Genomic DNA, 115,343 nt, shown 5'->3' with positions numbered 1-115,343 from the left:
ATCCAACTGCCAGACCATTTGGCCGACCTGGCCGTAGAAGCCCTGATCGACGAAGCCGACCTGTCCCCCAAACCAGGCCTCGTCGACCGCCGCAGCAACGGCGCCCACCACGACATGTCGCTGTCCCTGATGCACGCTTCGGCGCTGTCACTGTGGCCCTGCCTGCGGCAAATGGCCGAAGCCGCGCAAACCGTCGGCGAAATCAGCCAGCCCCTGCGTGCCTCACTCGGCCAACTCGGCCGCGAAGGCGAAGCCGCCATGCTCGCCACCACTGGCGGGGTAAACACCCACCGCGGCGCAATCTGGGCACTGGGCCTGCTGGTAGCGGCCACAGCCCTTGATACCCAGGCCAACGCCAGCACCCTGGCCGCCCGCGCCGGGCGCATTGCCGTGCTGGACGACCCGGCCATGGCCCCGCAAGACAGCCACGGCCAGCAGGTGCGCCGCCGCTATGGCACAAGCGGCGCCCGCGAACAGGCGCAACAAGGCTTCCCCGCGGTCATCGCGCACGGCTTGCCACAACTGCAACGCAGCCGTGCCGCCGGTGCCAGCGAGCCGCACGCCCGGCTCGATGCACTGTTGGCGATCATGGCTGTGCTCAGCGACACCTGCGTGCTCTGGCGCAGCGGCCCGGCCGGCCTGGCCAGTGTGCAGCAAGGTGCGCTGGCCGTGCTGGCCGAAGGCGGTAGCGCCAGCCTGGCCGGCCGCCGCCAACTGCGCCAGCTGGACCAGCACCTGCTGCACCTGAACGCCTCACCGGGCGGCGCCGCCGACTTGCTGGCCGCCTGCCTGTACCTCGACAAAGCCGGGAGCCTGTGACATGGAAACCCTGAATTTTCAATTCCCCGCCGCCGAACCGGGCCGTGGCCGCACGCTGGTGGGCTGCGTCAGCTCTGGCGACCTGGAAGTGCTGATCGAGCCCGGCACTGCCGGCAGCCTGCATATCCAGGTGGTCACGTCGGTCAACGGCAGCGGCGCCCGCTGGGCACAGCTGTTCCAGCGCCTGTTCGAGGGCCGCGCCTGGCCGGCTGTGAACATCGACATCCATGACTTCGGCGCTACCCCGGGCGTGGTTCGCCTGCGCCTTGAGCAAGGCTTCGAGGAGATTGCCCATGACTGACACCGCACGCTTGCTGCGCAGCCGCAGCTTAGTCGAACTGGGCGCCCGCCAACGGGCGCGTGCCTTGCTCGATCCGGGTACTTTCCGTGAACTGCTGGGCCCGTTCGATCGGCTGATGTCGCCGTGGTTGCCACGCCAGGGCATCGTGCCGCAGGCCGATGATGGCGTGGTCATCGCCAAGGGCCTGCTGAATGGGCGCAACGCCGTGGTCGCCGCCATTGAAGGCGGTTTTCAGGGCGGCAGCATGGGCGAAGTGGGTGGCGCCAAGATTGCCGGCGCCCTGGAACTGGCCATTGAAGACAACCGCAACGGCATGCCCACGTGTGCGGTGTTGCTGCTGGAAACCGGTGGGGTGCGTTTGCAGGAGGCCAACCTGGGCCTGGCGGCGATTGCCGAGATCCAGGCGGCGATTGTCGAGCTGCGTAGCTGGCAGCCGGTGATCGGGCTGATTGCCGGCTCGGTCGGTTGCTTTGGTGGCATGTCCATCGCCGCAGGGCTGTGCAGCCACTTGCTGGTCACCCGTGAAGCGCGCCTGGGCCTCAACGGGCCACAAGTGATCGAACAGGAAGCGGGTATTGCCGAGTACGACGCCAAGGACCGCCCCTTCATCTGGAGCCTCAGCGGTGGCGAACAGCGCCATGCCAGCGGGCTGGTCGATGGTTATGTGGCCGACGACATCGATGCCCTGCGCGAACGCTTGCTGCAACTGCTCGGCGCGCCCTCCAAAGACCGCGCCAGCCAGCACGGCTGGTTCCTCGACCGGCTGGCCCGGCTGGGCGATGACTGCCCGCAACTGGACGCTGCCGCCGTGCGTGACCTTTACCAAGGAGAAGCTAAATGAACCGTGCCTTGAACTGGCTGCCGGGCCTGGCCGGCGGGCAAACCTTGCCGGGCTACCCTGCATCGCTAAAGGTCATCGACGGCGAACTGGACAATCGCCTGGCACGCTTCATCGCCGTGGTCCCGGATGCCGACAACCCGTTCCCCCGGGCGCGTTCCGGTGAAGTTGGCCTGCTGGAAGGCTGGGGCTTGGCCAAGGCCGTGAGCGAGGCGGTGGAGGCTGATCGCAATGGCCAGAAGCGTGCGATTGTCGCGGTCATCGACGTGCCAAGCCAGGCCTATGGTCGTCGCGAGGAAGCCTTGGGCATTCACCAGGCCTTGGCCGGTGCCGTGCAGGCTTATGCCCAGGCGCGGTTGGCCGGGCACCCGGTGATCGGTTTGCTGGTCGGCAAGGCCATGTCCGGTGCCTTCCTGGCCCATGGTTACCAGGCCCAGCGCCTGATCGCACTGGACGATGCCGGGGTGATGGTGCACGCCATGGGCAAAGCGGCAGCCGCGCGCATCACCCTGCGCAGCGTCGAGCAACTGGAAGCGCTGGCCGCCGAGGTGCCACCCATGGCATACGACCTCAACAGCTATGCCTCGCTTGGCTTGTTGTGGCGCCGCCTGACGGTGGAAAGCGCCGAGGCCCCGAGCGCTGCCGACATCGCGCAAGTGCGTGCTTGCCTGGCCGAGGCAGTGCACGACATAGGCAGCTCGACTGACCTGTCGTCACGGCTGGCGGGGGAAAACCGCAGTGCCTCGCGCCAGGTACGCGAGCAGCTGCGCCGCCAGTGGCAGGGCGCTTGAGATGAACGCGCCAAGGCCGCACGACCTGCTGTGGGGGATGCCCGTGTCGGGCTTGCCCACGGGCGCGCCGCAGTGGGCGCAGGAGGTGTTGGCAAGCGGTCAGCCGGTGGTGGTGCGGCGTGCCGCGTGTGACCACGGCTGGGTAGCGGTAGGGCTGCGTGGTCAGGGCCGGGCTCAACGGTTGGGCGCGCTGATGCGCCTGGCTGATATCAAGCGTCAGCAAAGCCCCGAAGCCCTGCGCGTGGCGGTACAAAGCCCATGGCCCGCGTTGCAGGCGCTGGCTTCGGTCACCCCGGTTTTGCAGGCCAGCGGCCTGGCCTGGGGGCCGACGGGTGGGGTGGGCTACCAACTTGCGACCGGCATTGAAGTGGTCCACGCCGGCAGTGACCTTGACCTGCTGTTGCGCGCACCACAACCGCTGGCCCGCGCCCAGGCGCGAGAGCTGCTGGATATCCTCGATTGCGCGCCGTGCCGTATCGATGTGCAACTGGAAACCCCGGCGGGTGCGGTTGCCCTGCGCGAGTGGGCCGGTTTTGCCCGCCGCGTACTGCTCAAATCGCCCCATGGTCCGCGGCTGGTCAGCGCCCCTTGGGCGGTGATGGAGGGCGCCGCATGAGCAGCCTGTTCGCCTTCCCCGGCCAGGGGGCCCAGCAGGCGGGCATGCTGCACTGCCTGCCTGAAGGTTGCGGGCAACTGCTGGAAGAGGCCAGTGATGTTCTCGGCCAGCAGGCGCTGATGCTGGACAGCCAGCAAGCCTTGCAATCTACCCGCGCCGTGCAGCTGTGCCTGCTGCTGAGCGGCGTGGCCTGGGCCCGTTGGTTGATGCAGCGCAGCCCTGCACCGGATTATGTAGCGGGTTTGTCGATCGGGGCCTATCCGGCAGCGGTTGTGGCGGGTGCTCTGGGCTTTGCCGATGCCGTGCGCCTCATTGCCCTGCGTGGCGAGTTGATGCAGCGTGCCTGGCCGCAGGGGTACGGCATGACCGCGCTGAGCGGGCTGGACCTGGCCAGTGTCGAGCGGTTGCTGGGTGAGGTGGGCGGCGAGGTGTATGTCGCCAACCTCAACAGCGACAACCAGGTTGTCATTGCCGGTAGCGATGCGGCGATGGCTGCGGTCGCGGCCAGGGCGCGCAGCCTGGGCCGGGGTGTAGCGCGGCGGCTGGCGGTCAGTGTGCCATCGCATTGCCGGTTGCTCGATGGCCCGGCAGCGGAGTTGGCCAGTGCGTTCGCCACCGTCGAGCTGCAACGGCCCCGTATCACTTACCTCAGTGGCAGTAGTGCGCGGCCGATCTTCGACCCGCAGCGCCTGCGTGACGACCTGGCCGGCAACATGGCGCGGGTGGTCGATTGGCGTGCTACGTTGCGCAACGCCTTTGAGCGCGGGGTGCGCCTGCACATCGAAATGCCGCCCGGCAGCGTGCTCAGCGGGTTGGCCCGGCCCGTGTTCGAGCAGGGCAGGGTGGTGGCAGTGGAAGGCACCCGTTGGGATACCCTGGATGCGCTATTGCGCCAGGAGGTGGCCCAGACCCGATGATTGCAGCCGGCTGGCGCGGTCCCTGTGGGAGCGGGCATGCCCGCGAACACGGGCGAAGCCCGTGCCGTACACCGAGGTGCCTGTTTCGCGGGCGCGCCCGCTCCCACAAAGACTGCGTACGCGGCACAAGTGTGTGTTTACAAGAACAACAACAAGCAACTTCGACACTACCTGAGGACAACAACAATGATCATCTATGGTGTGGCACTGCTGGCGGTATGCACGCTGGCCGGCGTCATCGTCGGCGACTTCCTGGGCGTGCTGCTGGGCGTCAAATCCAATGTGGGCGGGGTCGGCATCGCCATGATCCTGCTGATCTGCGCACGCCTGTACATGCACCGCAACGGCGGCATGAGCAAGGAGTGCGAATTCGGTGTGGGCTTCTGGGGCGCGATGTACATCCCGGTCGTGGTGGCCATGGCGGCCCAGCAAAACGTGGTCACCGCCCTGCACGGCGGGCCAGTAGCGCTGCTGGCGGCAGTAGGTGCGGTGCTGGTGTGCGGCGCGACCATCGCCCTGATCAGCCGCAGCCATCGCGGCGAGCCATTGCCTGCGCTTGAACCCACCCCCGAAACCAGCACGCACGTTGCCCCGGCAGGAGGTCGTTGAACATGTGGCCGATCATTGACAATGCCCTGGAACACAACGGCCTGATCACTGCCTTTGCAGTGGTGGGCGCCATCATGTGGTTGTCGGTTGTGCTGTCGAAATACCTCACGTTCGGCCGGGTGCACGGCTCGGCCATCGCCATCGTCATCGGCCTGGTGCTGGCCTGGGTAGGCGGCACCGTGACGGGCGGGCAGAAAGGCCTGGCCGACATGGCGCTGTTCTCCGGCATCGGCCTGATGGGTGGGGCCATGTTAAGGGACTTCGCCATCGTTGCCACGGCCTTCGAAGTGCAGGCCACCGAAGCGCGCAAGGCCGGCATGATCGGTGCGGTGGCGCTGTTGCTGGGCACGGTGTTGCCGTTCATTGTCGGCGCGGCGGTGGCCTACGCCTTCGGCTACCGCGATGCGGTGAGCATGACCACCATCGGCGCGGGCGCAGTGACGTATATCGTCGGGCCGGTGACCGGGGCGGCGCTGGGTGCCAGTTCGGATGTGATGGCCCTGTCGATTGCCACCGGGCTGATCAAGGCGATCCTGGTGATGGTGTTCACCCCGGTGTCGGCACGCCTGCTGGCACTGGACAACCCGCGGTCGGCGATGGTGTTCGGTGGCTTGGCGGGGACGGTATCGGGCGTGACAGCAGGGCTGGCGGCGACGGATCGGCGGCTGGTGCCGTATGGCGCGTTGACGGCCACCTTCCATACCGGGTTGGGGTGCTTGATGGGGCCTTCGATCCTGTATTTCTGCGTACGCGGTCTGGTCGGCTAAAGGAAATCTGAAAAGCGAACATTGTGGGAGCGGGCTTGTCCCGCGAACACCGGCGAAGCCGGTGCCATGTACCGCGTAGCCCCATTCGCGGGACAAGCCCGCTCCCACATCGGCTGCATCGTCATCCAGGCTACGACGTGCCCCCATTTTAGGGGGACAATGCCGGGTGATCCTCCCCAATCTGCTTCGGTTGCCTACGTAACCTGCTGAAAAACTGAAAGATTTACTCCTGGCACACACCTTGCTCCACACCTTCGCAGAGTCCCTGTGTCCCGGAGGTGCAGCATGTCTACGCCACGCAAAGGCCCCCTTCTGTCATCACTCGTTCTGGCCCTGCTCGGCTGGGAAACGACCAGCGAGGCGGCCGTGCAGTGCCAGCGCACCTTGGTCGCCAACGTGGTGGCGCTGGACCAGCCACTGATGTTCAACCGCCTTGGCGCGCAAAACGCCAACGGCATGATGTTCGCCCTGCGTGAAGACGTGGTGGACGACAAGCAGGTCCCCCTGAGCAAGGGCGGGGCCGCCGTGCCGGGCAAGGTCACCCTGCGCCCCGACAAGCGCCCACGGCCAATCGTGCTGCGCGTGGCAGCAGGTGACTGCCTGACCGTCAACCTGACCAACTTGCTCGCCTACCAGGCCAACCCCAACAAGCACGGTATCGACCCCGAAGAAAACGAAGTCGAAGGCGAGGAGGAAGGGCCGGAGAACGAAGTCGAGAATGGAGGCGGTGAGGATTTCGTCGCCGATGAACAGGTGAACGACCGGCATGTCGGTTTCCAGGTAAACGGCATGCAGGCGGTCAACAGCATTGGTGACATCGCTGCCAACACCGGCCGCAATGGCAACTTCCTGGTGTCCCCTGGCAACACCCGCAGCTACACCTTGTACGCCGAGCGCGAGGGGGCCTTTGCGGCCACCAGCCAAGGCGCAACCTTTGGCGGCCAGGGTGGGGCGGGTAACGTTGCCAACGGCCTGTTCGGCCAGGTGGTGGTCGTCCCCAAAGGTGGGCGAACCTACCGCAATACCCTGACCGAAGAAGAAATGCGCCTGGCCACCACCGGCCGCACCGCCACCGGCCAGCCGGTGATCGACTACCAGGCCCGCTACCCGCAGGCCGAACCGTGGCTCACCGAGGGCAAAGCCGGCAAGCCGATCATTGCCATGGTCGATGGCAATGAAATTCTCAACAGTGAAACCGACGCCATCGTCATGGGGCCGAACCCCGACGGCAGTTTCCCGCGTTCGACCTACCCGCTGGAAAGCGTCAACAAACGCAACCCGGCACTGCCCAACCGGCTGGAGGCGTTCCGCGACTTCGCCTCGCAGTTCGCCGATGAAGTGGCCGCCACCCAGGCCTTCCCGGGTTACTGGGCGGACCCGGTGATGGGCCACGTGCTGGAGCCGACCCGCGATTCGTTCATGATCAACTACGGCTCTGGCGGCATGGGCGCCGAAGTGGTCGCCAACCGCCTGGGCGTGGGGCCGATGCATGACTGCCTGTCGTGCGCCTACGAGGAGTTCTTCCTCAGTGCCCATACCGTAGGCGATATAGGCACCCTCGTGGATGTGCCAGCCAACGTCGGCCTGGAGAACATTCGCCCAGGCGAAACCCCGCCAGCCAGCGCTGTGGGCGTCAAGGCCAACATGGCCCTGTACCCGGCAGAGCCGGCCAACGTGCACCACAGCTACATTGGCGACTTCACCAAGTTCCGCAACACCCACAATGGCCATGAACAGCACATCTTCCACCTGCATGGTCACCAGTGGCTGTTCAACCCCAACGACGACAACTCCGACTACATCGACGCCCAAGGCATAGGCCCGGGTATCGGCTACACCTACGAAATCGCCAACGGCGGTTCGGGTAACCGCAACCGCGTGGCGGGCGATGCCATTTACCACTGCCACTTCTATCCGCACTTTGCCCAAGGCATGTGGGCCATGTGGCGGGTACATGACGTGTTCGAGGAAGGCACCCGGCTGGAAGTGAGCGGGCAGGGCGCCAATGGTTTCCACAGCACACCGTTCGCCCTTCGCAGCGGCAAGCCGGCTGTTGGCGCCCGGGCATTGCCCGATGGCGAGATTGTTGCCGGTACGCCGATCCCCGCCATCGTGCCGCTACCGGGCAAGGCCATGGCGCCGATGCCGGGCAAGGTGGTGGTGGTACCCAAACTGTCCGAACAACTCGTTGCCGCCAATGACGATGATGACGAGGAAGAAGACGACGATCACGCCAATGAAACCCCAGCGCGCAAGGCAGTCGGCTCGCTGGCGCTGGTGGACCGTACCGATGCCAACCGCAACGCCGATGGCACCTTGAAAAACCCAGGCTACCCGTTCTGGATCGGCGGCATGGAAAGCAGTGTGGGTAACCGCCCGCCAACCCCGCCACTGGACATGCTCGACCCGGCACTGGCCCAGCAGTTGAAAGCCAGCGGCAAGGCCCTGTGGGCCAACCTCGACCCCAACCAGGTCGATGGCTGGGATGGCGGCCTGGGCCGGCATGCGCTGGACGGTGTGTCTGCCGGCGGCGAAGCGGTGACCACCACCACCAAGCTGGACTTCTCCAAGGTGGTGCACAAGGCCAAACCCATCTACCTGCCCGAAGAAGGCACCGATGTCGAGCAGGCCGCCATGCAGTTCCATGCCAAGGCCGAGCACGCCAGCTACGCCCTGATCCCTGGCAGCCAGCCGGTGGCCAAGGCATTCCGTACCAACGGTGCGTTGCCCACGGCCGGCGCGCCATTCTACGAACCGTGCATGGACGACCGCGGCAAGCGCCTGACGCAAACCTCCGGGGTTGGCGAGTTTGTCAGCGGCGAGAGCCTTACCGGCATGAACTTCCGCGGTTCGTCTACCTTCACCGCCGACCGCCCGCGCATCTACAAAGGCGCCAACATCCAGTTTGACGCGGTGTACAACAAGGTCGGCTACCACTTCCCGCAGGCGCGCATCCTGGCGCTGTGGGAAGACGCCTGGCCGGTGATCACCAAGCAGCGCCCGCCAGAGCCGCTGGTGATGCGCATGAACACCTTCGATTGCACCATGTACACCCACACCAACCTGATCCCGTCGTACTACGAAATGGACGACTACCAGGTGCGTACCCCAACCGACGTGATCGGCCAGCACATTCACCTGCCCAAGTGGGACCTGACCGCCGCTGACGGCTCGGCCAACGGCTGGAACTACGAAGACGGCATTCTCTCGCCCGGCAGCGTGGTGGAGCGCGTGCATGCCATTCGTGCCTACAACGGCTGCAGCGAAGGCGACAGCCGCGACGGCACCGCCGCCTGCCCGAAAGCCAGGCAGCACCCGTACTTCGGCCGCTTTGGCCGGGCGGACTGGCTGGGCGCGCGCACGGCCATGCAGCGCTGGTTTGCCGACCCGCTGGTGAACGTGAACAACGTCGACCGTGGCCTGGGCACCATCTTTACCCACGACCACCTCGGTCCATCGACCCACCAGCAGCTCGGGCTGTATGCCACCGTGCTGGCCGAGCCTGCCGGCTCCACCTGGTACCATGCCGAAACCGGCGAACAACTGTACAACCCGGCCACACGCCAGGACGGCGGGCCGACTTCGTGGCAAGCGGTGATCAAGACTGGCGACCACGATGGCGATGGCAAGAACGACAGCTACCGTGAGTTCTTCCTGGAGTACAGCGACTTCCAGCATGCCTATGAAGCCGGTGTATACGTGGGCGCAGGCCCGGACGGTGTGCCCAATGGCCAGTCCTACCCGGCCACGGCCGACAGCTTCCGCTACGCCATCAACCCGCCGGTCCGGCAGAAGGCATCCAACCTGCTGGAATCGGTGGTCGAGTCGCGCGGGGGCCTGGCCCCTGGCTGCCCAAGCCGGCCTTGCCCGCAGGCGATTTCGGTGGATGACCCCGGCATGTTCGTCGTCAACTACCGCAACGAACCGCTGGCCCTGCGCGTGTTCGACCCGAACAAGGTCGGCCCCGACGGCAAGCGTGGCATGCAGGCAGACGGCCTGGCCGGCGACCTGAGCTATGCCCTGCAAAGCCGCACCGACCGTGCGATCCCGGCCATGAACATGGCGCCCTCGGCGATCACCTCGGCCGTTGGCCCTACCGGCGGGACCACGCTGTTCCCGCCGCACATCAACAAGGCCGGCAGCGAGCCGGGCGACCCGTTCACGCCCATGCTGCGCACCTACTCTGGCGACAACGTGCGCCTGCGCCTGCATGCCGGTGGCCACGAAGAGGAACACAACGTCACCCTGCACGGTGTGAAGTGGCTGCAGAATGGCTCGGGCTTCGGCAACAGTTCCAACTCGGGCTGGAAGGCTTCGCAGATGATCGGTATCTCCGAGCAGATGGGCTTCATGGCACCGGTGTCGATGATTTCCAGTTCGGCCGCTACCAATGGGGATTACCTATACTCCATGGACGCGGCGCTGGAAGGCTACTGGAACGGCATCTGGGGGGTGATGCGCAACTACACCGCACAACGCGCCGACCTGTTCCCGTTGCCGAACAACACCCAGCCGGTGGCCATGCGCAACACCGTGAACTTCGACGGTATCTGCCCGAAAACCACGGCCAACCCCAACGGCATCGGTACCCGCACCACGGTCAAGCGCAGCTACGAGATTGTCGCGGCACTGGCCAACGACATCCTGGAGAACCGCAACGGCGTCAGCATCAACGACCCGGCCGGTGCGGGCCAGCATGTTGGCGGGCCACTGAAGGCCAATGGCGGCACCCTGGTGTTCAACAGCCGCAAGACCAGCATCCCGCAGGTCACGGTGGTGGATGAAGAAGACGGCACCACCTTCACCGTGGGCGGCCACAGCGCGCCACTGCATGATCCGACCGCTGTGTTGTATGTGCGCAAGGCGGACCTGGACACCACCACGGGCAAGCTCAAGGCCGGTGTACCGGTGGAGCCGCTGGTGCTGCGCGCCAACGCCGGGGACTGCATCAGCATCACCCTGGAAAACCGCCTGCCACAGGTCATGCCAGACCTGCCAAGTACCGCAGTGATGCAGAACGTGGTCAAACGTGACCGCTTCGACAGCGAAGGTTCCACCGCCTTCAACAACAACCTGATGCGCCCGTCCAGCCATGTGGGCCTGCATGCCCAGTTGCTGGCCTACGACATCACCAAGTCCGACGGCGCCAACGTGGGCGCCAACCCGGTGCAAACCGTACCACCCCGGGTGGGCAACAGCGGTGCCTACCCAAGCCGGGTGTACCAGTACTACGCCGGGCACCTGGAGCGTGAGGGCAAACCGGTGCTGCAACTGGGCCGCACGGTGGACAACATCAACACCACCGCCATCGAGTTCGGTGGCCTGAACCTGACGCCGTCGGACTTCATCAAGCAGCCGCAGAAAGGCCTGGTGGGTGCCATGAGCATCCTGCCGCAAACCGCGACCTGGACCGAGGACACCGCCAGCCGGGCCCAGGCCACGGTCAAGGTCACCGGCCAGCCCGACTACCGCGACCTGGTCACGGTGTGGCAGCGCTCGATGAACATGCGCTGGGCTGATGGCCGCCCGGTCGAAGGCATCGCCACCGAAGGCAACGGCGTGCCAGGGGACCCGAAAGACAACGGCAACATGGCCATGAACTACAAGACCGAACCGCTGTGGCTGCGCTTTGGCCTGGCGCCGGATGCACCGTTTGGCCATGCCGATGGTTTCGGCCTTGCCGATGTGCCGAATGCACACATGGCGTACAGCAACGCCCTGGTCGGCGGCGACCCGCAAACCCCGGTGCTGTACGCCAAGCCCGGCCAACCGGTGCGCAGCCATGTGTTGATGCCCAGCGGTGGCAGCCGCGGCATCACCTACCAGCTGGACGGGCACTTGTGGCCGCTGCACAACTACCAGGCCGAGAAGAACGACGCGGATGGCTACCCGATGAGCCTGCCTGGCATTGGTTCGGTGCGCTTCGGCTACAACCCGATGGCCATGTACATCGGTGCCCAGGAAAGCGTGCTGCCAGCGGCGCACTTCAGCTTCATGCTGCCAAGTGCCGGCGGTGCCAACGCGGTGGCGGGTGACTACCTGTTCCGCGACTACGCCGCCTACGGCAACCTTTCGGGGCTGTGGGGGATTCTGCGGGTGACCAACGAAGCGCCGCCGGCAACGGCCCCGGCGCAGTGATAGAAGGGGAGCGCGAGCATGAACAAAAAGACTCGCCCTGCTTACTTGGGGGTAGTGCTGGGAGTGGCGCTGATCGGCCTGGGCGTGGCGTATGAAAAGCTCTGGTGCGACCCGCGTGAGCTGTTGCAGGAAGAAACGGCCGATGTGCAGGCCCCGCACCGGCTCAGCCGCGACGGCGTGACCGTGGAGTTCGAGGCCCGGCCGCTGGCCGGGGGCGAGCTGAAAGAAGGCGGTTTTGCCAACATCCGCTTCAAGCTTAGCGACCAGACCAGTGGCCAGCCGCTGTCGGGCATGGCCCCGGGGGCATGGATCGACCCGGCGCAGTCGGCCCCGGTGGGCGACCGCGAGCATAGCTGCAAGGCGCGGGTGGCGCTGTTTCTCAAGAGCAGCATCGGCGCCCGACCACTGCTCGACCTGAACAGCTACTTCCTGTTGGTGCTGAACAACGACGCCAGCCTGACAGTGATCGACCCGACGGTCTCGGTGGGCGGCGTGACCAGCACCATGGCCCGCATCGACCTGCCGGGGCGGCCCATGGATTGGGTGGCCACCAGCGACGACAAGCAGGTGTTCGTGTCGATCCCCGAGCGCGGCAAGGTGGCGGTAATCGATACCGAAACCTTCACCCGCGTGGCCGACCTGGACGCCGGCGACCAGCCGCTGCGGGTGGCCTTGCAACCGGACCAGCACCGGCTGTGGGTGGGTAACAACAGCAGTGACCCGGCCAAGGGTGGGGTGACGGTGATCGATGTGCCAGGGCGCACCACCCTGAAAACCTTCAACACCGGCACCGGGCACCACGAAATAGCCTTCAGCGCCGACTCGCGGTTTGCCTTTGTCAGCAACCGCGACAGCGGCACCCTGAGCGTCATCGACATCCCGGAAATGCGCCTGGCCAAGACCCTTCAGGTTGGCCCACACCCGCTGTCGGTCAGCTACTCGGCGTTGTCCCAGGCCGTGTATGTGGTCGATGGTGAGGAAGGCAGCGTGCGGGTGTTCGACGCCCGCAGCCACCAACTGCGCCATACGGTCAAGGCCGAACAGGGCCTGGGGCCGATGCGCTTCAGCAGTGATGGCCGCTACGGCATCGTGCTCAACACCCTGCAGAGCCAGGCCCTGGTCATCGACGCCAGTACCGACAAACTGATCCATCAGATTCCGGTAGCGGCCGAACCGTACCAGCTGACCTTTACCAAGGGTTATGCCTATGTACGCGGCCTGGCTTCCCCGAAAGTGACCATGATCAACCTGTCCAGCCTGGGCGAAGGGCGCTCACCTATCGTGCAGGGTTTTGAAGCCGGCCCGGCCGCACCGCGCCAGGCCGGTGACCTGCCGCTGGCGCAGGGGTTGTCGGTATCGCGCGATGACAACTCGGTGTTCGTGGTCAACCCGGTGGACAACACCACCTACTTCTACGCCGAGGGCATGAACGCGCCGATGTCCGGCTACAACAACCGTGGGCACCAGGCCCGTGCCGCCCTGGTCGTCGACCGCAGCCTGCGCGAAGTGGCGCCCGGCGTGTACGGCTCGACGGTGAAGCTGCCCGCCGCCGGCAAGTTCGACGTGGCTTTCCTGCTCAACCAGCCGCAGATCATCCACTGCTTCAGCACCGATGTGGCCGAGTCACCCAATGCCGGCAAGCGCAAGGGCGCGCATGCCGAGTTCATCGGCCTGGACCAGCCAATGCCCCAGCACGGCGCCATTACCGCACGGGTACGCATCGTCGGCGACGACGGGCAGCCACGGCTGGGCCTGAGCGATGTGAGCCTGCGTTACTTTTTGGCGCCGTCGTCGATGCCGCGCAACCTGCAACTGCAGGAAGTGGGCGAGGGTGTCTATCAGGCAGCCCTGACACTGCCTGAAGCCGGCGCCTGGTACCTGCATGTGCAGTCGCCCTCGCTGGGGCGCAAGTTTGCCGAAGAGAACTACACCAGCCTGCGCGTCCTGCCGGCCGCAGCGACCAACGCTTCCCAGACTGACGTGAGGAATGTGCGATGAATACCAGGCATGCTTTCACACTGTTGGCCCTGAGCCTGGCACTGGCCAGCAACCTGGCCCTCGCCCACGCCGGTCACGATCACAAAGGCCACGCCGAGCAGCCCCCAGCGGCAAGCCAGGAAAAGACCAGCGTGCGTTTTGCCGACGTTTCGCTGCTGAACCAGGACGGCATGCCGGTGCGGCTGGAGCCAGACCTGGTAGGTGATCACCTGGTGGTCATGGGCTTCATCTACACCAGTTGCACCACGGTGTGCCCGGTGGTGTCGTCGATCATGGGCAAGGTCCAGCAACAGCTGGGTGGCCGGGTAGGCGAGGAAATCCACATGGTATCGATCAGCGTCGACCCGCAGCGTGACGACGCCAAGCGCCTGCAGGCATACGCCAAAGCCTTCCAGAAGGGGCCGGGCTGGAGCTGGCTGACCGGCACCCCGTACGCCATCACCGAAACCCTCAAGGGCCTTGGCAGCTTCAGCGCCGACCTCAGCCAGCATCCGCCGCTGATCCTGGTGGGCGACGGGCGCAGCGGGCACTGGACACGCTACTACGGCTTCACCGACCCGGCGGTACTGATCGAAGAAATCAACCGCCTCAGCGCCCGGCGGGTGCATGCCAAGAGCACGGCCATTGCCGACCATCATGAGGTGCAACCATGAGCACTGTAACGTCCCGCCGCGCCGGCATGCGCCCTTTCGACTGGCTGGTACTGGGCGGTTGCCTGTGGATTCTTGCCTCGGTGGCGTTCGCCCACGAAGGCCATGCACCGCAAGCGCCAGCGCCGCAGCCGGCACCGCAGGCGATGACCAGTGGTGGCGGCACCCGCGACGCCCAGGCCTGGTTCACCGACACTGTGCTGAAGGACCAGAACGGCCGCGAGCTGCGCTTCTACAGCGATGTGCTCAAGGACAAGGTGGTGATGCTCAACGTGATCTTCACCCACTGCACCGACGCCTGCCCGCTGATTACCCGCAAGCTGCGCGAAGTGCGCGAGGCCATGGGGCCCCAGCTGGCCAGCCAGGTAACGTTCGTGTCGATCAGCAGCGACCCGCTTAACGATACCCCGCAGGCGCTCAAGGCGTTTGCACAGCAGCAAGGGGTGGATGGGCCGAACTGGCTGTTCCTGACCGGTGACAAGGCCAATGTCGACCTGGTGCTCGGCCGCATCGGCCAGTTCCTGCCCAGCCCTGAGCAGCACTCCACGCAGCTGATTGCCGGTGATGTAGCTGGCAAGCGCTGGAGCAAGATCCGCCCCGATGCACCAGCCGTGGCCATTGCCCAGCGCATGCAACTGCTGACCCAGCCTTTGGCTGGCCGGTGAGTATCATGAGGCTGCCATGGGGTCAGCCGTTGCGCGGGCTGCTTTTGTGGGAGCGGCCTTGCGTCGCGAAAGGGCTGCGCAGCAGCCCCGGCAATTGCAGCCTTGGCGCAAAGGTCGGGGAGCGCTGCGCGCTCCTTTCGCGACACAAGGCCGCTCCCACATGGCTTGCGATATGGCTTACAGGCGTGCTTTGCACGGCACCTCTGGCTTCGGCCCTTGACCTCACCGACCACGAGCAAGCCGGCAAACGCCTCTATCGCGAGGGCGTTTCCAGCAGTGACGCCCAGCTGCTGGCCCGTGTCGGTGCCAGCAGCATGAGCGTGCCCGCCAGCGTACTGCCCTGCGCGAGCTGCCACGGCAACGACGGCCGTGGCCGTGCCGAAGGTGGGGTGCGCCCACCCAGCCTCGACTGGCAACGCCTGGCACTCGGCGCAGGCACGCGCGAGGCCAATGGCCGCAACTATCCGGCTTATACCGAAGCCAGCCTGGCACGCGCTATCCAGTATGGCGTGGACCCGGCCGGCAACCGCCTGGACCCGGCAATGCCACGTTTCGAACTGACGATGGCCGACCAGCGTAATCTCACGGCCTATCTCAAACGCCTGACGCAGGAGCGTGACCCTGGTGTAGAGGAGGGCGTGCTGCGCTTGGGCACCTTGCTACCGGCGTCCGGCCCACTGGCCGAAGCGGGGCAGGTGGTGCGCGCAGTACTGGAAGACGGCGTGGCGCAACTCAACCAGCAAGGTGGCATTCACGGGCGGCGCCTGGAACTGGTGGTGCTTGACCCTGGTTTCGACCCGGCCAGCGCCGAACACGCCTTGCAACTGCTGCTGGAGCAGGAGCGCGTGTTCGCGCTGATCTCGCCTTTGGCGCCGATGCTCGACGCGCGCTTGGCAACTCTGCTGGCAGCGCAGAATGTGCCCTTGATCGGCAGCACCCCGCGCAGCGGCGGCAGCCCACAGATATTCGACCCGCTGCCCGGCTTGCCCGTGCAGTTGCTCAGCCTGGCAGGCCACGCCCGCACGGCGCTGGGCCTGGCCCCAGGTGAACTGCGCGTGGTGTATGCCGGCAACGAGCAGGCAGCGTTGGCCGAGCAGGTGCGCGAGCGTTTGCAGCAACAGGGTTGGGCGCCACCTGCCGTCCAGGCCTTCGACGGCCAGGCCGTGGACGGGCAGGGCATTGTCTTCCTTGGCCGCGCCCAGGCCTTCGCCGAGCTGGCCGCGAGCTTGCAGGCAGCTGGCCGCCAGCCCTACCTGTTCGCCGCCTCAAGCCAGGTGGCCGGCGCCGTGGCGGGCTTGCCCGCGCAGTGGTCGCAGCGGGTGTTCCTGGCCTACCCCTATGTACCTGAAGACTGGACCGAGCAGGGCCTGGCGACCCTTGCCGGGCTACAGCAGCGTCATGGCCTGGACCCACGCCAGGCATCGTTGCAGGTCAATACCCTGTGCGCGTTGCGCCTGCTGGGTGAAGCGCTGAAGCAGATCGGCCGGGACGCCAGCCGCGAGCAGCTGATTGCCGCACTGGAAGGTCTGCACGATGTAACGACCGGCCTGACCCCGGCGCTGGGCTTCGGCCCCGGTCGCCGGCAGGGCATGGCCGGTGCCCACGTAGTGGCGGTGGCCCTGCCCGGGCCGCGCTTCACTGCCGTCACCCCATACCGGCCGGTGCCGGATACCCCTTGAATGGAGGCTGCCATGCGTAGCGTATTGCTGTGCCTGTTGCTGGTGCTGGCCGAGGCGAGCTGGGCCGATGTGCCGGCAGCGCGGGTGAATGGCGTGGAAATCAGTGTGACGCGGCTGGAGCGCTACTTCAGTGAATACCTGAGCGCCCAGGGGCGCGCGGTAACCAGTATCCGCAACCCAGGTTTGTACAAGCGCCTCCGCGACCAGGCCCTGGACGAGCTGATCGACAAGGAGCTGCTGTGGCAGGAGGCCAGGCGCCAGGGCATCGCCGTCAGCGATGAGCAGGTGTCGGCGCATGTGGGCGAGGTGGAAACCGCGTTTGGCAGCCCGGCAATTTTCGAGCGGCGGCTGGCGGAGGCGGGCTTCGATAGGGCACAGTACACTGAATACACCCGGCAAGACATGGCAGCCCAGCAGGTGTATGCCCAGCTCAGTGCAGTCGACACGCCGAGCCAGGCTGAAGTGGAGGCATTCTATGATGCCAACCAAGAAAGACTGCAAGGAGCGCAGAACCAAAGTGATAACCCTTCGGTCATACGTGAGCAGGGCCTGGTCTTGGCCAGGGCAGCGCTCATCAGCACGCGAGAAGCCGATGCGCGCCGCTCCGTGCGCCAACGTTTGCGTGACGCCGCTAACGTGGAGGTCGCTGACTGAGGCCCCTGATGGCGTTTCCCCCAAAGCTGGGGAATTAAGGTTTGGCAATGTGCCATCATTTTCCCCGCTTGTGGGGAAGAGGGTGGGTGCGCCTGGCCGCCGCGATTCGGGAGTTGGCACGCGCGTCAGTAAATTCAATGACTTACAGCGGTGCAACATGACTATTCACGCCTGGCACGAAGCCTGCTCAAGCCTGTACAAGGGCGCACTTCGCAGACCGGGTAACCGGGCAGTATTTGGGAGTCGACCTTGGTGAACAGAGTTTTGGTAGTCGATGACGAACAGACCCTTGCGCAGAACCTGCAGGCGTATTTGCAGGCGCAAGACCTGGATGTTCATGTTGCCCACGACGGTGCCAGTGGTATTGAACAGGCTGCAAGCCTGGCACCGCAAGTGATCGTGCTGGATTACCGCTTGCCCGACATGGAGGGTTTTCAGGTTCTGGAGGCCGTACGTAAGAACAGGCAGTGCCATTTCGTGCTGATTACCGCCCACCCCACTGTTGAAGTGCGTGAGCGGGCCGCCGATCTCGGTGTGAGCCATGTCCTGTTCAAGCCGTTCCCGCTGGCGGAACTGGCACGTGCGATCTTCGACCTGATGGGCATCGAGCGCCGGCGCAGGGCCACGGACAACCCGGCTGAAGGGTTCGTCGAACGACGCCAGTACAGGAACGAATCGTTCCCCCTGCAGTTGTACGATGGAAGCTGGGTGTTGGCTGACCGCCGCCGTAATGGCGCCAAGCCCCCGGGGCCCGACGACGAACAACTGCTCACAGGGGAATAGCGGCGCCCGCACCCCTGGCCGAGCCAGCCTGCGACGCGCCCCTGAGCGGAGTCGCAGGCCATGCCAGAAGCATTCGATGCAACCCGGGATCTGCTACAGCCTGCACCGGCCTCTTCGCGGGCATGCCCGCTCCCACAGGATACGCGTGATCTTCCGGTTTGCAGTGAACCTGTGGGAGCGGGCTTGCCCGCGAAGAACCCAGCGCCATTTTCAGCCTACCCCCGCGACCTCATGGCCCAGGCCCGCCTGCAAGCCAGCGACGAGCGCGTGCTCAACTGCCTGGAAAGGCTGGCCTGCGACACCCCCGACACCTTCACCCGCCGCCTGGGCCTGACCCTGCATTACCCGGTGCTGGACAGCCACACCTTGCTGGCCAGCGCCCCGCGCTTCGACAAGGTGACCCTGGCCCTATGCCTTAAACGCGAATTCGTGCTGATCGAGCAGGGCGGCCAACTGCTGGGCGTATTCGCCGACCCCTTCGACCAAGCCCGCCTGGCCTGGATCGACGATGTGCTGCAAAGCGCGCCACTGTACCTGGCCCACGCCGCCGACCTGGCCACCTTCCTGGCCCGCCACGAAGAAAGCTTCCACGCCGTCGATGCCCTTGACCACGACGCCGAGGCCAGCAGCGAAGGCGACCCGCTGCAACGCCTGTCGCTGGCCAGCATCAGCGAAGACCAGAGCCGCGTGGTCAAGCTGGTCAACTCCACCCTGTACGACGCCCTCAAGCTGCATGCCAGCGACATCCACCTGGGCATGACCGGCCAGGGCCTGACCATCAAGTACCGCATCGACGGCGTGCTCAACGGTGCCGGCAAGGCCAGCGGCAGTGCGTTTGCCGACCAGGTGATCTCGCGCATCAAGGTCATGGCCGAGCTGGACATCGGTGAAAAACGCGTGCCCCAGGACGGCCGCTTCAAGGTGGTCGTGGGCGACCGGCAAATCGACTTCCGCGTGTCGATCATGCCCAGCATCTTTGGTGAAGACGCCGTGCTGCGGGTGCTCGACAAGCAGGATTTGTCCGACCGGGTCAGCGGCGTGCAGTTGCAGGCCCTGGGCTTTGCCGACGAAACCTTGCGCGCCTTGCGCCGGCTGGCCGCCGAACCCTACGGCATGATCCTGGTCACCGGCCCCACCGGCAGCGGCAAGACCACCACCCTGTACGCCATGATCAGCGAGATCAACCACGGCGTGGACAAGATCATCACCATCGAAGACCCGGTCGAATACCAGCTGCCCGGCGTGCTGCAGATCCCGGTCAACGAGAAGAAAGGCCTGACCTTTGCCCGTGGCCTGCGCTCGATCCTGCGCCACGACCCGGACAAGATCCTGGTCGGTGAAATCCGCGACCCGGACACTGCCCAGATTGCCGTGCAATCGGCGCTCACCGGCCACCTGGTGTTCACCACCATCCACGCCAACAACGTGTTCGATGTGATCGGCCGCTTCAGCCAGATGCAGGTCGACCCCTACAGCTTCGTTTCAGCGCTCAACGCGGTGCTGGCCCAGCGCCTGATCCGCCTGGCCTGCCCGCATTGCGCCACACCCTGCGAACACGATGACGACACCCTGTACGGCTCGGGCCTTACCCGTGAAGGCGTGGCCGGCTGGAAGTTTGTGCGCGTGCACGGCTGTGGCCAGTGCCGTGGCAGCGGCTACCGCGGCCGCAGCGCCATCGCCGAGCTGCTGCACCTGGACGACGACCTGCGGCAGATGATTGTCGAGCGCCGGCCCCTGTCGCAAATCAAGACGCACGCCTGCCAGCGTGGCCTGCGCCTGCTGCGCGCTTCGGCCCTGGACCTGGTCCGTGATGGCCGCACCACCCTTGAGGAGATCAACCGTGTCACATTCATCTGATCGTTTCTGTGCCGTACTTGGCGCCGAGGGTGTCGGCTTGGGTTGCTGGCACAAAAACCAGCACCGCTGGCTGGGCAGCCGCGAATTCAGCTGCGATGCTGCCCAACCGGCGTGGGCAGCCGCTGTGGACGCGCTCGCTGCGCTGCTGGCCGAGCATGCCGTGCGTGGCGCCCAGTTGCGGGTGCTGCTGTCGGCCCGCTACAGCCGCTTCTGCCTGGTGCCCTGGAGCGACGCAATCGGCAGCCCGCGCGAGCTGGACGCCTATGCCCGGGCCTGTTTCGAAAACCTCTACGGGCAGCCGCTGGACGACTGGCGCATCGTACTGTCGCCCGAGCCTGCCGGCGCCGCCCGCATCGCCACGGCGCTGCCCGAAGCCCTGCTGCAACGGTTGCAGGGGCTGGGCCGGGAAAGCCGCCTGAGCCTGCGCTCGGTACAGCCGTACCTGATGGCTGCCTACAACCGTTGCTCGCCACAGTTGGAGCAGGGCGACTTCCTGTTCGTGCTGGCCGAGCCACGCCGCAGCGTACTGCTGCTGGCGGCCGGCGGCGCCTGGCAGCAAGTGCTGGCGCAGGGCTGCGCCGACAGCGACCAGGCCCTGCAAGCGTTGATCGAGCGTACCTGCGAGCTGTACGGCGAGCAGCTGCCGCGGGTGTACCTGCATGCCCCGGGCCGGGGCGACGTGCCGCAACTGGCGGCGGTGCAGCTGTGCCAGCCGGCCAGCGAAGCCGACCCGCTGTGCGCCATGTGGCGGGCGGTGGCCTGACATGCGCCGCCTCGACCTGGAATTCCAACCCCGGCGCAGCGGCCCGCTGGCGTGGTCGCTGCTGGCCCTGGGCAGCGCCTTGATCGCCGGCCTGGTGCTGCTGCAGCAAACCTTGCAGACCGAGCAGGTGGACCTTGAAGCCAGCGTGCACAGCCTGGAGCTGCAACTGGGCCGCCGCCCGGCCACTGCCGCACCCTTGAGCAGTGCCGCCAGCCGCGAACAGGCCGAGCGCCTGGCGCAGATGCGCAGCGTATCCCAGCAACTGCAACGCCCTTGGCAGCAGCTGTTCGCCATGCTCGAAGCCATGCCGCAGGACGATGTCGCGCTGCTTGGCCTGACCCCGGATGCGCGCAAGGGCCAGGTGCGCATCAGCGCAGAAGCACGCAGCCTGGAAGCGATGCTGCAGTACCACCAGCGCCTGGAAGCCAGCGATGAGCTCAGCGATGTGTCGCTGCTCAACCATGAAGTGTTGGCCGCACAGCCTGAGCACCCGGTGCGCTTCACCCTCACTGCCACCTGGGAGACCGGCCATGCGCGCCCTTGAGCTTAACAGCCTGATTGTTCAGGAACGCCTGCGCCGCGTCGGCCCGGTTGGCCTGGCGGCGGTCGCCGTGGTTTTGCTGGCCGTGGGCGTGGCCGGTGCTGGCGTGCTGCCGCAGTGGCAGAACGTGCGCGAGCTGCGTGCCACCGAAGCGGACGCCAGCGTGCAGGTCGGGCGGGTCAAGCGTGGCGAGTTGAAGATCGCCATCAAGCCCGAGCAACAGGCGCTCGACAGCTTGCGCCAGCAACTGCCGGGGCAACCCCAGGCCAGCGAGCTGATCGAACGCCTGTACCACCTGGCCAGTGCCGAGCACATCAGCCTGGCCCGTGGCGAGTACGCGCTGGGCATTGATCCCAAGACCCAACTGGCGCGTTACCAGATCGTGCTGCCAGTGCGCGGCAGCTACCCGCAGATTCGCGGCTTCCTGAAAGGGCTGCTGAAGCAACTGCCGACCCTGGTGCTGGAAGACCTCGAACTGCAACGCAAACGCATCGGCGACAGCGAGCTGAATGCCCGCCTGCGCATGACCCTTTACCTGTCGAGGTCGTGATGAACACACAACGTGCAGTCATCTGGGCCGGCTTTTTCGGTTTGAGCGCGGCGTTGGCGTGGGCGCCGGGGCACTGGTTTGGGCAGGACGATGGCGTCGCGGCCTTCGCGGGCTTGCCCGCTCCCACAGGTTCGGCGGCGACCACAGGCCCTGTGGGAGCGGGCAAGCCCGCGAATAGGCCGGAACAGGCTTCCCGCGATCTGTTCCCAACCCAGCAGTGGAGCAAACCCCAAACCCTGGCCACCGTCACCGAACAACCCGTGGTAGCCGCGCCGGTGGTAGCCGCCGCCCCGACTGCCCCTGAGCTGCCGTTCCAGTTCATCGGCCGCATGGGCAACAACGACGACCTGCAGATCTTTCTGCAGAGCGGCGAAAAACTCTACGTCGTGCGTCAGGGCGACATCATCGAAGACACCTATCGCCTCGATCGGGTATCGGCCGAAGAGCTGCGCCTGGTCTACCTGCCTTTGCATCAGTTGCAGACTTTGTCTGTAGGGAGCGCACCATGAAGCCGTCCAAGCTATGCAAACCTGCCCCGTTCCTGCTTGTGGCGCTGTGTGTGGCCATTGCCGGCTGCGGCTCCAGTACCGTGCGCAAGGACAGCGACCAGCTGATGAAGGAGGGCCAGTACGAAGCCGGCATCGCCCGCCTGGAAGAAGCCCTGCGCGATGACCCGCGCGACACCGAGCTGAACATCGCCCTGGCCCACAGCCGCCAGGCGGCAGTCGAGGCGCTGCTGGGCCAGTCCGATGCCGACCGCATCCGCCATGACTTTGCCAATGCCCGCATGGGCTATGGCCGGGTGCTGACCCTGGAGCCGAACAACCGCCGGGCCCAGGAAGGTATCCGCCAGCTGGAGCTGATCCGCACCCTCGACGAACGTGTGGCCCTGGGCCAGGCGGCACTGCGCCAGGGCGACCTGTTCGGCGCCGAGCGCTACATGCGCGAAGTGCTGCGCCTGGACCCACAGAACCAGAAGGGCATGGCCCTGCGCAGCGACATCGAGAACGTGCAGGCGCGCACTGCCCAGCCGTACCCACAGTTGCGCAGCAAGCTGGAGCGGCCGGTTACCCTGGAATTTCGCGATGCCAACCTGAAGACCATCTTCGAGGTGCTGTCGCAGGTGGCGGGTATCAACTTCATCTTCGACAAGGACATGCGCCCGGACATGAAGGCCACCATCTTCGTGCGTGAAGTGCGCATCGAGGACGCCGTGGCGCTGTTGCTGGAGCAGAACCAGCTGCGCCAGAAGATCGTCAACGACAACACCCTGATGGTGTACCCCGACTCGCCGCAAAAGACCAAGGACTACCAGGAACTGGTCATGCGCACGTTCTACCTGACCAGCATCGATGCCAACACCGCGCTGAACATGGTCAAGACCATGCTCAAGACCCGCGACGTGTTCGTCGACGAGCGTCTCAACACCCTGACCATGCGCGACACCCCGGACGCCGTGCGCATGGCCGAAAAACTGCTGCAGTCGCAGGACCAGTCCAACCCCGAGGTGGTGCTGGAAGTGGAGGTGATGGAAGTGGCCACCTCGCGCATCCTCGACCTTGGTTTGCAATGGCCCAACACCTTCGGCGTGCTCAGCAACGACGGCAAGCCGGTCAGCGTGCTCGACCAGTTGCGCGGTATCGACTCCAGCCGCATCAGCATCTCGCCGGCGCCGCAGGCCAAGATCAATGCCCAGGACAAGGACATCAACACCCTGGCCAGCCCGGTGATCCGCGTCAGCAACCGTGAGCAGGCGCGCATCCACATCGGCCAGCGGGTACCGATCATCAGCGCCACCTCGGTGCCGTCCACCCAAGGCCCGGTGATTACCGAAAGCGTCACCTACCTGGACGTCGGTTTGAAACTTGAAGTGCAGCCCACCGTGCACCTGAACAACGAAGTGGCGATCAAGGTGGCCCTTGAGGTCAGTAACGCCACCCCGCTGGAGGCCACTCGCCAGGGCACCATCCCGGTCCAGGTCGACACCCGCAACGCGCAGACCAGCCTGCGCCTGCACGATGGCGAAACCCAGGTGCTGGCCGGCCTGGTGCGCAACGACCACAACGCAAGCGGCAACAAGATCCCGGGCCTCGGCGACATTCCCGGCCTGGGCCGGTTGTTCGGCAGCAACAAGGACGACATGAGCAAGAGTGAACTGGTGTTGGCGATCACCCCGCGCATCGTGCGCAACCTGCCGTACCAGAGCCCGTCGGACATGGAGTTTTCCACTGGCACCGAGTCGGCCATGCAGGTACGCCAGATGGCGCCGTTGCCGCCCATGGACGTACCCGGCAATGCGCCGACCACCGACACGCCGGTGGTGGAAAGCCAGATGGCAGTCGCCCCGGTCAACGAGAGCCCGCGGCCATGAAAGCGCAGCGCCGCATGCAGGGCTTCAGCCTGATCGAGGTGGTGCTGACCCTGGCACTGCTCGGGTTGCTGGCCAGCATGGCCGCGCCGCTGACCGAAACCGTGGTGCGCCGCGGCAAGGAGCAACAGCTGCGCGAGGCGCTGTACCAGATTCGCGACGCCATCGACGCCTACAAGCGGGCTTTCGATGCCGGCTACATCGAGAAGCGCCTGGATGCCAGCGGCTACCCGCCAAACCTGCAGGTGCTGGTGGAGGGCGTGCGCGATGTGCGCAGTGCCAAGGGTGCCAAGTTCTACTTCCTGCGGCACATCCCGCATGACCCGCTGCTGGCGGCCAAGGGTGAAGACGAAGGCGGCTGGGGCCTGCGCGCCTACGACAGCAGCCCCGACAACCCGCGCGAAGGCGAAGACGTGTTCGATGTTTATTCCAAGGCCCGTGGCAAAGGCCTGAACAACATCCCCTACGGGCAATGGTGACAGCCATGAAACGCAGCAAAGGCTTCACCCTGATCGAACTGCTGGTGGTGATGGCGATTATCGCCACGCTGTTGACCATCGCCATGCCGCGCTATTTCAACAGCCTGGAAAGCTCCCGCGAAGCCACCCTGCGCCAGAGCCTTTCGGTGCTGCGCGAGGCGCTGGACCACTACTACGGTGACACCGGTCACTACCCGGATTCGCTGGAGCAACTGGTGGAACAGCGCTACCTGCGCAACACCCCGGTCGACCCGATCACCGAGCGCAGCGATGCCTGGCAGCTGGTGCCGCCCCCTGAAGGTGTGGCCGGCGGCGTGGCCGATATCAAGAGCGGTGCCACAGGGAGGGCGCGTGATGGCAGCCTCTTTGCTGAATGGTAAGGCCAGCGCTGGCTTCACCTACCTGGGCGTGCTGCTGCTGATTGCGGTCAGCAGCGTGGCCCTGGCCGCCACCGGCACGATCTGGGCCAGTGCCGCCCAGCGTGACCGCGAGCGCCAGCTGCTGTGGGTGGGCAGCCAGTACGCCCAGGCCCTGCGCAGCTACTACCGCGCCTCGCCGGGCCTGGCCCAGTACCCACAGGACCTGGCTGACCTGCTGCAAGACAACCGCTTCCCGCAGGCCAAGCGGCACATTCGCAGGCTGTACCCCGACCCGATTACCAACAGCGACGAGTGGGGTTTGCTGCGTTCCATCGACGGCCGCATCACCGGCGTACATAGCCGCTCGGACGCCACCCCGTTCAAGCGCAGTGGTTTCAGTACCGAGTGGAGTGGTTTCGAAGGGCTGGAACATTACAGCGACTGGCAGTTCGTCGCCGAGCAGGCCTTTACCGAAGGTGCCGACGGCGTGCAGACCCACAGCGGCCCGGGAGATACGCCATGAACAGCCTGGCTGCGCTGTGCCTGGGCCTGCTGCTGGTGCTGGCCACGTCGGCCAAGGCCGGGGACGAGGATGAGATGCAGGGTTTCATCGTCGACAACACCATCTCGCACATCGGCCACGATTTTTACTACTACTTCGCCGACCGCCTGCGTGCCACCAGCCGCCTGGACTTCAACCTGGTGGTGCGCGAACGGCCGGATGCCCGCTGGGGCAGCCTGGTCACCGTGGAGTTCGAACGCGAAGTGATGTACCGCCGCTTCCTGCCACCGAACACCACCGAGCTCAAAGACGAGGCCGTTGCAGCCGCCGACCTGGTCAAGCAGCAGATCATTCAACGCAAGCTGCAGCGCCTGCTACAGGACACCACCGACTTGGAGAGGGACGAGCTATGAACCACTGCATTCCACGTTGCATTGCCGCCTGCCTGCTGGCCAGCGCCTGTGCTGCCCACGCCACCGAGCTGGTGTACACCCCGGTCAACCCGGCCTTTGGCGGCAACCCGTTGAACGGCACCTGGCTGTTGAACAACGCCCAGGCCCAGAACGACTACGACGACCCGGACCTCAAGGACCGTGCCTCGGCCTTTTCCGGCACCACGGCCCTGGAGCGCTTCAGTAACCAGCTGGAGTCGCGGATGTTGTCGCAGTTGCTCGACAACATCAGTAACGGCAGCACCGGCAGCATGGCGACCGATGCGTTTCTCATCGACGTCATCGACGATTCCGGGGCCTTGAGCATCAAGGTCACCGATCGCGCCACAGGAGAAATTTCGATCATTGAGGTCAGCGGCCTGAACCCCTGAGAGGGAAGGGCTTTTATGTTGGGGAGAGAACACCATGAAACGTCTGCTGAGCACGCTGCTGATCCTCACCGCCCTGGGCCTGCAAACGGGTTGCAGCCTGCGCGAACCCATGTCGGCCGAACAGGACTCGGAAACCCCGACCCTGACCCCGCGCGCCTCCACCTACTACGACCTGATCAACATGCCACGGCCCAAAGGCCGGCTGATGGCGGTGGTGTACGGCTTCCGTGACCAGACCGGGCAGTACAAGCCCACCCCGGCCAGCTCGTTCTCCACCAGCGTCACCCAGGGCGCGGCGAGCATGCTGATGGACGCGCTGAGTGCCAGCGGCTGGTTCGTGGTGCTGGAGCGCGAAGGCCTGCAGAACCTGCTGACCGAGCGCAAGATCATCCGTGCTTCGCAGAAAAAACCTGACGTGGCGGAAAACATCATGGGCGAGCTGCCCCCGTTGCAGGCCGCCAACCTGATGCTGGAGGGTGGCATCATCGCCTACGACACCAACGTGCGCAGCGGCGGCGAGGGCGCCCGTTACCTGGGGATCGACATCTCCCGCGAGTACCGGGTCGACCAGGTAACCGTGAACCTGCGCGCTGTGGACGTGCGTACCGGGCAGGTGCTGGCCAACGTGATGACCAGCAAGACCATCTACTCGGTCGGCCGCAGTGCCGGGGTGTTCAAGTTCATCGAGTTCAAGAAGCTGCTTGAGGCTGAGGTGGGCTACACCACCAATGAGCCGGCGCAGCTGTGCGTGCTGTCGGCGATCGAGTCGGCGGTGGGGCATTTGCTGGCGCAGGGGATCGAGCGGCGGTTGTGGCAGGTGGCGGGGGATGGTGGGCAAGGCGACGGTGGATAAGTTCTTGAGCCAGAATCAGCAGCCTTGAAGGGGCGGTTTGGGGTTGTGTTGGGGCTGCCAGGCGCCTGTCATGAGAGGTTCAGCGCCTATGAGATCGAGCGCCGCCCGCGCGGCGCTTCGCGGGGCAAGCCCGCTCCCACATTTGTTGCAACGTACCAAAACTGTGAGGCCATGGTTGCCAGCCTTGTTGGCTTGACTCGACTACCCGGCTGGCGCTCATGGCACCTCACCTATCTTGAATCATGCACCTAGGCGGGCAACCCCTCTTCCACAGGCATGGCCACGTTGCAACAAATGTGGGAGCGGGCTTGCCCCGCGAAGCGCCGCGCGGGCGGCGCTCGATCTCATAGGCACCAAAAATGCTGAGGCAGGCACTTGGTGGCCCTGATGCCCCGTCGAGTCATGCGCCCTTACCCCAGCGAGGACAAGCGACAACAACTGAATTGTTTCTGAAACACGGCCAGCCTTGAAACGGTTCACTCACCCCGGTAGTCTTTGCCCGCTGCTGTAAATCCAGCAGCCGGGTTTGGTAGCCCGCGATCAATCAAGGCGCACAAGCGCCCGCTCTGCGATACAGTTGGCGCTTTTTTGTGCCCGGCTGTTTCGTTTTATGGCGGCTGTGCGTAGGGCGCCTCCGTGCGCGCCGGTTTCCTTGATTCCCGGTCTACCAACCTGCGTACAGCCGTCACCCTTTCGTTTGGTAGCGATTTGTGGCGGCTCCAGTGAATCAAGGAGCGACACAATGACAAAAGGCTTACCGACCCTCCCGTACGCGCCACCACGGCGGCCTCCAGTTTTTCCACTTGTGAATGCAGCCACCCGCCATTGTTCGCCGTGCGCTCGGGCGTGGACTACGAAGATGCGCTGGTGCATCTGTCCACGCTGCTCAAGGGCGCATTTGCGACCAACCTCAAGGCGCTGGAGCTGGCCAAAGGGACCTGTCGTGATCTGCTGTTGAGCAATGACCATGGGCTGGACTCGGCCAAGGCGGTGGTGGAGGCGTTGCTGGATGGGGTGGAAAGGCAGCAACTGACCGGGCGGAGAAACCTGGCGCCAGGCGTCTGATTTCAAGGGCCTTTCGCGGGTGAACCCGCTCCCACAATTGGTGCGAAACCTGTGGGAGCGGGCAAGCCCGCGAAGAGGCCAGTGCAGGCCACACTCTCTCTGTTCATTATTAAAGTATCGCCAATTTCAACGCCCTGACCTGATAGAACTGCCAGTAGTCGTCACTGTTCTCCTATGAGCAAATTGCATCAAAGCCCCATGACATCTCTGAATGTGCGGCGTTGACAGTTAACTCGGAAAAGGTGCTCGGTGATGCAGACTCGGATAGGCCTGTTGATTTTTACCCTGGGAAGTTTGATCGGTTGCGTGTCGCACACCTCTTCGGTGCCTGCCGGTCCGCCCGCACAGACCCAGGTACTCGTAAGGGAAACAGCCAAGTCACAGCAGTTGGTCGAATTGAACAAACGGGGTGAGCAGGCGGTTGCGCAACTGAAAGTCTGGTACGACTCGGTCACCGAAGACTGCGGTGGGCCTGATAAACCCAGTTACCTGTGCAGCGGTTTCGAACTGCGTGCTACGGAGTTCAGCCCTGAGAATCTACCTTGGGACCCGAGCCAGAAGCACCTGGACAAAGGCGCCATCGCGTTTTCCTGGGTGCGCCGCGATACCAACTTCGGCAGGGCGGCGGAACGCTACAATGGTTTTTTGTTCCCGCCGCTACAGGCCATCGCGCCTGGCAAGATCCGCGATCTCGAAGTGCTGTGTACATTCCCCATTGATGGCGGTACGGACAAGCGCGAAACCGCGCAGGGATGCGGCCCGCATGACGGGTTTGAGACCACCACGGACGCATGTCAGAAGGTCGGTGTGACGGATGCGGATGAGTGGCTGGCAAAGTACAGCGAAGATGACATCAGGAAATCAAGAGTCTGCGGATGGGACCTGCGCGAGGCCCCCGCGAACATGAAGGCGCAGTGGTTTGAGATGCCGATAAAGGTCAGGGCGGGTTTGAGCGCAGAGGCGTGGATGGGCTACAACGAAATTTTGCTCCCAGTCTGGAAAGTCGGTGAAGGCGCAGACTTGCCTGTTTTTGCATTTTTCTATGTCGAGGGTCAGACGCAGGCAGGCTTGCTGGCGCAATTTGACCAGTTCCGGTATCACGCAGCTTACGGCCAGGCGGTGCCGGTAATCTGAATCAAGCTTCCCACGGCAAAAGATCAGGTAACGCAGTTGACTTACGATGAACAAGACCAGGCGGTGGGTCGACCTGTCGTTACTTCGGACGTTGATTTTGAAACCGAGCAGGTCGGTGATCGCAAGGAATTCAGGGTTGACGGGTCGACATTCATACTGCATGGCACTGGTAGCGTCAGCGACGATTCGCACGGCGGCGATGGAAGTGCCATACGCGGGAAACATCTGAAGTTCGAAGGTTCAACCGAAATTTTACTGCCTGGCACCGGAACTCGCCGTGTAAGTTACGACTGGGGGTGCAGTGATATATGCACGAGAGATCTCACCTTTAAGGATAACTACAAAATGCTGAATGACCGTGAAGGTATGCATTATGGGTCGGATGAGGTGACAGTGGACGGCCCTGAAATCCTGCATCTTTACATGGTTGAAGACGGCGAGAACCCGCAAATGGTCATAGACAACCTAAAAGTCATGCAAGCGCCAGAGCGATAACATCTTCTGTACTGTGGGAGCGGGCAAGCCCGCGAAGCAGGCGACGTGGTGGATGGCACCGGCAACGCCGGTGATCGCCGGCAAGCCAGCTCCCACAGAGATCGCATCAGGGCTGACAGGTGTTGGCCACAAGATATGTAGCGCTTGTGAGATCGAGCGCCGCCCGCGCGGCGCATCGCGAGCAAGCTCGCTCCTACATCTGTTTCGGGCCAATCATTCCTGCGGGATTTGCGCGCGAACGCTTTGGCGCATGACTCGATATTGCGTCGTACGAACAAGGCGGTCGCGCGCCCATGGCACAGGCGTTACTGGCCCGAAACAGATGTAGGAGCGAGCTTGCTCGCGATGCGCCGCGCGGGCGGCGCTCGGTCTCCCAGGCGCTGAAGATGCTGTGGCGAGCACCTGGCAACCCTAATGCCATTGCCAGAAACCATAGAATCTCCCACAGGGACTGCGCCAGCTTCAAGTAACCTGCCCAGCTCCCCCCAAACCATCCACTACCTGATGACGCCCAGCCATTTCTCCCGCACACTGCGGAAAATTCCCAAGCCCGTCTTCCGCCACCTTGCGGGGCACAGCCGGAGTAGAAAATGGCGCGACAACTAATAACAAACGCCCACGACCCGCTGCACGAGTCCCGCCAGGCCCGCCTGAAACTGGCGAGTGAGGGCGAGCTGCCGCTGGGCATGCTGCGCGACGAAATCGACGCCTCCTGGCGCCGCAGCCTCGGCCATGGCCTGGACAGCCTGCAAGGCGAACAGGTTGGCCTCGGCCTGGAACACGGCCATGATTTGCGTACCCTGCTGGAACGCAACCGCCTGCTGGTCGATGCCGTTACCCCCGAACTCGACTACCTGGTCTCGCGTCAGGGCAAGGCTGGCATCATCATCCTCGGCGACGCCAAGGCCAACGTGCTGGCCATCGAGGGCCAGACCCACGTACTCAGCCGCGAGGGCCTGCGCGACCTGCAACCGGGTAGCTGCTGGAGCGAAACACTGCGTGGCACCAACGCGATTGGAACAGCGGTGGTGGAAGGCCGCCCTACGCTGATCAACTGCGGCGAACATTACCTCGACCGCCTCAGCCCGTTCTCCTGCACCTCCGTGCCCCTGCGCGATCCGCGTGGCGAGGTGATCGGCGTGCTCGACATCACCCGCGAAGGGGTGATGGCGCAGCCACAGGACAGCCTGACAACGCTGATGCTGGCCGCCGGCAATATCGAAAGCCGCCTGTTCGGCCTGTGCCACCCCGCGCAACTGGTGCTGGCCTTCCACAGCCGCCCGCAGTACCTCAACAGCGCCTGGCACGGCCTGCTGGCGCTGAGCCTGGACGGTGAAGTGCTGGCCGCCAACGACAGTGCCTGCCAGTTGTTGCAGGTGCCGCGCCATGAGCTGATCGGGCGGCGCAGCACTGACCTGCTCGGCGAACGCTCACCTGCGTTCATTACACGCCTGTGGCAGGGCGGGGTGAGCAGCGTGCAGACGGCCAAGGGCGAGTTCTACTTCCGCGCCTTGCAGTTGCCACGGCATGGCCGGGTCAATGGCAGTGCGCCGGCAAGTAAACCGGCGCCTGGCAAGCAGTCGCCCGCACTGGAAGCATTGGCGGGCGGCGACCCGCGCCTGGCGCGCAACCTGCGCATGGCCCGCCAGGGCCTGGGCAATGGCCTGCCGGTGCTGCTGCTGGGCGAGACCGGTACCGGCAAGGAAGTGGTTGCCCGGGCGTTGCACCAGGCCAGTCCGCGGGCCGACAAACCGTTTGTGGCCGTGAACTGCGCGGCCATCCCCGAAGGGCTGATCGAGTCCGAGCTGTTTGGCTACCGCGAGGGTGCGTTCACCGGCTCGCGCCGGGGCGGCATGGTCGGGCGGTTGATGCAGGCCCATGGCGGCACGCTGTTCCTGGATGAAATCGGCGACATGCCGCTGGCCCTGCAAGCGCGCCTGTTGCGGGTGTTGCAGGAGCGCCGTGTGGCGCCGCTGGGGGCGGGGGACGAGCAGGACATCGATGTGGCGCTGATCTGCGCCACTCACCGCGACCTCAAGCGCCTGGTGCAAGAGCAGCACTTTCGCGAAGACCTTTACTACCGGGTCAATGGCGTGTCGCTGCGCCTGCCGGCGCTGCGCGAGCGAGATGACCTGGGCGCGATCATCCAGGGGCTGCTGGACAAGTCCGATGCCCGTGGCGTAACCCTCGACCCGGCGCTGGCTGCCTTGCTCGAAGGCTTCGACTGGCCGGGTAACATCCGCCAGCTGGAAATGGTGGTGCGCACGGCGTTGGCCATGCGCGAGGACGGCGAGCAGGTGCTGACACTGGACCACCTGACCGATTGCCTGCTGGACGAGTTGGCCAGCGGCACGGCGCCTTCTGGCAGCCTCAAGGACAACGAACTTGAGATGATCCGCGGCGCGCTGGCGCGCCACCAGGGCAATGTGTCGGCGGCGGCCGATGCGCTGGGGATCAGCCGGGCAACGCTGTACCGCAAGCTCAAACAGTTGCGCGGCTGAACCATGGGCCCATTGTTCGCGAGGCTGGTGGAGTCCAGCGACCCTGTACTGATGCGCCAGGCGCTGGCCTGGCTGTATGGTTTTGTGCGCCCGCACCGGCGTGCCATCGGCCTGCTGCTGGGCCTGTCGCTGGGTGCCTCGCTGCTGGCGCTGGCGCAGCCCTGGCTGGTCAAGACGCTGATCGACGAGGGGCTGCTGGCCAAGGACTACCAGACCCTCTGGCACATGGCGGCAATCATGATCGGGGCCGGGCTGCTCGGTACCGTGCTGGCCGGGGTCAACCGCTACCTGCATACGCGCTTGTCAGGGCGCATCCTGTTTGCCCTGCGCGATGACCTTTACCGCCATTTGCAGCAGTTATCGCCAACGTTCTACGGGCGACGGCGCATGGGCGACATTCTTTCGCGACTCGATGGCGATGTTGCCGAGATTCAGCGTTTTGCCGTGGACTCGTTGTTCTCGGCCGTGTCGGCGGTAATCGGCCTGGTGGGTGCAGTGGCGTTGATGCTGATGCTGTCGTGGCAGTTGTCGCTGCTGCTGGCGCTGCTGGTGCCGATCGAAGTGCTGTGGCTGCGCTGGATGCGGCGCAAGGTGGAGCGCGAAGTGCGCAACCTGCGTGAGCGCTCGGCAGATGTGTCGTCGTTCCTGGTCGAGACGTTGCCCGCCATGAAGTTCATTCAGGCGGCCGGCCAGCAAGGCCGTGAGGCAGGGCGGCTGGACCAGCTGGGCCAGGGCTACATGCACCAGCTGCTCAAGGTGCAGGTGACCGAGTTCTTCACCCAGGCCATCCCGGGTACGCTGACCTCGTGGTGCCGCGCCTGCGCGTTTCTGGTGGGCGGTTGGTGGGTCATCCAGGGCACCTGGCAACTGGGTGCATTGATCGCGTTTTCCACCTACATGGGCATGGCTGTAGGGCCGGTGCAGAGCTTGCTTGGCCTGTATGTGGCGGTGCAGCGCATGGCCGTGAGCCTGGGCCGGGTAATGGAGCTGAAGCAGGAGGCGGTGGCGGTGCGCCCCGCTGCCAATCCGCAGCCTATGCCTGAAGGGCCAGGCGAGTTGCAGCTTGAAGGGGTGGGTTTTGCCCATGAAGGGCGCCAGGGTGCGGTGCTGAGCAACGTGCATGTGCGCGTACCGGGCGGCCTGAAGGTGGCCATCAGCGGCGCCTCGGGGGTGGGCAAGTCGACCCTGATCGACCTGCTGCAGCGCTTTTACGACCCGGATGACGGGCGTATTTTGCTGGATGGCACCGACCTGCGCGAGCTGGACCTGGCCGCGTTGCGCAGGCGCATCGCGGTGGTCAGCCAGGACATCGTACTGTTCCGTGGCACGCTGGCGCAGAACCTTGCCTACGGTGTGCCCGAGGCCAGTCGTGATGAACTGGAACGGGTAGTGCGCCTGGCACGCCTGGATAGCCTGGTCGACAGCCTGCCGCTGGGTTTGGACGGCCTGCTGGGCGAGCGTGGCCAGCAGTTGTCGGGCGGGCAGAAGCAACGTATCGCCATCGCCCGTGCGGTGCTGCAGGCCCCGGCGATCCTGGTGCTGGACGAGGCCACTTCGGCAGTGGACGAAGCCACCGAGCGTGAAGTGATCGCCGCCATCGACCAGTTGTTTGCCGGCCGCACGCGCATCCTGATCAGCCACCGGGCTTCGACACTGGCCGATGCCGACCTGCACTTGCGGCTGCATGATGGCCAGTTGCAGGTGCTGCCGCAGGAGGTCATCAGGCATGGGCTCTGACGTGCGCGTTGGCATCATCGACAGTGGCTGCTCGCTGGAGCAGGCCAACGGTTTGCTTGGCGCCCGGCGCTTCTGGCTGGAAGACGGCCAGTTGCGTGAAGGCGCAATGCTGCCCGACCAGCTCGGGCATGGCAGTGCGGTACTTGCCGGCCTGGAACGCGAAGCCGGTGCGGTACCGTTGCTGATGGCCCAGGTGTTCGGTGACCAGGCCAGCACCAGCGCCTTGCAGGTGGCGGCCGCGCTGCTGTGGCTGGTGGAGGCCGGGGCCACGCTGGTCAACCTCAGCCTGGGGTTGCAGCAGGACCGGCCCGTGCTGCACCAGGCCTGTGCCGAAGCGCTGGCGGCTGGCGTGCTGTTGTGTGCATCCAGCCCGGCGCAGGGCGGGCCGGTGTACCCGGCTAGCTACCCTGGGGTGCTGCAACTGACCGGAGACGCGCGTTGCGCGCCCGGCGAGTGGTCCTGGCTTGGTACCCGGCAGGCGGATTTTGGCGGTTATGTTGGTACGGGCGGCAGAGCAGGTGCGAGCCTGGGCTGTGCGGCGTTGAGCGGGAGGATTGCTGCTTTGCTGCGTGACGAGCCGGGTATGGATCGCCAGCAGATCCATGCCTGGTTACGCGATCACGCGGCGTTTAGCGGCCCTGAGCGGCGGGGGGCGAGCCATGGCTGAGCCGCGCATCGTGGTGCTGGGCGCCGGCCCTGCGGGTGCGGCCACGGCCATTGGCCTGCGGCGGCTGGGCCATAGCGTGACGGTGGTGTCCGAGTGGCGCCGTTTCGCGGCGGTTGAGGGGGTTTCGCAGCGGGTGCTGGAGGGCATGCGGCATGCGGGCCTCGGCGGGGCCTTGAGCCAGGCGGCCATGCCGGCTACCCGGCAGGTGCACTGGAATGGCCAGCGCCTGCACATGAACCAGGAATTTTTGCTCGACCGACAACGGTTTGACCGGGCGCTGCGCGACGACCTTCAGCGTGCAGGCGTGCACATGGTCGAGGGGCGCGTGCGTGAGGTGCTGCACGAGGGCGGTCATCGTGTTCGTCTGGACGATGGGCAGGTACTGGTCGCTGATTTCCTCGTCGAGGCTCGCGGCCGCCAGGCACCGCTGGCCGCAGACCGTTTGCGCGGGCCGGAGACAGTCAGCCTGCTGAATGCCTGGCAAGCGAGCCCGGGGGCGCCTGCCTCGGCAGTGGAGAGCCTGGAGGATGGTTGGGCGTGGATGGCGCGGCTCGAGGATGGCCGCTGTTACTGGCAGATCACGCTGGACGCCGCTGGGCTACCGGGCAAGGCCGGGCTGGCAGACTACTGCGTGGCGCGGCGTGGCCTTAGCGCGCTGGTGGCCGAACTGTTCGATGCCCAGGCGTTGATGCCGGCAGAGGTGCATGCTCGCAGCAGTACCGCGATTCTGGCCGGGGAATGCGTTGGGCAGGACTGGATACGGGTGGGTGATGCCGCGATGGCGGTTGACCCGCTGTCGGGCAACGGCATTTTCCAGTCGCTGTCTTCGGCGTTGCAGGCACCGGTGGTGGTCAACACGTTGCTGCGCAAGCCCGAGCGGGCTGCGTTGGCGGGTCAGTTTCACCAGCAGCGGGTCGAGCAGCTGTTCTTGCGTTTTGCCCGGATCGGGCGGGATTTCTACGCGCAAGAGCAGGCGCGCGCAGGGCAGCCGTTCTGGGGGCGGCGGCAAGGCTGGCCGGATGCGCAGCCGTTGCATAAGGCTGCGGATTGGAACGCAGTGCGGGTCGAGCGGCGGCCGGTACTGCGTGATGGGCTGGTGGACGAAGCCGAGGTGGTGGTGACGGCGGATCAGCCGTTGGGGGTGTGGCATTTGCAGGGGGTGGAGTTGGCGCCTGTGGTGCGGGAAGTGCGTAGCGGCCGACCGGTTGAGGCCGTGTTGTCTGGCTTGGCGGGTGAGCAGCAGATGATGGTGCGGCGCTGGTTGTTGGAGCAGGGGTTGGTTTGAGATTGCCGGGGCCGCGTTGCGGCCCATCGCAGGCAAGCCAGCTCCCACAGGTACTGCGCAAGACCCAGGGTTTGCACTGTTCCTGTGGGAGGTTCTATGGTTTCTGGCAAGGGCATCAGGGTTGCCGGGTGCTCGCCACGGCATCTTCAGCGCCTTTGAGATCGAGCGCCGCGCGGGCGGCGCTCGATCTCACACGCGCCGCATATCTTGTGGCCAACCCCTGTCAGCCCTGATGCGATCCCTGTGGGAGCTGGCTTGCCTGCGATGGGCTGCAAAGCAGCCCCACAGTCTCGAATCAGAAGAAGGTGCCGACGATGAGTTGCAGATAGGTCCCGGTGTCCGTCCCCCCCAATTGCGTCCCACCGTTGGCCGCACTACGCTCCGGTTTGTAGAACCCCACCACGGGGCTGATCAGCAGGTGGTCGTTGACCATCCATTCCACATACAGGTCCAGCTCCCGCCCGCCGAGGTTACCCTGGTCGGTGTCCAGCGTGTCGAAGTCGAAGTACAGCGCGCCAACGGTCAGGTTGTCCCTTGGCTTGCCCTTCAACGCCACATGGTGCACCTGGCTGTTCTTGTTGAACGGCCCGGCATAGTTGGCCGCCACTTCACCCTGGAACCAGGTGCCATAGCCGCGGCTCAGGCCATAGAACAACGGGTCGAAGCCCTCGGAAAAGCGGCTGAAGCGGTAGGTCGCAGTCGGTGTCCAGGGCAGCTCGGAGAACGTCCAGTTGCCCTCCAGGTACCAGGCGTTCTCGCGCCCGCCGGTCTTGTCCTGGGTCACGTACTCGGCGGCCAGTTCCAGGTCTTTTACGCCGAGGTTGCCGCGCCCGCGCAGGCTGGCGGTGTCCATGCCGTCGCGGTGCTCCAGGCCCATGATCTGCGCGTAGCGCTGGTCTACATCGAGGCCGCGGATCCAGCTGAGGCCGACGGTGCCGTTGTCGCCGACATGCTCCAGGTTGGCCACCGCCATTGAGGTGTCGGCCTGGTAATGGTTGTCGGACTTCAACCACATCAGGTCGCCGCGCCAGCCTTGGTTGCCGCCCAGGCGCAGCACGGCGGTGCGGTCGAAGGCTTTGCGGGCCGCCAGGTAGTAGGCGCCGCCGCGGTCGAAGTTGGCGCCCAGGTCGACCTTGCCCAGGTTTACCGGGTCACCCTGGATCAGGAAGCCATCGCCCAGTGTGACTACCTGGCGGCCGCCGGAAATGTCCACGCCGTCTTCGCCCAGTGCCGGGAACAGGTTGCTTGAGCGCCAGCCCAGGTACAGGTCTTCGATGGCGGTGCGGCGCTCGTCGCCCAGGGTCAGGCCGGCGGCATCGCCGTCGCCCCAGGTGGCGGAGCTGAGCAGGCTGAAGGCGCCGTAGAGGGCACCGGCATCGGGCACGGCCTGGCTGCCGCTCAGGCCGTACTTGATGTAGCCCTCCTGCCAGGCGGTGCTGCCGGGCTGGCGGTTGCCGGCCTGGTTGAAGCTTTCGTCGCTGTGGAAGACGCCGAACAGGGCTTCGAGGTCGGCGTTGAGGGTGGTGCCGTTTTGGTTGTACAGCTCGTAGGCCTGGGTGGCGGGGGCGGTCAGCAACAGGGCCAATGTGCAGGCGAGTGTGTGCTTCATGGTTTTGCTCCATGGTTTTTTATTGTTGTTTTTGTATTGCCTGTGCTGGCCCTATCGCCGGCAAGCCAGCTCCCACAAGTACGACACAGGACCAAAGGGCAGTGGCGACCTGTGGGAGCGGGCGAGCCCGCGAAGAGGCCAGGTCAGGAGAGTGATCAGAGCTTGATCAACACCGACTTGAGCTCGGTGTAATGCTCGATGGCCGCCGCCCCCATTTCACGGCCGACGCCAGACATCTTGTAGCCACCAAACGGCAGCGCCGGGTCCAGCGCGCTGTGGCAGTTGACCCACACCGAGCCCGACTTGATGCGCGGGATCATGCGGTGCACGGCGGCCAGGTCGTTGGACCAGATGCTTGCACCCAACCCATAGGGGTTGTCGTTGGCCATGCCGATCACCTCGTCCAGGTCATCGAACGGCATGGCCACCAGCACCGGCCCGAAGATTTCTTCCTGCACCAGGCGGTGGCGCTGGTCGACATCGACGATCACCGTCGGCTTGACGAAGTAACCTGGGCCAAAGCCTTCGCCACCGCAGGCGATGGTCGCACCCAGTTCGCGGCCAAGTTCGATGTAGCCGGTAACACGGTCCTGTTGCTTGGCCGAGATCAACGGCCCCATCTGCACGGCCGGGTCCAGCCCGCTACCCAGCTTCATGCCGTTGGCGATGCCGGCGATGTCGGCTACCACGTTGTCGAAGTGCTTGCGGTGCACGTACAGCCGTGAGCCGGCGCAGCACACCTGGCCCTGGTTGAAGAAGATTGCCGTGGCCGCACCGGCAGCGGCTTCCTGCAGGTTGGCGTCGGGCATGACGATGGTCGGCGACTTGCCGCCCAGCTCCAGGGTGACGCGGGTCATGTTGTCCATGGCCGCCTTGCCGATCAGCTTGCCGACCTCGGTGGAGCCGGTGAAGGTCAGTTTGTCCACGCCGGGGTGGCGGCTGAGCGCGGCGCCGGCATTCAGGCCGGTACCGGTGACCACGTTGAACACACCGGCCGGGTAGCCGGCCTCGTCTACCAGTTCGGCCAGCTTGAGCACGCTCAGCGGTGTTTCGTCAGCCGGCTTGAGCACCACGGTGCAGCCGGTGGCCAGTGCCGGGCCGAGCTTCCAGCAGGCCAGCAGCAACGGGAAGTTCCAGGCGACGATGGCGCCGACCACGCCGACAGCTTCACGGCGCACAAAGCCGTGGAACTGGTCGTTGGGCATCAACGGCATGGAGGCTTCGACGGTGCTACCCTCGATCTTGGTGGCCCAGCCAGCCATATAGCGCAGGAAGTCGATGGCCAGTTGCACGTCCATCACCTGGGCCACGGCGGCGCTCTTGCCGTTGTTCAGGCATTCCAGCTCGGCCAGCTGGCGGGCGTCGCGCTCCATCAGGTCGGCCAGGCGCCACAGCAGGTTCTGGCGTTCGCGCGGGCGCAGGCGGCTCCACGGCGAATCGTCGAAGGCCTGGCGTGCTGCGCGTACGGCGCGGTCGACGTCTTCGGCTTCGGCGGCAGGCACTTCACCCAGCACTTCGCCGGTGGCCGGGTTGCGGAACGACAGGGTGTGACCGCTGGCGGCGTCCTGCCAGTCGGCGCCGATGCGCATCTTCAGCTTGCGTTCGAGAAAGGCGCGGGTGGCGGGCAGGATGGGCAGGTCGGAAAGCATGGGGCTGTGCCTCTTGTCATTGGATGTGACGGGCACTGGCGCAAGGCGCGTGCCAAGCGTGTGCATTGCGCGCAAGGTATTGAACGGGCTGGGTTTTGCCTGGGTGCAAGGTCGTCATTGCAGGGTTGCGCTGTTGCACATTGAGACGGTGTGAGACGGTGGTGACACAGTGGCTGTACCGGCCTCTTCGCGGGCGCGCCCGCTCCCACAGGTAATGCACGAGCTTGAAACCGGTGAGTTTCCTGTGGGAGCGGGCATGCCCGCGAAGGCCTGCGCAGCAGGCCCTGTCTCAACATGAAACACCCTGTCGCGAAATAGCACGGTGCAATTGGCCATGTTTGCTTCCGACCAAGCCCGGGAAACCACCTAAAAGCCTGAAAGGCAACACTTTTACAACATCTGGCACAGTTCCTGTATCACAACCGTCACATGCACACCTGCTGTACCAAAGCGTGCGAAAAACGATAAGAACAACAACCGTGGAGGTCTGACCTTGAAGACGACTCGACTCCGGCGGCATGCGGGCAAACTGGCGCTGGTCGCCGCCGCGCTGCTGAGCACCCAGGCCATGGCGGCCGAGCAGGGCCCGAGCCTGTTGCAGAACAAGTGCATGGGGTGCCATATCCCCGAAGGCAACGATACCTACAGCCGTATCAGCCACCAGCGCAAAACCCCGGAAGGCTGGCTGATGAGCATCGCCCGGATGCAGGTGATGCACGGCCTGCAGATCAGCGACGACGACCGTCGCACGCTGGTCAAGTACCTGGCCGACAAGCAAGGCCTGGCGCCCAGCGAAACCGATGGTGTGCGCTACGCCATGGAGCGCCGGTTGAACACTGTCGAGCACTTCGACACCCAACTCAGCGAAACCTGTGGCCGTTGCCACTCCGGTGCCCGCGTCGCCTTGCAGCGCCGCCCGGCCAAGGAATGGGAGCACCTGGTCAACTTCCACCTTGGCCAATGGCCGTCCCTCGAATATCAGGCCCAGGCGCGGGACCGAGACTGGCTGCCGATTGCCTTGCAGCAAGTGGTGCCGGAACTGGCCAGGCGCTACCCGCTGGAAAACGCGGCGTGGGCCGAATGGCAGAAAGCCAAACCCAAGGCCGACGCATTGCCGGGGCAGTGGGCGTTCAGCGGTCGCATGCTGGCCAAAGGCGATGTGCGTGGGGTGATGAGCGTCACAGCGGCCGAGGGCGACACCTTCAAGGTTGAGGTCAAGGGCGCCTATGCCGACGGTACGCCGTTCAACGGCAGTGGCACGGCGATCCTGTACAACGGCTACGAGTGGCGCGGCAACGTCAAGGTTGGCGACACCAACCTGCGCCAGGTATTCGCGGCGCTGGATGGCGAAATGAAAGGCCGCATGTTCGAGGCCGAGCACGACGAGCGTGGGCTGGACTTCACCGCTGCGAAGGAAGGCAAGGCACGCCTGCTGGCAGTACAACCCGCGTTTATCAAGGCCGGTGGCGAAAGCGAAATCACCCTGGTGGGCAGCGGCCTGGACGGCAAGCCCGACCTGGGCGCTGGCGTGGAAGTGACCGAGGTGCTGGAGCAAACCCCAACCCTGGTGCGGGTCAAGGCCCGCGCTGCGGCAGACGCCACGCCTGGCCAGCGCGAAGTTGCGGTTGGCGCGCTCAAGGGCGTCAACCTAGCGGTGTACGACAAGGTTGATGAAGTGAAGGTAGTGCCGGCGTTCTCCATTGCCCGCATTGGCGAGAACGGCGCTTCGGTACCGAAAGTGCAAGGCCGCTTCGAGGCTGAAGCCTGGGGTAAGGACGCCAGTGGGCAGCCCCTGCGCATCGGCTACCTGCCGGCCACCTGGAAGGTTGAGCCGTTCAACGAGCGTGCGGTCGAGGACGAAGACGTCAAGTTCGCCGGCAAGATGCAGGCCGATGGCGTGTTCGTACCAGGCGGCGCTGGCCCCAACCCTGAGCGCAAGATGATGACCAACAACGCTGGCAACCTGAAGGTCATCGCCACGCTGGCCGACGGTGGCCAGACCGGCGAAGGGCACATGATCGTCACCGTTCAGCGCTGGAACAACCCGCCACTGCCGTAACGGCAGGGCGCAACGGTTTTCCAACGGATCGATTATCGGGAGGTCGCCATGGGCGCACTACTTAATCTTGTCGAGCGCAACCTGCACGAAGTTCAGGTCGACGCCGACCGCATGCTGTTCCATATCCCCAGCAGTTCGCTGTTCACCGCCGATGCGGTAACCGGCGGCATCATCGACACCCTGCGCCAGCAGGGCTGTTCGGCCGAGGAGCTGATGCTTCGCCTTGGCCAGCAGTTTGCCAGCAACGATATCCAGGACACCCTGCGCGAGCTGATCGCGCTGGAACTGGTCAGCGACGGTTCGCCGCTGACCCCGGAAATCGCCCTCAAGCGGGTCGAGCGCACGGCACTGAATACCGTGGTGCTCAACGTCAACACCGGGTGCAACCTCAGCTGCACCTACTGCTACAAGGAAGACCTGGACAAGCCGTCAGCCGGCAAGAAGATGAGCACCGCCACCGCCGAGGCCTCGGTGGAAATGCTGCTCAAGGAATCGCCCGACGAAGAGCGCTACAGCGTGGTGTTCTTCGGTGGCGAGCCATTGTCCAACCGGCCGCTGATCGAGCACATGGTGGCCTACTGCGAGCGGCGGTTCGCCGAGGCGGGCAAGCAGGTAGAGTTCATCATGACCACCAATGCCACGCTGCTGACCGAAGAGATCATTGACTGGCTCAATGCCCACCGCTTCGGCCTGTCGATCAGCATCGACGGCCCCAAGACCGTGCACGACCGCAACCGCATCACCGTGGGCGGGCAGGGCACCTATGACGTAGTGCGACGCAAGGCTGACCTGCTGCTGTCGCGTTACAACAGTCGCCCGGTGGGCGCGCGGGTGACCTTGACCCGCGGCATTACCGATATCGAGACCATCTGGAACCACCTGTTCAACGAAATGGGCTTTGCCGAAGTCGGCTTTGCCCCGGTCACCTCCGGCGACATGGCCGACTTCAACCTCACCGGCGAAGAACTGGTAGAAGTTTTCGCCAACATGAAGGCGCTGGGCCGCCGTTACCTGGAAGCTGCGCTGGAGCACCGCAACATCGGCTTCTCCAACCTGCATCAGCTGATCACCGACATTCACGAGGGCCACAAGAAGGCCCTGCCGTGCGGTGCCGGGCTGAAAATGCTGGCGGTGGACCACAAGGGCGAGTTGAACCTGTGCCACCGTTTCACCGGCTCCAACCTGCCGACCTTTGGCAATGTGCACCAGGGTGTGAAGCAGGTAGAGCTCAACGACTTCCTGTCGCAGCGCCTGGACCGCAGCAACACCGGCTGCGAGAGCTGCCGCATCCGCAACCTGTGCTCTGGCGGCTGCTACCACGAAAGCTACGCCCGCTACGGCGACCCGCAGCACCCGACCTATCACTATTGCGAACTGATGCGCGACTGGGTCGACTTCGGCATTGAAGTCTACAGCCGCATCATGGCCGCCAACCCGGCCTTCATCGACCGCTACATCACCCCGCGGAAGGCGCACTGACATGAAGCACTTGAAGCCCCTGAACAACAAGGCGCGCATCCTTGAACAAGCCGCCGCCGAAGACCGCGTGGAAGAAGTCATGGCCATGAGTGCGGTGGCAGGCTGCACCGCCACCACCGACCCGGGTTGGGAAGTGGATGCCTTTGGCGGTGTGAGTTCGCTGTGCCAGCCGATGGAAGCCGACCTGTATGGCTGCTCCGACCCTTGCTGGTGGCCGGCCCAGGTGCCGGACATGATGAGCACCTATCAGGACTGGAACGCCCAGGCGACCAACTCGGCGGATGACTGGCGCAACCTCGGCACTGTGTTCCCGAAAGACAAGTGACCGGCCCAACAAGAATGACAAGGGGAAACCGCATGAAAGCTGGACGCTGCGCGCAACTCGCGCTCACCATCGCCGCCACGGCTTGCGCCGGGCTGGCGCAGGCCGACGACACCGGGCCGGCGCTGAAGGCAGGGCACGAATACATGATCGTGACCAACTACCCGAACAACCTGCATGTGGTCGATGTGGCCAGTGACACGGTCTACAAAAGCTGCAAGATGCCCGACAGGTTCGGCCCCGGTACCGCGATGATGGCGCCGGACAACCGTACCGCCTATGTGCTGAACAACCATTACGGCGACATCTACGGCATCGACCTGGACACCTGCAAGAATACCTTCCGGGCCAACCTGTCGAGCGTGGCCGGTGAAGTGGGCCGGTCGATGTACTCGTTCGCCATCAGCCCGGACGGCAAGGAAGTGTACGCCACGGTCAACCCGACCCAGATGCTGAACGACCACTACGTGGTCAAGCCACCGCGGCTGGAGGTGTTCAGCACCGCCGACGGGTTGCAGGCCAAGCCGGTGCGTACCTTCCCGATGCCGCGCCAGGTGTACCTGATGCGCACCGCCGACGATGGCACGCTGTATTTCGCCGGGCCGGACATCTACAAGATGGACGTGAAGACCGGCAAGTACACGGTGGCCTTGCCACTGCGCAACTGGAACCGCAAGGGCTACAGCGCCCCGGACGTGCTGTATTTCTGGCCGCACCAGAACCCGCGCCACGAGTTCTCGATGTTGTACACCATCGCCAGATTCAAGGATGAGAAGCAGGACCCGAACGAGGCCGAGCTGCTGTACGGCTACCTGAGCGTAGACCTGAAGACCGGCAAGACCCATACCCAGGAGTTTGCCGACCTGACCGAGCTGTACTTCACCGGCCTGCGCTCGCCCAAGGACCCGAACCAGATCTACGGCGTGCTCAACCGCCTGGCCAAGTACGACATCAAGCAGCGCAAGCTGATCAAGGCGGCTAACCTTGAGCACACCTACTACTGCGTCACCTTCGACAAGAAGGGCGACAAGCTGTACCTGGGCGGCACTTTCAACGATTTGGCGGTGTTCAACCCGGATACGCTGGAGAAGGTGAAGAACATCAAGTTGCCGGGTGGTGACATGTCTACCACCACACCGCAGGTGTTTATCCGCTAGACCGGCGTTGCCCTCTTCGCGGGCTTGCCCGCTCCCACAGGTACTGCACAGTCCTTGAAACCTGTGTGGTATCTGTGGGAGCGGGCAAGCCCGCGAAGAGGCCGGCCCGGACAACACAAAAACAACAAGAGAACGCCCATGCCCCAGCCAAGCTACTCCCAGGGCGACCAGGCCAAAGCCCTGCTCAGCCAATGCATCGGCGATGCCTTCGACACCACCGTCGCCCGCTTCCCCGACCGCGAAGCCCTGGTGGTCCGCCATCAGTCCCTGCGCTACACCTGGCAGCAACTGGCCGAGGCCGTCGACCAACACGCCCGCGCCCTGCTGGCCCTGGGCGTGCAACCCGGCGACCGCCTGGGTATCTGGGCGCCCAACTGCGCCGAGTGGTGCGTCACCCAATTTGCCAGTGCCAAGGTTGGCGCGATCCTGGTCAACATCAATCCGGCCTACCGCTCCAGCGAACTGGACTATGCCCTCGGCCAGTCCGGCTGCCGCTGGGTGATCTGCGCCGATGCGTTCAAGACGTCCGATTACCACGCCATGCTGCTGGGCCTGATCCCGGGGCTTGCCAGCGGCCAACCGGGCGCGCTGACTTGCGAACGGTTCCCCGAGCTACGCGGCGTGGTCAGCCTGGCCGTTGCGCCACCGCCGGGGTTTCTGGCCTGGCACGCGTTGCAGGCCCGCGCCGAAGCTGTCAGCCCTGAGGCCCTGGCCGAGCGCCAGGCACAACTGCACTGCGACGACCCGATCAATATCCAGTACACCTCGGGCACCACCGGTTTTCCCAAGGGTGCCACCCTCAGCCACAGCAACATCCTCAACAACGGCTATATGGTCGGCGAAAGCCTGGGCCTGACCGAGCACGACCGGCTGGTGGTACCGGTGCCGCTGTACCACTGCTTCGGCATGGTCATGGCCAACCTTGGCTGCATGACCCACGGCAGCACGCTGATCTACCCCAACGATGCCTTCGATCCGTTGGCCACATTGCGTGCGGTGGCGGAAGAAAAGGCCACGGCGCTGTACGGCGTGCCAACCATGTTCATCGCCGAACTGGACCACCCGCAGCGGGGCGAATTCGACCTGTCGAGCCTGCGCACCGGGATCATGGCCGGTGCCACGTGCCCAATCGAAGTAATGCGCCGGGTGATTGGCGAGATGCACATGGCCGAAGTGCAGATTGCCTATGGCATGACCGAAACCAGCCCGGTGTCGCTGCAAACCGGGCCTGACGATGACCTGGAACGCCGGGTGACCAGCGTCGGCCGCACCCAGCCACGTTTGGAAAGCAAGGTGGTCGACGCCGACGGCAACACCGTGCCACGTGGCGAGATAGGTGAACTGTGCACCCGCGGCTACAGCGTGATGCTCGGTTACTGGAACAACCCCAAGGCCACGGCTGAAAGCATCGATGAAGATGGCTGGATGCACACCGGCGACCTTGCCGTGATGGACGAGCAGGGGTACGTGCGCATTGTCGGGCGTAGTAAAGACATGATCATCCGCGGCGGCGAGAACATCTACCCGCGTGAACTGGAAGAGTTCTTCTTCACCCACCCGGCGGTGGCGGATGTGCAGGTGATTGGCGTGCCGTGCAGCAAATACGGCGAAGAGATCGTGGCCTGGGTGCGGCTGCATCCAGGGCATAGTGCCAGTGAGGATGAGTTGCGCGAGTGGGCGAGGGCGCGGATTGCGCATTTCAAGGTGCCCAGGTACTTCCGCTTTGTCGACGAGTTCCCGATGACCGTGACGGGCAAGGTGCAGAAGTTCAGGATGCGTGAGATCAGTGTCGAGGAATTGTCTGCACGGTGATGTATTGCCTGTGCGGGCCTCTTCGCGGGCAAGCCCGCTCCCACAGGGACCGCACAGGATCTGAAGTCGGTGCAGTACCTGTGGGAGCGGGCTTGCCCGCGAAGAGGCCCGCACAGGCGGCAGATGACTTCAGCCTTGCAGCAACTCCGGGCTGTTGAAATTGCTCAACCGGCGATCGCCTTCTGCACATTCCAGCGCCTGGACCTGGTCGCGCAGCAAGGCCTTCTGCAAACTCCGCTCCCCCTCGGCCCAGGCCTGTTGCAGCACCGGCAGCACCCGCCGCGGCAGCACACTGAACATCGGTTGCCAATACCCACCCTGGCGCACCATGGCCGCACTGTCATTGGCCACTGCCAACCGCAGCAGATCTTCGATCAACACCCCGTCAACCAGCGGTGCATCGCAAGCCAGCAGCACCACCCAGTCATGCCGTGCCACATTGAGCCCGGCAATCACCCCCGCCAGTGGCCCGGGGAAGTCCGCGTCGGCATCGCCCACCAACTGGTCGGCATAGGCGCGGTAGACGTCCTGGTTGCGGTTGCAGGAAATCACCAGGTCATCAGTGAGTGGCCTTACGGTGCGGTGCATGTGCGCGATCAAGGGTTCGCCCTGCCAGTCCACCAGGCCTTTGTCACGCCCACCCATGCGTTGGCCACGGCCTCCAGCGAGAATCAGGGCTGAGCTGGTAGGCAAGGATGTGGTCATGGTTGCAGTTCCAGGTTAGGGCAGGTGGCAACCCTCCCATGGCCGGCAAGCGTTGTCCAGCAAGCGGGCTTACGGTTTGCACCCGCCTGACATTTTTGCCAGTTGTGCCGGGCGCCCCTTCTCCCTTCAATACAGTTGGAACCTTGGCATTGCGACGGTGCCAAGGCCGATAACAAGGAGAAGACTTTTGAACAAATCGGAACTGGTAGATGCCGTGGCAGAGGCTGCGGATGTGAGCAAGGCAAAGGCACTGAAGGTGGTCGATGTCTTTATCGATACAGTCAAGGCAACGCTAAGCGCACGCGAGAATGTGGCCCTGGTGGGCTTTGGTACCTTTTCAACTGCACACAGGAAAGAGCGGATCGGCAGAAACCCGCGAACGGGCGAGGCGTTGAAGATTGCCGCTGCGAACAAAGTCAAATTCACGGCCGGTAAAAAATTCAAGGACGCCGTCCAACTCTACGAGCACCCCGGTCAGAAGCCTAAACCAAGCAAATGACCGGAAAGGGGACCGGAGCCTGATGCCAGTCAGGCCAGTTGGGGCTGCTTCGCAGCCCATCGCCGGCAAGCCAGCTCCCACCCCGACTGCAATGAATTCAAGCCATGCGCCGAACTTGTGGGAGCCTGGCTTGCCGGCGATGGGCCGCAACGCGGCCCCAGATTCCTTGATTGGCTGGCGTCAGGCCGGAGCCTCCTCGCCCGTGGTTTCTGTTTTGCCCTTGCCCGCCAACCGCATCACCACTACAAAAAACACCGGCACGAACACCACCGCCAGGGTAGCGCTGAGCATGCCGCCGATCACCCCGGTGCCGATGGCCTGCTGGCTGGCCGAGCTGGCGCCGCTGGCGATGGCCAGGGGGACCACGCCAAGGATGAACGCCAGCGAGGTCATCACGATGGGCCGCAGGCGCAGGCGGGCGGCCTGCACGGCGGCGTCGGCGGCGTCCACGCCCTGGTCAACCAGATGCTTGGCGAACTCGATGATCAGGATGGCGTTTTTCGCCGACAGGCCGATCAGGGTGATAAGCCCCACCTTGAAGAACACGTCGTTGGGCATGCCGCGCAGGGTCACGGCCAGCACCGCACCCAGCACGCCGAGTGGTACCACCAATAGCACGGCGGTGGGAATCGACCAGCTTTCGTACAGCGCCGCCAGGCACAGGAACACCACCAGCAGTGACAGTGCCATCAGCAGGGGGGCCTGGCTGCCGGACAAGCGCTCCTGCAGCGACAGGCCGGTCCATTCCAGGCCGGTGCCCGGCGGTAGCTGGGCCACCAGTCGCTCGACCTCGGCCATGGCTTCGCCCGAGCTGTAGCCAGCTGCCGGCTCGCCCGAAATCGACACCGCCGGGTAGCCGTTGTAGCGGGTCAACTGCACTGGCCCACTGACCCATCTGGCCTGGACGAATGCGCCCAGTGGCACCATCTTGCCACTGTTGTTGCGCACGTGGATTTTCAGCAAGTCTTCGACCTGGCTGCGCTGGTCGCCTTCGGCCTGTACCACCACGCGCTGCATGCGGCCCTGGTTGGGGAAGTCGTTGACGTAGCTGGAGCCCACTGCAACATCGAGTACCGAGCCGATATCGGCGAACGACACCCCCAAGGCATTGGCCTGGCGGCGGTCGATTTCCAACTGCACCTGCGGGCTTTCGGCCAGCGATGCTTCGCGCACGTTGGTCAGCACCTTGCTTTTGCCAGCGTTGGCCAGCAACGTGTCACGGGCAGCCATCAGCTCGGCGTGGCCCATGCCGCCCCGGTCCTGCAGGCGGAACTCGAAGCCGGTCGACTCGCCCAGGCCGTCGATAGGCGGCGGCAATACCGAGAACGCCACGGCGTCCTTCAGCTGGGAGAAGGCCGCGCTGGCGCGGTCGGCAATCGACTGGGCGCTGTCGTCGGCACCGCGCTCGGACCAGTCCTTGAGGGTGGTAAAGGTCAGGGCCGCGTTTTGCCCGCTGCCGGAGAAGCTGAAGCCGAGAATCACGGTGGTGTTGCCTACGCCCGGCTCTTCGGCGTTGTGCGCCTCGATTTGCGCAGCCACCTGTTCCGTGCGCATGCGGCTTGCGCCTGGCGGCAGCTGGATATCGGTGATGGTATAGCCCTGGTCTTCGGTGGGCAGGAACGCCGTGGGCAACTGGCTGAAGCCATAGCCCAACACCGCCAGCAGCACCGCGTACACCAGCAGGTAACGGCCGCTACGCTCGAGCGCCTGCATTACCCAGCGTTGATAGCCGTTGCTCATGCTTTCGAAGCGGCGGTTGAACCAGCCGAAGAAGCCTTTGCGTTCATGGTGCTCGCCCTTGGCCACCGGCTTGAGCAGGGTGGCGCACAGCGCCGGGGTAAGGCTCAGGGCCAGGAATGCCGAGAACAGGATCGACACCGCCATCGACACTGAGAACTGTTGGTAGATCACCCCCACCGAGCCTTGCATGAAGGCCATGGGCAGGAACACTGCCACCAGCACCAGGGTGATGCCGACGATCGCACCGCTGATCTGGCCCATGGCCTTGCGCGTTGCTTCCTTGGGCGGCAGGCCTTCTTCGGCCATGATTCGCTCGACGTTTTCCACCACCACGATGGCGTCGTCGACCAGGATGCCGATGGCCAGTACCATGCCGAACAGGGTCAGCACGTTGACCGAGAAGCCCATGGCCAGCATCACCGCGAAGGTACCCATCAGCGCCACCGGCACCACCAGGGTAGGGATCAGGGTGTAGCGCAGGTTCTGCAGGAACAGGAACATCACCGCGAACACCAGCAGCATGGCTTCGAACAGGGTGGTAATGACTTGTTCGATCGACACCTTGACGAACGGCGAAGTGTCATAGGGGATGTCGTACTTGACGCCTTCCGGGAAGTACCGCGCCAGCTCCTGCATTTTTGCCCGTACCAGAGTGGCGGTTTCCATGGCGTTGGCGCCTGGCGAGAGCTGCACGCTGAAAGCAGTGGCCGGCTTGCCGTTCAGGCGCGTGCCGTACTGGTATTCCTGGGCGCCGATTTCGACACGGGCGACATCCCCGACGGTTACCGTGGAGCCATCGAGGTTGGCGCGCAGCACAATGGCGGCAAACTCCTCGGGGGTGCTCAGCTGGCCCTTGACCACCACGTTGGCGGTGATTTCCTGGGTGCTGCGGCTGGGCAGGTCGCCGATGCTGCCAGGCGCGACCTGGGCGTTCTGCGCGGCGATGGCCTCGGCCACGTCGTTGGGCGTGAGGTTGAAGCCGATCAGCCTGGCTGGGTCGATCCAGATACGCATGGCGCGTTCCGAACCATACAGCTGGGCCTTGCCGACGCCCTTGATGCGGCGGATCTCGTCCATCACGTTGCGCGCAAGAATGTCCGACAGTGCGGTTTCGTCAAGCTTGCCGTCTTCGGAGGTAAGGGTGCCCAGCAGCAGGAAGCCGGTGGACACCTTTTCTACCTGCAAGCCCTGCTGGGTGACCGGGCGCGGCAGGCGCGACTCAACCACCTTCAGGCGGTTCTGCACGTCGACCTGGGCCAGGTCCGGGTTGGTACCCGGGGCGAAGGTGGCGGTGATGGTGGCGCTGCCCAGGCTGCTCTGCGACTCGAAGTACAGCAGGTTGTCGGCGCCGTTGAGCTCCTGCTCGATCAGGCTGACCACGCTTTCGTCCATGGTCGCCGCCGAGGCGCCCGGGTAAACGGCGTAGATTTCCACCTGCGGCGGGGCCACGTTGGGGTACTGGGCCACCGGCAACTGCGGGATGGCCAGTGCTCCGGCCAGCAGGATGAACAGTGCAACCACCCAGGCGAACACCGGGCGGTCGATGAAGAATTGCGGCATGAATCAGGCCCTCACTGGCCGTTGTGCTGTGCGATGGGCGCTGTGCCTGATGCGTTGTCGACCGTCACCTGGTCACCGGCCTTGACATGTTGCAGGCCCTCGACCACCACCTGTTCACCGGGGGCCAGGCCTTCGCTGACGACCCAGCGGTCGCCCTGGGCGCTGCCCAATACCACCTGGCGGTCGCTGACTCGGGCTTGCTGGTCGACCACCAACACCTTAGGCACACCGGCACTGTCACGCAGGATGGCCCGCTGCGGCACGCTCAGGCCCTGGGGCTGCACGGCCTGTTCCAGGCGTACGCGCACGTAGCTGCCGGGCAGCAGGTCGAGGTCCGGGTTGGGGAACTCGCTGCGCAGGGTGATCTGGTTGGTGCTGGGGTCGACACTGATGTCGGAGAACAGTAGTTTGCCCGGCAGCGGGTAGGCGCTGCCATCGTCCTGGATCAGCGTGGCGCGGGCCTGGCCGTCGCCCACCTGCTGCAACTCGCCGGCGCGCAAGGCGCGGCGCAGGGCGTTGAGCTCGCGGGTGGACTGGGTAACGTCGGCGTGGATCGGGTCCAGTTGCTGGATGGTCGCCAGCGGGGTGCTTTCGTTTTGCCCGACCAGTGCGCCCTCGGTGACCAGGGCACGACCGATGCGGCCGGAAATCGGCGCGGTGACGGTGGCGTAGCCGAGGTTCAGGCGGGTGCGCTCCAGGGCAGCCTTGGCGGCGGCCACATCGGCGTCGGCTTGCAGGAAGCTGGCTTTGGCGTTGTCGTACTCCTGGCGGCTGACGGCTTTGTCGTCGACCAGTTCGCGGTAGCGTTGCTCTTGCAGGCGCGCCTGGTACAGGGTGGCCTCGGCTTTGGACAGGGTGGCGCGGGCGCTGTCGTGGTCGGCCTTGAACGGCGCCGGGTCGATCAGGAACAGCACATCACCTTGCTTGACGTCGCTGCCCTCGCGGTAGACGCGCTTGAGCACCACGCCTGCGACACGCGCACGTACTTCGGCGGTACGCGGGGCCAGGATACGACCACTGAGTTCGCTGCTGATGGCCAGGGGCTGCAATTGCAGGGTTTCTACCCGCACCTGCGGGGTGGGGGCCTGTTCGTCCTGTTCGGCGCTGTCGCCGCAGCCTGCAAGGGACAGGCTCAAGAACGCCAGAAGCGCCACTGGGCGCAGACGAGGGGAGAGGATAGTAGGCATGCGGATCTTCCGATGATGACCGTGTGTATGGTACGGCAGGTGTTGGCTGAACGGCTGTTAACACCTGTAGGGGGAGTGTGAAAAAGTGTGAAGAATGATCCTGTCGAGTGGATGGGTTCTATATTCTGCGTAGACCTGTGCCGGCCCATTCGCGGGCAAGCCCGCTCCCACAGGGACCGCACAGCATCTGAAACCTGTGCTGTACCTGTGGGAGCGGGCTTGCCCGCGAAAGGGCCGGTGCAGGTTCACTCCAACCCAGACCCCAAGCGCCTATGCCGAATATTTTCCTGGTCGAAGACGACAGTGCCCTGTCCGAGCTGATCGCCAGCTACCTGCAACGCAATGACTTCCATGTCCAGGTGATCGCCCGGGGCGACCATGTGCTGGACGAATACCGTCGGCAAAAGCCCGACCTGGTCATTCTCGACCTGATGCTGCCGGGGATCGATGGCCTGCAACTGTGCCGGCTGTTGCGCCAGGAGTCACAGACCTTGCCCATCCTCATGCTGACCGCCCGTGACGACAGCCATGACCAGGTATTGGGCCTGGAAATGGGCGCTGACGACTACGTGACCAAACCTTGCGAACCCCGGGTGCTGCTGGCCCGCGTGCGTACCTTGCTGCGCCGCAGCAGTGTCAACGAGCCGCGCCTGGACAACGAGCTGATCCTGATCGGCGGCCTGCGCATCGACCTGGCCGAGCGCACGGTGAGCTGGCGCGGTGACGAGGTGGAGCTGTCCAGTGGCGAGTACAACTTGTTGGTAGTGCTGGCACGCAATGCCGGCGAGGTGATGAACCGTGACCGTATCCTGCAACAACTGCGCGGCATCGAGTTCAATGGCACCGATCGCTCCGTGGATGTGGCCATCTCCAAGCTGCGGCGCAAGTTCGACGATAACGCTGGCGAAGCGCGCAAGATCAAGACCGTGTGGGGCAAGGGTTATCTGTTCAGCCGCGTAGAGTGGGAGTGCTGACCGGCCATGCTCAAGATCCTGGTGCGGCTGTACCTGGTGATCATCGTTGCCTATGCCGGTGCGTTGCTGTTCATCCCTGACACCATCGTCGGGCTGTTTCGCGACCGCTTCATGGCCTACAACCTGGACCAGGCCAAGGGCGTGCAATCGCTGATCGTGCGCCAGTTCCGCCAGGCCCCGCCCGAGCAGTGGCCAGCGGTGGCGCAGGAACTGGCGCGCGATTTCGCCCCGCTGGAGCTGCAACTGCTGCGCATGGACCAGGCCGAGCTGAGCGCCGAGGAGCAGGCGCGGCTGGAGCACGGCCTGTACGCGGTGCGCATTGCTGAGTGGGGCTACTACGAAACAGTGCTGGCACCGTTGGACAAGCAATGGCTGGTGCGCCTGCACTCACCGCCAGACCCGCTGGACATCAACGTGCTGTCATGGGGGGTAACCGTGCTGATCGGCGCGGCCATGCTGGGCTGCCTGCTGCTGTGGGTATGGCCGCACTGGCGCGACCTGGAGCGGCTGAAGGAAACCGCCCGGCGCCTGGGCCAGGGGCAGATGGCCGAGCGTACGCAGATTTCGCCGCATTCCAACATCGGTGAGCTGGCGGGGGTGTTCGACACCATGGCCAGCGACCTGGAGCGCCACGTCAACCAGCAACGCGAGTTGCTGAACGCGGTGTCGCACGAGCTGCGCACGCCACTGACCCGGCTGGATTTCGGCCTGGTGCTGTTGTTCGACGAGGTGCCGCCCGCCAGCCGCAAGCGCCTGCTGGAACTGGTGGGGCACGTGCGTGAGCTGGATGAACTGGTGCTGGAGCTGTTGTCCTATAGCCGCCTTTACAACGCCGACCAGGCCCGCGAGCGGGTCGAGGTGTCGTTGCTGGAGTTGGTCGACAGCGTGCTCGGTGGTTTTGCCGAAGAGCTCGATGGCCGCAACATCCGTTGGGAAGTGCAAGCCGAAGGCAACCTGCCCCGGTTTGTGCTGGACCCTCGGCTGACGGCGCGGGCGGTGCAGAACCTGGTGCGCAATGCCATGCGCTATTGCGATGAAAGCCTGTTGCTGCGCTTGCGTCTGGAGGGCGATGGCGCCTGCCTGCTGACGGTGGAGGATGACGGTATTGGCATACCCGTGGAGGAGCGGGAGCGGATTTTCCAGCCATTCTATCGGCTGGACCGCAGCCGCGACCGCAACACCGGTGGCTTTGGCCTGGGGCTGGCCATCAGCCGGCGAGCGATCGAGGGGCAGGGTGGGACCTTGACCGTGGCGCAGTCGGCATTGGGGGGGGCGCAGTTCCGCATTCGTTTGCCAGCGGGGTGAAGGGCTGCCTGCTAACCCTGTTCTGCCAACCGTGAAGTCCACAGCACAAACCGGTCCTTGCCGGTGTGCTTGGCTTCATACAGCGCCTGGTCGGCCTTGACCAACGCCATGGTCAAGGTATCGCCCGCGGTCACCTGCGCCAGGCCGATGCTGATGGTGACCGGGTGTGCGCCTGCATCATCACGCACTCTGCGCACCAACGCCTCCACCAACTGTTCGGCACCTTGCTGGTCCTGCCCTTCAAGAAAAATGGCGAACTCCTCGCCGCCCAGCCGGGCAAATTCAGAATCGACCATGGCCGCCTTGATATGCAGTGCCACGCGCTTGAGCACTTCGTCACCAATGTCGTGGCCGAAACGGTCGTTGACCTTCTTGAAGTTGTCGATGTCGACCATCGCCAGGTACTGCCCCGGGGTTGCCAGTTTCAGTTGTTGCTCCGCCTTGGTCATGAACGAGCGGCGGTTAGGGATTTCGGTCAACGCGTCGACATAAGCCTGCTCCAGTAGCACTTTGGACAGGTAGAAATTGTGCAGCTTGGCTTTGCGGATCTGCAGGTAGCTGTAGCTGACCAGGCCGCTGAGGAACACTGCATAGCTGATCAGCATGGCGCCTTCGAGTGCATCGGGTTCGATGCGGGTGTGGTAGAAGGGATTGAGTACTACCCAGGTGATGACCATGGCGCAGAAGAACGACCAGCGCCGCGTTGGCAACACCGACAAGGCATACAGCACGGTGGACACGCCGAGCACCAGCCACACCGGGCGCAGGGCCACCGGTATGCCTTCGATCACCAGGCGCATGCTCAAGGTGATGACGGCAATGAACAGCAGGTTGAGCACGTCGAAGTGATGGCTGCGCCGGGTGAAGCGCAGTACCACGGTCAGGCAACCGAGCAGGGCGATGAACACGTAGGACCGCCAGGTGAAACCCTGGTCGCCTAGGAAACTGACGATCAGGTCGAAGACCAGCCAGATCAGGATGCTGACGCAGAACACCAGCTGGCAGAACGGGCGCATGGACTCGAATTCGTGCTGGCGGAACTCGGCGCGCAGGGCGGCGGGGGCGACCTGCTTGCGGATGTGGGCTTCGATGGTCTTGAACATCGGTGGGCTCCTGAGACTACTGCTTGTCCAGGCCCGGCCTCTTCGCGGGCACGCCCGCTCCCACAGGGGTCGTACAGTATTCGAACGCTGTGGGGGACCTGTGGGAGCGGGCGTGCCCGCGAAGAGGCCAGGCCTGGTGACTCAATTCTGTGGCAAAACACCCTTGGCCCATGGCCGGTAGCGCAAGGCAAATACGGCCTCGGCATGGCACCCGCCACCCACCTTCGGCTCGGCAGGCTCTGCCCTGAATGCCTGCCCCGGTGCGCTCACCTGGCGAAACGCCTCACGCACCACGCCCACCCGGCACGGCAAGGCCTGTTCATAGCCCTGGCGCACCAACGCAGGCAAGCGCCCGGTCCCGGCGCCATCCTGCCACCACACCGTCAAGCCCAGCCCCGCCAGTTGACCCAGCCAGGCAGCATTGACCCGTGGCGACAGCTTGCCGGCACTAAAAGCACTGATGTGCAGTGGCTTGTCCAACTGGCGGTTGAAGGCCTGCAACTGGCGGTACAGCGCATCGCGGCGCTCGCTTTCACGAAAGTGCTGGTCGTCCAGCTCCATGGGCAGGTACCAACCGTCCACCGGCAGCTGCCAGGTCTGGCGCAGTTGCTGGTATTGGCTTAGCGAACGCCCCAGCTGCGCTTTCCAGTAGCTGTTCAGGCCTTCGCCGTCCAGTTCGTCGAGGCGCTGGTAATAGGCCGGGTCCATGTACAACCCCACTACCAGTTGCAGCCCCTGGGCACGTGCGGCCCGCAGGCTGTTGGCCAACCAGCCCTGGGCACCGCCAAAGTCGCTGTCGCCATAGGCACTCCATTGCACGATCAAGGTCTTGCCACCCTGCGCCGCGGTGGCGTGCCACAGTTGCTGCCACTGGGCCGGGGTAACACCGGCGTCGTGGTTGAGCGGTTGGTAGAACAGGCGCTGGTCGGCCGTGGCGGGCAGGCACAGGGCAAGCAGGCAGAGGGCGAGGATCGTACGCATCAGAAGGTCATCTCCGCACCGACCAGCACGCCATTGGCGCGCTGGTAAAGGTTGCCGCCCAGCGACTGCTGGTACTCGGCACGCACTTTCAGCGAGCCGCGGTAGGCGTTGTAGCGGTCGTCATCGAACCACCATTGCCAGCGCACACCCACCCCGGCGCGGGCGTCCTGGCGCCAGTCGTTGCTCGGGTCCTGGCTGGAAAACTCGACAAAGCCGTAGGGCATCAGGGTTTGCGGTGAGTTGCCCGGCCGTTTCCAGGCATGCCCTTGCTGGTAGCGCGACAGCCAGGCGTGGTCGCCGGCACGGGTCCACCAGGCCGCGTCGAGGTAGAGGAAGCGCTCGTTCCAGTCGTCTTCATCCACCCGCCAGTCGTTGCGCCAGTCGCCTTGGTCGAGGAACGAGGCGGTGGCGCGTAGCAGCAGGTCGTTGCTCGATTCGGCGTGGTGGCGCAGGTCGCCCCAGTTGCCGCCAACCTTGGCCGGGCTCAGCAACTGGCCCAGGCTCAGGCCACGGTAGTGTTCTTCGTCGATCTGCCGCTGGTGGTACAGCTCGGCGTACAGGTTGAGGTTGGCCTGGCCGAGCGGTTTGTAGCGCAGGCCAACGCCAGTACCCATACTTTGCGCATAGTCGGTGCGGCTCTGGCCACCGAACAGTACCCGGCCATAGACCGACAGGGTGCTGCCGTTGCGGCTCGGCTCTTCGCCCAGGGCGTGGTCCCACATGGCCAGTTGCACGTTCTGTGACTGTGCCCGGCGCGAACTGCCGCTGCGCTGACCGTTGTCGAGGAACTTGTCGTTGGTCGAGGTGCCGGCGGGTGACCAGGTGCTGGCCAGGGTGATGGTGTCACGCCGTGACAGGGCTTCGTGAGCCCTGCGCTGGCGGTATTTGCGGGCTTCCAGGCTGCCGTACTCATCGTCACCATCGACCAGGTTCTGCTCCACATCGAGTATGCGGCGCAGTTCGCGGCGTGCCGAGGCGCTGGCCTCGGCTTCGTCGTAACGCAAGGCCAGCGTTTCGCCAAGGCGGTAGTCCTCGGGGAAATCGTGGGTCGCCCGCTCCAGATAAGGGATCGACTGGCGTCGCTGGGCCTTGTCCGTGGAGCCGGCCAGGCGCATGCCGTAATCGGCGCGGTAGCGTGGCTGATCGGGGGCCAGGCGCACCGCCTCGGCCAGCCAGGCCATGCTCTGCGCGCTGTCGCCGGCCAGCTGCGCGGTGCTGGCGGCCGCGTAGTAGTGGTCGGCGCGTGGGTTAGTTGCCAGGGCCTGGCGCTGCAGGCCAAGTGCGGCCGGGTAATCGCCCAGGCGCTGTGCGATGGCGGCACCCAGCGCCCAGTCATCCGCGCTGTGGTGCTCGGCGGCGTCCCAGTAGCGTCGAGCGGCTTCTGCATCGCCGGCATTCAGTGCGCCACGGGCGGCAGTGAGGCGGGCGTTGTCGGTCCAGGCGCTGTCCGGGACGCTGCGCCAGATGGGCAGGGCAGCCTCGGAATCGCCCGCCGCTTCAAGGGCATAGGCCAGTGGCAGGCGGTCTGCGCTGCCGCCCAAGCGTTCGGCGGCCTGGTAGTAGACCACCGCTTCGCCGGGCTGGTCCGGCATGGCGCAGCGGCCCAGCGCGCGGTACTGGCCGGGTTCGCCTGGGGTGGCCGGTATTGCCAGGCGCACGGCATCGCACTGGCCGGCTTCGGCCAGGCGGCCGAGCAGCTGGGCGCGGGTGTTGGCATCCAGGCGTGGTATCAGGCCAAGCATGCGGCGGCTGTCCAGTGGCCCGTCAGTACGCGCATACAGATTGCCCATGCGCTGCAGCAGCGATGGGCTGAGACGGCCCTGCCGGCGGTCGTAGGCCTGCTCCAGCAGTTGCCGGGCCTGCCCGGTCTGGCCTTGTTCCACCAGCAGGAACGTGGCTTGCTCCAGCGCTGCCAGGTCGCCGCTCTGCCGGTAGCGCTTTTCCCATTCGCTGGCTGTGCGCGGTTGTGGCGGTTGCGGTGGGGCACCATAGAGCCGTTGCTTGAGCACGGCGTAGGCGCGAGGATCGGTGCTGGAGCTACAGCCTTTGAACTGCTCGCGGGCCTGGTCCGGGTCTTGGCGTGACAGCCAGTCTACGGTTTCCAGGCAGGGGCGCTGCAGATCGTTGCTCAAGCGGCGCACCAGCGCTGCATCGTCGCCTTCGCGGGCCAGCTCCCACAGTTGCTGGCGCTGGTCGGGTTGATTCAGTTGCTCGGGCGGCAGCGACTGCAACCAGCGCTGGGCTGCCTGGTTGTGGCCCACCGCAATGGCGCGGTTGGCCATGGCCAGGCGCGCCTGGTTCGCTGCTTGAGGGGAGGGCGCGCTGGCCAGCAGCTTGCTCAGCCCCTTTTCATCCACCTGCTGGACATAGGCATTGGCCAGGCGCTGCCAGTCCTGGGCCGGCAACTGGCCCTTTTCGGCAAGCGGTTGCAGTTGCTCGATGGTTTCCTTCCAGTTGCGCAACTGTTCGGCGAAGTTGGCCCGGGCCAGGCGCAGCACCTGGCCATCATCGCGGGGCGGCAGCTGGTTGAGCCACGCCAGTGCTTTAGCGGCCCCCCCGAACTTGGCCAGGCTCAGGCTGTAGGCCTGCCACAGGCGCACCCGGTGCATGGCATCACTGCTAGCCAGCCATTGCTCCACCTGGCTGGCCGGCGGTGGGTCCTGCTCGATCCAGGTCAGGCGAAGTTCCAGCAGCGCGTCGGCGTATTCGGGGCTGCCGCCCAGCTGTTCGGCCAGCGCTTGGGCGTCCTTGTAGCGGCGTTGGTGGGCCAGGGCCTCTACCAGCAGCGCGCGGGCTTCGTCGTTGTTCGGTACCCGGCCCAGTACGTGGCGGGTCAGGCGCTCGACCTCGGCCCAGTTGTCCTTCTTCGCTTCACGGTAGCTGCGGTCCATGAACGGGAAGCTGGTGAACCGCTGGAAGTCGGTCATCGGCGCCGAGGCTGTGGCGGGCAGGGCGGTGGCGCACAGCAACAGGCCAGTGAAGGTGAGGGAAACGCGCGGCTTCATGCCACCTCCCGGGTCAGGTCAAGGGCGGCCTGCTGTTCGCTGGCCTGTTCATCGAGCGCCTGCTGTAGCACCTGCTCGGTGATGATGCCGCGGGCGATCAGGTGCTCGCCCAGGCTTTGGCTTTCGGGGTCGAAGTCGATCAGGGCCTGGTTGAACAGGGTGACCGGGACCATGCCGCGTACCTGCAGCAGGGCGCCGAGCATGACCTGGTGGTGGCTGACCTGCTCCAGCAGCGCTTCGTCGTCCTGATGGCGTTCGAGGATGGCCAGCATGTCGCGGGTTTCCGGCTTCTGCCAGGGGCTGGGGTAGTGCAGGCGCAGGCCCAGGGTGACCCTGCCTTGTGGTGCCAGACGGACGCTGACCGGGCGTTTCAGGTGGCGGCTGATCACCCCCAGCGACACCTGGCTGACCGGGCTTTCGCTGGCCAGGATCAGCGTGTCGCCGTCTTCGGCTACCGGCAGCACGCCATAGTGCGTCGCCAGTTTGCGGGGCAGTCTGGCGATCAGTTGCGGGTCAAGCTTGAACGGGTTCAGCGGTGCCCAGGGCATGCCCAGTTGCTCGGCCAGGGTCGCCACCAGTTGTTCGCTGCTCAGCCAGCCACGCAGTAGCAGCTCGCGGCCCAGGCGCCGGCGTACCGGGCTGGTGATTGCCTGTTGCAGCTGCTCGTCGCTGATCAAACCTTTGGCCACCAGGCGCTGGCCCAGTGGCGTGCGGGCCGGGGTAGCGATGGCCGGGAACTCGTGGGTGGTCTTGTCCCAGGCCACGCGTCGCGAGTCGCCCATTTCCATGACCTGGCGCAGGGCACGCAGGTTGGCGAAGAAGTTGACGAAGTTGCTCCACATCATGCGCGGCGCCGACAGCAGGCCTTCGCCAATGCCGTAGAAGCGGGTAACGAACCAGCCGCGCTGGAACAGGCGGTTGAACAGCATCAGGCCGTTGAGCCACAGCAGGGTGGACAGCAGCCAGCTGTCGCTGAGGATCGACATGAAGCGCCAGGCGTCTGGTGCAATCACCGTGACCAGCCACATGGCGAGCAACACCAGCAGCAACAGGTTGACCAGAAAACTCAGCAGGTAGGCGAACAGGCCACGGCGGTCGCGCCAGAGGAAGTAGTTGAGCGCGCCCTTGCGGCTCCAGCCGAGGTTGCTGGTGCCCTGGAACACAATGCCGACGATCCAGCGCGACTTTTGCCGAATGGCATGCTGCCAGTCCCGCGGGAAGTGCTCGCGCACGCAGATCACCTGGGAGAACTCGCGGCTCATGCCCGGGCGCCACGCCTGCTTCAGGGTCAGCGCCGGGTCGGTGATGGAGTAGCGGGCAAAAATGCACTTCATGCCCTTTTGCTTCAGGCGAAAGCCAATGTCGTAGTCTTCGGTAAGGCTCTGCACGTCGAAGGCAATGCCATCACCGTCCTCCAGCAGCGCACTGATGGCGCGGCGGCTGAAACAGGTGCCGACCCCGGCGCTAGGCACCTGGCCGGTAAGGGCTTCGCGAACGATGACGTCCTTGCCGTGGTTTTCGGCGAACTCGTCGACATAGTGGCCAGCGGTAAAGCCCTTCCATTCCGGTGCGTAGGGGTACACCGGGATCTGGATCATGTCCTTGTTCGGCAGCAAGTAGTTGAACAGGCGCAGTTCCATGGGCGAGATGACGTCTTCGGCGTCGTGCAGGATGAAACCGGCGAACTCGATACCGGCGTCCTGCTGGAAACGCAGCAGCGCGTCGATGATGTTGTTCAGGCAGTCGGCCTTGCTGGTAGGGCCGGGGCGGGCGCACACCACCTTGTGCACGTTGGGGTAGTGCAGGCACACCGCGTCGACGTCGGCCTGGGTTTGCGGGTCGTTGGGGTAGGTGCCGACGAAAATCTGGTAGTTCTCGTAGTCGATGGTGGAGGCCGCCAGGCGCGCCATTTCACCGACCACGCCCACTTCGTTCCAGGCCGGGACCATGATCGCCAAGGGCTTTTCCGGGACTTCGTACAGGCGTTTCTCGTCGGCCTTTTCGAACTTGTCATAGATGCGAAAACGCCGGATCAGCTTGCGGCCCCAGTAGCACAGGTCGATGAACAGGTCATCCAGGCCCAGCAGGAACATCAGCGAGGCGAGGGTAATGGCCAGGATCTTCAGGCCGAACAGCACATAGGTGAGAAAATCGATGAATGCCAGGCTCATACGGCAGTCACCGTGGGGGCGGTGTGGGCCATCGTCTTTATCCTCGCTCGGTTCCCTCGACGAAGTTGTACGAGATGTCGCCGTTTGTACGGGATAGATACAAGCAGCCGAACGCGCCATTGTCCAAATTTCGGGCTTTTTCTTGTGGGCAACATCTTGTAGTTTTACAGGTCGTTTACCCAGGGAGCTGAACATGCAAGGCAAGGCCCGCAAGATCGTCCAGGCCATTCTTTACGAGGCCATCGCCGTGGCCTGCGTGGCGCCGGTGCTAGAGCTGGCGTTCGGCGCTGGCATGGCACAGTCGGCTGCGTTGTCGGTCATGATGTCGGCCATCGCGATGAGCTGGAACATGGGTTACAACTGGGTGTTCGAGCGCTGGGAAGCGCGCCAGCAGCAGCGCGAGCGCACCTTCTTGCGGCGCCTGCTGCATGCCCTGGGCTTCGAGGGTGGGCTGGTGGTGATCTTGCTGCCGCTGGTGGCGTACTGGCTGGATGTGAGCCTGTGGGCGGCACTGCTGACCAACCTGGCGTTGTTCGTGTTCTTCTTCGTGTACGCCTTTGTCTTCCAGTGGGGGTTCGACAAAGTGTTCGATGTACCGCTTTCGGCGCAGCAGGCCAAGTGTTGACTTTGTGCGGCACTAACGGCTAAGTTCCTACCCCATGAAAACATTCCCGCACGTGAACGCCATTATTATTACCGCCATTATCAGTTTGGCGGGCTAGCGCGTACGTGCACCGAACCCGCCCTGGAGGCGGGTTTCCACTCTCTGACTCCCGGGCAACGTGAAAACAGCCAAGGAGTCATCGATGACCAGCTTCAGCGTCCCTCGTACCAGCGTCACCCCCCAGCAACTGCTGTCGGAGCAGGTACGGCGCATTCTTGCCGCGCCGGTGTACGACCTGGCCATCGAAACACCGCTGCAAGCTGCGCCGGCACTGTCTGCCAGCCTGGGTAACCAGGTATTGCTCAAGCGTGAAGACCTGCAGCCCACTTTCTCGTTCAAGATCCGCGGCGCCTACACCCGCCTGTCCCGTCTGAGCACCGCGCAACGCGAGCGTGGGGTGATCACCGCCTCGGCAGGCAACCATGCCCAGGGCGTGGCCCTGGCGGCGTCCCACCTGGGCCTGAAGGCCACTATCGTCATGCCGACCACCACGCCGTCGCTGAAGGTGGAAGGGGTGCGCTCGCGGGGCGGGCATGTGGTGTTGCACGGTGAGAGCTTCCCGCATGCCCTGGCCCATGCGCTGAAGCTGGCCGACAGTGAGGGGGCCACCTTCGTGCCGCCGTTCGATGACCCGGACGTGATCGCCGGGCAGGGCACCGTGGCAATGGAAATCCTGCGCCAGCGCCCGGGCGCGCTGGACGCCATTTTCGTGCCGGTAGGTGGTGGTGGGCTGATCGCCGGCATCGCCGCCTATGTGAAGTACCTGCGCCCAGAGGTGAAGGTGATTGGTGTCGAGCCAGAGGATTCCAACTGCCTGCAGGCCGCCATGGCCGCCGGCGAGCGGGTGATCCTGCCGCAGGTCGGCACTTTTGCCGATGGCGTGGCGGTGGCGCAGATCGGCGCACATTGCTTCGAGTTGTGCCGGCACTTCGTTGATGAAGTGGTGACGGTGAGCAGCGATGAGCTGTGTGCGGCAATCAAGGACATCTATGACGATACCCGTTCGATCACCGAGCCTTCCGGTGCACTGGCGGTGGCCGGGATCAAGAAATATGTCGCGCGCGATGGTGTTCAGGGGCAGACGCTGGTGGCCATCGACTCCGGTGCGAATGTCAACTTCGACCGCCTGCGCCATGTGGCCGAGCGGGCCGAGCTGGGCGAGCAGCGTGAGGCAATTATTGCCGTGACCATCCCGGAGCAGCCGGGCAGCTTCCGTGCGTTTTGCCAGGCGCTGGGCAAGCGGCAGATCACCGAGTTCAACTACCGCTATTACCCAGGCAAGGATGCGCGTTTGTTCGTGGGCGTTCAGACGCACCCGCTGCACGACCCGCGGGGCCAGCTGCTGGCCAACCTGCGCGAGCAGGGTTACAGCGTGCTCGACCTGACCGAAAACGAACTGGCCAAGCTGCATGTGCGCCATACCGTGGGTGGTCATGCCGCGCCGGGTGCCGATGAGCGGGTCATGCGCTTCGAGTTCCCCGAGCGGCCGGGGGCGTTGCTGGGCTTTCTGGAGCGGCTGGGCAAGCGCTGGAACATCAGCCTGTTCCATTACCGCAACCATGGCGCGGCAGAGGCCCGGGTATTCGCGGCGCTGGAGGTGCCGGGGGACGAGTTGGCGGGGCTGCCGCTGGCGCTGGATGAGATGGGGTATCGGTATTGGGATGAGACTGATAACCCGGCTTACAAGCTGTTCCTGGGTTGATGCATCCGACGCAGGATTCTCGGCGCCTGTGAGATCGAGCGCCGCCCGCGCGGCGCTTCGCAGCACAAGGCTGCTCCTACATCTGTTTCGGGCCAGTCACGCCTGTGCCATTGCACGCGACCGCCCTGTTTGCCCAACACGCTATCGAGGTGAACGCCAAGGGGGCGCGCGCCTTTGCCTCAGGAATAACTGGCCCGAAACAGATGTAGGAGCAGCCTTGTGCTGCGAAGCGCCGCGCGGGCGGCGCTCGATCCAACAGGCGCTACAAAGCCCAAGGCAAGCACCCTCAACGCTCACGCATGAAAAAGCCGGCAACAAACTTGCGGAAGGTTTCCAGGCTCTTGAAGTCGGCATAGCGCTTGAAATTCTCGGCATCCGGCTCGGGCCCGATCGGCTGTTCAAGCAGCGACACCGACAGCACCCGGTCCTGGTCGGAGGTCAGCACCAGCTCATCCATGACTTGCCCGCCAATCACCGGCCGGCGCATCTGCACTTTCACGCCCTTGCTGGCCATCCAGTCGATCAGCGACACCAGCGCCTTGAGCGGTTCGCGTTCTTCATCGCGGTACACCGGGAACAGGTGTGCGCGGGACAGCACGGGTACGCTGGCCACATGGATCAGCTCGTAATAATGGCTGCCGGCGCTGGTTGGCGAGTAGATCATCAGCGCCAGTAATGGCCCGGTGGTGCGGTTACCGCCCCAGTACAGGTGGTGCCCCTGGAAGTCGAAGCCGTCTTCACTGCGGTTGTTGAACAGCTTGCGCCCTTTGATCTGGTCGACGCAGTCCAGCATCAGCCCGTGGCGGCGATGGTTGCCGAACACCGTGGCCTCGCGCAGGCGGGACTTGAGCATCATCATGTGCTTCATGTCCAGGCGGGTTTCCAGGTAGTTGCTGGCGGGGACCCGTTCCAGCAGCGGGTAGCGGTTGGCCACGCTGCGCAGTTCGGCAAACTGGGTGGTCAGGTCCTTTTTCAGGTGAGTGGCGTAAAGGTTCAGGCCGCTGGTTTCGATCCAGGTCAACAGCAAGGACAGCAGGCGTTGTTGTTCGCGCCGGTCATTGCCATCGCCGCCGGCACCGCTGGCGGCATTGCGGAAGTCGCTGATCAGGCGTAGCGGTGTGTCTGGCGGCAGCCAGGCAGCGGGTGGTGCGGGGTCGTTTTCGCGTTCGGCCGCTTCCCGCTCGTCCTTGGTGAACGGGCAACCGGGGGCGTGCTCGGCCGAGCCCGGGTTGTTCTTGATAAACAGCGTGCCGGTACTGCCGTTGAGCGTGACGTTGAGCACTGGCAAGGCATCGCTACGGCAGTCGCAGGCCAGCCACTGGTTGGCGCTGCGCACCTTCATCAGCAGCTGGTTGGCCTGCAACAGGCGTGGGCCGGCGAGGCTGCCGGTGGCAAAGCCGACCAGCAGCTCTTCCTCGGCGGGGGTCAGGCTGCGCACCTGGGCGGCGGTTTTGTCGATGATTCGCATGAAGCAGCTCCAAGCTACAAGCCTCAAGCTTCAAGCAAAGTCGCGCCGCTTTCAACATGCTGCTCAGTTACCGCCGAACATGTTCGCAGCACGGGCGCGAATTTCGTCGGGGGTGAGGTCTTCCTTGTGGGTCGAGACGAACCAGATATTGCCGAACGGGTCTTTCAGGGTGCCGCTGCGGTCGCCGTAGAACTGGTCGGTCAAGGGGTGCAACTGGGTGCCGCCAGCCGCCAGCGCCTGGGCATAAACCTTGTCGCAGTCCTCGACATACAAGTGCAGGCCCACGCCTGCGCCGCTGAGCTTCTGGCTGGCGGTGAGCCCGCCCTCCATGTCGCAGGGGTCGCCCAGCATCAACGATGAATCACCGATTTTCAGCTCGGCATGGCCCACGCGGCCACCTGGGGCATCGAGGCGGAACATTTCGACCGCACCAAAGGCCTGCTTGTAGAACTCGATGGCCTTGGCGGCATCGTTGATGGCCAGGTAGGGGGTAATGCTGTGCTGGCCTTCGGGGATGGGTTTGACTGCCATGTTCGACGCTCCTTTGCAGTGGGCGCCGGAGGGCGCCCTGTTGCTTAGAGTCGTTTGCGCTGATGGAAAATCGACAAGGGCGCTAGATCGATTGACTATAAACGCGGCCGTCAGAAGATGTAGTCAGTGGTAAGGAAGCTCGACTGGCGATTGCGGATGATTTCGCTGATCAGCTCCTTGTTGGCCTCCTGGAAGCGGGTGGCGACCAGCGTGCGGATGGAGAACACACGCAAGGCATCATGTACCGACAGGGTGCCCTCGGCGCTGTTCTTGCGGCCGTTGAACGGGTAGGTATCGGGGCCGCGTTGGCATTGCGCATTGATGTTGATGCGCCCGACCTGGTTGGCGAAGATGTCGACCAGGCTGCCGATGGTCGCCGGGTCGTTGCCGAACAGGCTCAGTTGCTGGCCGTAATCGGAGTCCAGCACGTAGTCGATGACGGTTTGCAGGTCGCGGTAAGGCACTACCGGTACCAGGGGGCCGAATTGTTCCTCGTGGTAGACGCGCATTTCGTGGCTGACCGGGTACAACAAAGCCGGGTAGAAGAACGAGCCGCGGCTTTGCCCGCCGCCTTCGTTTAGCACGCGGGCACCCTTGGCGGTGGCATCGGCGACCAGGCCGTCGAGGTAGTCGACCTTGCCGGGCTCCGGCAGCGGTGTCAGCGCTACGCCAGGCTCCCACGGCATGCCGGGCTTGAGCGCGGCCAGTTTGCGCTGGAACTTGTCGAGGAAGCTGTCGACCACGTCTTCATGCACGAACAGGATCTTCAGCGCCGTGCAGCGCTGGCCGTTGAACGACAGCGCACCGGTAACCGCCTCTTCAACGGCGTTGTCGAGGTCGACCTGTGGCAGCACGATACCCGGGTTCTTGGCATCCAGCCCCAGTGCGGCGCGCAGCCGGTGCGGGCGTGGGTGCAGCTTTTTCAGGTCGCTGGCGGCCTTGTGCGTACCGATGAAGGCAAAGATATCGATATTGCCGCTGGCCATCAGCGCGCTCACGGTTTCCCGGCCGCGGCCGTAGATGACGTTGATCACCCCTGGCGGGAAGCTGTCACGGAACGCTTCCAGCAATGGGCGGATCAGCAGCACGCCGAACTTGGCCGGTTTGAACACCACCGTGTTGCCCATGATCAGTGCAGGGATCAGCGTGGTGAAGGTTTCGTTCAGGGGATAGTTGTAGGGGCCCATGCACAGGGCCACGCCCAGCGGTGCACGGCGAATCTGGCCCAGCGTACCTTGTTCGAGCTCGAAGCGGCTGGAGCGCCGGTCGAGGTCCTTGAGGGCGTTGATGGTGTCGACGATGTAGTCGCAGGTGCGGTCGAATTCCTTTTCAGAATCCTTGAGGTTCTTGCCGATCTCCCACATCAGCAGCTTGACCACGGCCTGGCGCTGTTCGCGCATGCGTGCCAGGAAGCTTTCGACATGCTGGATACGTTCGGCGACACGCATGTTCGGCCAGGCGCCACGGCCCTTGTCGTAGGCCTGTACGGCAGCGTCCAGCGCAGTAAGGGCGGTGTCTGCATCGAGCAGCGGGGCGCTGCCCAGCACCACCTGGCGTTCTTCGTTGCCTTCCTTTAGCCACACAGGGCTGCGTACCGTGGCCAGGGGCCCGTCCCAGCGCCTGAGCTCGCCATTCACCAGGTAGTCGCGTTGTTCCAGCGGGGCTTCCAGGCGCCAGGTTTGCGGGATGTTTTCGGCGCTGGGGAAGAGTGAATCGAGCAGACGGTCCATGGGTACTGCACCTCACATGACGGGGCGGGTTTCAAGCCGGGTGAATCGCTTCAGCTGCGAGCATGCACCGGCTGCCGGAAAAACACCAGTCTGGCCCAACCTGCCACTCAGTGCCCGAAGTGATGCAGGCACTTGCGCAAATGGCATTTATGCAATGAAGGCATTAAAAGGAGTTGAGTGATAGCGAACGGGTATTCAGGGAAGTGCTGGTTGAGCACGGTTATAGCAACGTGCTTGTTGAATATGCATTTCATGCAGGAAATTTGACGCCATGAAACTTGATCTAAAGTTAGCTGGAAGCCGCTTGCCAAAGCCTTCGCAGGCATCTTAAATTGTTACTGGATGTAATAAGAAAGTTACAGGTCACACTATAAAAATCAATGCGTTAGGTGGTTTTGCTGAATTTTTCTCTTTTCCGATTGACCATAGAGCACTTCAAAAGGACGTCGAAGAAGAAATGAAAGAGACCCTGACGGCTACAGCGCGCAAATTCCTGTCGCCCTCCCTGCGCTACGAAATGAGGCTGCTGGCCAGCAAGGTGCGTGAAGTACTGGCGCGCGCCTGTTTCTGGCGTTGGGAAGTTGCCCGGTTCAGGCTGCAGCAGGAGAGCCCTTACGAGATCCTCTACATTGGCCGCAAGCAGCAACGGGAAATGGCCAAGCTGCTGATCGGCGGCAAGGGGCAGGGCAGTGCTGCGATCGTGGACGGCGCAAGTGCCACGACGGCGGCCAACCACGTGGTGGTCATCAGCGAAATGCCGACGTCGGGGGCGCTGTCAGTGCCGCATTACCTGAGCGCCGTGGTACCGCTGGGGCGCCCATTGGAAGACATCACGGCCCGCTACGATAGTGAACTGAGGCGCAGCATTCGCAAGAACCGCCCGCTTTACCAGATGCGCCAGGCCCTCTCGGACGACGAAATCGCCATGGCTGATCGTGAGCTGCTGCGCCCCTATGCCACGGCCCGGCAGGGTATTCATGCTGCGCAGTTTCCCACCGATGAAGTGTTCCGTATTGCCAAGAGCGTTGGCCGGCTCGACCTGATTACCGTGGGCGATGAGGTGATCGGCTGCCACTTGGGCTGTGAAGTGGTACGCGGCGGCAAGCGTTACTGGAGTACCTTGCGTTTTGGCTACTGCGAAGCGGTGTTTTCCGATGCCAAAAAGTTGCGCGAGGTGAACTCCATCACGACGTTCATGGCCCTTGAGTGGGCGTTGGAACATGGCTTCGATTATTACGACATTGGCTTGTGCCTGGCGCGCCCGGATGACGGGCTGCTGAAATGGAAGCGTCGGCGCGGCGGTGACATCGACTCGCTGGGTAATCATGCCTACTTGTTTGTGCGTTTGCCCAAGGCTGGTACCGCGAAGTTCTTGTGGGACACGCCCATGTTCGCGGTTGAAGGCGACAAGCTCACGCTGCACCTGGGTTTGCCCGAGGGGCCGAGTGAAGAGGAGTTTGCCAGCCGCTACCACGAAATGGTGTTTGGCGGCCTGCACAAGATTTACCTCTATGGTGGCAACGGGGCGGGCGAACCGTTCGTGGAGGCGTTGCGCAGCAGGTATGCCAACCTGCAATCACCCCCCGCCATGGAGCGGGTGATGTCCAGCTGAGAGTTTGCCAGGGATGCATTGAAAGGGCGCCTGGCGCCCGGTTATCGACTTTGTTACCAAGGGAGGACGCTTCATGGGAAGCGACATCTCGCAGTTCAGTGCATCGCCCGCCGCCAAGCAGCACACCTGGACGCTGGCCGCTTACCGCTACATGGCACGCAAGCGCTTGGGCAAGAACACGGCCATCGACCTCAAGAGCGTTGCCAGCAAGAGCTGGGACATTGCCCCAGGCGAAACCACAGTGTCGCCACCCGCTATCTACCTGCCCGGCCAACTGGAACGGGTGACGGGCTGGGAGGGCAAGCGTTTCTACCCCTACGTGCACCCCGCCCGTACCATGGAGGGCGGCATCAGCACGTTGCAAGGGCCCACCCGTGGTTACCTGATCAAGAATGTATGGCTGGTCGATGGTGCGCTGTACAAAGGCAAGGCCAGCCATTGGCTGTCGCTCAAGCCCAGTACCTTTCCTGGCATCATCGTGGACAACGAAATTGATCGTGCGGCCATTTATTGCACGCAAAACGGCAATTCCTGGTTCGGCACCTGGCTGATGGAAGATTGCCCCACCTATGCGCTGGCCTGTAACGAAGGCATACCGGTGACCACTGCGCCGTCGGCCAGGTACCCATTGTTTACCCAGGCCCCCGCCTATGAAGACTGGCTGGACATGAAGCCGCTGCGCCTGCGCAGTGCGTTTTTCCGGGAACTGGTGTTGTTCGACGACCAAAGCAACAACCGCAGCCGGCACGCCCGCTATCGGGCCATGGGCGACAAGCTGCTGTCGCATGTACCGCATGCCCCGCACCCTGGGGTGTTCCTGCTGCGTGGCGGTGACGGCGACTTACGCTTGCTGCGTAACGAGCGTGAGCTTGCCGAACATCTGCGGGTTACCCGTGGCTTTCGCGTGGTCAACCCGCTCAAGTCGGATGTGCCGAGTATTGTTGCAGCCTGCGCCGGGGCGAGCGTGGTGATTGGCGTGGAAGGCAGCCAACTGGTGCATGGGGTGAATGTGCTGCAGCCTGGCGCAAACCTGCTGACCTTGCAGCCGCCTAACCGGTTTGTCAGCTACTACAAATACCTGACGGATCGCGACCACCAGCATTTCGGCTTTGTGGTCGGGATACCGGAGGGCGATGGTTTCCGGATCGATATCGATGAAGTGGAGCGCACGCTCGATCTGCTTGCGCGATAAGTGTGTAGTATCGGGGCATGTCAGCACTGAGTGGACGAGGGGATGATCGAGGTTTCACGGTTCTGGCGTGACCCGGCATTGCCCTTTGTCGAGGCACGGCGGGTAGGGGACGGGCGACAGGTGTGTTATGCCGCACATTCCCACGAGAGCTTTTCGATCGGTGTGATCACGGGTGGGCGCAGCACCTACCTGACCGGTGACCTGCGCATCGAAGTCAGTGCCGGTACCACGGTGCTGATGAACCCGGGGATGGTGCATGCCTGCAACCCCATTGACGGTGAGCCTTGGTCGTACCTGATGCTGTTCGTCGACCTGCCTTGGTTACAGGCGCAAGGTTTTCACCTGCCGACGCAAACCTGGAGCGCCTCGCCAGCGTTGTACCAACGGTTACTGCGAACCTTTGCTGACTTGTTCGATGCGAGCGTGGCAGATCGGGAAGGCCGCTTGGCAGCCCTGTTCTGTTCATTGCCGGGCTTGCTCGGCGCCGACGCTTGTGTGAATGACCAAGGCAACCCGCGGTTGGAGGCTGCAGCAGCGTTCATGCGCGCCCATCGCAGCGACCCGCTGAGCCTTGAAGACATCTGCGCGGCTTGCGGCCTGTCACGTTCCTATCTGATTCGCGCGTTCCGCCAACGCTTTGGCCTGACGCCGCATGGCTACCTGCTCGACCAGCGTGTGCAACTGGCCAGGGCGCAGTTGCGCCAAGGGCGGCCGATTGCCGAGGTGGCGCAGGAGGCCGGGTTTGCCGACCAGGCGCACCTGCAGCGGGCCTTCAAACAGCACCTGGCGGCGACGCCCGGGCATTACCGCAATGCCGATGGGGTCAGATAAGCAGGTAAACCGCACTGCCCACCAGCAGTAGCGCCAGCCCCCGATTGAGCAGGCGCATGTGCCGGGGCTCGCCCAGATACCGGCGAATCACGCTTCCGGCCCATGCCCAGCTGGCAACCGATAGGAAACATATCGGTCCGTATATCCAGGTGAACAACCACAGCAGGTGCTGCTCACCGCCGGTGTAGGCGCCAACCCCGGCCACGGCTGCCAGCCAGGCCTTCGGGTTGAGCCATTGCATGGCGGCGCCGTGCCAGGCTGTAGGGGCGTGATCAGCCTGTGCACTGCCCAGATGGCCGTCGTCACTGGCCAGCTTCCACGCCATGTACAGCAGAAATGCCACGCCACCCCAGTGCAGCAGCAGGCCAAGTAACGGCCAGCGCAGCAGCAGTTGATGCAGGCCCAGGCCGACCAGTACCAGTAACAGGCAGAAGCCCAGCGTGGCGCCGGCCACGTGGGCCAGGCTGGCGCGCAGACCATGGGTGGCACCGTTGCTCAGGGCAACGATGTTGACCGGACCGGGAGAGATCGAGGCCGCCAATGCGAAGGCGGCCATGGACAGGGACAGGCTCATGAGAGGTTCCATCGGGCTGAAGATGGCCTGATCTTCTTGTATTGGTTGGCCAGGGTATTGAAGAAAAGTACCCAAGTTGAAAGCCATGCCGTGGTGGGAGCCCGCTCGTTACAGGTTTTGTAATAGTTTTGCGCTATCAGGGAAACCTGCTGTGCTTGTAGCATCATCTTCCCAATTTGTTGACAAGGTCTATATGAGCGCCTTCGCGGAGCCCCCCAGTTTTCGGCCCTTCCGGCCATCCTTCCCCCGTCCTTGTGACGCTTTCCTCGTGAGTACCCGCTAATGGAATGGCTAGCCGATCCCACGGCCTGGCTAGGCCTGTTGACGCTTATCGTCCTCGAGCTGGTGCTGGGTATCGACAACCTGGTGTTCATCGCCATCCTTGCCGACAAGTTGCCGCCGCATCAGCGCGACCGTGCGCGGGTGATTGGCCTGAGCCTGGCATTGATCATGCGCCTGGGCCTGTTGGCCAGTATCTCGTGGATGGTCACCCTGACCGCGCCACTGTTCGAGGTGTTCGACAAGAGCTTCTCCGGCCGTGACCTGATCATGTTGTTCGGTGGTGTGTTCCTGTTGTTCAAGGCCACCATGGAGCTGCATGAGCGCCTTGAGGGCCACGTGACCCAGGCCAGCGGCGCGGTGCGCCATGCCGCGTTCTGGCCGATCGTTGCGCAGATCGTGGTGCTCGACGCGGTGTTTTCGCTGGACGCGGTCATTACCGCAGTAGGCATGGTCGAGCACCTGTCGGTGATGATGATCGCCGTGATCTTCTCGATCGGTATCATGATCGTTGCCAGCAAACCGCTGACCCGCTTCGTCAACGCCCATCCCACGGTGATCATGCTGTGCCTGGGCTTCCTGATGATGATCGGTTTCAGCCTGACCGCCGAAGGCCTGGGCTTCCATATCCCTAAAGGTTACCTGTACGCGGCTATCGGCTTCTCGATCCTGATCGAGCTGTTCAACCAGTTGGCCCGTGCCCGCCGCAAACGCAGCTTGCAGCAGCACCGGCCGTTGCGTGAGCGCACCGCCCATGCCGTGCTGCGCCTGCTGGGTGGTCGCCGCGTCGAGGCTGACGAGGTGGGTGAGGAAATCGCCGACATGGTCGAAGGTGGTGAGGAACAGGTGCTGTTCGACCGCCGTGAGCGGGTGATGATCAGTGGCGTGCTGAACCTGGCCGAGCGGCCTATCCGCACGGTGATGACCGCACGCGCCGAGGTGGACATGATCGACCTGGCGCAGCCGGCCGAGGCCATTACCCAGGCGCTGGCCAACTCGCCGTACTCGCGCCTGCCGTTGATCCGCGCTGGCCGTGTCGATGAGCCATTGGGCTTCGTGCACAAGAAGGAGTTGCTCAAGGAGCTGCTGTCGGGCAGCCAGCCCGACCTGGAAGGCATGGCCCGGGCGCCTTTGAACCTGCTGGAGAGCTTCAGCATCCTCAACGCCCTGGAGCAGATGCGTGGTCAGTCCACCCACATCGCGTTCGTGGTCAACGAGTTCGGTGACTTCACCGGCCTGCTGACGATGACCGACATCCTTGAGTCGATTGCCGGTGAATTGCCCGATGCCAGTGAGGTTGAAGGCCCCGGTATTGTCCAGGAGGGCGAAGGCTTTGTGGTCAGCGGTGCCCTGAACCTGAGCCAGGTCCAGGCGCGTACCGGCTTCAGTGCCCGCGCCACCGAGGATTACCAGACCCTCGCAGGTTTGGTGATGAGCCTGCTCGACCGCCTGCCGATGGTGGGTGACCGCCTGGCCTGGAATGGCTGGACGCTCACCGTGGAGGCGGTTGAAGAGCGGCGAGTGCGCCAGGTAAGGCTTACACCGAACGGCGACGCTGACGCAGCAGGTGCTTGAAACCCTCTAGCACCAGTACCAGCACCGCGGCCCAGATCGGCAGGTAGGTAAGCCACTGATCCGGGCCGATGGTTTCGCCCAGCAGCAGCGCTACGCCCACCAGTAGCACGGGCTCGACGTAGCTGAGCAGGCCAAACAGGCTGAACGGCAGCAGGCGGCTGGCAAGCACGTAGGCGATCAGGGCCGAGGCGCTGATCGCGCCAAGGATCGGGATCAGTGCGTAAAGGCCGGGATGTGCTTGCAGGTCGGCGCTGGACAGCGGGCCCTGGGTGACGAAGTACAGCGCCCAAGGAAGTAGCAGGCACATGTCGCACCACAGCCCCCCCAGGTGGTCGGTGCGGCAGCGCCGGCGCAGCACGAAATAGATCGGGTAACCGATCGTCACCAGCAGGGTCTCCCAGGCAAAGCTACCGTTTTGATACAGCTCGTGGCCAACGCCCAGCGCGGCACAGGCCACGGCGACCTTTTGCAGGCGCGACAGGCGCTCGCCATACACCAGCCGCCCGGTCAGGACCATGGCCAGCGGCAGCAGGAAGTAGCCCATCGATACTTCCAGGCTGCGCCCGTGCAGCGGCGCCCAAAGGAACAGCCACAACTGCACGCCCATCAACCACGACGTACCGACCATGCCCAGCAACAGCACTGGCGTGCGTTTTATCCGGGCCAACAGTTCGCCTACCCGTTTCCAGTCCTTCGACACCAGCATGAACAAGGTGAGGCAGGGCAGCGTCAGCAGGGTGCGCCAGCCAAAGATTTCTTCGCCATCGAGAGGTGTGAGCAGCGAGGTATAGAAGTACATCACAGCGAACAAGCAGGATGCCATGACCGATGAAACAATGCCTTTTGACACGAGTGCCTCGAATAAGGGGGAGTTGTGCGGGGGATCAGCCGCGCATGATCTCAGGGGCTGCGCCTTGCGGCAACTGCGCCGCGCCCGGGCGCGTGGCCAGTGCCTCGATGAACCGGGCTGCCGGCATGGGCCTGGCGAACAGGTAGCCTTGCTGGAAGTGCACGCCACGCAGGGCCAGGTAGTCACGCTGAGTGTCGGTTTCCACGCCCTCGGCAACGATGCCCAGGCCCAGCTTGCCGGACAGCTCGATGATGCTTTCCAGGATGTGTACCGACAGCGCATCGGCGCCGATCATGGCGACGAAGCTCTGGTCGATCTTCAGGTAGTCGACATTGAACTGGCGCAGGTAGTTGAGGCTCGACTGGCCGGTGCCGAAGTCGTCCAGGGCGATCATCACGCCCATGGCATGCAGCTTTTCGAACAGTTCCAGGGTGACAGGCGTGGGCTCGATCAGCTTGCGCTCGGTCAGCTCAAGGGTGAGTACCACCCGGCCGGGCGGGAAATGCTGCAGGAAGGTACGGCAGTCGTCCAGCAGGCGCAGGTCGCGACAGTGGTCGGCAGTGATGTTGATGCCGATATGGAAGCCGTCTTCCATAAGCCCGGCATACGGCGCCAGGCTCTGCGCGGTGTGCATCATCAGCGCCCGGGTCATGGCGACGATCTGCCCGCTGTGTTCGGCATAGGGAATGAACAGGTCGGGGCGGACCAGGCCTTCGCGTGGGTGGTTCCAGCGCATCAGCACTTCGGCACCGGCCCAGCGGTAATCGCCCTGGCGTACCACCGGCTGGAAGTACGGCAGGAACTCGTCGGCCTCCAGGGCCCTGCGCAGCTCGGCGCGGGGCGAGTTGGCGCGGCGAAGCTGCCAACGGCACACCAGCGCGGCCATGGCACCCAACACCAGCAGCAGGCTGAGCAGGGCAGGGTAATGGCTGCGCAGCAGCTGGCCTTGTTTGTCAGCGCCGTAGCCGCCCTGCACGCTGAACGGGTAACGCGTCGAGCCCAGCAACACATTGGCGCTGGCGGCGGCAGGTGGCGCACCCTTGTGAACGACACCGTCCTTGCCCATCCAGGCGTCGCCAACACGTATCTGCAAGTCTTCATCCGGGCCGATCAGGCGCAGTGCCGTGAGCAGGTGGTCGCCATCGACCGTCGTGATTACCCCACGGTTGCCGTCGCTGGCGCGGTACACCAACAACGGGTGCCCTGGGGTGACCGAGTTACCGTCCATCAGCCACAGTTTACCGTCGGTATAGTCACTGGCGTTGACCGGTTCGTCGAATTCGCCGAACAGCGATGTGCAATACAGCGTGTCGTGCATGAACAGGTTGGTGGAGCGTACGAAGGCATTGCGGGTAACCTGGGCACGCAGCGTAAGCTGGGCCTGCTCGCAAGGGCTGCCAGCCAGCGGCAGTAGTGCGGTGGCGGCATTGGACAGGTTGTCGAGGATACGTTCGATGTGATCCACCGCCTGACGGGTGGTGGCCTGGCTGCTGGCCTGCATCTCGCGCTCGACTTGCCAGCTCATCACGGCCAGGCCGCACACCACCGGCAGTACGCCGACGGCCCAGGGCAGCAGGTTGCGCCAGCCCAGCGTGGCGCGGCGTTTCATGGAAAGGGGCATGCTGACCTGATGTGTGTGGAGGGTAATGAGAGGATAGCCGCTTGTCGGAATGCGCGGCCAACTAAAACGCGACAAACGATTTTACGCAATGTAGAATCCATTTACGAATACAACAATAAGGTCCTTCAATACCGAAGGATCAAGCCCGCCGAGAATGGGTCCATATGACATACCATGGGTTCAAGCTGATCATAGGTGACTTCCTCGCCCGCAGCGTGCGGGGCATCCCGTGCTCACCGCCGTTTCTGTTCCACATCCCACGCAATCAATAATATTTCGCTGCAGATGAGGACACGAACATGGCTGATATCTTCGACAATCCAATGGGCCTGATGGGCTTCGAATTCATTGAGCTGGCTTCGCCCACACCAGGCGCACTCGAGCCGGTATTCCAGATACTGGGGTTCACCAAGGTAGCTACCCACCGCTCCAAGGACGTGCACCTGTATCGCCAGGGTGGCATCAACCTGATCCTGAACAACGAACCCAAGAGCATCGCTTCTTACTTTGCTGCCGAACACGGCCCGTCGGTATGTGGCATGGCGTTCCGCGTGCGCAATGCCCATGAGGCCTATGCCCGTGCCCTGGAACTGGGCGCCCAGCCGGTGGAAATCGAAACCGGCCCGATGGAACTGCGCCTGCCGGCAATCAAAGGCATCGGTGGTGCGCCGCTGTACCTGATCGACCGTTTTGAAGAAGGCAGCTCGATCTACGATATCGACTTCAATTTCATCGAAGGCGTGGACCGCAACCCGGTGGGTGCCGGCCTGAAGATCATCGACCACCTCACCCACAACGTGTACCGCGGGCGCATGGCCTACTGGGCCGGCTTCTACGAAAAACTGTTCAACTTCCGTGAAATCCGCTACTTCGACATCAAGGGCGAATACACCGGCCTGACGTCCAAGGCCATGACCGCACCGGATGGCATGATCCGTATCCCGCTCAACGAAGAGTCGTCCAAGGGCGCCGGACAGATCGAAGAGTTTCTGATGCAGTTCAACGGCGAAGGTATCCAGCACGTGGCCTTCCTCACCGACGACCTGCTCAAGACCTGGGACGCCCTGAAGGGCTTCGGCATGCGCTTCATGACTGCGCCGCCGCAAACCTACTACGAAATGCTCGAAGAGCGTCTGCCGGGTCACGGCGAACCGGTCGATCAACTGCAAGCACGCGGCATCCTGCTGGATGGTGCCTCGCAGCCTGAGGACAAGCGCCTGCTGCTGCAGATTTTCTCGGAGACCCTGCTCGGCCCGGTGTTCTTCGAGTTCATCCAGCGCAAGGGTGACGATGGCTTTGGTGAAGGCAACTTCAAGGCGCTGTTTGAATCGATCGAACGTGACCAGGTGCGCCGTGGGGTGCTGAGCGCCGACTGATCCGGTTCGAAGGGCGCCGCCATCATGCATGTTTGGCGGCCGCCTCGCGCCTGTGGGGGCGCGATCGGTTTAAGCCCAGATACACGATCGAGCCGGTCCCGATCCCAACCAGCATTAGTGAGGGAAAGATTTGCACCATTGACTGGTGTATTTCCTGGGCGGTGAAACCTTCGGCGTAACCGCCTTTTACCCTGTATCCATACCTGGTTGACAGCGCGCTTGCAGAAAACTCGGACTGTGAGGGGCGCTGTGCGTCACGGCTGTCGCCATTGCTCCAGATGTAGCGGTCGTTGAACTCCAGCAAAAGTGTCAGCCCATCCTGAAAGGCGTCCAGTTCGCTGCGTAGCTGAATGGCATAGGCGGTTACGATCACTCCGCCATGATTACCCTGCAAGTAATAGTTGACCAGCAGCTTGCGGCGCTTGTCGGGTTCCCCATAGGACAGTTCGACCTGCTGGCCAGACCCGACAAAAAACGATAAGTATTCCAGAGAGTCTGAAGTACTGCTGCAGTAGGCTTCATTGCCTTCTACCAAAGTCACCGATCGGATCATGGAGCGGCTGACCACCTGCTCCTGTAACTGGTTTTTGACGCTGTCGCAGGGCTTGCCTGCAAGCGGCATGGCACGTTGGGCGGCTTCATGCATGCGGTTCAGTGCCTGGTCGATGCTGAACACCGCTTCCTGAACGGAGATGGTGGCGTTTTCCGCAAGCTTCATTTCCAGCTGAACAATCATCACCAGCAAACCGGAAATTACAGGCACCAACCCCACTGTGGCGAGCAGTAGCAGCTCCCTCAGGCGGTGCCTGGCGTGCATGATCTTCAACATAGGGCAATCGCTCTCCGGGCAGGGGCTGTTCGTGGTGAACAACCGAGCCCTGAGCCTATGCATTCAATGGCCGGCCGGCTGTAGTCCACGTGCAGCCTGCGTGAGAGGAAAACCAAAAAGTGGATGTAAGCCCTTATCCGTTATTGAGTTTTTCCAGTACTTTTTCTGCAAGCTGTGCAGTGGAGGCGGGGTTTTGCCCGGTGATCAGCCGGTCATCCTCGACAACGTAAGCTGCCCACGGGTCATCGTGCTTGGTGTACTCGCCACCCCGGCCAACAAGCTCATTTTCCGTCAGGAAAGGCACCACGTTGGCCAGCTCAACCAGTTTTTCCTCAGTATTGGAAAAGCCGGTCACCTTGCGACCTTTCAACAGCAGGCTATTGTCGCTGAGCTTGATGTTCAGCAGGCCAACCACGCCATGGCACACCGCCGCGACAATGCCGCCTTTTTCGTAGACCTTGCGTGCCAGTTCCTGCAGTCTCTGGTTATCGGCAAAGTCGTACATCACCCCATGCCCACCGGTGTAGTAGATGACGCTGTAATCGTCGTCCTTCACCTGGTCGGGGCTCAAGGTAGTGCCCAGGCGGTTCATGAAGCGTTTGTCGTCATACCATTGCCAGTCAAGGTCGGGCGCCATCTGCAGGCTGTGTGGGTCGATGGGGACATAGCCGCCTTCCGGGCTGGCATAGTCGACCGTGTAGCCAGCCTTTTCGACTTTATCGACAAAATGGACCGCTTCTCCCAGCCACAGCCCCGTGGCCCGTTTCAGGGTTGGATACTTGGCTGTATTGGTCAGCACCACCAGCATTTTCTTGCTCATGACCACGCTCCCGTCGGCAACCAGAGTGGGCCATTGCTCCCTGGCCCGGGGAAAACCTACTCAGCATAGCTGGCACCTGCAAGTACGCCATCGCGTGCTGTGTGTGCTGTGCTAAGTTGAACAGAGCCAAGGAGCGACCCTGCCACCTTGGTCAACCTTGAGCCTTGCTGGAGTCACGAAATTGGTCGCAAATGGTACGCCGCGCGAGCCTGTGCCGAAGGCCGAACTGCAGCTGCACGTGTTGACACCGCCAGACTTGATGGGCGAACGGATTGCCCGGTTCGACTGGGGGCATACGTCGCTCGGGCCGTTGCCGCGCTGGTCGGCACCATTACGCATTGCCGTCAACTTGATGCATTTGTCACCGTTCCCCTGTGCGGTGGTGTGGGGGCCGGATCTGAGTGTGGTGCACAACGATGGCTACCGGGCGCTGCGGGCCGTGGTGCCGGATGCGCTGGGCCAGGCGTTCGATGGGCTATGGCGTGATATCTGGCCAGCGGTGGGGCCCTGGGTGTTCAAGGCACTCGAAGGGCACTCGAATTTTGTCGAGGATCCGCCCCTGCGTATCGCCCGTGGCGATGGCTCGGAGCCGCTGTGGTGCGCGTTCGGGTATGCCCCTCTGCACGATGAGCTTGGCAATGTAGCGGGGTTTCTGCACACGGTGATCGAGACCACGGCCAGTGTTGAGGCGCACCATCATTGGCGCGAGCAGGCGCAGAGCTTTGAACGGCAGATAGAGCAGCAGGTGGCCGAGCGCGAGCAGTTCTGGCAGTTGTCGCGTGACGCGATGATGACCGTTACCCCTGAACTCAGGATGCATGCCGCCAATCCCGTCTGGTACCGCATTCTGGGCTGGACTGAAGCGCAGGTGCGCAATGTGTCGGTACTGGAACTGGTGCATCCTGCAGACCGGGCCGAAGTGCAGGTAGCTGTCACTGGCTTCTTGCAATACAGCAACACCGAGCAGATCGAGACCCGCTTGCGCCACGCTGATGGCCATTACCACTGGTTTCGCTGGAGTGCCCGCTACAATGGCAGCTTGCTGACCGCAGTGGGTCGGGATATCACGGAAGACCGTGAAGAGGCTGCGCGCAAGTCTGAAGCGATGATGCGTAACAGCGAACGCATGGAGGTGGTTGGTCAGCTGGCCGGTGGCGTGGGCCATGAGATGAACAACCTGCTGTCGGGTATCGGTGGCAGCCTCGAACTGCTGCAGCGGCGGCTTCAGGAAGGGCGCCTGGAGCGGGTTGACGCCTATGTAGAGCTCGCACGTGACTCGGTTCTGCGCGCCATGGAGCTGACCCATCGCTTGCTGGCGTTCTCTCGCAATCAACCCCTGGCACCCTGTCCGCTGGAATTCAATCGACACCTGCGGCAAAACGAGCCGCTGCTGTTGAAGACGCTAGGCGCTGAGATGCGTTTGCACTGGCAGCTGGATGTCACTCCGTGGGCGGTCAGTCTTGACGCTCACCAGCTTGAAAATGCCTTGATCAACCTGTTCACCAATGCTCGGGAAGCCTGCCTGGAACGCGGCAATGTCACGGTCCGCAGCGTCAATGAGCGGTTGATGGCCAGTTTTCCGGATGAGAGTGGCCTGCCGCCTGGCGACTACGTGGCCTTGCATGTCGAGGATGATGGCCATGGCATGTCTACCGAAGTGATGGCCAGGGCTTTCGAGCCGTTCTTCACCACCAAACCCATCGGGCGTGGTTCCGGGCTGGGTTTATCGATGGTGTATGGCTTTGTCAGGCAATCGGGGGGGTATGTGTGGGTCGAATCAACCCCAAACCTGGGTACCAAGGTCTCCATGCTTTTTCCCCGGTGCCATGAGCCAGTGGAGGATGAGCCCGAACCTGTTCAGCCAGCGCAGCACATGGCCAGCGGGCAACGCCTGTTGTTAGTGGATGACGAGCTTAATCTGCGTGCCGTAATGCGTGAGTACCTGAGCGAACGCGGTTTCGATGTCGTCGATGTGAGCGATGCCAATACCGCGCTCGGGCGATTCCGCCATGATGGCCCCTTTGACCTGGTAATTACCGATATCGGTTTGCCGGGCGGTTTCAGTGGTCGGCAAGTGGCCAAGGCCATGCGAATGCAGATGGCGACGCAGAAGATCCTGTTCATCACGGGCTATGCAGATCAGTCCATCGAAGCGCAGCTGCTTGAACAGCCAGGCACGGCATTGATGAACAAGCCGTTTTCGTTGGCCGAACTGGCCAATCAGGCGTTGCGCATGCTCGAAGCGTAGTTGGCATCAGGGCTCGCCGAGAATCTGTACTACCTGCGCGCGGAGCGTTTCCAGTTCGAACGGTTTGCAGATCAAGTGCATGCCCGCCGCCAGAAACCCCTCGCGGGCCATGGCGGTTTCCGCGTATCCGGTAATGAACAGCACCGGCAAGTCCGGTTGCAGGCTACGTGCAATTTCAGCCAGCTGCCGGCCGTTCATGCCCGGTAGGCCGATATCGCTTACCAGCAAGTCCACCGGTTGTGCAGAGCGCAGCACCTTCAGCCCCTCGTTGGCGTTGGCTGCACTGCGACAGGGGAAACCCGCCTCGCTCAGCGCCTGGCAAAGCAATTGGCGAACATGCGGGTCATCCTCGACCACCAACACGTGATGCCCCCGGTTATCTCGAATGACCGGTTGCGCTGAATGTGCCTGGCGGGGCTGCCCGACATGGCGCGGCAGGTACAGATCCACCCGGGTGCCTTGGCCGATCTGGCTTTGCAACGTGACATGGCCGCGAGACTGTTTGCTGAAACCGTACACCATCGAAAGGCCCAGGCCGATACCCTGGCCAGTCGGCTTGGTGCTGAAGAACGGTTCGAAGGCGTGTTCCAGGGTGTTTTGCGCCATGCCCTGGCCGTTGTCGATGACACTCAGGCACAGGTAGTCACCGGCACTCAAGGCAACGTCGGCGAACTGGCCGGTGGCAATATGCCGGTTGCTGGCCTCGATACGCAGCTGGCCGCCACTGGGCATGGCTTCGCAGGCGTTGAGCAGCAGGTTGTCGAGGGCCTCTTTGAGTTGCTGGTCATCGGCCTCCACTGGCCACAAATCCTTGTTGACCTGCACATGCAGTTTCACTGCCACACTCAGGCCGGGCCTGAGCCGGTCTGCTTCCAACAGGTCATGCAAATCGACCCGCTGGCTGTGCAGCGATTGCCGGGAGGAGAACGCCAGCAGGCGGTGGGTAAGCCGGGCAGCGCGCGACACCGATTGGCGGCCCATGCCCACGACCTTGTCCAGGCCATTGTTGCGTCCCTGTTGCAGGCGCCGCTCGATCAGCTCGAAACTGCCGCCAATGCTGGTGAGCAGGTTGTTGAAATCGTGGGCTATACCGCCAGCCAACTGGCCAATGGCGTCCATCTTGCGCGCCTGGTAGTGATCAAACTCGCGCTGCTCCTGTTGTTCAGCCTGGGCGTCCAGGCGCTGTTGCAATGCTTGCAGTTGGTCGCGAGCGAGGTACTGCCTGCGGCGGTTGCGCAGGGCAGATTGGGTCAGGTGCAGCAGTTGGGCGTTTTCGAAGGGTGCGACCAGCATCAGCAGGTTGCCCACTGGATGGTTGCCGGTACCCGTGGACGACCGTGGACCCTGGGTGACCAGCACGATAGGCAGATCCGACCAGTTCGGTTGCTGGTCGATAAAGGCTTGCAGCAGCGCGCTTGGGCCATGGTCGAACACCTGCTCGGCAATGATCGCCAGGCCCGCGCCTTCGCTCAGGCAGGTTTGCAGGTTGCCCAAGTCGGCGGCGCACAGGCAATCGATGCCGACGGACGCAAGCAGGCGCGAGGTGTCCGCAGCCATTGGTGGCGGTGCCAGGATCAAGGCACGTTCGTCCAGTGCCAATGCATTGGCCAAAACGAATCTCCTGTAGGGTGTTCCGATAACCACTGGACCTCACCCACTGGCTGAGGGTTCAACAATTTTCGGGTGATCGCTACAGGCCTTGTTGCAGGATGGGGTCGTCCGGGTTCTGGCGCTCCAGCTCGGCCAGCAGTACCTGCACGTTCTGCAATTGCCCGGTTTCTTTCCAGTACTGGATCAGCAGCACCCGCACGCGGCGGTTCGCCGGCTGACGGTTGAGCACGGTTTCCAACTGCCTTTGCGCGGCATCGACTTGCTCCAGTTCGTGCAGGGTGACTGCCAGCGTATAGCGATAATCGGCGTTATCCGGGTCGAGCTCGACGGCGCGGGACAAGGCCAGCAAGGCATATTCCTGCTGCTCGTGGCGTTTCAGCCAGAGCCCCAGTTCGTACTGCAAAAAGGCTGAGTCAGGGCTTAACGCCAAGGCTTTGCCCAGGACCTGGCGCGAGGCATCGTGGTGGCCTTGACGTTCCAGCAGGCGCACCTGGGTGGCCAAGGCGTCGAGGTTGCCGGGGGCAACGGCCAGCGCCCGTTGCAGGGCTGTGGCAGCCTGGGCGTAGTCGTTTTCGTGCAGGTACAGGCGCGCCAGATGCACCTGGGCGTCGGCGTCATCAGGTTGTTGCTCAAGGGCTTGCTGGTATTGCTCAAGCGCTGCCTGCAGTGGGCCGAAGTACAGGCCAATGTCGTCGGGGTCAAGGCCCAGCAGGGCATCTACTGCAGCAAAGCGCACGCTTTGCTCGTCGTCGTCCAGCAGCGGGCCGAGCACCAGGCTGCGTTGCGCCGCCGGCAGCAGGCGGCGAATCCCCGCAATGGCTGCACGGCGCACCAGAGGGTCTGCGTGCTCTAGGTCCTGGCGGGCGAGTTTCAATGCCTGAGGCGAGGGGTAATTGGGTAGCTCGGCATAAAGGGCTGCGCGGCGGATAGGGGGCAGGTCGCTACGTTGCAGTTGCTGGTACAGCACGCGCGCTGCACCGGGTTGACCGTCGTGGGCCTGGCGCAGCGCCTTGGCATAGCTGTGCGCAGGCAAGGTCGGCGGCGCAGGCTGGTCGTCGCGCCACAGATAGCCGCACAGGGCCGATACCAGGATCAACAGCAGCAGGGCGATCAGGTAGCGGTTGCGTCTGGGCATCGGACGGTCCGTGGCGGCGGGAAGGGCAGAGCTTGGGCCAGCCGGGGGGTAAATGCAACCGAGTGAGGGTTGCATGGTGCCTGTCTCGGGTTTTGCGGTGGGGCACAAATCGAGCGCCGCCCGCGCGGCGCTTCGCGGGACAAGCCCGCTCCCACATCTGTTTCGGGCCAGTCACTCCTGTGAAGTCACCTCTGTCCGCCTTGTTTGCACCATCCAATATCGACGGTTGCACTGCTGCTCTTTATCAATTTTCCGCCATGCACCAAGGCTGCAACCCACCTGGAGCAGAAGTAATTGGCCCGAAACAGATGTGGGAGCGGGCTTGTCCCGCGAAGCGCCGCGCGGGCGGCGCTCGATCTCTCAGGCAATGAAAAACTTGTGGCGACCCCCAAAAAAACACACTTCCAAAGGCATAAAAAAGCCCCGCGGACCAGGGCCTGCGGGGCAAACGGTTGGGGGAGGAGCCAACCAAAGGAGTCGTTGAAACAGGTGTATCAGCGTGCGCTGGCCACGGTCTCCGGTTGCCAGCCGCCGCCCAGGGCCTTGTAGATCGAGACGATGCCCCGGTACAGCTCCACCTCACCCTGGGCCTGCGCATCTTCGGCGCTCAGCCGCTCGCGCTCGGCATCGAGCAGTACCAGGTAATCGACCGTACCCTCGCGATAGCGAATCGAGGCCAGCTCCGCTGCCTTACGGCTGGCGTCGCTCTGGCGCATCAGCGACAGCAGCCGCTGCTGGGTCTTGTCGTAGTCGCTGAAGGCGTTGGCCGACTCTTCCAGGGCCAGCAAAACCTGCTGCTCGTAGTTGGCCAGCGCCCCTTCGGCATCGGCCTTGGCGCCACGCAGGCGGGCGCGCACGCTGCCCAGGTCGAAGGCCGCCCAGGTAATGCTTGGGCCCAGTGCCCAGGCATTGGCGGCCGAGGAACCGATCTGCGAGCCGCGCGCGGCGGTAAAGCCAAGGAAGCCGCTGAGGCTGACGCGGGGGAACAGGTCTGCCGTAGCCACGCCTACGTTGGCAGTGGCTGCCGCCAGTTGGCGTTCGGCGCTGCGGATATCCGGGCGGCGACGTAGCAGCTCACCCGGGTCGCCCACCGGCAACGCCTTGGCGATGGCTGGCAGGGCCTTGGGCGACAGGTCTACGCTGAGCGCGTCAGGGCGCTGGCCGAGCAGGGTGGCGATGCGGTGCCGGGCCCGTGCCTGTTCAGCCTGCAGTTGCGGCACGGTGGCTTCGACCCCGGCCAGGCGTGCATCGGCACGCACCACGTCCAGGTCGTTACCCACGCCAGCGTCGCGCAGGGTTTCGGTGATGGTTCGCGATTCCTGCTGGGTCTTCAGGTTGGCCAGGGCGATTTTTTCGCGCAACTGCGCGCCGCGCAGCTGCCCGTAAGCATCGACCAGTTCGGCGATCAGGCTGACCTGCAACTGCTGCAGATCGGCAGCGGCTACCGCTTCCTGGGCCTCGCTCGCCTCGATCTGGCGCTGGATGCGGCCGAACAGGTCAAGCTCCCAGGCCATGTCCAGGCCCAGGTCGTAGCGCTCGCTGTTCACCCGCTGCGTGGTCTGGCCAGGGATCTGGCCCTTGCCGATGTCGCCGCTGGCGCGGCTGGTAACCACCGGGAACTGATCGTTCTCGGCGTCTTCACGGATAGAACGCGCTGACTTCAGCCGGGCGAAGGCCACGCGCAAGTCGCGGTTGCCGTCGAGCGAAGCCTGCACCAACTGGTTCAGTACCGGGTCGTCGAACTGCTTCCACCACAGGCTCTCGAAACGGCTACGGTCGTAGGCCTTGGCCTGCACGGCGCTGCTCATTTGTGCAGGCTCGGTGGCCGGGGCCTGGTAGTCCGGGCCTACCGCACAGGCCGCCAGGGCCAGTGCCAGCAGGCTTGGGGTCAGGGGTTTGAGCAGGTTCATGCGTGGTTCTCCAGCACGTGAACGCGTTCGGCCTTGCGGGCCTCGCGGCGTTCGACAAAACGGCGGATCAGGAAGAAGAACACCGGAGTCAGGAACAGGCCGAACACGGTCACGCCGATCATCCCCGAGAACACCGCTACACCCATGGCATGGCGCATTTCCGAACCGGCACCGGAGCTGAACACCAGTGGCACCACACCCATGATGAAGGCGATCGAGGTCATCAGGATTGGCCGCAGACGCAGGCGGCAGGCTTCCAGTACCGCAGCCAGCGGGTCGAGGCCCTTGGCCTGCTCATCCTTGGCGAACTCGACGATCAGGATCGCGTTCTTGCACGCCAGGCCCACCAGTACGATCAAGCCGATCTGGGTGAAGATGTTGTTGTCACCACCCGACACGATCACGCCGGTGATGGCTGACAGCAGGGTCATCGGCACGATCAGGATCACTGCCAGCGGCAGGCTCCAGCTTTCGTACTGGGCGGCAAGCACCAGGAACGCCAACAGTACGCACAGCGGGAACACCAGCAGTGCAGTATTGCCCGAGAGGATCTGCTGGTAGGTCAGGTCAGTCCACTCGAAGGTCATGCCGTTGGGCAGTTCCTCTTTGAGCAGTTTCTCGATCGCGGCTTCGGCCTGGCCAGAGCTGTAGCCCGGGGCGGCGGCGCCGTTGATTTCGGCCGTGATGAAGCCGTTGTAGTGCATGACGCGGTCCGGCCCGGAGGTGTCGCTGACCTTGAGGAAAGTCGCCAGCGGGATCATTTCGCCCAGGTTGTTGCGCACCTTCAACTGGCCGATCTGCTCGGCATCAAGGCGGAACTGCTGCTCGGCCTGGACGTTGACCTGGTAGGTGCGGCCAAAGCGGTTGAAGTCGTTGGTGTACAGCGAGCCCAGGTAAACCTGCAGGGTGTCGAAGATGTCGGTAATCGCCACGCCGTGGGTCTTGGCCTTTTCCCGGTCGATGGCGGCATCGACCTGTGGCACGTTGACCTGGTAGCTGGTGAACAGGCCTGCCAGCTCCGGCACGTTGTGGCTTTTGGCGATGATGTTCTGGGTTTCCTTGTACAGCGCTTCGTAACCCAGGTTGCCACGGTCTTCGATTTGCAGGCGGAAGCCACCGATCGTGCCCAGGCCCTGTACCGGCGGCGGTGGGAAGATGGCGATGTAGGCGTCCTGGATATCGGCAAACTGGGCGTTCAGTGACGCCGCGATGGCCGCCGCCGACTGGCTCGGGTCCTTGCGCTCATCAAACGGCTTGAGCGGGGTGAACACGATGCCGCTGTTAGGGCTGTTGGTGAATCCGTTGATCGACAGGCCCGGGAAGGCGACCGAGTCGGCAACGCCTGGCTGCTTCAGGGCGATTTCGCTCATGCGCTTGATCACCGCCTCGGTGCGGTCGAGGCTGGCGGCATCCGGCAGCTGGGCGAAGGCCACCAGGTATTGCTTGTCCTGAGCCGGCACGAACCCGGTCGGGGTGGACGAGAAGCCCAGGTAAGTCAGGCCCATCAGGCCAGCGTACACGAACAGCGCGATGCCGCTGGAACGGATGACCCGGCGCACGCCGCCGACATAGCGGTTGGAGGCACGGTCGAAGAAGCGGTTGAACGGGGCGAACAGCCAGCTGCCCAGCAGTTTTTCCAGGATGCGCGAGAAGCGGTCCTTTGGTGCGTGGTGGTCCTTCAGCAGCACGGCAGCCAGCGCTGGCGACAAGGTCAGCGAGTTGAATGCCGAGATCACGGTGGAAATGGCGATGGTCAGTGCGAACTGCTTGTAGAACTGCCCGGTAAGGCCAGAGATGAAGGCCGCTGGCACGAACACCGCGCAGAGCACCAGTGCCGTGGCGATGATCGGCCCGGTCACTTCGCTCATGGCTTTTTGCGTGGCCTCCAGCGGTTTCAGGCCCAGCCCGATATTACGCTCGACGTTTTCCACCACGACGATGGCGTCGTCCACCACGATACCGATGGCCAGCACCAGGCCGAATAACGACAAGGCGTTGAGCGAGAAGCCGAACAGGTGCATCACCGCAAAGGTACCGATCAACGAGACCGGCACGGCCAGCAGCGGAATGATCGAGGCGCGCCAGGTTTGCAGGAACAGGATCACCACCAGCACCACCAGTACCAGTGCCTCGAACAGGGTGTGTACCACCGCTTCGATGGAACCGCGCACGAAGATGGTCGGGTCATAGACGATGCTGTAGTCCATCCCCTCTGGGAAGTCCTTTTTCAGCTCGGCCATTTTCGCCCGCACTTCATCGGAGATCTCGATGGCGTTGGAGCCTGGGCGCTGGAAGATCGGGATGGCCACTGCCGGCTGGTTGTTCAGCAGCGAGCGCAAGGCGTACTGGCTGGAGCCCAGCTCGACCCGAGCGATGTCCTTGAGGCGGGTGATTTCGCCATCGGCACCGGCACGGATGATGATGTTCTCGAACTCTTCCTCGTTGACCAGACGGCCCTGGGTGTTGATCGACAACTGGAAGCTGGTGGAACCGGGAGCGGGCGGGGCGCCCAGCTGGCCGGCAGCCACCTGGCGGTTCTGCTCGCGGATCGCGGCCACTACATCACTGGCGGTGAGGTTGCGCGAAGCGGTCTTGTTCGGGTCCAGCCACACGCGCAGCGAGTAGTCGCCCATGCCGAACAGCTGTACATCGCCCACGCCGCCCAGGCGCGCCAGTTCGTCCTTGATGTTGAGGATGGCGTAGTTGGACAGGTAGAGCATGTCGTAGCGGTTGTCCGGCGAGGTCAGGTGCACGACCATGGTCAGGTCGGGCGAGGCCTTGTCGACGGTGATACCGATACGCGTCACTTCCTCGGGCAGCTTGGGCTGGGTACGGGTGACGCGGTTCTGCACCTGCACCTGAGCGTTATCCAGGTCGGTGCCCAAGGCGAAGGTGATGGTCAGCGTCAGCTTGCCGTCAGCGGTGGACTGGGAGGACATGTACAGCATGTTCTCCACACCGGTAATGGCCTGCTCCAGCGGCGCGGCGACGGTTTCGCCGATGACCTTTGGGTTGGCGCCGGGGAAGTTGGCGCGCACCACCACGGTGGGCGGCACCACTTCGGGGTATTCGCTGATCGGCAGCTGGAACAGCGAGATCGAGCCCGCAATCAGCAGCACCAGCGACAGTACGGCGGCGAAGATCGGCCGGGTAATGAAGAATTTCGAGAAGTTCATCGGTGTGGTCCCTTAACCGCGTGGCGCCTGGGCGCTGGCGACTTTCACGTTGTTGCCCGCCACCTTCGGCGCCGGGTTGCTGGCCTCCAGGGCCTGGCGCTGCTGGGCGAGGGCGGCGAGGGTCTGCTCGCTGGCCATCTGGGTATCGATAGGGGTGACCGGCGAACCAGGGCGTACACGCTGCAGGCCCTTGACCACGATGCGGTCATCCTTGCCCAGGCCGCTGCGCACGATGCGCAGGCCTTCCAGCTTCGGCCCCAGCTCCACGGCGCGGTAGGCGGCCTTGTTGTCCTTGTCCATGACCAGCACGAACTTCTTGCCAAGGTCGGTGCCCACGGCTTCGTCGTTGATCAGTACGGCGTCGTACTGGGCGCTGCCCACCAGCTTCAGGCGTGCATACAGGCCGGGGGTGAACTGGCCGTCGCTGTTGTCGAACACCGCGCGGCCACGGATGGTGCCGGTACGCGGGTTGACCTGGTTGTCGACGAAGTTCATCTGGCCCAGGTGCGGGTTGCCGGTTTCGCTGGTCAGGCCCAGGTACACCGGGGTGCTTTGGCCACGCTGGCCTTCGCGGGCCAGCTGGGTGTACTTGAGGTACACGCGCTCGTCGGCGTCGAAGTAGGCGTAGACCTTGTCGGTGGATACCACGCTGGTCAGCGGGGTGACATCGGCGCTGACGATGTTGCCGGCGGTGAACTGGGCACGGCTGACGCGGCCGCTGATAGGCGCGGTGACACGGGTGAAGCTGAGGTTCAGGCGCGCCAGGTCGAGCTGGGCCTGGATCGCATCAACGCCGGCACGGGCTTCGGCAGCAGCGCTGCTGCGCGATTCGGCCAACTCGGCGGAAATGGCGTTGCTGTCACGCAGGCGCTCGCCACGGCGGGCTTCGTTGGCGCTGCGAATGGCGGTGGCCTTGGCCTGTTGCAGTTGGGCTTCGAGGCGGCGGACTTCAGCCTGGAACGGGCGTGGGTCGATCTGGAACAACAGGTCGCCTTTCTTGACCTGGGCGCCTTCGGTGAAGGCCACCTGGTCGATCTGGCCGGAAACCCGTGGGCGGATTTCGACGGTTTCCGGGGCTTCGAGGCGGCCGGTGAACTCGTCCCATTCGTTGATTGGTTGCTCGATCACCTTGGCCACACTGACCTTTGGCGCGGCGGGAGCCTGCACGGCGTCGGGGGTTCGACCGCAAGCGCTGATCACCACCACTGCCAGGGCAGCGAGGGGGAAGCGCAAGGGTTTGAGTGATTGTTCCATGGAGAACTCCGCCAAAGTATTAGTAGTGGGCGGAGTGTGAGTGTGTTGCGCGTGAGGCACGAATCGAACGGGGCGAAGGTTATTATCACGCTGAATGATATGTGCGGATCATTTATCGATTTGCAGCATGGGTGGGTGTGGTTGGCGGATGTACGTCACGAGATTTTCAGCGCCTGAGAGACCGAGCGCCGCCCGCGCGGCGCTTCGCGGGGCAAGCCCGCTCCCACATTTGTTTCGGGCCAGTGAAGCTTGCGCCATTGGCGCGCGTGCCCCTTGGCGCATGGCTCGATATCGCGTCGTACAGACAGGGGCCGCGCGAAAATCCCCCAGGAATAACTGGCCCGGAACAAATGTGGGAGCGGGCTTGCCCCGCGAAGCGCCGCGCGGGCGGCGCTCGGTCTCACGGGCGATGCATATGCCATGGCAAGCACCTACCAGCCCTGATGTTGACCAACCGGCTGGCATTAGCTCAATACACTGAACCCATGGGTCCCATCCCGCTCCAGCTGGGCAATCAGCCCGAACTCCCAGTCCAGATACCCCTGCATGGCCTCACGCGGGTTGTCCGTCCCTTCATACGGCCGGCGATAACGGTCAGTACGCGCCACGGCCAAGCGGGTTTCGCCACTCTCCAACGGTTTGCCCGCCGCAATCCAGCGCGCGGTGCCGCCATCCAGTACGTACACCGGGGTCTGCGTAAGCGCCTGCAAATCCACTGCTGCAAAGCGTGCCAGCAAGCTGCTGCCGCAGGTCAGTACATAGCGCTCGGCCACCGGCAGGCGTTCCAGCGCTTGCGGCAACTGCGCACGGATCGCCCAGTGAGCGCCGGGAATGTGCCGCTTCACGTAGTTGGCACTGCTGGTGAAGTCCAGCACCACCGTGCCTGGTGCTTGCAGCCAGTCATCCAGTTGCGCTACGCCGATCTCGGTGACTGCTGGCACCGCCGGCTGCGGCGCCTGCCACTCGCCGGTCTCGCTGAAGCCCGCTGCCGACACGCCGTCGAGTACCGCCACCTGCCAGCCCATCTGGGCCAGCCACGAAGCGCTCATGTTGGCACGTACGCCGTCGTCATCCACCAGCACGATGCGTGCCCCGCGCACGCTGGCGACATGGTCGGTTTCCTGCACCAGTTGCCCACCCGGAACGCTGCGGCTGGCGGGCAGGTGGCCAAGGGCATATTCCTCGGGTGTACGTACGTCGAACAGGTACGTGGTGCGGTGGCTGTCGGCCTGCCAGGCGGCCAGCGTGTCCTGCCCCAGGCGCAGTACGCCGGCGCGGTCGGCCACGCCGCGCGCACGTTGCGCGGCATCGGTGCGGGTGTTGTCGCTCACTTCGGCAAAGCGGCGTTCCTGGCCGTGAGCCAGGGTTTGCCCGGCCAGGGTCCAGCCGATGGTGCCGTTGCGCAGGGCGGCCACGGGGTTGGGGATGCCAGCGTTCACCAGCGATTGGGTGCCGATAATGCTACGGGTGCGCCCGGCGCAGTTGACGATGACGCGGGTGGCGGGGTTGGGCGCCAGTTCGGCAACCCGCAACACCAGCTCGGCACCCGGCACGCTGATGCCACCCGGGATGCTCATGGTCTGGTATTCGTCGAAGCGGCGGGCGTCGAGTACCACCACATCGGCCTTGGCATCCAATAGCGCCTGCACCTGTTCAGCCGCCAGCGACGGTGTGTGGCGCACGCTTTCCACCAGTTCACCGAAGGACTTGCTCGGTACGTTGACGTCACGGAACAGCTCGCCACCGGCTGCGCGCCAGCCTTGCAGCCCGCCTTCAAGCAGTGCGACATCGCTGTAGCCCAGCGCCAGCAGGCGTGCAGCGGCCTGGGCTGCCAGGCCTTCACCGTCGTCATACACCGTGACGGCGGTATCACGCCGGGGTACACGGGGGTAAATCTCAAGTTCCAGCTTCGATAACGGGATGTTGGCGGCAAACAGGGGGTGCTCCTGGGCGAAGGGGTCTTCCTCGCGCACATCGATCAGCGCCAGTTCTTCGTGGGCCAACAGGGCCCGGCGAATGTCGTGGTAGGAGCGGGTGGCAACGGTACTCATGGGGCAGGGTTCTCTTTGGACAGGTCCCAGATGTTGGGCAGATGGCTGTTGGAATAGCCGGAGATGAACGGTTTTTCGCTGCCGTCGGGCAGGTACACCGCACGGCTGACGGCACCGATGTTGGCGCCATACACATGGATGCTGATCGATACCCGGTCGTCGAAAGCGTTGCTGACCTGGTGGACATCGCCAATGCGTGGCGACACGGCTTCTACCTGGCCCGGGTCCAACCGCACTGGCCCGCCTGCTGGCAAGAATGCGCCGTGTTCGCTGCGGGCAAAGCCTTGCGAGTATTCGGCGCCGCGCAGCATGCCGATCAGGCCCCACACCCGATGGTCGTGGATGGGCGTCTGCTGGCCAGGCCCCCAGACGAAGCTGACGATGGAAAAGCGTTGGCGCGAATCGCAGTGCAACAGGTACTGCTGGTAACGGGCCGGGTCTGGCTGCGCCAGTGCCTCGGGCAGCCAGTCGTCATGGGCGACCAGGCTGCGCAGCAGGCCCTGGCCATGGTCGAGGAGGGTGGCTTCGTTGGCTTGCTGGTCCACCAGCTGTGAAAGCGCGTCGATGAAATGGCGTAAGCGCTCAAGGCGCAGGGGTTGGCTCATGGCTCAGGCTCGGCTGACGGTTTGGCTTAACCCTAGCAAATGCTTTAAATATTCTCAAAAGTAAAAATACGCATAAGCTAATATGCGAAAAACGCATTTACAGATGAGCTGCTCTGTTTTGAAATAAGCGACGCTCAAAGCATTAGGTTATGCCCAAAACGAATTTCACGACGCTGTACTTAATCGATAACTTATAAACAGACCCTTGGTTATATTCAAAATGAATATGCCATTCCCATTTCCACGAGACCGCACGTGCGGATCGGCCTGATGTACCCGTTACGGTACATGGAGACGAACGTGCGATACCTCAAGCAATTGGCCGCCGGTGTGCTGGCCAGCTCTCTCAGCCTGGCTGCTGCCGCGCAAACCTTGGTGGTCGGCGACCAGAGCTTCAATGCTCGTGCCGTGATGGAAGCTGCCGGTGTGCTCGATGACCTGCCCTACACCCTGGAATGGAAGCAATTTACGGCCGGCTCGCCGGTAGCCGAGGCGCTGAACGTGGGTAGCCTGGACATCGGCCTGCTGGGCGATGCGCCGCCTCTGTTCCTGGGCGCTCTGGGTGCGCCGATCAAGGTGATTGCCGTCAGCCGGCAGAATCTGGATGGCGTGGCCATCCTGGCGCGCAAGGGCTCGAACATTCACAGCCTCGAAGACCTGCGCGGCAAGCGCGCAGCGATCTGGAAGGGCTCCTGGAGCCAGCAGTTGCTGTTCAGCGCACTGGACAAGGCCGCCGTGCCACGTGATGCGCTGGAGCTGCGTTACCTCAGTGCGCTGGATGCCTCTCATGCCCTGGACGGGGGTTCGGTGGATGTGATTGCCACCTGGGAGCCCTATGTCACCCAGCAGGAGCGCCAAGGGGCGCGGGTGCTGGCCACGGCGCAAGGGTTGATCCCGGCACAGAGCTTCGTGGTGGCCAATGCCAAGGCGGTGGAGGCCAAACGGGCGCAGATCAGTGATTTTCTACAGCGCCTGAAAAAAGCCCGCGACTGGACCCTGAGCGACCCGGCCCATACCGCGGCCTATGCCGACGCGTGGGCCAAGCGCACCCGTGCCGATGGTGATATTGCCCGTGCCTGGTTTGCCAGGGCGCGTACCGATCTGGCACCGCTGAACCCGCAGGTGATCGTGGATGCGCAGAAGACCGTGGACTTCTTTGCCGGGTTGGGGCTGATCAAGGCCTACTCGGCGGCGAGCCTGTTCGATACCTCGTTCTCGGCGGCATTTGAGCACTAGGTCCCTCTGTACCGGCCTCTTCGCGGGCACGCCCGCTCCCACAGGTACCGCAGTTGCGCAACTCGCTGTGGGAGCGGGCGTGCCCGCGAAGAGGCCGGTACAGGCAACAACTTTTTCGAGGAATGACCATGACCACCCGCAAGATCAAACTCGGCGCCCTGACCATGGGCTGCGGCGGCCCGGGCCGGCACAACTTGTGGCTCGATCCGGAGCTGCCCGCCGATGCTAGCGTGAACATCGACTGGTACATCGACATCGCCCGCCAGGCCGAAGCCGCGTTGTTCGACCTGATGTTCATTGTCGACAGCCAATACATCACCCCCGGCTCGCCATCGCATTACCTCAACCGCCTGGAGCCGCTGACCCTGCTCTCGGCATTGGCCGTAACCACGCGCCATATCGGCCTGGTCGGCACCCTGACCACGTCCTACAACGAACCCTTCAACGTTGCCCGCCGCCTGGCCTCGCTGGACCTGATCAGCAAGGGCCGCGCCGGCTGGAACGTGGTCACCAGCGGCGACGCGGGCACCGCCGGCAACTATGGCCGGGACGAGCACTATGACTACGACACCCGTTACGCCCGTGCCCAGGAGCACGTGGCGGTGGTGCAGGGCCTGTGGCAGTCCTATGAAGAGGGCGCGTTCCCGCGCAATCGTGCCACCGGGCAATTCCTTGACCCAGGCCGGATGCATGCCTTGAACCACAAGGGCGAGCACTTCTCGGTGGTAGGGCCGTTGAACATCCAGCGCTCGCCACAGGGCCAGCCGGTCATCTTCCAGGCCGGTGACTCGCAGCAGGGGCGTGAACTTGGGGCAGCCACCGCGGATGTGATCTTCACCCACGCTGCCAGCATCGAGCAGGGCCAGGCGTTCTACCGCGATGTGAAAGCGCGCGCCGAGCGGCTGGGGCGCGACCCTGAGCAACTGCTGGTCTTGCCCGGGGCCGAAATTTACGTGGGCGACACTGACGAACACGCCCGTGAGATCGAGCGCCATTACCACCAGCAGGACCACAGCTTCGAATTGGCGCTCAAGGAGTTCGGGCGCAACTTCGGCTGGCACGACTTCAGCCAGTACGACCTCGATGCACCGTTCCCCCAGGAAAGCCTGGAGCATGCCCGCAGCAGCTTCTTCACCAACGCCAAGCGCATTGCCGATCAAGCCCGGGAGCAGGGCTTGAGCCTGCGCCAGACGGTGGAGTTCGGGCGCAAGCTACGCCCCGGCGCCTTCGTCGGCTCGGCCGAAACGGTTGCGGCAACAATGGCCGAATGGTTCGAGGCGCGGGCGCTGGACGGCTTCAACATCTACATCGGCCACCCCGGGCAGTTCCGCCGCTTTACCCAGGAGGTGGTGCCGCTGCTGCAGGCGCGTGGGGTATACCGCACCACCTATGAAGGCACCACCTTGCGCGAAAGCCTGGGCTTGGCGATTCAGTGAATGCTTGAGGCCAGTTCGAAGATCGGCATGTACATCAGGATGACGATCAGGCCGATCAGCAAGCCGATAAAGGTCATCAGCAGCGGTTCGAACAGCTTGACGAACCATTCTACCCAGCGGCCGATTTCCTGGTCATGGAAGTCGGCGCAGCGCTCCAGCATCTCGCCCAGGTTGCCGGACTGTTCGCCGGCCCGCAGCAGGCGCAGCGACACCGGCGTGACCAGGTGCCCGGCCTCGAGTGCATCGGACAGCGGCAACCCTTCGCCCACCCGTTGGCTGGCCTGTTCCAGGCCTTGGGCCGCTGCGCTGCCAAGCAGGCCGCGAGCCATGCCCATGGCGGTGAGGATGGGAATGCCGCCTTGCAGCAGGATGCCCAGCGAGCGATAGAAGCGCGCCAGCTCGTACATCATCAGGCGTTGGTGCAGCGCCGGCAGGCGGCGTAACTGGCACGAGGCCCAGCGCCGAACGCGGGGATGGCGGCGAAGCAGCCACAGTGCCGTGACCCCACCGGCCGTGCCCAGCGCCAGCGGCAGTTGCTGGGCGTGCAGGAACAGGCCGATCTGCATGAGCACGCGTGACAGCCAGGGCAGCTCGGTGCCCATGCCTTCGAACACCTGGCTAAAACGCGGCACCACATAGCCGAGCAGGAACAGCACCACGCCACCCCCCACCAGCAACAGCAGCAATGGGTAGACCGAGGCCCCCACCAGCTTCTGCCGTACCAGGTCCAGGCGTTGGCGGTAGCTGATGTAGCGGGCGAGGGCGTCGCCAAGGGCGCCGGTGCGCTCGCTGGATTGCACCAGCGCCACATACAGCGGCGGGAAAACCCGGGGTTGCTGGCCCAGCGCCTGTGACAGCGAACGGCCTTCGTACAGTTGGCGCACCAGCTCGGCCAGCACCTTGCGGGTGGCGGATGCGGGGGCTTTTTCGGCCAGGCTTTCCAGTGCATCGATCAGCGGCAGGCCAGCATTGAGCAGGGTCGACAGTTCCTGGCTGAACAGCACCAGGTCAAACACCGCCTCACGGCGCCAGGCCATGGCGCGCAGGGTGCTGCCATTGCCACGCAGGCTGAGCACGCGCAGGCCCTGGTCCTCGGCCTGGCGGCGAGCGTGGTCGGCGTCCTCGGCGTCGATCTGCAACTGCACCACGCCCTGTCTTCCCAGGGCCTTGAGGCTGTAACGCATGGCTGCTCTCCTTACTGCCAACTGGTGACTTCGGCGTTTTCCCCGTCACCCCCGGGCTGGCCGTCCTTGCCCATCGACAGCAGGTCGTATTCACCGCCGTTCTCGCCGGGTTGCCGGTAGATGTACGGGCGGCCCCACGGGTCCTGCGGCACCGCCTTCTGCAGGTAGGGGCCGGTCCAGCGTGGCTCGCCACTGGGGGCGACCACCAGGGCTTGCAGGCCTTGCTCACTGTTGGGGTAGTGGCCGACTTCCAGCCGGTATAAATCCAGGGCCTTGCTCAAGCCTTCTATCTGCGCCCGTGCCACCTTGGCCTCGGAGCGGCCGAGCTGGCTGAAGTACTTGGGCGCGACGATGCCGGCCAACAGGCCGAGCACCACCAGTACCACCAGGAGTTCGAGCAGGGTGAAGCCGCGTTGCGGGTTGGTTCTGCGCTGCATGGTGAAGCCCTCCACGCCATGGGGACATGCGTTGACAGGCACCATGCAACAGCCGTGCACGTCTGCCTCGGGGCCTTGCGCCATGCGGCACCGGAAGCGGCACAGTGCTTGCGTCGTGGTCAAAACCCTCGGGTTTTCCGGGGCATTTCCCCCACATCGGGGGCCACGACGAAGAGGCGACCGACATGCGTGGACTCATCCTTGGTTTGATCTGGCTGGCGGCAGGTACTGCCCAGGCCGATGTGTACATTTCCATCGATGCCAAGGGCGGCTACGTACTGACCAACGTCCACCGACCCGGGCGCCACTATGAAAAGGTGATCAACGAGCCGCTGGCCCAGGCCGGCCCGGCCAATGCGCAGATGATCACGGGCCGCCCCTATGCCGAAGTGGTTGCCACGGCGGCACGCATCCACAACGTACCCCCGGCGTTGCTGCATGCGCTGATCAAGGCAGAATCCGGCTACAACCCCGAGGCCCGTTCGCCGGCAGGCGCGGTGGGGTTGATGCAACTGATGCCCGACACCGCCCGCGAGATGGGCGTTGAAGACCGCCTGGACCCGGAAGACAACGTGCAGGGTGGGGCACGCTACCTGAAACGCATGCTCACGCTGTTTGACAACGACATCACCCTGGCGGTGGCAGCTTACAACGCAGGGCCGGATGCCGTCATGCGGCGCGGCGCGGTACCACCGTTTGCCGAGACCCGGCGCTACGTACCTGCTGTGCTGCGCGAATACCGCAAGTTGCAGGGGTTGGCAGATGATTCGCCTTTCTAGAACCGTCTTGCACGTAATCCTGAAGTTGGCGCGATCCCTGTGGGAGCGGGCTTGCCCGCGAAGCAGCCGACGCGCTGGATGGCACCGGCTGCGCCGGTGTTCGCGGGCTTGCCCGCTCCCACAGGGATCACATGAGGCTCAGGAATTACCCTTCGGCGGATGCCATTAATTTAGCACCATGGTTTCCCCAACCCTGGGCTATAACCTTTTGAAGGTGCCCAGCTGTGGAGTCCGCCATGGACATCGCCCCTCGTTCCGACGCCTTCGAAGTGCCTGCCGGTAACGAGCTGGCTGCCCCGCGCAAGCCGTTCAACCTTTTGCGCTGGTACGCCTGGGTAAGCCTGGCCATCATCCTGTCGGTGGCTGCTGGGCTGGGGCTGATTTCCAGTCGTTTCATCATCGATGAGAGCGTGGAGCGCGATGCCTTGCTCACCGCGCAATTCATCACCTCCATCGCCGATGCCGAAGTACGCCATGTGTCGATCCCCAACGTGCGTACCATGGGCGAGCTGCTTGACCCGCGCACCGATCGCAGCAACTTGCCCGACGTCGATCCGGATGCCCGGCGCAAGGCGCGTGGCGAATTCCTTGACCATATCGCCCACCTGCCAGACATGCTGCTGGCCAATATCTATGCCCCGGACCGCACGGTGATCTGGTCCAGCAACCCGGCGCTGATCGGCAAGCTGATCGAGGGCGATGACGACCTGGACCGGGCTTTCGAGTACAAGATGCGGGTCTCGGCAAGCTACCACAACTTCGAACAGGCCCGTTCCGAGCAAAAGTTCGTTACCCCGCCCGAGCAACTGTTCATCGAAAACTACATTCCGCTGTTCGATGCCGATGGCGAGCACGTTACAGCAATGGTCGAGATCTACAAGGAACCCCATGACCTGATCGTGCGCATCGAGCATGGCCTGATCCTGATCTGGCTGGCGATCACCGTCGGCGCCGCGCTGGTGTACGTCGGCTTGTACGGCATCATGCACCGCGCTGCGCGGTTGCTGGCGGTGCAGCAGAAGCGGCTGATCAACAACGAAACCTATGTGGCGTTGGGCGAGGTGTCATCGGCGGTGGCCCACAGCCTGCGCAACCCGCTGGCCAGCATCCGCTCCAGTGCCGAGCTGGCCCAGGCGTTTGACGAAGGCCCGGCGCAGCGCAATGTCAACGACATCATCGGCCAGGTCGACCGCATGTCGCAGTGGATACGCCAGATGCTGCAGTCGTTGCGGCCGCTCAACGATGAGGCGGTGGCGGTGGACTTGCCACAGGCGCTGCAAGAAAGCCTGCAAGCCTACGCGGTACCGCTGGCACGCGGTGGGGTCAGCCTGGACCTGCAACCGTTACCGGCGGTACAGGTAGTGGGGCACCCGGCGTTACTGCGGCAGATTTTCAGCAGCTTGATCGCCAATGCCCTGGAATCGATGGAGCAGGGCGGCCGGCTGCGAGTCGAGGTGGTACGCCAGGACCGACGAAGCCTGACACTACGCCTGTCCGACACTGGCAAGGGCATGAACGAACAGCAGCAGCGCATGGCCTTCCGGCCGTTCTTCACCACCAAGCAAGGTGGGTTGGGGGTGGGGTTGGTGCTGGTGAAACGCATCATGGAGCGCTTCGGCGGCTCGGTCAGGCTCAGTAGCAGTGAGGGCCATGGTACGCGCGTGTCGTTGTGCTTCCGCCTGGTCTCGACCTCGTAGTTCTTATTAAAAGATAGCTGTATGTTGTTGATTTAAATGGACATGCCTGATTTGGGTAAAAATTACCCAAGTGTGGGGATTTTTCCTACACTATGGATCAATAATGCATGGTAAGTAATTGAAAAATAACAATTTATATTTTTATGGCCGAGTTTTTGCTGGGTGATTTGCAAAGCGCAACACGCGACAAAAGGCAGCCTCGGCTGCCCAGGCGGGTGCTACCAACGGGCTGCTGCTGTTGGCCTTGAGGCATCCCTGAACGGACGGCCTGTGCGGGAATCACGCGATGCAGATGCTGGAAGACGAAGTTCGCGAAAAGCCCGGTGCGACCGCCAGCGGTCTGGCTGTGCCATTGCGCGACTTCAACCTGCTGCGCTGGTTTTCGGTCATTAGCCTGCTGATCATCACTGCTGTGGCGGGTGGGCTGGGTTATGTGTCAACGCGCTTCGTGGTACGCGACAGCGTGCAGCGCGATGCCATGCTGACCGCGCAATTCATCCAGGCCATGGCCCAGGCCGAGGTCCGGCATTCGCAGTTGCCGCCGGGCACCACCATGGGCGAGTTGCTGGACCCGCGCCTGGACCTGCAGCATCTGCAGTTCACCCCGGCGCTGGCCGAGTCGACCCGGGTCGAGTTCCTTGACCATGTCGAGCACCTGCCAGACACCTTGCTGGCCAATGTCTATGCCCGCGACCGCACCATCGTCTGGTCCACTAACGCAGAGCTGATTGGCAAGCGAATAGCAGCCGAGGGCGATCTGGACCGCGCCTTCCGCTCGCGCAAGGCGGTGTCGGCCAGCTACCACAAGGCAGTGCAAGGCCGTGAAGAGCAGAAGTTCCAGCGTGAACCGCGCTACCTGTTCATCGAAAACTACATTCCGCTGTTCGACAGCCAGGGCGAACAGGTAATGGCCATGGTAGAAATCTACAAGGAGCCGCAGGACCTGATACGGCGTATCCAGCGCGGTTATGTGCTGATCTGGGCCTCGACCCTGGTGGGTGGAGCACTCATCTACTTCGGCCTGTTCTGGATCGTGCGTCGGGCAGCGCAGATGCTGCACGTGCAGCAGGACCGCCTGGTGGCCAGTGAAACCTACGTGGCGCTGGGCGAGATGTCGTCGGCGGTGGCGCACAGCCTGCGCAACCCGTTGGCCAACATCCGCTCCAGCGCCGAGCTGGCCCAGGAAATTGCCAACCCTGCGGCGCAGAAGAACATCACCGACATCATCAGCCAGGTGGACCGCATGTCACGCTGGGTGCGCGATTTGCTGGTGTCATTGCGCCCGGCCAGCGACGACGCCGAGCCCGTGGACCTGGTGGCGGCCATCGAAGACACCCACCTGGCCTTCGTCCAGCAGATCGAGCGCAGCGGCGTGCGCTTCCATTTCGAGGGGCCCGATGTGCAGTGGGTGGCCAGCCAGCCGCTGCAGCTCACACAGATTCTCAACAGCCTGTTCTCCAATGCCCTGGAGGCCATGCCCACAGGCGGCATGCTGACTGCCCAGGTGAATGTGCACGAAGGCCAGCGTGCCGAGTTCGTGCTCACCGACAGCGGCAAAGGCATGAGCCAGCAGCAGGAGCGGATGGTGTTCAAGCCGTTCTACACCACCAAACAGGGCGGCCTTGGCGTAGGACTGGCCCTGGTCAAACGCATCATGGAACGTTTTGGCGGCTCGGTCAGTTTGAGCAGCCGCGAAGAGGAAGGAACCCGCGTCAGCCTTACATTCAATATCGCAGCGGGAGGGGACCATGGAGCAGAGCATCCTGGTAGTCGAGGATGATGAAATCCTTGCCGACAACATTCGCACCTACCTCAGCCTCAAGGGTTATGAGGTCAGCGTGTGCCACAGTGCAGAACTGGCGCTGGAACAGATCAAGCGGGCCCAGCCTGACGCGGTGCTGACCGACAACTCGTTGCCGGGCATGAGCGGGCATGACCTGCTGCGTACCCTGGTGGCGCAGGCGCCGGACTTGAAAGTGATCATGATGACCGGCTACGGCAACGTCGAGGATGCCGTGCAGGCCATGAAGGAGGGCGCGTTTCATTACCTGACCAAGCCGGTGGTGCTGGCCGAGCTCAAGTTGACCCTGGACAAGGCCCTGGCTGCCGAGCGCATGGAGCGCACGTTGTCGTTCTACCAGGAGCGCGAGGCGCAGAAGTCCGGGTTGCAGGCATTGATCGGCGAGTCGCCAGCGATGCTCACCCTCAAGCACACCCTGCGCCAGGTGCTGGATGCCGAACGGCGCATGGCCAGCGACGACCTGCCACCGGTATTGGTCGAGGGCGAGACCGGCACCGGCAAGGAGCTGGTGGCCCGTGCCCTGCATTTTGACGGTTTGCGCAGCAAGGGGCCGTTCATCGAGTTCAACTGCGCCTCGATACCCGCCAACCTGCTGGAGGCTGAGCTGTTCGGCCATGAGAAGGGCGCCTTTACCGATGCCAAGGAGCGCCGGGTGGGCCTGGTGGAGGCGGCCGATGGCGGCACCTTGTTCCTCGACGAGATCGGCGAGATGGACCTGGTGCTGCAGGCCAAGTTGCTCAAGCTGCTGGAAGACCGCAGCATCCGCCGCATAGGTGCGGTGAAGGAACGCAAGGTCGACCTGCGGGTGATCAGCGCCACCAACTGCAACCTGGAGCAGATGGTGCAGCAGGGCAAGTTCCGCCGCGACCTGTTCTTCCGCCTGCGCATCATTGCCCTGAAAGTACCGCGCCTGTATGCACGTGGGCAGGATGTGTTGCTGTTGGCACGGCATTTCCTGGCCCACCATGGCCGGCGCTATGGCAAGCCGAACCTGCGTTTTTCCGCCGAGGCCGAGAGCCTGATGCTGAGTTACAGCTGGCCGGGCAATGTGCGTGAATTGCGCAACATGCTGGAGCAGACCGTGCTGCTGGCCCCGAACGAGGTGGTGCAGGCGCATCAGCTGAACCTGTGCATGACCTTGGTGGACGAGCCGCTGGTGGCTCAGCCCTTGGCGACTGTATATGAAATGCCGCGGCATGAACCGGAACCGGGTACCAGCTTGCCGGACATGGAGCGCGACCTGGTATGCAAGACCCTGGACCGGACCGACTGGAACGTGACCAAGTCGGCGCGGATGCTGGGGTTGTCGCGGGACATGCTGCGCTACCGCATCGAGAAGCTGGGTCTGACCCGGCCTGACAAGCGCCAGTGGTAGCAGCTGCGTTGCCTGTTTCGCGGGCGCGCCCGCTCCCACAGGGACTGTGCTGGCTTCGAGCTGACCTATGCCTGTGGGAGCAACTGTCTTGCTCAGTTTCTAAAAGCTGGCGCAAATCCCTGTGGGAGCGGGCAAGCCCGCGAATACGGGCAAAGCCCGTGCCATGCACCGCGGTGTCTTCTTCGCGGGTAAACTCGCTTGTGCAATCAGGGGTTACCAGTGCTCGTGCCGCTGTTACCTTGCCGGCCAGTTCCCTCCGAGCCACTGCCATCCATCCCCGGCAAATCGCGGTCGTCATTCTGCTGCGCCGGCGGGCTGTCCGGGTCATTGCCCTTGATGCGTGGGTCGGTGTCCCGCGGCATGGGTTTCTCGATCGGGTTGAGGGTGCTGTCCGCGCCCGGCTGCGGCGCGCCACTGTGCGGGTCGTCGGGGTAGGTCGGGCCGGTGCCGGCGGCAAGCGCCAGCGGCGAGGCGAGCAGGGCGATCAGCAGGATGCTTGGGCGGGTCATGGCAGGCTCCTTTGCGTCGGGTAGGGCACATACTTGCGTTTGGCCCCACCCGGAAGCTCAAGGTGCCATCACCCCGATCAACGGTTACACCACCAGCGACAGCAGCATGATGAAGATGATGCCGACCACGGACAGGATGGTTTCCATCATGCTCCAGGTCTTGAAGGTTTCGGCCACGGTCATGTTGAAGTACTGCTTCACCAGCCAGAAACCGGCGTCGTTCACATGCGACAAAATCAACGAGCCGGCACCGGTGGCCAGCACCAGCAACTCGCGGTTTACCCCCGGCACCAGGTCGATGACCGGGGCGACAATGCCTGCACCGGTAATGGTGGCGACCGTGGCGGAGCCGGTGGCGATGCGGATCACCGCCGCCACCAGCCAGGCCAGCATGATGGGCGAGATCTCTGCCTGCACGGCCATCTGGCCGATCACGTTGCCCACGCCGGTGTCCACCAGCATCTGCTTGAAGCCGCCGCCGGCACCCACGATGAGCACGATGGCGGCAGTGGGGGCCAGGCTCTGGTCAAGCATCTTCATGATCTGCTGGCGGTTGAAGCCGCGAGCCGAACCAAAGGTATAGAACGCCAGCAACAGGGCCGCGAGCAGGGCGGTGATCGGGTGGCCGATCAGGTCCATCCACTGGCGCACGATGTGTTCGGCCGGCAGCACCACGTCGGCGAAGGTTTTCAGCAGCATCAGCGCTACAGGCAGCAGCACGGTAATCAGGGTAATGCTGAAACTTGGCAGGTTGCCTTGGTCGGACTCCTTGGCGATCTGGTCCATCAGTTCCTGGGACGGGTTGCCCGGGATATAGCGGGAAATGAAGTTACCGAACAGCGGGCCGGCGATGATCGCGGTAGGCAGGGCCACGATCAGGCCGTAGAAGATGGTCTTGCCGATGTCGGCATGGAAGATGCCGATCGCCAGCAGCGGGCCCGGGTGCGGGGGCACCAGGCCATGCACCACGGAAAGGCCGGCCAGCAGGGGGATGCCGATCTTGACCAGCGACACGCCGGAGCGCCGGGCAACGATGAACACCAGCGGAATCAGCAGCACGAAGCCGATTTCGAAGAACAGCGGGATGCCTACCAGGAAGGCGGCGAACATCATGGCCCAGTGCACGTTCTTCTTGCCGAACGCGCGAATCAGGGTTTGCGCGATCTGGTCGGCCCCCCCGGAGTCGGCCATCAGTTTGCCGAGCATGGTACCCAGGGCCAGCACGATGCCGACGAAACCCAGCACGCCACCAAAACCGTCCTGGAACGATTTCATGACCTTGGCCACCGGCATGCCGGAGGTCAGGCCCAGGAAGCCGGCCGCGAGGGTGAGGGCGACGAAGGGGTGTACTTTGAAGTGGGTGATCAGCAGGATCAGCCCGACGATGGTAACCAGCGCGTCGAGCAGCAGGAAGGTATCAGTAGCCAGTCCGAACATGGTGTGAAGGCCTCGGTCTTATCGTTGTTTTGGGCGTAGCTTTTTGGAACTTTTCCCGCGTTTGCGGGTCGGGGTAGCGCTGTCTTGGGTGAGCCGGAAAAGCCGCCGGGTTCAGGCGGTTTGCGCCAGGCCCGGCTCACCGCAGCGCTTTAGCCAGTGGTCTACCGCTTCGGCCAGCTCATCGACGGGCAGGGTGGCGTCCAGGGGCAGGGTCAGTGGCTCGCCGCGTGGCGATTCCAGGGCGGCGAACTGGCTATCGATCAGGCTGGCCGGCATGAAGTGCCCGGGCCGGGCCCGTACGCGCTTTTCTGCCTCGCAGGGCGAAAGCTCAAGGAACACGAACACCAGCCCAGGCATGGCACTGCGCAGGGTGTCGCGGTAGCGGCGCTTGAGTGCCGAGCAGGTCAGGATCGGGCGCTCCCCAGCGTGGGTGGTGGCCTGCAACTCTTTGCCGAGGCGCACCAGCCAGCCGGCACGGTCGTGGTCGTCCAGCGGGATGCCAGCGCTCATCTTGCGGATGTTTTCGGCAGGGTGAAAAGCGTCGCCTTCGATCAGGCGGCCGCCGCTTCTGGCAGCGATGGCGGCGCCGATGCAGCTTTTGCCGCAACCAGCCACGCCCATCACCACGATCGCGGACAGGGGAGAATTCATCAGTACCTCCTGCGGGGTGAGATAGCGCTGTCTCGTCGCCGACGAACAGCCACCTCCCCGGTGTTATTGGTCTTGTCCTTACGCAGTATGGACGCTTGGTGGCGAGCGCGTGCCGGCTGCCACCAAAGATTACATTGCCTGCGTCCTGAGACAGCGCTACCTTAGTGGCCGTTCCCCATCCTTGCAAGTAGTAAAATTACAACATCCATGTCCCGCACCGGCTCCCGTACTACAGGTCGTCCTACCCTGGCAGAAGTTGCCAGGCTTTCCGGGGTTTCCCCGATCACTGCTTCGCGTGCCTTGCGCGGGGTCAGCACGGTTGCGCCGGAGCTGGTCGAGAAGGTTGTCGCCGCGGCAGCGAGCCTGGGCTATGTGGCCAACCCGGCCGCCCGCGCCCTGGCTTCGGCCCGCAGCCAGTCGGTGGTGGTGTTGATCCCGTCGCTGTCCAACCAGTTGTTCATCGACACCCTGGAAGCCATTCACGAGGTCATGCGCCCGCGTGGGCTGGAAGTGTTGATCGGCAACTATCACTACGACCTTGCCGAAGAAGAAAACCTGATTCGCAATTACCTGGCCTACCAGCCCTGCGGCATGCTGTTGACCGGCTTCGAGCGCAGCGATGCGGCGCGGCAGATGCTGGCCGCCAGTGGTGTGCCGTGTGTACACATGATGGAACTCAATGGCGAGGCTGGGGCACTGTCCGTCGGTTTTTCGCAGCAGCAGGCCGGGCGCGCTGCTGCCCGGCACCTGATCGAGCGCGGGCGCAAGCGCCTGGCCTTTATTGCCGCGCAGCTTGACCCACGGGTGATGCAGCGCGCCGAAGGCTTCCGCCAGGCGCTGGCCGAGGCAGGGATGCAGGCCACCGAGCTGGAGGTGCTGACCCCAGAACCGTCGTCCATCGCCTTGGGCAGCGCACTGTTCAGCCAGCTGTTGCAACAGGCGCCAGATGTCGACGGCATCTTCTTCTGCAACGACGACCTTGCCCAGGGCGCGGTGCTGCAGGCGTTGCGCCAAGGGGTGGAAGTGCCTCGGCAGGTAGCGATGGTCGGTTTCAACGACTTGCCGGCATCTGCGCACATGGTGCCGCGGCTGACCTCGATTCGCACGCCCCGGGCGGCAGTCGGGCGTGGGGCAGCGCAAGCCTTGCTCGCATTGCTTGATGGCAAGCGGGTGCCAAACGCGCAGCAAGACCTGGGGTTTGAGTTGATGGTGCGGGAAAGTTCCTGAGCACAGGGCTGCGCCTGCAGTGACAGCGCGGGTTCATGAAATGTAGTAATCCCAAAGTGATAGCACTGTGCTTGCACGGCGCCAATGGCGATCTATGCTCAGGACACCGCGCATAAAGGAGCCCGGCGTCATGTTCGACTTCCATCGCAAGGCCGATTTGGTAGAAATCCAGCGTAGTCACCAAGCTCTTGCCAGCACACAAGCCAAAATGGCAGCGATCAGCCGTTCGATGGCGATGATCGAGTTCGCCCCGGATGGCACCATCCTCGATGCCAATGAGCGTTTCTGCCAGGCCATGGGGTATAGCGCCGACGAGCTGCGTGGCAAGCACCATCGGATGTTCTGCGAACCGGCTTACGCGCAAAGTGCCGAGTATCAGCAGCTGTGGCGCGAACTGGGCCAGGGCAAAGCCATCAGCGGTACCTTCGAACGCCTCGACAAAACCGGCCGTGAGGTGTGGTTGGAGGCCAGTTACATGCCGGTGCTGGACGAGCAACGCCAGGTCACCAGCGTGATCAAGGTAGCCTCCGACATCAGCCAGCGGGTGCTGCAGGAGCATGAGAGCGAGAGCCTGCTCAAGGCCATTGGCCGCTCCATGGCGGTTATCGAGTTCACCCCGCAAGGCCGGGTGATCAAGGCCAACCAGAACTTCCTCGATGCCATGGGTTATCGCCTGGAAGAGGTCGTTGGCCGCCATCATGGCTTGTTCTGCCTGCCGCATGAGCGTGAGTCGGCCGGGTACCGTGAGTTCTGGGCGTCGCTCAATCGCGGCGAATACCACTCGCACCGTTTCGAGCGCGTCAACAAGCAGGGCCAGATGGTCTACCTGGAGGCTTCCTACAACCCCATCTTCGACAGCAAGGGCCGGTTGCACAAGGTGGTGAAGTTCGCCAGCGACATAACCCGCCAGGTCTGCACCCAGCAGAGCGCCGCCGACGCCGCCCATGCCAGCTCCATGCAGACCGATGCCTGCGCACGCAAGGGTACCGAGGTAGTGCAACAGGCGGTGCAGGTGATTGAGCAGATATCCCAGGAACTGAACGACGCGGCGCGCAGTATCGATGCGGTAAGCAAGCAGTCGGATGTGATCGGGCAGATCGTGCTGACCATTCGCGGCATTGCCGACCAGACCAACCTGCTGGCCCTGAACGCGGCTATCGAGGCGGCCCGTGCCGGTGACCACGGGCGAGGGTTTGCCGTAGTGGCCGACGAAGTGCGCAACCTGGCGGCGCGCACCAGCAAGGCCACCCTGGAAATCGTCGACGTGGTGCGGCAGAACCACGACCTGTCGCTGCTGGCCGTGGCCAGCATGCAGTCAAGCTTGACCCGCACCGGTCATGGGGTTGCGCTGGCCAATGAGGCCGGCACGGTGATCATGGAAATCCAGCAGGGTTCACGTCACGTCGTGGATGCCATCAGCCAGATCAGTTCGACGTTGCAATTGCACTGAGGGCATCATTCAGTTCGTTCAGCAACGCTTGCAGGCTGGCTTGCAGCTGCGCGCGCTGGTCAACCGTCGGCAGCCCCTGCGCGTGGGCTGCTTCAATGGCTTCGCAATGCTTGACTACCGTGCGCACCCTGATCATCTTCGCGCCGCCCTTGATGCGGTGGGCCAGGGCGCACACGGTTTCGTCATGGGCTTGCGGCGCCAATGCGCGCAAGGCGGCCAGGTCCTCACCGACGCTGATTGACAGTTGCTCCAGCAAATGCCGCGTCAGTTGTGCGTCGTCCTGGGTCAGGTGGCGCAATTCGGCCAGGTTGAAATCGCTGCTGAGCGGAGGTTGCACGCTCGTGCTGGCTTGTGGCAGGTGCGCCTTGAGCGTGCGCAGGCCGATAGGCTTGAACAGGCACTCGTCCATGCCGCTGGCCAGGCAGCGGGCACGCTCTTCGGCCTGGGCATTGGCCGTTACGCCGAGGATCTGGCATGTTGGCAGCCCGCTTTCGGCTTCAAGGCTACGGATGCGCCGGGTCAGTTCATGGCCATCCATTACAGGCATGCTGCAATCGGTGATCACCAGGTCGAAGCGCGTTGCCTGCCAGCGTTCCAGTGCGACCTGGCCGTTTTCTGCCAGGGTTACGTGATGCCCCAGGGAGTGCAGTTGCCTTTCCAGCAACAACAGGTTGGCAGGGTAGTCGTCGACCACCAGGATACTCAGTGGGCCACCGCTGCGTTCGGCTACCGGAACAATTGGCTCTGCAGGCGCTGGCGCCGGGCAGGCTGGCAACTGCAGGCTGACTTGTACCTTGGTGCCGACGCCTTCCACGCTTTGCAGGCTCAAGCTGCCATCCATCAGCTCGGCGAGGGTACGGCTGATGACCAGGCCCAGGCCAGCCCCCTGGCGTGCCCGTGGGCCGTCGGCCTGAACGAAGGCGTTGAACAGCCGTGCCTGATCGGCGGGGCTGATGCCGATGCCGGTGTCACGCACGGACAGTTCGATTGGCAGCTTCTCGTGTGTATTGGCTGGAGGCAGCAGCAAGCTGGCCTGAACCTCGCCACGGTCAGTGAACTTGATGGCGTTGCTGATCAGGTTGGACAGGATCTGCTTCAGCCGCACCGGGTCTGCCAGCACCCAGACCGGCTCGCCAGGCAGTTCGCCGTGCAGATGCAGGCCTTTGGCCCGGGCGTTGCCTTCGAACACGCGCAGCGTGGCACGTAGCAGCTCGACCAGGTTGGTGGGGACCGGCTGCAAGGTGAGGTGCCCAGACTCGATACGGGAAATATCGAGAATATCGCCAATCAGCTCGAGCAGGCCGATGGCCGAGTCGTGGGCGGTCTGCAAGGTCTGGGTGTCGTAGCGGCCGCTACGGCTGTCTTCCAGCGCCAGCTCCAGCAGGCCGATCACGGCATTCATCGGGGTGCGGATCTCATGGCTCATGGTGGCCAGAAAGGTGCTTTTGGTCTGGCTGGCCTGTTCGGCGTCGTCCTTGGCCTGGCGCAGCTGTTCGAGCAGGCCGCGGCTTAGGGCCAGTTGCGCTTGCAGCGCGTGCTGGGCCTCGGTGCGCTGATTGATCAGCTTGCGCAGGTAGCTGTTCCAGAACACCACGCCCGCCAGCAGCAGTGCCGATAGCACCAGCACCTGCAACGCCAGGGTACGGTAGTCACGCCATGGGCTGTCGCTGACCAGCGTACTGGTGCGCCAGCGATTGATCAGCTGGTTCAGCTCTTCGGGTGGAATGCTCAGCAGCGCCTTGTCGAGGATGGCCTGTAGCTGCGGTTGGTCCGCAGCCACGGCGAACGCGGCAATGGCTGGGTCGTCATCCAGCACGCTGGCAATGCGCAAGCGGCCTTTGAAGACATGGTTGATGTAATAGTCCGCATTGATGTGGCTACTAAGTGCAACATCGGCAGCCCCGGCGGCCACGGCCTCCATCAGCCCGAGCGGGTTGTCCACCTCGACCAGCCGTGCCTGCGGATAGCGTTGTTGCAGCAGCGCCCGCTGCGGGGAGCCGCGAACCAGGGCAATGCGCTGGCCATCCAGTGCCTTGGCTTGCGTGGGGTAAGTGCTGTCGCTACGGGTAACCAGTACCCGTGGGCTGACCAGGTAGGGGCGGGTATAGCGCAATTGTTTCGAGCGATCGGTACCGTAGCCCAGCGCGCCGATCATTTGTGCATCGCCACGGGTCAGGCGCTCGACCATTGCCTGCGCCGAATCGCTTTCGACCGGCCGGAACTGCAACCCGGTGCGCAGCGAAATCTGTTTCAGCAAGTCCAGTGTGATCCCGGTTGGGCGGTGTTCGGCGTCGTTGAAGGTCAATGGCGCCAGCGATGTGTTGACCAACACGTCGACGCTGGGGTGGTTCGCGATCCAGGCTTCTTCTTCCTGGCTCAATGCGGTGACGTGGCGCTGCAGCAGAAGGCTGGTGTTGCCACTGCTCCAGCGGCGCAGGATATTCAGGCGCTCACTTTCGGTGATGCGGGCCAGCGCCTGGTTGACCAGACGATGCAAGCGAGGGTTGTCACTGGCCAGGGCGAAGGCAAACGCGCCTGCCGGAACCTGGCAGAAGTGGTCGATTTTCAGCGTGCCCTGGTAACTCTTGCCAATCGTGAAATCGGTGCTGATGGCATCGCCCAGGTAGGCATCGGCTTCGCCCAGGTCGACGGCAGCCAGCCCAGCCAGGGTCGAGCGGTACAGGCTCAACTGCACTTTGGGGTACAAGTTGCGCACGGCGCTGGCCGGCAGGTAGTGATCGACCATGGCCAGGCGCAGGCCAGCGAGGTCGGGGGTATTTTTCAGGCTGTCGCCCTCGCGGGTGACGATCACCGGCAGGTCTTCGGCATACGGGTTGCTCAGCTCAAGCTGGGCATCTGCCGCTTCGAACGCATTGGAGCTGCCTAACAGGTCGATACTGCCTTCGCGCAACGCGGCGATGGCCTCGTGGCGGCTGTCGAATCGGCGTACCTCGATGCTTATGCCCAACTGCTCGGCGATGATGCCCGCGTAGTCCGCGCTAATGCCTTCGTATTCCTGTAGGCTGACGTTGATTTCGAACGGCGGATAGTCGGGACGCGAACTACCCAGCACCAGGTGCTGGCGTCGTTGCAGCCACGCTCGGTCTTCGCTGGACAGCTGCAGCGGGGCTGCGGCGCTGACCGAGCGGGCCAGCAGCTGGCGCGGTTCGCTGCTGGCCAGCAACGCGGTGGGGCCGGTCAGCCCGATGATCAGGAACATGCACGCCAGCAGGTGTTTCATGGCGGCCGAGCGCTCAGTAGACGCGGTTGCGCTTGGCCAGGTCGACCATCTCGACCAGTGATTCGGTCTTGAGCTTCTCCATGATGCGACCCCGGTAGGTACTGATGGTTTTGGCACTGAGGTTCATACAGGTGCCGATGTTCTTGTTGTTCTCGCCGCGCGCCAGGCGCCGCAGCACTTCCATCTCACGGTTCGAAAGGCTGGCCAGGCGCACGGGTTCGCTTTCCAGCGTGTTGATGTTGACCGACAGCTGCGGGAAGGTGGAATAGCCTTTCACCAAGGCTTTGAGGGCAAACAATACTGCATCGTGGTCTTCATCCTTGGTGACGAACGCACCGATGCCGGCATCCAGGCAACGCCGTACGTACAGGTCGGTGGCCTGGCCGGTCAGCACCATTATCTTGGGCATCGGTTCCAGGCATTGCAAGCGCTTGATGACCTCCATGCCATCCAGGCCGGGCAGGCCGATGTCGAGAATGACCACATCCGGACGCAGCTCGCGGGCCACTTGTGCCACTTCGCTGCCATTGCCGACTTCGCCGACGACACGGAAGCGCTCGCGCTCGAGCAGCATGCGCATGGACAGCCGGACGATGGGGTGGTCGTCGACGATAAGCACGGTTGTCATGAGGAAAACTCCTGTCGGGATGTGGTCCGCTTCCTGGATCACTCAGGAATACGTCTGCAAGGGGGTTAATCGGAAGCGCTGCACGATACGACCAATCCTGACGTTTGGTAATGCCGAGTATAGAAGTGTCGGTAATTCGCATGCCTGCTGTTGAAAATTCCTACAAGCATCGGTAAGGGCATCACCGCTGACCAAACGGTGATGCCTGTTTTTGTGGGGCTAGGCGCAGGCTGCGTGTGGTTTGCTCACACGTTGGCTGGAGGCAGGGTTATTGGCCAACGCCCGGCCAACCCGTGTCGGGCGGGGCATCAGCTGGCCCGAGCAATTCGGGCAGCGTCCCTGAAAGCGGGTTTCGGCGCAGGTGCGGCAGAACGTGCATTCAAACGAGCAGATCAGCGCATCGGGGCTTTCGCCCGGCAGGTCGGTATTGCAGCACTCGCAATTGGGGCGTAATTCCAGCATGGCCATGACTCTTGTTTGCAGGCGGAATCCGGAGTCTGCTACGGCTGTGGCAATGCTGGCAATGCTCAGTCGCCAGGGCGATACAGGTGGGCGTGCCCGGCGCGGTACAAGGCCGATTCGGCAAACGGGGTATCGCCCAGCACGTGGCCTACCAGGATCAGCGCCGTGCGGCGGAAGTCTTTGGCAGCGACATGTTCGACGATATCACCGAGGGTGCCGCGTACCCAGTCCTGGTCTGGCCAGGTGGCACGGTGCACCACCGCCACCGGGCATTGCGCGCCATAGTGCGGCAGCAGTTCTTCGACAATGCGTGAAAGGTGCTTGACTCCCAGGTGTATTGCCAAGGTGCTGCCATGGCGCGCCAGGTCAGCCAGTTGCTCGCCAGGCGGCATGGGCGAACTGTCGCCATAGCGGGTGAGGATCACCGTCTGGGCTACCTGCGGCAGGGTCAGTTCGCAACCGAGCAGGGCGGCGCTGGCCGCTGTGGCGGTGACCCCGGGAATGATCTGGTAATCGATACCCAGCGCTTGCAAGTGGCGGATCTGTTCACCGATGGCGCCATACAGGCTGGGATCGCCGCTGTGTACCCGGGCCACATCCTGGCCTTGTTCATGCGCGCTGCGCATGGCGGCGATGATCTGTTCCAGGTGCAGTTCGGCACTGTTGATCACGGTCCCGGCCTGGTGGCCGTCGAGCACGGCGGCTGGTACCAGTGAGCCGGCATAGATGATCACCGGGCATTGGCGAATCAGCCGTTGGCCCTTGACCGTGATCAGTTCCGGGTCGCCAGGGCCGGCGCCGATGAAGTAGACCGTCATGGATAGTCCTTGCAGAAAAAAGGAGTGGAGCGTTCAGCAGGCCAGGGCGATCGTTGCCGGGCCCAGTATCTGGCGGGTCAGTAACAGCCGGGCTGTAGTGCCAGCCTGCTGGCTGGCCAAGGCCAGCGCGGTGCTTTCGGCAACGCCCCAACAGCCACTGTGGGCATGGGCGGCGGCAGACCGGTGGCTGAGCAATGGCTCGAAGGCTTGCAGCTGCACGCTATGGTACAGCACCAGCGGCAGGCCGAGGTGTTCGGCCAGCTGTTGCAAGCCAGCTTCATTGGCCTTGAGGCTGATACTGGCAATGCCGTGCAGGTCGGCCAGCGCCAGGCCCTGGCTAGCCAGGGCTTGGTGCAGCAGGGTTTGCAGGGTATCCGCCGGGCAACCCCGGCGGCAGCCGAAGCCTGCGTAGAAGGCCGGCATCAGGCCTAGCTGGAGCGGCGGAACAACCACGCACTGAGCAGGCCCAAGGCCAGCCAGAAAGCAGCATTAGTCAGCCAGGAGGCCAGCTTGAACTGGGTCTCCAGGGCTTCGGGGGCCAGGCTCTCGTGTACCTCGGGCTGTGGTGCGCCGATCACATGAGGAATGACCAGCAGCACGGCGCCCAGCGCTTTCAGCAGCCAGTGGCGGCCGAACACCAGCAAGGCCAGGCCCAGCGCGGTGGCGCTGGCGGTACCGATCCACCAGGCTTGGCGTTGCCCCAGGTCGGCGGCAGCGGTACCGGGCAGTTCCGGTGGCAGGCCCAGGGTCGGGGCCAGGCAGAACACGGCGAAGCCGGCCAGGCCCCACAGCGCACCCGTACTGGCACGCTGTGGCTGGCGCAAGCTGTACAGGGCCGCGAGGATCAGGGCGAAGCCGACGGCGACCACCAGGTTGCCACCGGTGGTGGACAGCACACGTTGCCAGCCGTCTTCCGGCGACCAGGCCTCGGCACTGTGCTCATGGGCGGCCACTTCGCCAGCATGTTCGTGCTGTGCGGCGGGGGCCGAGGATTCGTAGGTTTCCGCCTCAAGAATCAGTGGGGCGACCCAGAAGCTTTGCAGCAGGGTTAGCAGCAAGGCCGCAAGCAGCCCGCTGAAGCCCGCGGTACGGGCAATGCGCGTGATCATCATGCGTACTCAGTGGCAGGGGAAGGCGGCGCTGTGGCGGGTGTCGTGGGCGGCGTTGTGCACGGCCTCGATGTGCGAGAAGCCGGCGAAATACACCAGGCACAGGCCCAGCAGGCTGGCGCCGACGGCGATGACGATGCGCTGGCTGAGGGTGACGGGTGTATCAAGGCTGTGTTGCTTGGCGCTGGTGACGGGCATGACGCGTTCCTCTGCTTTTTGTGGCAACGGGCAAGCGCGGCAGCCCCGGGCGTGATCGCCCAGGGGAATGCAACAGCGCCCGCCCACCGCGGGGTGTTTGTTCGTGAACGCCAGGCCGGTCTCCGGGCTTGCGAGGAAGAGCAGGGCTCCTGAAAAGCGTCACCTTCCCATGCCGCACTACAAGGCACAGTGGTATGGACGCTTCGCTCGCTTACCGTTGCGGGGGCAGCACCGGGTTTGTCTTGCCCTGCTGGAGGGCCTGGACGCACCGGTTTCCCGTTTCACCCCAAAAGGGGCACCTGAACGTGAGGCATAAGGAGAGCATGGGGTGGGCTTGGCGTCAATTGGTACATACCTTGGAGGCACTTTGGGGGCGGGAAGTGTTCATCAGTGTATTTGCATCGCCTGTGAGATCGAGCGCCGCCCGCGCGGCGCTTCGCGGGGCAAGTCGGATCGCCGCACCGCCGCTCCCACATTTGTTGCAACGTGGCCATGCCTGTGGA

At 63.8% G+C, this 115,343-nt stretch carries 93 protein-coding genes, 2 pseudogenes and 1 riboswitch (1 of these 96 running past the window's edge); of the genes and pseudogenes, 59 read left to right on the top strand and 36 right to left on the bottom strand.

The features are described 5' to 3' along the window. The 34 genes and pseudogenes from ACIQUI_RS06045 to ACIQUI_RS05880 form a co-directional block, all read left to right on the top strand. Nucleotides 1-819, top strand: the 3' portion of a protein-coding gene (locus ACIQUI_RS06045) for a triphosphoribosyl-dephospho-CoA synthase (RefSeq protein WP_403195937.1). 33 nt of this gene lie to the left of the window's left edge; 819 of the gene's 852 nt are visible here — the last part of the coding sequence; its start codon lies off the left edge, out of view; the stop codon is at nt 817-819. Between the two features lies 1 nt (nt 820). Next, nucleotides 821-1,120, top strand: a complete 300-nt coding sequence (locus tag ACIQUI_RS06040; RefSeq protein WP_028613842.1) for a malonate decarboxylase subunit delta — start codon at nt 821-823, stop codon at nt 1,118-1,120. After that, the gene (locus tag ACIQUI_RS06035; protein ID WP_403195936.1) at nt 1,113-1,961 is read left to right on the top strand and encodes a biotin-independent malonate decarboxylase subunit beta; all 849 of its coding nucleotides are present in this window, start codon (nt 1,113-1,115) and stop codon (nt 1,959-1,961) included. Before ACIQUI_RS06040 ends, ACIQUI_RS06035 begins: the two co-directional genes overlap by 8 nt. Next, nucleotides 1,958-2,749, top strand: coding sequence for a biotin-independent malonate decarboxylase subunit gamma (gene mdcE, locus ACIQUI_RS06030; RefSeq protein ID WP_403195935.1), 792 nt, complete (start codon nt 1,958-1,960; stop codon nt 2,747-2,749). The genes ACIQUI_RS06035 and mdcE overlap by 4 nt, the downstream gene beginning before the upstream one ends. Nucleotide 2,750: 1 nt before the next feature. Beyond that, the gene (locus tag ACIQUI_RS06025; protein WP_403195933.1) at nt 2,751-3,365 is read left to right on the top strand and encodes a malonate decarboxylase holo-ACP synthase; all 615 of its coding nucleotides are present in this window, start codon (nt 2,751-2,753) and stop codon (nt 3,363-3,365) included. Continuing rightward, nucleotides 3,362-4,282 (top strand): malonate decarboxylase subunit epsilon, encoded by a 921-nt coding sequence (gene mdcH, locus ACIQUI_RS06020; RefSeq protein ID WP_403195930.1) that lies wholly within the window; start codon nt 3,362-3,364, stop codon nt 4,280-4,282. The genes ACIQUI_RS06025 and mdcH overlap by 4 nt, the downstream gene beginning before the upstream one ends. A 186-nt stretch (nt 4,283-4,468) precedes the next feature. Then, entirely contained in the window at nt 4,469-4,891 is a 423-nt protein-coding gene (gene madL, locus ACIQUI_RS06015; RefSeq protein WP_391133554.1) for a malonate transporter subunit MadL, read from the top strand. A gap of 2 nt (nt 4,892-4,893) precedes the next feature. Continuing rightward, entirely contained in the window at nt 4,894-5,658 is a 765-nt protein-coding gene (gene madM, locus ACIQUI_RS06010; RefSeq protein ID WP_105947567.1) for a malonate transporter subunit MadM, read from the top strand. Between the two features lie 285 nt (nt 5,659-5,943). Further along, nucleotides 5,944-11,796 (top strand): manganese-oxidizing multicopper oxidase MnxG, encoded by a 5,853-nt coding sequence (gene mnxG, locus ACIQUI_RS06005; protein ID WP_403195928.1) that lies wholly within the window; start codon nt 5,944-5,946, stop codon nt 11,794-11,796. An 18-nt stretch (nt 11,797-11,814) separates the two neighbouring features. Further along, a complete protein-coding gene (locus ACIQUI_RS06000) occupies nt 11,815-13,794 on the top strand; it encodes a cytochrome D1 domain-containing protein (RefSeq protein WP_403195926.1) in 1,980 nt (659 codons plus the stop codon). Continuing rightward, nucleotides 13,791-14,447, top strand: coding sequence for an SCO family protein (locus ACIQUI_RS05995; protein WP_403195924.1), 657 nt, complete (start codon nt 13,791-13,793; stop codon nt 14,445-14,447). Before ACIQUI_RS06000 ends, ACIQUI_RS05995 begins: the two co-directional genes overlap by 4 nt. Next, nucleotides 14,444-15,109 (top strand): SCO family protein, encoded by a 666-nt coding sequence (locus tag ACIQUI_RS05990; RefSeq protein WP_403195922.1) that lies wholly within the window; start codon nt 14,444-14,446, stop codon nt 15,107-15,109. The genes ACIQUI_RS05995 and ACIQUI_RS05990 overlap by 4 nt, the downstream gene beginning before the upstream one ends. A gap of 5 nt (nt 15,110-15,114) precedes the next feature. Beyond that, a complete protein-coding gene (locus ACIQUI_RS05985) occupies nt 15,115-16,788 on the top strand; it encodes an ABC transporter substrate-binding protein (RefSeq protein WP_403195920.1) in 1,674 nt (557 codons plus the stop codon). Between the two features lie 12 nt (nt 16,789-16,800). Continuing rightward, nucleotides 16,801-17,442, top strand: coding sequence for a SurA N-terminal domain-containing protein (locus ACIQUI_RS05980; RefSeq protein ID WP_403195918.1), 642 nt, complete (start codon nt 16,801-16,803; stop codon nt 17,440-17,442). A gap of 249 nt (nt 17,443-17,691) precedes the next feature. After that, a complete protein-coding gene (locus ACIQUI_RS05975) occupies nt 17,692-18,225 on the top strand; it encodes a response regulator (RefSeq protein WP_403195916.1) in 534 nt (177 codons plus the stop codon). A gap of 183 nt (nt 18,226-18,408) precedes the next feature. After that, nucleotides 18,409-20,082, top strand: coding sequence for a GspE/PulE family protein (locus tag ACIQUI_RS05970; RefSeq protein ID WP_403195913.1), 1,674 nt, complete (start codon nt 18,409-18,411; stop codon nt 20,080-20,082). After that, a complete protein-coding gene (locus tag ACIQUI_RS05965; protein WP_403195910.1) occupies nt 20,066-20,845 on the top strand; it encodes a hypothetical protein in 780 nt (259 codons plus the stop codon). Before ACIQUI_RS05970 ends, ACIQUI_RS05965 begins: the two co-directional genes overlap by 17 nt. 1 nt (nt 20,846) lies before the next feature. Continuing rightward, complete coding sequence (locus ACIQUI_RS05960; RefSeq protein ID WP_403195906.1) at nt 20,847-21,389, top strand: PilN domain-containing protein; 543 nt, start codon at nt 20,847-20,849, stop codon at nt 21,387-21,389. Beyond that, a complete protein-coding gene (pilO, locus tag ACIQUI_RS05955) occupies nt 21,376-21,936 on the top strand; it encodes a type 4a pilus biogenesis protein PilO (protein ID WP_403195903.1) in 561 nt (186 codons plus the stop codon). Before ACIQUI_RS05960 ends, pilO begins: the two co-directional genes overlap by 14 nt. Next, nucleotides 21,936-22,445, top strand: coding sequence for a hypothetical protein (locus tag ACIQUI_RS05950; RefSeq protein ID WP_403195900.1), 510 nt, complete (start codon nt 21,936-21,938; stop codon nt 22,443-22,445). The genes pilO and ACIQUI_RS05950 overlap by 1 nt, the downstream gene beginning before the upstream one ends. Beyond that, a complete protein-coding gene (locus tag ACIQUI_RS05945) occupies nt 22,442-24,307 on the top strand; it encodes a secretin N-terminal domain-containing protein (RefSeq protein WP_403195897.1) in 1,866 nt (621 codons plus the stop codon). The genes ACIQUI_RS05950 and ACIQUI_RS05945 overlap by 4 nt, the downstream gene beginning before the upstream one ends. After that, complete coding sequence (locus ACIQUI_RS05940) at nt 24,304-24,783, top strand: type II secretion system protein (RefSeq protein WP_403195894.1); 480 nt, start codon at nt 24,304-24,306, stop codon at nt 24,781-24,783. Before ACIQUI_RS05945 ends, ACIQUI_RS05940 begins: the two co-directional genes overlap by 4 nt. Nucleotides 24,784-24,788: 5 nt before the next feature. Next, nucleotides 24,789-25,163, top strand: coding sequence for a type II secretion system protein (locus ACIQUI_RS05935; protein WP_110742120.1), 375 nt, complete (start codon nt 24,789-24,791; stop codon nt 25,161-25,163). Further along, the gene (locus ACIQUI_RS05930) at nt 25,138-25,665 is read left to right on the top strand and encodes a type II secretion system protein (RefSeq protein WP_403195891.1); all 528 of its coding nucleotides are present in this window, start codon (nt 25,138-25,140) and stop codon (nt 25,663-25,665) included. The genes ACIQUI_RS05935 and ACIQUI_RS05930 overlap by 26 nt, the downstream gene beginning before the upstream one ends. After that, nucleotides 25,662-26,057: a curli production assembly/transport protein CsgE gene (csgE, locus tag ACIQUI_RS05925; RefSeq protein WP_403195888.1), complete on the top strand. Its 396-nt coding sequence runs from the start codon at nt 25,662-25,664 to the stop codon at nt 26,055-26,057. Before ACIQUI_RS05930 ends, csgE begins: the two co-directional genes overlap by 4 nt. Further along, nucleotides 26,054-26,467 carry a curli assembly protein CsgF gene (locus ACIQUI_RS05920; RefSeq protein ID WP_403195885.1) on the top strand — a complete coding sequence of 138 codons (414 nt, stop codon included), beginning with the start codon at nt 26,054-26,056 and terminating at the stop codon, nt 26,465-26,467. The genes csgE and ACIQUI_RS05920 overlap by 4 nt, the downstream gene beginning before the upstream one ends. Nucleotides 26,468-26,501: 34 nt before the next feature. Continuing rightward, a pseudogene (locus ACIQUI_RS05915) lies at nt 26,502-27,348 on the top strand (CsgG/HfaB family protein). Nucleotides 27,349-28,145: 797 nt separating this feature from the next. Next, nucleotides 28,146-28,385 (top strand): hypothetical protein, encoded by a 240-nt coding sequence (locus ACIQUI_RS05910; RefSeq protein ID WP_403195882.1) that lies wholly within the window; start codon nt 28,146-28,148, stop codon nt 28,383-28,385. Between the two features lie 252 nt (nt 28,386-28,637). Further along, a complete protein-coding gene (locus tag ACIQUI_RS05905) occupies nt 28,638-29,519 on the top strand; it encodes a hypothetical protein (RefSeq protein WP_403195880.1) in 882 nt (293 codons plus the stop codon). 36 nt (nt 29,520-29,555) lie between these two features. Next, nucleotides 29,556-30,014, top strand: coding sequence for a hypothetical protein (locus ACIQUI_RS05900; protein ID WP_403195878.1), 459 nt, complete (start codon nt 29,556-29,558; stop codon nt 30,012-30,014). 590 nt (nt 30,015-30,604) lie between these two features. Then, nucleotides 30,605-32,515 carry a sigma-54-dependent Fis family transcriptional regulator gene (locus tag ACIQUI_RS05895; protein WP_403195875.1) on the top strand — a complete coding sequence of 637 codons (1,911 nt, stop codon included), beginning with the start codon at nt 30,605-30,607 and terminating at the stop codon, nt 32,513-32,515. Between the two features lie 3 nt (nt 32,516-32,518). Beyond that, a complete protein-coding gene (locus ACIQUI_RS05890; protein ID WP_403195873.1) occupies nt 32,519-34,252 on the top strand; it encodes an ABC transporter ATP-binding protein in 1,734 nt (577 codons plus the stop codon). Next, nucleotides 34,242-34,919, top strand: a complete 678-nt coding sequence (locus ACIQUI_RS05885) for a peptidase S8 and S53 subtilisin kexin sedolisin (RefSeq protein WP_403195870.1) — start codon at nt 34,242-34,244, stop codon at nt 34,917-34,919. Before ACIQUI_RS05890 ends, ACIQUI_RS05885 begins: the two co-directional genes overlap by 11 nt. Then, entirely contained in the window at nt 34,912-36,204 is a 1,293-nt protein-coding gene (locus ACIQUI_RS05880) for an NAD(P)/FAD-dependent oxidoreductase (protein ID WP_403195868.1), read from the top strand. The genes ACIQUI_RS05885 and ACIQUI_RS05880 overlap by 8 nt, the downstream gene beginning before the upstream one ends. A 295-nt stretch (nt 36,205-36,499) precedes the next feature. On the opposite strand, the gene ACIQUI_RS05875 is transcribed toward ACIQUI_RS05880, so the two are convergent. Both ACIQUI_RS05875 and ACIQUI_RS05870 read right to left on the bottom strand, forming a co-directional pair. Next, nucleotides 36,500-37,813: a hypothetical protein gene (locus ACIQUI_RS05875; RefSeq protein WP_403195865.1), complete on the bottom strand. Its 1,314-nt coding sequence runs from the start codon at nt 37,811-37,813 to the stop codon at nt 36,500-36,502. A gap of 155 nt (nt 37,814-37,968) precedes the next feature. Further along, nucleotides 37,969-39,462: an aldehyde dehydrogenase family protein gene (locus tag ACIQUI_RS05870; protein WP_403195862.1), complete on the bottom strand. Its 1,494-nt coding sequence runs from the start codon at nt 39,460-39,462 to the stop codon at nt 37,969-37,971. A 493-nt stretch (nt 39,463-39,955) separates the two neighbouring features. Here ACIQUI_RS05870 and peaA point away from each other — a divergent pair, with 493 nt between their 5' ends. The 5 genes from peaA to ACIQUI_RS05845 all read left to right on the top strand — a co-directional run bounded on the left by peaA (nt 39,956) and on the right by ACIQUI_RS05845 (nt 46,291). After that, nucleotides 39,956-41,521, top strand: coding sequence for a quinohemoprotein amine dehydrogenase subunit alpha (gene peaA, locus ACIQUI_RS05865; protein ID WP_403195859.1), 1,566 nt, complete (start codon nt 39,956-39,958; stop codon nt 41,519-41,521). Between the two features lie 48 nt (nt 41,522-41,569). Continuing rightward, nucleotides 41,570-43,000 (top strand): quinohemoprotein amine dehydrogenase maturation protein, encoded by a 1,431-nt coding sequence (gene peaB, locus ACIQUI_RS05860; protein ID WP_403195856.1) that lies wholly within the window; start codon nt 41,570-41,572, stop codon nt 42,998-43,000. A gap of 1 nt (nt 43,001) precedes the next feature. After that, a complete protein-coding gene (qhpC, locus tag ACIQUI_RS05855) occupies nt 43,002-43,325 on the top strand; it encodes a quinohemoprotein amine dehydrogenase subunit gamma (protein ID WP_012272119.1) in 324 nt (107 codons plus the stop codon). Nucleotides 43,326-43,357: 32 nt separating this feature from the next. Next, nucleotides 43,358-44,479, top strand: a complete 1,122-nt coding sequence (peaD, locus tag ACIQUI_RS05850; RefSeq protein WP_403195854.1) for a quinohemoprotein amine dehydrogenase subunit beta — start codon at nt 43,358-43,360, stop codon at nt 44,477-44,479. A gap of 138 nt (nt 44,480-44,617) precedes the next feature. Further along, nucleotides 44,618-46,291, top strand: a complete 1,674-nt coding sequence (locus ACIQUI_RS05845; protein WP_403195851.1) for a fatty acid CoA ligase family protein — start codon at nt 44,618-44,620, stop codon at nt 46,289-46,291. Nucleotides 46,292-46,420: 129 nt separating this feature from the next. On the opposite strand, the gene mobA is transcribed toward ACIQUI_RS05845, so the two are convergent. After that, the gene (gene mobA / locus ACIQUI_RS05840) at nt 46,421-46,996 is read right to left on the bottom strand and encodes a molybdenum cofactor guanylyltransferase MobA (RefSeq protein ID WP_403195848.1); all 576 of its coding nucleotides are present in this window, start codon (nt 46,994-46,996) and stop codon (nt 46,421-46,423) included. Between the two features lie 187 nt (nt 46,997-47,183). On the opposite strand from mobA, the gene ACIQUI_RS05835 reads away from it, so the two are divergent. Next, on the top strand, nt 47,184-47,495 hold the full coding sequence (locus ACIQUI_RS05835) for an HU family DNA-binding protein (RefSeq protein WP_403195845.1): 312 nt from the start codon (nt 47,184-47,186) through the stop codon (nt 47,493-47,495). A 180-nt stretch (nt 47,496-47,675) separates the two neighbouring features. On the opposite strand, the gene ACIQUI_RS05830 is transcribed toward ACIQUI_RS05835, so the two are convergent. Next, the gene (locus tag ACIQUI_RS05830) at nt 47,676-50,795 is read right to left on the bottom strand and encodes a multidrug efflux RND transporter permease subunit (RefSeq protein ID WP_403195843.1); all 3,120 of its coding nucleotides are present in this window, start codon (nt 50,793-50,795) and stop codon (nt 47,676-47,678) included. A gap of 11 nt (nt 50,796-50,806) precedes the next feature. Then, nucleotides 50,807-51,982, bottom strand: a complete 1,176-nt coding sequence (locus ACIQUI_RS05825; RefSeq protein WP_403195841.1) for an efflux RND transporter periplasmic adaptor subunit — start codon at nt 51,980-51,982, stop codon at nt 50,807-50,809. Between the two features lie 272 nt (nt 51,983-52,254). Between ACIQUI_RS05825 and ACIQUI_RS05820 the strand changes: the two genes are divergently transcribed. Then, nucleotides 52,255-52,956 (top strand): response regulator, encoded by a 702-nt coding sequence (locus ACIQUI_RS05820; protein ID WP_403195838.1) that lies wholly within the window; start codon nt 52,255-52,257, stop codon nt 52,954-52,956. Between the two features lie 6 nt (nt 52,957-52,962). Further along, nucleotides 52,963-54,261 carry an ATP-binding protein gene (locus tag ACIQUI_RS05815; protein ID WP_403195835.1) on the top strand — a complete coding sequence of 433 codons (1,299 nt, stop codon included), beginning with the start codon at nt 52,963-52,965 and terminating at the stop codon, nt 54,259-54,261. An 11-nt stretch (nt 54,262-54,272) separates the two neighbouring features. Here ACIQUI_RS05815 and ACIQUI_RS05810 read toward each other — a convergent pair whose 3' ends face one another. The 4 genes from ACIQUI_RS05810 to nrfB form a co-directional block, all read right to left on the bottom strand. Then, nucleotides 54,273-55,364: a diguanylate cyclase domain-containing protein gene (locus ACIQUI_RS05810; protein ID WP_403195834.1), complete on the bottom strand. Its 1,092-nt coding sequence runs from the start codon at nt 55,362-55,364 to the stop codon at nt 54,273-54,275. Between the two features lie 141 nt (nt 55,365-55,505). Further along, the gene (locus ACIQUI_RS05805) at nt 55,506-56,345 is read right to left on the bottom strand and encodes a DUF4434 family protein (protein ID WP_403195832.1); all 840 of its coding nucleotides are present in this window, start codon (nt 56,343-56,345) and stop codon (nt 55,506-55,508) included. Beyond that, nucleotides 56,345-59,350 carry a phage receptor gene (locus ACIQUI_RS05800; RefSeq protein ID WP_403195829.1) on the bottom strand — a complete coding sequence of 1,002 codons (3,006 nt, stop codon included), beginning with the start codon at nt 59,348-59,350 and terminating at the stop codon, nt 56,345-56,347. Before ACIQUI_RS05800 ends, ACIQUI_RS05805 begins: the two co-directional genes overlap by 1 nt. Further along, a complete protein-coding gene (gene nrfB, locus ACIQUI_RS05795; RefSeq protein ID WP_403195827.1) occupies nt 59,347-61,521 on the bottom strand; it encodes a cyclic di-3',5'-guanylate-activated glycosyltransferase NrfB in 2,175 nt (724 codons plus the stop codon). Before nrfB ends, ACIQUI_RS05800 begins: the two co-directional genes overlap by 4 nt. A 193-nt stretch (nt 61,522-61,714) precedes the next feature. Between nrfB and ACIQUI_RS05790 the strand changes: the two genes are divergently transcribed. Both ACIQUI_RS05790 and ilvA read left to right on the top strand, forming a co-directional pair. Beyond that, nucleotides 61,715-62,146 (top strand): PACE efflux transporter, encoded by a 432-nt coding sequence (locus ACIQUI_RS05790; RefSeq protein ID WP_403195825.1) that lies wholly within the window; start codon nt 61,715-61,717, stop codon nt 62,144-62,146. 181 nt (nt 62,147-62,327) lie between these two features. Next, nucleotides 62,328-63,887 carry a threonine ammonia-lyase, biosynthetic gene (ilvA, locus tag ACIQUI_RS05785; protein ID WP_403195822.1) on the top strand — a complete coding sequence of 520 codons (1,560 nt, stop codon included), beginning with the start codon at nt 62,328-62,330 and terminating at the stop codon, nt 63,885-63,887. 286 nt (nt 63,888-64,173) lie between these two features. Here ilvA and ACIQUI_RS05780 read toward each other — a convergent pair whose 3' ends face one another. From ACIQUI_RS05780 to ACIQUI_RS05770, 3 genes are all read right to left on the bottom strand, one after another. Then, on the bottom strand, nt 64,174-65,355 hold the full coding sequence (locus ACIQUI_RS05780) for a hypothetical protein (RefSeq protein ID WP_403195820.1): 1,182 nt from the start codon (nt 65,353-65,355) through the stop codon (nt 64,174-64,176). A 63-nt stretch (nt 65,356-65,418) separates the two neighbouring features. After that, nucleotides 65,419-65,886 carry a VOC family protein gene (locus ACIQUI_RS05775; protein ID WP_403195818.1) on the bottom strand — a complete coding sequence of 156 codons (468 nt, stop codon included), beginning with the start codon at nt 65,884-65,886 and terminating at the stop codon, nt 65,419-65,421. A gap of 110 nt (nt 65,887-65,996) precedes the next feature. Next, complete coding sequence (locus ACIQUI_RS05770; protein WP_403195816.1) at nt 65,997-67,616, bottom strand: NADP-dependent glyceraldehyde-3-phosphate dehydrogenase; 1,620 nt, start codon at nt 67,614-67,616, stop codon at nt 65,997-65,999. A 457-nt stretch (nt 67,617-68,073) separates the two neighbouring features. Between ACIQUI_RS05770 and ACIQUI_RS05765 the strand changes: the two genes are divergently transcribed. From ACIQUI_RS05765 to ACIQUI_RS05755, 3 genes are all read left to right on the top strand, one after another. Next, the gene (locus ACIQUI_RS05765) at nt 68,074-69,228 is read left to right on the top strand and encodes a hypothetical protein (protein ID WP_403195815.1); all 1,155 of its coding nucleotides are present in this window, start codon (nt 68,074-68,076) and stop codon (nt 69,226-69,228) included. 73 nt (nt 69,229-69,301) lie between these two features. Next, nucleotides 69,302-70,420 (top strand): glycosyltransferase 61 family protein, encoded by a 1,119-nt coding sequence (locus tag ACIQUI_RS05760; RefSeq protein WP_403195813.1) that lies wholly within the window; start codon nt 69,302-69,304, stop codon nt 70,418-70,420. 42 nt (nt 70,421-70,462) lie between these two features. Beyond that, complete coding sequence (locus ACIQUI_RS05755; protein ID WP_403195810.1) at nt 70,463-71,251, top strand: helix-turn-helix domain-containing protein; 789 nt, start codon at nt 70,463-70,465, stop codon at nt 71,249-71,251. Here the strand turns inward: ACIQUI_RS05755 and ACIQUI_RS05750 are convergent. Beyond that, nucleotides 71,244-71,825: a LysE family translocator gene (locus ACIQUI_RS05750; protein WP_403195808.1), complete on the bottom strand. Its 582-nt coding sequence runs from the start codon at nt 71,823-71,825 to the stop codon at nt 71,244-71,246. The two genes, ACIQUI_RS05755 and ACIQUI_RS05750, sit on opposite strands and share 8 nt — an antisense overlap. Nucleotides 71,826-72,107: 282 nt before the next feature. On the opposite strand from ACIQUI_RS05750, the gene ACIQUI_RS05745 reads away from it, so the two are divergent. Next, a complete protein-coding gene (locus ACIQUI_RS05745) occupies nt 72,108-73,679 on the top strand; it encodes a TerC family protein (protein ID WP_403195806.1) in 1,572 nt (523 codons plus the stop codon). Here the strand turns inward: ACIQUI_RS05745 and rarD are convergent. Beyond that, nucleotides 73,642-74,529 (bottom strand): EamA family transporter RarD, encoded by an 888-nt coding sequence (rarD, locus tag ACIQUI_RS05740; protein ID WP_403195804.1) that lies wholly within the window; start codon nt 74,527-74,529, stop codon nt 73,642-73,644. The two genes, ACIQUI_RS05745 and rarD, sit on opposite strands and share 38 nt — an antisense overlap. 34 nt (nt 74,530-74,563) lie before the next feature. Further along, nucleotides 74,564-76,150, bottom strand: coding sequence for an EAL domain-containing protein (locus tag ACIQUI_RS05735; protein ID WP_403195801.1), 1,587 nt, complete (start codon nt 76,148-76,150; stop codon nt 74,564-74,566). A gap of 299 nt (nt 76,151-76,449) precedes the next feature. Between ACIQUI_RS05735 and hppD the strand changes: the two genes are divergently transcribed. Beyond that, nucleotides 76,450-77,526 (top strand): 4-hydroxyphenylpyruvate dioxygenase, encoded by a 1,077-nt coding sequence (hppD, locus tag ACIQUI_RS05730; protein ID WP_403195799.1) that lies wholly within the window; start codon nt 76,450-76,452, stop codon nt 77,524-77,526. Between the two features lie 22 nt (nt 77,527-77,548). Here hppD and ACIQUI_RS05725 read toward each other — a convergent pair whose 3' ends face one another. Both ACIQUI_RS05725 and ACIQUI_RS05720 read right to left on the bottom strand, forming a co-directional pair. Continuing rightward, nucleotides 77,549-78,355, bottom strand: coding sequence for a CSS-motif domain-containing protein (locus ACIQUI_RS05725; protein ID WP_403195797.1), 807 nt, complete (start codon nt 78,353-78,355; stop codon nt 77,549-77,551). 133 nt (nt 78,356-78,488) lie between these two features. Beyond that, nucleotides 78,489-79,175 carry a type 1 glutamine amidotransferase domain-containing protein gene (locus ACIQUI_RS05720; RefSeq protein WP_403195795.1) on the bottom strand — a complete coding sequence of 229 codons (687 nt, stop codon included), beginning with the start codon at nt 79,173-79,175 and terminating at the stop codon, nt 78,489-78,491. Nucleotides 79,176-79,356: 181 nt separating this feature from the next. Between ACIQUI_RS05720 and ACIQUI_RS05715 the strand changes: the two genes are divergently transcribed. Next, nucleotides 79,357-81,423, top strand: a complete 2,067-nt coding sequence (locus tag ACIQUI_RS05715) for an ATP-binding protein (RefSeq protein WP_403195792.1) — start codon at nt 79,357-79,359, stop codon at nt 81,421-81,423. A 6-nt stretch (nt 81,424-81,429) separates the two neighbouring features. Here ACIQUI_RS05715 and ACIQUI_RS05710 read toward each other — a convergent pair whose 3' ends face one another. The 7 genes from ACIQUI_RS05710 to ACIQUI_RS05680 all read right to left on the bottom strand — a co-directional run bounded on the left by ACIQUI_RS05710 (nt 81,430) and on the right by ACIQUI_RS05680 (nt 93,165). After that, the gene (locus ACIQUI_RS05710) at nt 81,430-83,034 is read right to left on the bottom strand and encodes a response regulator (RefSeq protein WP_403195790.1); all 1,605 of its coding nucleotides are present in this window, start codon (nt 83,032-83,034) and stop codon (nt 81,430-81,432) included. Nucleotides 83,035-83,113: 79 nt separating this feature from the next. Then, a complete protein-coding gene (locus ACIQUI_RS05705) occupies nt 83,114-84,169 on the bottom strand; it encodes a tetratricopeptide repeat protein (RefSeq protein WP_403195787.1) in 1,056 nt (351 codons plus the stop codon). Nucleotides 84,170-84,663: 494 nt separating this feature from the next. Continuing rightward, nucleotides 84,664-86,079 (bottom strand): efflux transporter outer membrane subunit, encoded by a 1,416-nt coding sequence (locus ACIQUI_RS05700; protein ID WP_403195784.1) that lies wholly within the window; start codon nt 86,077-86,079, stop codon nt 84,664-84,666. Continuing rightward, on the bottom strand, nt 86,076-89,255 hold the full coding sequence (locus tag ACIQUI_RS05695) for an efflux RND transporter permease subunit (RefSeq protein ID WP_403195781.1): 3,180 nt from the start codon (nt 89,253-89,255) through the stop codon (nt 86,076-86,078). The genes ACIQUI_RS05700 and ACIQUI_RS05695 overlap by 4 nt, the downstream gene beginning before the upstream one ends. A 12-nt stretch (nt 89,256-89,267) precedes the next feature. Next, on the bottom strand, nt 89,268-90,509 hold the full coding sequence (gene mexE / locus ACIQUI_RS05690) for a multidrug efflux RND transporter periplasmic adaptor subunit MexE (protein WP_391136858.1): 1,242 nt from the start codon (nt 90,507-90,509) through the stop codon (nt 89,268-89,270). 464 nt (nt 90,510-90,973) lie between these two features. Next, complete coding sequence (locus ACIQUI_RS05685; protein WP_403195778.1) at nt 90,974-92,560, bottom strand: rhodanese-related sulfurtransferase; 1,587 nt, start codon at nt 92,558-92,560, stop codon at nt 90,974-90,976. Next, nucleotides 92,557-93,165 (bottom strand): cysteine dioxygenase, encoded by a 609-nt coding sequence (locus ACIQUI_RS05680; protein ID WP_403195775.1) that lies wholly within the window; start codon nt 93,163-93,165, stop codon nt 92,557-92,559. The genes ACIQUI_RS05685 and ACIQUI_RS05680 overlap by 4 nt, the downstream gene beginning before the upstream one ends. 300 nt (nt 93,166-93,465) lie before the next feature. Here ACIQUI_RS05680 and ACIQUI_RS05675 point away from each other — a divergent pair, with 300 nt between their 5' ends. Both ACIQUI_RS05675 and ACIQUI_RS05670 read left to right on the top strand, forming a co-directional pair. Then, nucleotides 93,466-94,401: an ABC transporter substrate-binding protein gene (locus tag ACIQUI_RS05675; RefSeq protein ID WP_403195772.1), complete on the top strand. Its 936-nt coding sequence runs from the start codon at nt 93,466-93,468 to the stop codon at nt 94,399-94,401. Nucleotides 94,402-94,529: 128 nt separating this feature from the next. Further along, nucleotides 94,530-95,837 carry an LLM class flavin-dependent oxidoreductase gene (locus ACIQUI_RS05670; protein WP_403195769.1) on the top strand — a complete coding sequence of 436 codons (1,308 nt, stop codon included), beginning with the start codon at nt 94,530-94,532 and terminating at the stop codon, nt 95,835-95,837. Here the strand turns inward: ACIQUI_RS05670 and ACIQUI_RS05665 are convergent. Then, nucleotides 95,831-97,021, bottom strand: a complete 1,191-nt coding sequence (locus tag ACIQUI_RS05665; protein WP_403195766.1) for a type II secretion system F family protein — start codon at nt 97,019-97,021, stop codon at nt 95,831-95,833. The genes ACIQUI_RS05670 and ACIQUI_RS05665 overlap by 7 nt on opposite strands. 11 nt (nt 97,022-97,032) lie before the next feature. Continuing rightward, entirely contained in the window at nt 97,033-97,458 is a 426-nt protein-coding gene (gene gspG / locus ACIQUI_RS05660; protein WP_403195765.1) for a type II secretion system major pseudopilin GspG, read from the bottom strand. A gap of 185 nt (nt 97,459-97,643) precedes the next feature. Here gspG and ACIQUI_RS05655 point away from each other — a divergent pair, with 185 nt between their 5' ends. The 4 genes from ACIQUI_RS05655 (at nt 97,644) to ACIQUI_RS05640 (ending at nt 103,110) form a co-directional block, all read left to right on the top strand. Then, a complete protein-coding gene (locus tag ACIQUI_RS05655) occupies nt 97,644-98,237 on the top strand; it encodes a lytic transglycosylase domain-containing protein (protein WP_403195762.1) in 594 nt (197 codons plus the stop codon). Nucleotides 98,238-98,473: 236 nt separating this feature from the next. Beyond that, nucleotides 98,474-99,934, top strand: coding sequence for a sensor histidine kinase (locus tag ACIQUI_RS05650; RefSeq protein WP_403195759.1), 1,461 nt, complete (start codon nt 98,474-98,476; stop codon nt 99,932-99,934). A 286-nt stretch (nt 99,935-100,220) separates the two neighbouring features. Then, nucleotides 100,221-101,714, top strand: coding sequence for a sensor histidine kinase (locus ACIQUI_RS05645; protein ID WP_403195757.1), 1,494 nt, complete (start codon nt 100,221-100,223; stop codon nt 101,712-101,714). Next, nucleotides 101,683-103,110, top strand: a complete 1,428-nt coding sequence (locus ACIQUI_RS05640; protein ID WP_403195754.1) for a sigma-54-dependent transcriptional regulator — start codon at nt 101,683-101,685, stop codon at nt 103,108-103,110. The genes ACIQUI_RS05645 and ACIQUI_RS05640 overlap by 32 nt, the downstream gene beginning before the upstream one ends. 206 nt (nt 103,111-103,316) lie before the next feature. On the opposite strand, the gene ACIQUI_RS05635 is transcribed toward ACIQUI_RS05640, so the two are convergent. The 3 genes from ACIQUI_RS05635 to ACIQUI_RS05625 all read right to left on the bottom strand — a co-directional run bounded on the left by ACIQUI_RS05635 (nt 103,317) and on the right by ACIQUI_RS05625 (nt 105,707). Beyond that, nucleotides 103,317-103,619, bottom strand: coding sequence for a hypothetical protein (locus tag ACIQUI_RS05635; RefSeq protein ID WP_403195752.1), 303 nt, complete (start codon nt 103,617-103,619; stop codon nt 103,317-103,319). A gap of 84 nt (nt 103,620-103,703) precedes the next feature. Beyond that, nucleotides 103,704-105,056 (bottom strand): GntP family permease, encoded by a 1,353-nt coding sequence (locus ACIQUI_RS05630; protein ID WP_028698893.1) that lies wholly within the window; start codon nt 105,054-105,056, stop codon nt 103,704-103,706. Nucleotides 105,057-105,167: 111 nt separating this feature from the next. Then, a complete protein-coding gene (locus ACIQUI_RS05625; RefSeq protein ID WP_403195749.1) occupies nt 105,168-105,707 on the bottom strand; it encodes a gluconokinase in 540 nt (179 codons plus the stop codon). A 207-nt stretch (nt 105,708-105,914) separates the two neighbouring features. Between ACIQUI_RS05625 and ACIQUI_RS05620 the strand changes: the two genes are divergently transcribed. The 3 genes and pseudogenes from ACIQUI_RS05620 (at nt 105,915) to ACIQUI_RS05610 (ending at nt 108,384) form a co-directional block, all read left to right on the top strand. Next, complete coding sequence (locus ACIQUI_RS05620; protein WP_391136819.1) at nt 105,915-106,934, top strand: substrate-binding domain-containing protein; 1,020 nt, start codon at nt 105,915-105,917, stop codon at nt 106,932-106,934. A 94-nt stretch (nt 106,935-107,028) separates the two neighbouring features. Then, nucleotides 107,029-107,847: pseudogene (locus ACIQUI_RS05615) on the top strand (PAS domain-containing protein); the annotation flags it as partial. Nucleotides 107,848-107,889: 42 nt separating this feature from the next. Next, complete coding sequence (locus ACIQUI_RS05610) at nt 107,890-108,384, top strand: methyl-accepting chemotaxis protein (protein ID WP_391136865.1); 495 nt, start codon at nt 107,890-107,892, stop codon at nt 108,382-108,384. Here ACIQUI_RS05610 and ACIQUI_RS05605 read toward each other — a convergent pair. From ACIQUI_RS05605 to ACIQUI_RS05575, 7 genes are all read right to left on the bottom strand, one after another. Further along, on the bottom strand, nt 108,359-111,625 hold the full coding sequence (locus ACIQUI_RS05605) for a transporter substrate-binding domain-containing protein (protein WP_403195746.1): 3,267 nt from the start codon (nt 111,623-111,625) through the stop codon (nt 108,359-108,361). The two genes, ACIQUI_RS05610 and ACIQUI_RS05605, sit on opposite strands and share 26 nt — an antisense overlap. A 13-nt stretch (nt 111,626-111,638) precedes the next feature. Continuing rightward, on the bottom strand, nt 111,639-112,253 hold the full coding sequence (locus ACIQUI_RS05600; RefSeq protein WP_403195744.1) for a response regulator: 615 nt from the start codon (nt 112,251-112,253) through the stop codon (nt 111,639-111,641). A gap of 219 nt (nt 112,254-112,472) precedes the next feature. Beyond that, on the bottom strand, nt 112,473-112,715 hold the full coding sequence (locus ACIQUI_RS05595; RefSeq protein WP_403195742.1) for a DUF1272 domain-containing protein: 243 nt from the start codon (nt 112,713-112,715) through the stop codon (nt 112,473-112,475). Nucleotides 112,716-112,780: 65 nt separating this feature from the next. Beyond that, complete coding sequence (cobM, locus tag ACIQUI_RS05590) at nt 112,781-113,533, bottom strand: precorrin-4 C(11)-methyltransferase (protein WP_403195740.1); 753 nt, start codon at nt 113,531-113,533, stop codon at nt 112,781-112,783. Between the two features lie 33 nt (nt 113,534-113,566). Further along, the gene (locus ACIQUI_RS05585) at nt 113,567-113,956 is read right to left on the bottom strand and encodes a cobalamin biosynthesis protein (RefSeq protein WP_403195738.1); all 390 of its coding nucleotides are present in this window, start codon (nt 113,954-113,956) and stop codon (nt 113,567-113,569) included. Nucleotides 113,957-113,961: 5 nt separating this feature from the next. Next, nucleotides 113,962-114,642, bottom strand: coding sequence for a CbtA family protein (locus tag ACIQUI_RS05580; protein WP_403196191.1), 681 nt, complete (start codon nt 114,640-114,642; stop codon nt 113,962-113,964). Between the two features lie 9 nt (nt 114,643-114,651). After that, nucleotides 114,652-114,840, bottom strand: coding sequence for a CbtB domain-containing protein (locus tag ACIQUI_RS05575; RefSeq protein ID WP_403195735.1), 189 nt, complete (start codon nt 114,838-114,840; stop codon nt 114,652-114,654). A gap of 95 nt (nt 114,841-114,935) precedes the next feature. Continuing rightward, nucleotides 114,936-115,158, bottom strand: a riboswitch (cobalamin riboswitch). Nucleotides 115,159-115,343: the final 185 nt, after the last annotated feature.

Source organism: Pseudomonas sp. NPDC090592, assembly GCF_044769185.1.
Taxonomy (GTDB): Bacteria; Pseudomonadota; Gammaproteobacteria; order Pseudomonadales; family Pseudomonadaceae; genus Aquipseudomonas.
The sequence above is the reverse complement of the archived record's forward strand: the minus strand, read 5'-3'. Positions and strand labels throughout refer to the sequence as shown.

Bases quoted from the DNA above. Each gene is read 5' to 3' on its own strand.
- csgE (WP_403195888.1), top strand. From the start codon at position 25,662: ATGAACAGCCTGGCTGCGCTGTGCCTGGGCCTGCTGCTGGTGCTGGCC.
- ACIQUI_RS05585 (WP_403195738.1), bottom strand. From the start codon at position 113,956: ATGCCGGCCTTCTACGCAGGCTTCGGCTGCCGCCGGGGTTGCCCGGCG.
- ACIQUI_RS05685 (WP_403195778.1), bottom strand. From the start codon at position 92,560: ATGAGTACCGTTGCCACCCGCTCCTACCACGACATTCGCCGGGCCCTG.
- ACIQUI_RS05735 (WP_403195801.1), bottom strand. From the start codon at position 76,150: ATGCCCCTTTCCATGAAACGCCGCGCCACGCTGGGCTGGCGCAACCTG.
- ACIQUI_RS05655 (WP_403195762.1), top strand. From the start codon at position 97,644: ATGCGTGGACTCATCCTTGGTTTGATCTGGCTGGCGGCAGGTACTGCC.
- ACIQUI_RS05765 (WP_403195815.1), top strand. From the start codon at position 68,074: ATGAAAGAGACCCTGACGGCTACAGCGCGCAAATTCCTGTCGCCCTCC.
- ACIQUI_RS05985 (WP_403195920.1), top strand. From the start codon at position 15,115: ATGAGGCTGCCATGGGGTCAGCCGTTGCGCGGGCTGCTTTTGTGGGAG.
- ACIQUI_RS05620 (WP_391136819.1), top strand. From the start codon at position 105,915: ATGTCCCGCACCGGCTCCCGTACTACAGGTCGTCCTACCCTGGCAGAA.
- ACIQUI_RS05950 (WP_403195900.1), top strand. From the start codon at position 21,936: ATGAACACACAACGTGCAGTCATCTGGGCCGGCTTTTTCGGTTTGAGC.
- ACIQUI_RS06000 (WP_403195926.1), top strand. From the start codon at position 11,815: ATGAACAAAAAGACTCGCCCTGCTTACTTGGGGGTAGTGCTGGGAGTG.
- ACIQUI_RS05945 (WP_403195897.1), top strand. From the start codon at position 22,442: ATGAAGCCGTCCAAGCTATGCAAACCTGCCCCGTTCCTGCTTGTGGCG.
- ACIQUI_RS05790 (WP_403195825.1), top strand. From the start codon at position 61,715: ATGCAAGGCAAGGCCCGCAAGATCGTCCAGGCCATTCTTTACGAGGCC.
- hppD (WP_403195799.1), top strand. From the start codon at position 76,450: ATGGCTGATATCTTCGACAATCCAATGGGCCTGATGGGCTTCGAATTC.
- ACIQUI_RS05695 (WP_403195781.1), bottom strand. From the start codon at position 89,255: ATGAACTTCTCGAAATTCTTCATTACCCGGCCGATCTTCGCCGCCGTA.
- ACIQUI_RS05760 (WP_403195813.1), top strand. From the start codon at position 69,302: ATGGGAAGCGACATCTCGCAGTTCAGTGCATCGCCCGCCGCCAAGCAG.
- mdcH (WP_403195930.1), top strand. From the start codon at position 3,362: ATGAGCAGCCTGTTCGCCTTCCCCGGCCAGGGGGCCCAGCAGGCGGGC.
- ACIQUI_RS05820 (WP_403195838.1), top strand. From the start codon at position 52,255: ATGCCGAATATTTTCCTGGTCGAAGACGACAGTGCCCTGTCCGAGCTG.
- qhpC (WP_012272119.1), top strand. From the start codon at position 43,002: ATGAAGCACTTGAAGCCCCTGAACAACAAGGCGCGCATCCTTGAACAA.
- ACIQUI_RS05995 (WP_403195924.1), top strand. From the start codon at position 13,791: ATGAATACCAGGCATGCTTTCACACTGTTGGCCCTGAGCCTGGCACTG.
- ACIQUI_RS06040 (WP_028613842.1), top strand. From the start codon at position 821: ATGGAAACCCTGAATTTTCAATTCCCCGCCGCCGAACCGGGCCGTGGC.
- ACIQUI_RS05705 (WP_403195787.1), bottom strand. From the start codon at position 84,169: ATGCCCAGACGCAACCGCTACCTGATCGCCCTGCTGCTGTTGATCCTG.
- ACIQUI_RS05630 (WP_028698893.1), bottom strand. From the start codon at position 105,056: ATGTTCGGACTGGCTACTGATACCTTCCTGCTGCTCGACGCGCTGGTT.
- peaD (WP_403195854.1), top strand. From the start codon at position 43,358: ATGAAAGCTGGACGCTGCGCGCAACTCGCGCTCACCATCGCCGCCACG.
- nrfB (WP_403195827.1), bottom strand. From the start codon at position 61,521: ATGAGCCTGGCATTCATCGATTTTCTCACCTATGTGCTGTTCGGCCTG.
- ACIQUI_RS05650 (WP_403195759.1), top strand. From the start codon at position 98,474: ATGGACATCGCCCCTCGTTCCGACGCCTTCGAAGTGCCTGCCGGTAAC.
- ACIQUI_RS05930 (WP_403195891.1), top strand. From the start codon at position 25,138: ATGGCAGCCTCTTTGCTGAATGGTAAGGCCAGCGCTGGCTTCACCTAC.
- ACIQUI_RS05940 (WP_403195894.1), top strand. From the start codon at position 24,304: ATGAAAGCGCAGCGCCGCATGCAGGGCTTCAGCCTGATCGAGGTGGTG.
- ACIQUI_RS05825 (WP_403195841.1), bottom strand. From the start codon at position 51,982: ATGCCTACTATCCTCTCCCCTCGTCTGCGCCCAGTGGCGCTTCTGGCG.
- ACIQUI_RS05800 (WP_403195829.1), bottom strand. From the start codon at position 59,350: ATGAAGCCGCGCGTTTCCCTCACCTTCACTGGCCTGTTGCTGTGCGCC.
- ACIQUI_RS05580 (WP_403196191.1), bottom strand. From the start codon at position 114,642: ATGATCACGCGCATTGCCCGTACCGCGGGCTTCAGCGGGCTGCTTGCG.
- ACIQUI_RS05885 (WP_403195870.1), top strand. From the start codon at position 34,242: ATGGGCTCTGACGTGCGCGTTGGCATCATCGACAGTGGCTGCTCGCTG.
- ACIQUI_RS05645 (WP_403195757.1), top strand. From the start codon at position 100,221: ATGCAGATGCTGGAAGACGAAGTTCGCGAAAAGCCCGGTGCGACCGCC.
- ACIQUI_RS05700 (WP_403195784.1), bottom strand. From the start codon at position 86,079: ATGAACCTGCTCAAACCCCTGACCCCAAGCCTGCTGGCACTGGCCCTG.
- ilvA (WP_403195822.1), top strand. From the start codon at position 62,328: ATGACCAGCTTCAGCGTCCCTCGTACCAGCGTCACCCCCCAGCAACTG.
- gspG (WP_403195765.1), bottom strand. From the start codon at position 97,458: ATGCAGCGCAGAACCAACCCGCAACGCGGCTTCACCCTGCTCGAACTC.
- ACIQUI_RS05725 (WP_403195797.1), bottom strand. From the start codon at position 78,355: ATGTTGAAGATCATGCACGCCAGGCACCGCCTGAGGGAGCTGCTACTG.
- ACIQUI_RS05830 (WP_403195843.1), bottom strand. From the start codon at position 50,795: ATGCCGCAATTCTTCATCGACCGCCCGGTGTTCGCCTGGGTGGTTGCA.
- ACIQUI_RS05905 (WP_403195880.1), top strand. From the start codon at position 28,638: ATGCAGACTCGGATAGGCCTGTTGATTTTTACCCTGGGAAGTTTGATC.
- ACIQUI_RS05635 (WP_403195752.1), bottom strand. From the start codon at position 103,619: ATGACCCGCCCAAGCATCCTGCTGATCGCCCTGCTCGCCTCGCCGCTG.
- ACIQUI_RS05780 (WP_403195820.1), bottom strand. From the start codon at position 65,355: ATGCGAATCATCGACAAAACCGCCGCCCAGGTGCGCAGCCTGACCCCC.
- ACIQUI_RS05920 (WP_403195885.1), top strand. From the start codon at position 26,054: ATGAACCACTGCATTCCACGTTGCATTGCCGCCTGCCTGCTGGCCAGC.
- ACIQUI_RS06035 (WP_403195936.1), top strand. From the start codon at position 1,113: ATGACTGACACCGCACGCTTGCTGCGCAGCCGCAGCTTAGTCGAACTG.
- ACIQUI_RS05980 (WP_403195918.1), top strand. From the start codon at position 16,801: ATGCGTAGCGTATTGCTGTGCCTGTTGCTGGTGCTGGCCGAGGCGAGC.
- ACIQUI_RS05895 (WP_403195875.1), top strand. From the start codon at position 30,605: ATGGCGCGACAACTAATAACAAACGCCCACGACCCGCTGCACGAGTCC.
- mexE (WP_391136858.1), bottom strand. From the start codon at position 90,509: ATGGAACAATCACTCAAACCCTTGCGCTTCCCCCTCGCTGCCCTGGCA.
- ACIQUI_RS05595 (WP_403195742.1), bottom strand. From the start codon at position 112,715: ATGCTGGAATTACGCCCCAATTGCGAGTGCTGCAATACCGACCTGCCG.
- ACIQUI_RS05990 (WP_403195922.1), top strand. From the start codon at position 14,444: ATGAGCACTGTAACGTCCCGCCGCGCCGGCATGCGCCCTTTCGACTGG.
- peaB (WP_403195856.1), top strand. From the start codon at position 41,570: ATGGGCGCACTACTTAATCTTGTCGAGCGCAACCTGCACGAAGTTCAG.
- ACIQUI_RS05960 (WP_403195906.1), top strand. From the start codon at position 20,847: ATGCGCCGCCTCGACCTGGAATTCCAACCCCGGCGCAGCGGCCCGCTG.
- mnxG (WP_403195928.1), top strand. From the start codon at position 5,944: ATGTCTACGCCACGCAAAGGCCCCCTTCTGTCATCACTCGTTCTGGCC.
- pilO (WP_403195903.1), top strand. From the start codon at position 21,376: ATGCGCGCCCTTGAGCTTAACAGCCTGATTGTTCAGGAACGCCTGCGC.
- ACIQUI_RS05775 (WP_403195818.1), bottom strand. From the start codon at position 65,886: ATGGCAGTCAAACCCATCCCCGAAGGCCAGCACAGCATTACCCCCTAC.
- ACIQUI_RS05875 (WP_403195865.1), bottom strand. From the start codon at position 37,813: ATGAAGCACACACTCGCCTGCACATTGGCCCTGTTGCTGACCGCCCCC.
- madM (WP_105947567.1), top strand. From the start codon at position 4,894: ATGTGGCCGATCATTGACAATGCCCTGGAACACAACGGCCTGATCACT.
- ACIQUI_RS05575 (WP_403195735.1), bottom strand. From the start codon at position 114,840: ATGCCCGTCACCAGCGCCAAGCAACACAGCCTTGATACACCCGTCACC.
- ACIQUI_RS05670 (WP_403195769.1), top strand. From the start codon at position 94,530: ATGACCACCCGCAAGATCAAACTCGGCGCCCTGACCATGGGCTGCGGC.
- ACIQUI_RS05770 (WP_403195816.1), bottom strand. From the start codon at position 67,616: ATGGACCGTCTGCTCGATTCACTCTTCCCCAGCGCCGAAAACATCCCG.
- ACIQUI_RS05605 (WP_403195746.1), bottom strand. From the start codon at position 111,625: ATGAAACACCTGCTGGCGTGCATGTTCCTGATCATCGGGCTGACCGGC.
- ACIQUI_RS05880 (WP_403195868.1), top strand. From the start codon at position 34,912: ATGGCTGAGCCGCGCATCGTGGTGCTGGGCGCCGGCCCTGCGGGTGCG.
- ACIQUI_RS05805 (WP_403195832.1), bottom strand. From the start codon at position 56,345: ATGCGTACGATCCTCGCCCTCTGCCTGCTTGCCCTGTGCCTGCCCGCC.
- ACIQUI_RS05845 (WP_403195851.1), top strand. From the start codon at position 44,618: ATGCCCCAGCCAAGCTACTCCCAGGGCGACCAGGCCAAAGCCCTGCTC.
- madL (WP_391133554.1), top strand. From the start codon at position 4,469: ATGATCATCTATGGTGTGGCACTGCTGGCGGTATGCACGCTGGCCGGC.
- ACIQUI_RS05810 (WP_403195834.1), bottom strand. From the start codon at position 55,364: ATGTTCAAGACCATCGAAGCCCACATCCGCAAGCAGGTCGCCCCCGCC.
- ACIQUI_RS05750 (WP_403195808.1), bottom strand. From the start codon at position 71,825: ATGAGCCTGTCCCTGTCCATGGCCGCCTTCGCATTGGCGGCCTCGATC.
- ACIQUI_RS05680 (WP_403195775.1), bottom strand. From the start codon at position 93,165: ATGAGCCAACCCCTGCGCCTTGAGCGCTTACGCCATTTCATCGACGCG.
- ACIQUI_RS05625 (WP_403195749.1), bottom strand. From the start codon at position 105,707: ATGAATTCTCCCCTGTCCGCGATCGTGGTGATGGGCGTGGCTGGTTGC.
- ACIQUI_RS05755 (WP_403195810.1), top strand. From the start codon at position 70,463: ATGATCGAGGTTTCACGGTTCTGGCGTGACCCGGCATTGCCCTTTGTC.
- ACIQUI_RS06025 (WP_403195933.1), top strand. From the start codon at position 2,751: ATGAACGCGCCAAGGCCGCACGACCTGCTGTGGGGGATGCCCGTGTCG.
- ACIQUI_RS05870 (WP_403195862.1), bottom strand. From the start codon at position 39,462: ATGCTTTCCGACCTGCCCATCCTGCCCGCCACCCGCGCCTTTCTCGAA.
- ACIQUI_RS05610 (WP_391136865.1), top strand. From the start codon at position 107,890: ATGCAGACCGATGCCTGCGCACGCAAGGGTACCGAGGTAGTGCAACAG.
- mobA (WP_403195848.1), bottom strand. From the start codon at position 46,996: ATGACCACATCCTTGCCTACCAGCTCAGCCCTGATTCTCGCTGGAGGC.
- ACIQUI_RS05935 (WP_110742120.1), top strand. From the start codon at position 24,789: ATGAAACGCAGCAAAGGCTTCACCCTGATCGAACTGCTGGTGGTGATG.
- ACIQUI_RS05600 (WP_403195744.1), bottom strand. From the start codon at position 112,253: ATGACAACCGTGCTTATCGTCGACGACCACCCCATCGTCCGGCTGTCC.
- ACIQUI_RS05745 (WP_403195806.1), top strand. From the start codon at position 72,108: ATGGAATGGCTAGCCGATCCCACGGCCTGGCTAGGCCTGTTGACGCTT.
- cobM (WP_403195740.1), bottom strand. From the start codon at position 113,533: ATGACGGTCTACTTCATCGGCGCCGGCCCTGGCGACCCGGAACTGATC.
- mdcE (WP_403195935.1), top strand. From the start codon at position 1,958: ATGAACCGTGCCTTGAACTGGCTGCCGGGCCTGGCCGGCGGGCAAACC.
- ACIQUI_RS05640 (WP_403195754.1), top strand. From the start codon at position 101,683: ATGGAGCAGAGCATCCTGGTAGTCGAGGATGATGAAATCCTTGCCGAC.
- ACIQUI_RS05665 (WP_403195766.1), bottom strand. From the start codon at position 97,021: ATGCGTTACAGCCTCAAGGCCCTGGGAAGACAGGGCGTGGTGCAGTTG.
- ACIQUI_RS05815 (WP_403195835.1), top strand. From the start codon at position 52,963: ATGCTCAAGATCCTGGTGCGGCTGTACCTGGTGATCATCGTTGCCTAT.
- ACIQUI_RS05720 (WP_403195795.1), bottom strand. From the start codon at position 79,175: ATGAGCAAGAAAATGCTGGTGGTGCTGACCAATACAGCCAAGTATCCA.
- ACIQUI_RS05890 (WP_403195873.1), top strand. From the start codon at position 32,519: ATGGGCCCATTGTTCGCGAGGCTGGTGGAGTCCAGCGACCCTGTACTG.